This is a genomic window from Pseudidiomarina sp. PP-1MA (assembly GCF_041200125.1).
Classification (GTDB): domain Bacteria; phylum Pseudomonadota; class Gammaproteobacteria; order Enterobacterales; family Alteromonadaceae; genus Pseudidiomarina; species Pseudidiomarina fusca.
The window spans coordinates 2,010,391-2,125,733 of record NZ_CP165718.1 but is presented as its reverse complement, the minus strand read 5'-3'; the positions used below and the strand labels follow the sequence as shown (position 1 = coordinate 2,125,733).

Here is a 115,343-nt window from a genome sequence, read left to right as displayed (position 1 = left end):
CAGATGACTAAATACACAGAAAAAAATTATTGGGAAGATGCAGATTATATTAAATGGGACAGAAATATCTTTACTGAAGTGAATGCGCCTATTAGTGATATCAGAGCATTATGTGAACTAGGGCTTCCCGATTGGGCAGCTCCTAACATTAACTTCGATAACTACATTCCCGAATCAGAAACTTTAAAGATTGGGGAAGATAGGGACGACAGAGAGATTTTCATCGATCTTAAGTCACTTAAAGTTCTGGTTGGCTCAGATAAACAGTTCTTAAATTCTTCACCTTATAAGCTTAGAAAGGCTTTACAGGCTTATGCAATCATGGTGGAAAAGGCTATCGTTATTGACGAAGATTCTATTATCGAAAATAGAGTCAAAACTAGTTTGGTTCAAGAGCTTAAAGAAGAATTGAAAGTGCTTGATCCCTCATGTCTAACTGAAGATGCATTTTGGTCAAATGAGATAGCTAGATTAGGCTGCTCTTAACTGTGCTAATCAACCATTTTGAATCCAAAGCCGCGCGAGGGTGAGGCTTTGTTTTTTGACATCAGCCGTGCGGACTTCAAAGACTCAGCTATACTGTTAAATTACTGTATCAGTTATATTTTATTGACAATGTACTATGGCTCGTAGTGCCGATTAATGTATATGCAGGCACGATATTATGATCCAGTGATTGGTCGTTTTTATTCGAATGATCCGGTTGGTTTTTTAGCTGATAACGTTCACTCATTTGGCCGTTATACATATGTAAACAATAATCCATACAAATATGTAGACCCTGATGGTAAATATGGACGCAGGTCTGGATGGACGGATGAAAAATGGAAGAAATTCGATAGTGCTCAAAAAGCGCTTGGAGAAAAAATGGCAAGCGCATCAGAGTCTTTAAAAAGCCAAGCGGCAGGATTGCAAGAAGGCGAAAGTACAAGTGACGGCTATTCCGCTAGCGATTTGACTAGTATGGCTTCCAGTTTGGATAAAGGATTAGCTGCTATAAATGACAATGGTACAGGTGGACATTTTGCCAATGCAGAATCAATGAAAGGGAATTTAGCTGGAACAGGTGTTATTGGTGGCAAAACCATTACTATGAATACAAGTCACGCTAACTTTGGCAACAATCAAAGTACCAAGTTTACAATTGGACATGAATCTTTGCACAATGCTGGATTAACACACCCTAAACATATCGGATTTGTGCCTTATCGGTTTGGTAGTTTTGGTCAAAGAATGTCCTACAAAAACCTACCAAAACACAAACAAGTTACAAATCCAGATCACGTTATGAGTCAGGTATTCCCATGATTAAGCTTACTTTTTTAATTTTAGTTAGCCTTATTAGTTTCGGCTGCAATGCAACAAATTGTGTAATTAGTGAGAAGTCTGTTTTCGAACAAAGCAAAAAGTACAAGAGTCTTGTTCAAATAGAAATTACTAAGAATGACGCTTTGCTAACCGTCGTTTTAAATGCGCCCCGTGAAATTGAGGGGGAAAGACTAGAAAGTGTTATCTTGCACAAGGAAATAAGTGACGACGGCGATGCTGTTTTTTCTATTCCGTTAAGAGCCACAGTTGAAGAGAGCAAAGCAGTGGCTTGGTTTAACATTGATGAAAAAACGGCAAATCATACTTTTTTGTCATTAGATTATGGCGAAGGATGTGGGACATCAATACGGTACAATATTTCCAATTAATTTAAATCCAAAGCTTCGCCCTCGTGGAGCTTTTTTTCTCACATCAAGACAAGTAGCAGATCAATATTCAGATGAAATGATGCAAGGTTTGGTGTCAATGCCATGCTTGGTGGCAAAAGCCATCAGTTTCTTATCGTAAAAGTTCATATCCCGTTGGTAGCGGCAAAAAAATTTAACGACGGTGTTTTCTTGGTCATAGATAGCCCGAATATCATTTTCCCCGGCATCAATGGAGTAAGAGCCATCGTCTAGCTGATAAGCTGCACGGCCACCGACAAAGCATTCTCTCGTGAAAGTAGACAGCACGTTTTTAACCTGCTCTGGCTTCACAAGCTTAAATTCGGTGCGGCAGTAAGGCATGACTCAGGTCTCTTTTTATACTTATACTTGAGTATAGCAGAAGGAAATATTGCTCGGTGGGTATGCGGAGCTTTTGGAACATTCTGTGAGCGAGACGGAACGCGCCAATGAGTTTTGCCGGAACATTTGAAGAGTTCAGGTGAACGTTTTCATGAGCGTAATCATGTGAGTAGGCTTCTCGTTTGTCCCGTCTGGGCTTTTTTTCATACGCCACCAGACTTTTTTGTACGTTCCGTTTAAATTCTGAAATGTTCCACGTCTGCTATGGTTAGTGGCGGTGATAAGTAGCGATTAAGCCCAATTCGATAGATTGCCTTTGGGAAGAGAGCGTGATGAGTTGGAAACAGATACTTGGCCCTTTCCTGTTTGAAGTCTTATACCGTTACCCGTTGCCGCAAGTAGTGCGAGTAATCCTGACTTGCTCTGGAAATCGTGTGAATCCCTCATTCCGTAAACAAAATCAAGATCCGCTATTAGCTCGCTCATATCGACAAAAAATAAGCTCAGGCGAAGGCAATTAACCTATGAGCTGGAACGCTCTATTGATTACGCACCCGACAGGATTTTAACGGTTATTGACAGCACTTAGCCGTTGCTCATCTTTTTTTCTTTGATAACTATCAAACAAGTCTATTCATTCGTGCAAAAAATCTCTAAAGTGTAGCCTCAATAAAGCGCAGTAAGCACTGCCATACACATAATAAATACAATAACAAAGAGTTGATAGCTATGTCGGTAATGACTGATAACCGCGGATCTTGGGGATCAAAAATAGGATTTATCTTTGCTGCAGCGGGGTCTGCGGTGGGCCTAGGCGCCATTTGGAAGTTTCCATACATTGCCGGCCAAAATGGTGGCGGGGTGTTCTTATTGGTCTATTTGGCCTGCGTCTTTACCGTGGGTGCCGTGATGATGCTCTCGGAGATGATGATTGGCCGTCGCGCTAATAAATCAGCCACCTCAGCCTATCGAGCTTTAGGCGGCGGTTATTGGCATGTAGCAGGGTGGATCTCGGTACTCTGTGTCTTTTTGATTCTTGGCTTTTATTCAGTAGTCGGTGGTTGGACCATTGCTTACGTTTTTGAAGCCGTGCGAGGCGATGTACTGACAACTGACGGGGCTGCACTTGAAGCCGCCTTTGGACAATTTATTGGCGACCCTTTGCCTGCACTAGTTTATACCTTCTTATTCCTATCTATTACAGCTGGTATTGTTATTGCTGGGGTACAATCTGGTATCGAACGAATTTGTAAGATATTGATGCCAACGTTGTTTGTATTGATGTTGTTTTTGGTGGTGCGCAGTTTAACATTGCCCGGCGCTATTGACGGGTTATTCTATTTAATTACACCTGACTGGAGCAAACTGAGTATCCGGATGGTGTTAGACGCCCTCGGTTTGGCGGTATTCTCATTATCGGTAGGAGCTGGCTTAATGATAGCTTATGGCTCTTATTTAAATAGAGAAACACGGGTGATCAACTCAGGCCTGTGGATTGCCTTTTTAGCTATCTTAGCATCGGTTTTAGCGGGCTTGATGATTTTGCCGGCGGTCTTCGCCTTTGACGTTGACCCGGCTGCGGGCCCCGGCTTAACTTTTATTACTATGCCAGCATTATTTGCACAGATGGCTGGTGGGCAGTTCCTTGCCATCATTTTCTTCTTATTGTTGTTATTTGCAGCAATCACCTCAGCTATTTCTATTCTAGAGCCGGTAGTGGCGTTTTTGATTGATGAATACAAGGTGTCGCGTAAGAAAGCCACTTTGTGGGTTGCGGCCGTTAATTTCATTTTACTTGGAGTGCCGGCGGCGTTGAGTTTTGGTGGCGCAGCAGATAACTTAAGTCTGTTTGGCAAAACACCTTTTGATTTAATGGATTTTATTGCATCGAATTTATTGATGCCTTTAGGTGGTATGTTAGCTGCAGTGTTTGTTGGCTGGCGTATTTGGCCGGTTATTCGAGCTGAGTTAGAAAAAGAATGCCCGAATTGGTGTATTAAATTATTCCGCTTTGTTGCCGGTATACTGTCGCCGGTACTCATTGCAGCTGTGGCTTATTTCTTGATTTTTTCTTAGCTTAGCAGCTAAGCGATAGCTCTATATGAGTTAACAAGGCCCTTAATCTAAATAGGTTAAGGGCCTTTTTTGTGGTGCTTTCTGTAACAACTTTTACAAATGGTTACCATGCGCACCTGTATGCCTTGTGGCCTAAATGCTACATTGTTGCGTAATCGTTAGCATCATCAGTAACCAAAAGGTTTGCTCCTATGTCTCGTGTGTTATTAGTCACCGTAAGTTCGCTAAGTATCCTAGCTAGTCAATTTTGGTTCAGTGCAGCTTCCGCTGTGCCTCGGGTTGATGGCCAAGCTGCCTCCACTGAAGCTGTTTCTATCTGCAAAAGCGGTGATTGTGATAAAGAGCTCTCGGAACTTGAGCGTTTGGCCCGAAAAGGTAGTGGCGATGCGGCAGCTGTCGTTGCTTTAGCTTATGCCAGTGGTGATGGAGTCGAGCAAGATCTCGGTAAAGCTAAAGAGTTTATCGAGCATGGTGTACGTAAACGGAATCCATTGGCGATGTTTGTGATGGCTGATTGGTATGCGCGTGGTTTTGTGTTACCACAAAATACTGAGCAAGCTCAGCTGTGGTTAGATAGAGCTGCAGAAAAAGGCTATGCACCAGCCCAATATGATAAAGCCGTTAAGCTACTGGGCAGTACTGATAATGCCGAACAATTACAGGCATTACCGCTGTTACAAGCAGCTGCCGAGGCAAATTTAGTGAGCGCTATGTATGCACTGGCAAGATTGCAGCATACTGGTACGTTGGTTGAGCAAGATCTTCCTGCAGCGGCAGAGCTCTATGCAAAATTAGCGCGCACAGGCCATACGGAAGCGCGTAACCATTTAAAACAAGTGAACCAACAGCTACAAGGCACCGAACTGATGAATTCCGCTAAAGGCAAAAGCTTATTAGCGGCAGAACAAGCTATGGAACGTATTAGCGTCACAGCCGAAGCAAATCGTTATCGTAGTCAGTTAGGTCGTTTGATTGACCAGATTGATGCTTCTGGTAGCTATGATAATCGCTCCATTGGTTCACGCATTAACGGCGTCGGTTGTGGTGACACTGGTAGCCCTTGTGGTATTAGTAAACCTAGCCGTGGCCAAGGTAGCCTCAATGATGTGTTAACGGGCGGCCAAGGTAATAATTAATGACGTGACTCGGCGCTGGTGGGTAATTCTGCCAGCGCTTTAGCTAAAGCCGGTTCAAAATTGCTAAACACCGAAGTAACTCCTACTAAAGTAACAATCCCAGCTCGTTCAAGTTTCTTAAGCACCCGTTCATTAGCGCCCGAAATGAGTACTTGGGTATGTTGACGTTGAAAGCGCTGAATGACTTCTTCTAAGGTTTGTAGTGCCGTAATATCCATAAAGGGCACCCACTTAAACCGAAGGATCAATATATGTGGGCGTGCATGAATCGCGCCAAGGGTGCGCTCAAAGGTTTCTGCTGCAGCAAAAAAGAACGGTCCTTCAAGGGTATAAACTGAAATCTCTGGGGGTAATTCGGTTAATTGATGCTGCGCCAAAGCGGGTGCCAATTCTGGTTGAGTCTCAGCTTTCACTTCCACACTGCTAGCCATGCGCCGCACAAAATGTAACATGGCAATGATGACTCCAATGTTCACAGCTACCACCAGATCTGCAAACACGGTGAGTGAGAACGTGATTAATAAAATGGCGATATCAGCGCGCGGAGCACGGCGCAGCATTTTAAGAAAGTGAGGAGCATCGCTCATGTTCCATGCCACTACAAACAAGATGGCACTGAGCGCTGCTAAAGGGATAGCATCTGCCAGTGGCGCTAACGCCAGCAAAATGATCACCAACACTAGGCCATGTACAACACCTGCAATCGGACTATTACCGCCGTTACGAATATTAGTTGCCGTACGGGCAATGGCACCCGTTGCAGCAATACCGCCAAACAAGGGAGCAATGATGTTAGCAGCACCTTGGCCCATCAATTCTTGGTTAGAGTGGTGCTTGGTTCCTGCCATGCCATCAGCTACAACCGCTGATAATAGAGATTCAATCGCACCCAACATGGCGATGGCAAATGCTGGCCCAATAAGTGTCACTATCTGGCTGAAACTTAACTGAGGCAAGCTAAATTCTGGTAACCCCTGCGGAATGCCACCAAAGGCGGAGCCAATAGTTCGTACGCTGGCAAAATTGAATATCAGCTGTAGCAGGGTAGCCAGCACCAGAGCGATTAAAGGTCCGGGAACTTTTCTTAAATATGGAATTTTGGGAGTCACCAGTACTGCTAGAAGTGCGGCAATCGCGATACCGGTGGTGGCTAGGTCAAGCTGAGGTAATTGCTGTAGCAAGCCCCAGATCTGTTGATGGAAATGTTCAGCAGATACAGCGGTCACCCCAAAAAACTCTTGCCACTGTCCTACAAAGATAATCACTGCAATGCCGCTGGTGAAACCAATAATCACTGGGTCCGGAATATAACGAATGATGCTACCGAGTTTAGCTGCTCCTAAGATGAGCAAGATCACACCAGCCATCATCGTGGCCACTTGTAAGCCAACGATGCCATGTTCAGCGACGATTCCAGCCAAAATAACAATAAAGGCCCCGGTAGGGCCTGCTATTTGTACCCGAGAACCACCGGCTAGGGAGACGATGATGCCGGCAATGATCGCGGTGTAGATACCTTGCTCGGGTTTAACTCCGCTAGCGATAGCAAAGGCCATTGCTAGCGGCAACGCCACAATACCAACAATAACCCCAGCCAGAATATTCTGTGGCCAATGTCTAGCTTGCAATAATCCGGCTTGGTAGGCCTCTTTGATCGCGAACATGGGGTATTCCTTTGGTTAATTCCCTTGCTGGCCTCAACTCAGTTTAGCAGCAGCAGCTGCGCGTGCGTTATGTAGTTTTTGATAACTTTCTAGGAGGCGTAAATGACGGTCTAACCCTTCTAATTGAGAATTAGTTGGGGTGAGGCCGTAGAAACGCACGGTGCCATCGACACTACCCACAACCGCAGCCATGGTTTCTTCACCAAACATGCGTTGTAGATTTGGTAAATAATCGGCCAGCTCTAACTCATCATCTAAAGTGATATCTAACACGGCACTTACAGCGCGATAAAAGAGACCGCGGGCCACGGTGTTGTCATTGTATTGCAAAAAGGCTTCAACCAAATCATACGCTTCTTCTGAACGGCCTAATGCTAAGTAGATCAAGATTTTTAGCTCTAAAATGGTTAATTGACCCCAGACCGTGTTTTCATCAAACTCAACCCCAATCAGGGTAATAATATCCATGTAGTTATCTAGCTGGCTGGCCTCTAAACGATCCACTAAATCGGTTAATTCAGCATCACTTAAACGATGTAGATTTAGAATATCATGACGATAATCTAGCGCTTTATTGGTGTTGTCCCAAATTAAATCTTCAATGGGGTAAACCTCAGAATAACCGGGCACTAAGATGCGACAGACTGGAGCACCAAGATCGGTATGCACCGCCATGTACGCCTCTAGTCCTAATTCAGCTAAAATACCAAATAACGCTGTAACCTCTTCGCTATTGCTGCCAGAAAAATCCCATTCAACAAACTCGTAGTCACTGCGGGCACTGAAGAAGCGCCATGAAATGACCCCAGAAGAATCGATAAAATGCTCGACATAGTTATTGGGTTCAGTTACCGCCATCGAATTGAAGGTAGGAGGCATAAAGTCATTCAGGCCCTCAAAACTACGCCCTTGCAACAACTCGGTAAGGCTGCGTTCTAACGCCACATGCAAACTAGGATGGGCGCCAAAGGAGGCGAACACACCACCAGTGCGGGGGTTCATTAAGGTGACACACATGACCGGGAATTGTCCGCCCAGCGATGCATCTTTCACCAACACAGGAAAGCCTTGTGCTTCTAATGCTTGAATACCTTCAACAATCGCTGGATATTTAGCCAGCACTTCAGCGGGCACGTCAGGTAGTGCAATTTCCTCTTCTATAATGTACTTTTTGACCGCCCGTTCAAAAATCTCAGATAAGCATTGTACTTGAGCTTCTGGTAACGTATTGCCGGCGCTCATACCATTACTTAGGTAGAGATTTTCAATTAAGTTTGAAGGAAAATAAACAGTCTCACCATCACTCTGGCGCACATAGGGCAGAGCACAGATACCACGATCACGACGTCCTGAGTTTGTGTCAATTAGATGAGAACCAAGGAGTTCATCATCTGGGTTATAAATCGTTAAGCAATACTCATCAAGTAGCCCTTCTGGCAACTCATCGTTTGGTCCAGGCTGAAACCATCGTTCATTGGGATAGTGCACAAAATCTGCGTTAGCAATGGTTTCACCAAAATATTGGTCGTTGTAAAAGAAGTTGCAGTTCAGACGCTCAATAAATTCACCCAAGGCTGAGGCTAGGGCACTTTCTTTGGTGGCGCCTTTACCATTGGTAAAGCACATAGGAGAGGCTGCATCGCGAATATGTAACGACCAAACATGCGGTACTATATTGCGCCACGAGGCGATTTCTATTTTCATACCCAAATTAGCAAGGATCTGGGTCATATTCGCAATGGTTTGCTCTAAAGGTAGATCTTTACCTTCAATATAAGTCAGGCTGCCACCCTCTGGGGCACCCATTAATAGGGCTTGAGCATCTTCATCCAGATTCTCCACCACCTCAATTTGAAACTCAGGCCCAGTTTGCACTACTTTTTTGACGGTGCAGCGATCGATAGAGCGTAAAATACCTTGGCGATCTTTGTCTGAGATATCTTCTGGTAGCTCAACTTGGATTTTAAAAATTTGGTTGTAGCGATTCTCAGGGTCAACAATATTGTTTTGTGATAAACGAATGTTATCGGTCGGAATATTGCGGGATAGGCAATAAACTTTCACAAAATAGGCAGCGCACATGGCTGAAGAGGCAAGAAAATAATCAAAGGGGCTAGGAGCTGAACCATCACCTTTGTACCGTATCGGTTGATCGGTCACTACGGTGAAGTCATCAAACTTCGCCTCAAGCCGTAAGTTATCGAGAAAGTTAACTTTAATTTCCATGGGTAGCCACCTAACCAACAAAAGAATGTATTTAGGTGGCTATTATCCCTTATTTAGCAAGTTTTGCTATGTTCAAGCTAGAATTAAGCTGAACTAATCAGCGTTGTTCGGATCCTTGTCGGCATAGCCGCTACCAATGGCACTGAAGGGTAACTGCAAGCCAAGCTCGGGTACTTGTTTCGCAATCCAAGCCGGAAAGGTATTACTATTAGGTCCAGGCACTGCGGTATATTCATTGGCCCATGGATAACGCTGTGCCGCTGCGGCGATTTGCGGTATCAACTGAGCTGCATTAGCACCTCTTAGTTCTAATAATTTTTCTGGCTTAGCACCGTACCAATAACGATCTGGGGTAGGGGTTTGATAGCTGTAGAGTGCCGGTTGCCCCCTATCCACGCGCCAGCCCACCACTTCATGTACGGTATACTCACGGGCATTTTCTGGCTTCACGGCAATCCAGGTATGCACGGCAAACCAGCCGCGCCAACCAAAAGCATCAGCCGCGTAAACTTCGATCACAGCCTCTGGATGTTGAGTTGGGTCGACAGCCAATCCGGCTGGCTCACGTGATGCGGTGCGCCAATCCGACCCAGAACAGCCAGCTAATAGCACAGTCAAAACTAGTAGCGTAATACGTAACAACATGATTCACCCTTGATCTCAGCTTTAATAACAATCAATCTATCAGCTATCTTATACGGTGATAACAGCATAAAGGAGTAGGAGCCGATGAAAAAAGTTGCAGTGATACTAGCTGGTAGCGGTGTTTTTGATGGCAGTGAAATTAATGAAGTGGTGTTAACTTTGCTGCATTTAACGAAAGCTAGCGCCAGCTACCAATGTTTTGCTCCTGATAAACCCCAGCATCACGTGATAAATCATCTGACCGGAGCTACGGAAGCTAACTCGCGGAATGTGCTGCAAGAATCAGCGCGTATTGCGCGCGGCGAGGTGCAAGCGCTCACTGAATTGCAGGCGGCACAATTTGATGCTTTGATTATTCCTGGTGGCTTTGGCGTGGCGAAAAACTTGTGCGATTTTGCGTTTAAAGGTGCTGCGGCAAGCATCGATGCTGAGGTAAAACGAGTCTGTACAGAATTTGCGGAGCAAGGTAAGCCGGCTGGATACATGTGTATTGCGCCGGCGCTGCTTCCTCTAGTTTATCCGGCTGGAATTAAGTTAACGATAGGTAACGATGCTGATACTGCGGCTGCCTTGCAGCAAATGGGAGCTGAACATATTGAATGCACAGTAGATGACATAGTGGTGGATGCGGAACACAAGGTAGTAACGACGCCTGCTTATATGCTGGCGCAATCGGTCGCTGAAGCTGACGTGGGCATTGGTAAATTGGTCACGCAAGTACTGGCTTGGAGCTAATGTAATAGGTCATTTATGAAGATTGATTATTTCAGCCGTACCGCGGCCGCAGCCGTGTATATCACTATTACCAGTTTGTTCTGGATCGTCGGCTTGTTGGGCTTGGTCGAAGCGCTGGTTTATCAATCGGATCTGCTCCTCCATCTTATCCCTTTACCGTTAGCAACAGCTTGTTTGTTAGTTTCCTTTGGGTTTTTCTTTACGCTGCTGCAATGGCGTTGGTGGGCGCGTTTAAGTGGTATTTTATTGTTAGCAACTGGCGCTATCAGTTTCTACTTGGTGATTGCGGGAGATAATCAATTATTAGCTAGTGCCCCGATGGGGCTGATCATCAGTTTAATCATGGGGGCAGCAGTGTCCTTTGTGGTGCAAGCAACAAGTGCTAGCGGTCGTATGATTTGGCGCCTTACAGCCGTGGCGGCGATGCTTGGTGGTTGCTACATGCAACTGCAATTGTGGTTTCCTATCCTGGCGCTTAAACCAGCTAATCCAATTACTATCTCGATTCTAAGCGTGGTGGTGCTATTAGGCGGAGTAGCGCTATGGATTCATTTACGATACAAACTATCAAATAAGCAGCAGCGTTTATCCAAAACTGCATTGATAGCAGCCTTGGTGATGCAGGCCGGCTATGCCATTTGGTTTGTGTTAACGCTCTTTAATGTGCAACATGAAACGACCCAAGCCGAGCTGAAAATTGCGACTGTATCGCAAGCCATTGTGGATAGATTAGAGTCAACCACACAGATGTTCCGCCGCGCCCAAGAGCGTTGGCTACAAGCCAGTGCCACTGAATTGCCAGCTATTATCAGCCGTGATGGTGAAGCTCTTAGCAGTGATTATCCTCTAATTGATGGGGTGTTATTACTTCGTCAAAATGGTGAACTAGTGCAAGTTCATGGTTTAAGTGATAGTGCGCTCGAACTGGATATGTTTAAAACCGATATGTTTGTAGGTTGGTTGCAGGATGCTGATAATAGTGTGCAACGAACCCTTCATGGCGGTTCTCTGCAAACTCCCCAGCCGTTGTTATTAATCAAGGTTCCGTTGCCAGCAGTAGCGGCCGAACCGCTGGTGGTGGTGGCGTTGATAAACGTTCAGCGGATCACAAATTTAGATTATTTACGCGGTTTTCCTGGGTTAGATACATATGTCCAATTAACTCAAGAGGTGTTGGTTCCTCTTGATGCGGCTAGCTTCAAAACTTTCACTTTAAATGAATTACAGCAACAGTTTCCATATTATCTGAGTAGGTTAGCCCCCGTCACCTACAACGCCGAACTGAATTTTGTTGCTTTTTTAACAAGCCAAGCAAGCGTGCGTGGCTTTGCCCAACTAAACCAACTAATTTTGTGGGCTAGCTTGGCATTCTGTTTCACTTTTATTTTAGCGGCAGATAGGTCCAAACAGTTACGTCATGAAAAAAGTCGGATTTACCAGTTAGCGCGCTACGACGAAATTACGGGGCTATTGCGTCGTGATGCCCTGCGCGAAACTATGAACTCGAGTTTTGCGCAAGCCAACAATCAAAGCATGATTTTATTTATTGATCTTGATGGTTTTAAACCAGTTAATGACAGTTTAGGCCACTCGTTAGGTGATCAAGTATTAAAGATTATCGGCGCTCGGATCAGCCGGCAGTGCCCAAACAACTGTTCTATTGCTCGTTTCAGTAGTGATGAATTTATTGTATTTTCGGACCAGTTAGACGAGCAACAAACCCAACACCTAGCAGAAAATTTACTAGCTGCAGTGCGTCAACAAATTGATGTGGAAGGATTTGAATTACATCTTACCGCGAGTATTGGGATTGCTCATACGGCCATTGCCGCTCAGTCGCAACAACAGCTGATTCAATTAGCCGATGTAGCTATGTCGGCAGCCAAGCAAGCAGGTGGCAACACCTATCGCTTTTTTGTGGAAGAAATGGCAGATAATTATCGCACCATAGTATCCATTCGAAATGAACTTCAGAAAGCCCTGGATAGACGCCAGCTGAAAGTAGTTTATCAACCGATTATTGATCTCCAAACAGGAGCCATCGTTAGTGTTGAGAGTCTAGTTCGTTGGCAAACCGACACCGGTAGCCATATTTCACCCGCTGTATTTATTCCAATTGCAGAACGAACCGGTCAAATCATACAACTAGGTGAATTAGTGGTACAGCAGGTATTAGCCGATATAGGGAGCCATAGCTGCTTACAATCACTGACTGTGGCGATAAACGTATCATCGCAGCAATTAAAGCGTTATCCATTTGCTGATTTCTTGGAGGTTCAGCTGCAGCGCTATGGAGTTAACGCAAACAAGCTAGTGCTTGAGCTCACAGAAAGTGACTTTATTGAGCACTCGGCAGGTTCGCAAACTAGCTTAGCATCGTTAACTGAGCTGGGATGTAGTATTGCTATTGATGATTTTGGTACCGGTTATTCAAGTCTATCTTATCTGTACCAGCTACCGGCTGATTGTATTAAGTTTGATCGGTCGTTCACGCAAGATGTTCTGGTAGATACTAAACAGGCGCGAATTGTTACCATGCTGGTTACCATTTGCCAGGAAATTGGCAAACAAGTGGTCATAGAAGGCGTTGAGACGGCGGCTATGGCTAATTACTTTCGTGAGATTGGTTGCAACCGGGCTCAAGGTTATTTTTATGCGCGCCCAATGCCCATTAACGAACTTGAAGTCTTTTTGCAGAACCATTCAGCAGCCGGGGGATCGTCGAGCTGATGCTGACATTCCCCTTTGCAGTCACGAGCTGAATCTTGCCTCAATGGCCTGATGCAGTGGTTTTTTTAAACCGAGCATGAAAACCACTTCAGCAACGACGAATAAAGGCCCGATAGCTAAGCCCATAATATCGTCTACGAATGCTGGTTTGCGTCCTTCGTAATAATGGCCAATGAACTGAAATACCCAGCCGATCACAAATAAGCCGATGCCCCAGCTGAGCCAAGCACTGGTAGGTAACAAGGCAACATGGCTGCCTAACCATACGGCTAAGCCTAGCAGCAACGTCATCAGTACTCCTAAAAACACATCTAATTTAAGATAGAAGAGTGCAGCTAGGGCACTGACAAGAATAGCAGGGGAGAGTGGTACCCCCATGATGATACCGCTGGGTCGCGACAGTAAGATCTCGATAGCGATAACAATCATCGGAATCCCTACCAAGTGAGTGTATATGTTTCTGCGATCGCGATGGTACGCAGCATAGCCGGCTAAATGGTCTGTTATTGTTTTCATAGCTTGCTCATCTCAAGGAATATTGCCAATATTAACTGTATTCTTTTACCCAACAAGGCGCAACCATGCGAGAAAAATTAGAATTTAGATCTTTTATTATTTTACTCATAGCAGTGACCTTCGCCTTTGGTATTATTCTCGAACCCTTTTGGTCCGCTATTTTTTGGGCTTGTGCCGTTGCTGTTATCTTTTCTCCGTTGCAGTTGCGCTTACGCGCTAAATTTGGTCATTATCCTAATACCCATGCATTTATCACCCTATTGATTTGCATGACCATAGTGGTGTTACCGTTGGTTTTTTTAGCTACTGCGTTTGTACAAGAAGGCCTCAAGTTTTACCAGCAACTAGATTCCGGTGAAATTGACCCGCGTGCTATCTTGCAGCAACTGCGGGATGCTTATCCGTTCGTAGACCAAGCGCTAGAAGAGCTGGGTATTAATCCTAATGATATTCGGGAACAAGTGGTCAGTGCTATCCAAGCGGTAAGCAAGTATCTTGCCAAAGAATCGTTGGTGATTGGGCAAAACACCTTTAGCTTTTTAATCAGTACTGCCTTAATGATGTACTTGGCATTTTTCTTATTACGAGATGGCCGTAAGTTACGGCGTTTGTTAATTAAAGCCTTGCCGCTAGGGGATGAACGTGAGCATCAGTTATTTCAAAAGTTTGTTGAAGTAACGCGAGCAACGGTAAAAGGTAATCTCGTGGTGGCCATCGTACAGGGAGCACTTGGCGGCATCATCTTTTGGATTTTGGATATTCCTGGCCCCTTGTTGTGGGGCGTTATTATGGCGTTTTTATCGCTGATTCCTGCGGTAGGAGCGGCACTTATTTGGCTGCCGGTTAGCCTTTATTTATATGCCACCGGAGCTTGGATAAGCGCCACTATCTTGCTCGCCTATGGGGCTATTATTATCGGCCTTGCAGATAATGTGCTACGTCCTATTTTGGTTGGTCGAGATACCAAACTACCCGATTATATCGTGCTGTTTTCAACTATCGGCGGTATTACTTTGTTCGGTATTAATGGGTTTGTGATTGGGCCGTTAATTGCTGCATTGTTTATGGCAACTTGGCAAATTTTCATGCAAGATTACAATAACAACGCCCTGTAGGAAAGCTCCCACAGGGCATTATTGTCACTTAGTTTTACCGTACACAAATTCAGGATAGGCTTCTACTCCACAGTCAGCAATATCGGCACCGCTGTATTCGTGTTCGGCACTTATCCTAATACCCATGGTGACCCGCAATAGCCACCAAATAAGTAGGCTTAGGCTAAACACCCAAGCAAAAATCACCGCAATACCGTACAGCTGAGTTAGTAGAGTGGCTTCAGGATGGGTCATGCTGACCATCAGTAGGCCGTAGATGCCGCAAACCCCATGAACAGAAATGGCACCAACGGGATCATCAATATGAGCTCGGTCAAGCCCAATGATGGCAACCACAACCAACACCCCAGCACCCAAGCCGATGAGGCTAGCGGTTATCGCTGAACTGGCACTTGGCTCAGCAGTGATAGCTACTAACCCAGCGAGAGCGCCGTTTAAGATCATGGTCAGGTCTGATTTACGCCAGATGATACGCACCAGCAGAAATGCGGCAAGAGCTCCCGCTGCTGCCGCGGTATTGGTATTCACAAAAATTTGAGCTACCGCAGAGCTGTTGTTTTGGCCGACAATACTTAGTTGAGAACCACCGTTAAAACCAAACCAGCCTAACCACAAAATCAAGGTTCCAAGGGCTGCAAGAGGGATGTTGGCACCTGGAATAGCATAAATATTACCACTATGTCCGTATTTACCTTTGCGCGGACCGAGCAGTAAGACACCAGCTAGAGCGGCCGCAGCGCCGGCAAGATGAACAATGCCTGAGCCAGCAAAATCGATAAAACCAGCGTTAGCTAGAAACCCGCCACCCCAACTCCAAGACCCTTGAATAGGATAAATGAAGCTAGTCATGACGACTGCAAAGAGTAAAAAACTAGTTAATTTCATTCTCTCGGCAACTGCACCAGATACAATCGACATAGCGGTTGCCACAAAAACGACTTGAAAGAAAAAGTTCGCCTGTGGCGCAAAGTCGGTGACATCTGGGCTGCCGTACATTAGCGTATAACCGATAAGTAAATAGCAGAGGCAGGCAATCGCATAAAGTAAGATGTTTTTAACTAGAATCTCGGTGGTGTTTTTGCTGCGCACGAGACCTGCTTCTAGCATGGCAAACCCAGCAGCCATCCACATGACTAGGGCAGCACTTACCAGTAGATAAAAAGTATTAAGAGCGTAACTTAAATCGGTGACTGTCATTGTCGGCTTCTCCTAAATAGCACTGCGGTCAGTTTCGCCAGTGCGAATACGAATCACATGGGTCAGTGGGCAGACAAAAATTTTGCCGTCGCCAGTATTACCGGTAAAAGCTGCATCACGGATGGTTTCCACCACGTTTTCTAGTTGTTCGTCGGTCACGGCAAGATCAATCCGTAATTTGGGTAAAAAATCGATGCGGTATTCAGCGCCCCGATATAATTCGGTATGCCCTTTTTGCCGACCAAAGCCTCGCACTTCGGTAATGGTCATGCCCTGACAACCAAGCTCAGCTAATGCTTCACGCACGTCGCTTAGCTTAGCGGGCTTGATGATTGCAATAACAAGTTGCATGGTGTAGCTCCTGTTTAGGTGAATAAAGGTTTACTGAGTTCATACAGCCTGTTGCAAGCCATGTGCCAAGTTTTAGAAAAAATCAGTGCGTGCTGTTGCGGTGGGGCGTGGCGAGAAATAGTGAGGTGCAGATGAAGATAAAGGAAGATAACGCGTTGCTCACAAATCGAGCACGACTAACCGGAGAATAGGCGAATTCGCACCATTACAGTGCAGCGATCCGCTTGCCAACAGGTCTTTGTTAGTAGTGATTGCACTAAGATATAATCAAATAAACTAGATTAATTTAGCCGCAATGACTGTATGCGCTGCGTAGCTCACGTTATGATAAGTCAACAGATTTGGTTGCAAACTAACTTACTCGTATAGGAGTAGTGATGAATATCATTCATGCCATAGGGTTAAGCTTGATGCTGGCGCTAGTCGTTGCCATCAGTGGTTGCGCCGCCCCCGTCCCTGATACCACAGCACAGCAGCAACAGCTGCAGGATACGGTTGAGTTTATTCGACCTTACGAGTTATCTCGCACTGATGTTAGTTTTACGAGTTTAGGCGCTGTTGCTGGCGAATCTTGCCAAGCGCATTTTTGGAACCAAGAACCGAGCCAGCAGCAAGCTTTGTTGCAGTTAAAGCAAGCGGCTGCAGAGTTAGGAGCTAATGCACTAGTATTAAAGCAATGCATCAAAGCCGAATCAGCACAGTGTCGCTTGCGTTGGTTGTGTGAGGGTGACGCCTATCAAATGCAGCCACTAAACTAAAAGTGAAAAGAAGTAAGGAGCCATCATGAAAGTAGCAAAACGTAATGCTGATTTGATTGGACAAACCGATATGCTGCGTTTGAATGGTCTATCCGAGTTAACCGGCTGTGAGATTTTAGTGAAATTAGAATCACAAAATCCGGGTGGCTCGATAAAGGATAGAGCGGCATTGCAGATTATTAAAGATGCCCTAACCAGCGGCGAATTACAGCCGGGTATGACCATTGTTGAAGGTACCGCAGGTAATACCGGAATCGGCTTAGCATTGGTTGCTAGTTCGTTTGGTTTGAAAATGTTGGCAGTGATGCCAAACGACCAGTCGAAAGAAAAAGAACGCATGATTACTCTACACGGCGCCCAGTTAAAAACCGTGGACCCAGTGCCCTTCAAAAATGACAATCACTTTTATCATACGGCGCGTCGCTTAGCTGAAAGCCGTGAGGATTATTGGTGGGCGAATCAGTTCGAAAATACGAGCAACGCCAGAGCGCATTACCTGATGACCGGGCCCGAAATTTGGCAGCAAACTCACGGGCAAGTGGATATTTTTGTTTCGGTAGCCGGTACCGGTGGTACCATTGCAGGTAACTCCATGTACTTAAAAGAGCAAAATCCAGACCTGCAAGTATGGTTAGCGGACCCGGATGGCTCAGGTATCTACAGCTATTTGAAACAAGGTGAGTACATCAGCCAAGGAAGTTCATTTACCGAGGGCATTGGTATCATGCGTTTGGTCGAAAACTTCAAGCAAGCACGAATAGACGCTGCCGTAAACTTACCTGACCAAGACCTCGTGAGCTTATCGCGCTATATTCGGGATACGGAAGGCTTAGTACTGGGTAGTAGCTCTTGTTTGAACGTTGCCGGTGCTTTGCAAGCTGCGGCGTTGCATGGTCCAGGTAAAACCATCGTAACTTTTGCTTGTGATTTGGGTGAGCGTTCAGCGAGTAAGTTGTACAACGATGATTATTTACAGCAGCGTGGACTCGCGCTGCAGCCTGAACCTATCCATGAGTTGTTAGCTCGCTATCGCGACCAAGGAGAAAAGGTATGGTATCGACAAGCGTGAAAGCATTGCCAGCTTTGGCAGTCACTTGGATGGGCCTTCTGAGTCTTTTTATTCTGCCTAGTTATGCCGCGATTTATGAAGCTGAGAATCAACCGCAAGCAGCGGCCGAGTCAGTTAAGAAAGGTGCGCCTTTAACCATCATCGCTCATCGCGGTGCATCTGGTTACGCACCGGAGCATAGTTTGGCTGCGGTTGCCATCGCATTTGCCCAGGGGGCGGACTATATTGAACAAGATGTGGTTTTAACCCGTGATCATGTGCCCGTGGTATTACATGACTTGCAATTAGACGCGGTGAGTAATGTTGCTGAGGTGTTTCCAGATAAAAAGCGCCCTAATGGTCACTACTATGCATTAGATTTTACCTTCGCAGAACTGCAGCAGCTTAATTTTCATGAACGTAGTGAGCATACTAAAGCCGGCGCAAAAGGCTCCGCTAAGCAACAATATCCAGCGCGCTTTCCTCACGATAAAGGGCGCTTTAGGGTGATGTCATTAGCTGAAAGTATTGAATTGGTGCAAGGCTTAAACCATAGTTTTAAGCGCAATACCGGCATCTATGTTGAATTAAAGAATGCGCCTTGGCATCAGCAACAGAACTACGACCTACCCGCGGCAGTGATGCAAGTGCTAGGTAAGTACGGTTATACTGATCCTGTACCCGCAACTCCCATTTATTTACAAAGTTTTGACCCTGAAGTTTTGCGCCGCTTGAAGCGCGAATTTTTGACTGAGATTCCGCTGATTCAATTGATTGCTGACAATCGTTGGAACCAAAGCTCGGTCGATTACAATCTTATGCTAACGGCTGCTGGCCTAGAAACGTTGAGTTCGTACGCCGATGGTGTTGGCATATGGCTTGACCATTTGTATCAAGGGCCAGCGGTGCAAAGCACGGATGCGTTAGCACCGGCCGCCACTGCACAATCTTCAACAGCTCAGTCGTCATGGTTAGCAGCTGCCCAACGCTGGCGTTGGCGAGAAGTGGTGCCACACGCTCATCAAGCAGGTTTAAAAGTGCACGTATATACCTTGCGAGCAGATCAACTGCCATCAGGGTTTGCTTCCTATGAAGAGCTAAAAAAAGCGTTGACTGAACTGGGTGTAGACGGGATTTTTACTGACTTTCCTGATTTATAGACCTATGAAAACTTGGCTGACACAGAATATTGACCACCCTCAGGGTTAATCCGCTAATTCGGCAAAAGTCACTTGCATTCGGTAGCCGTCGTTGCTGGCCTCAGTGCTGTCACCATCATCATAGTATCCCGGCAGCACATCAATGACCGCAAAGTGGTGCGCTTGATAGAGCCCGATAGCTGCATGATTATCGGTACGTACCTCAAGACTCAGCGCACTAGCGCCGGCTTGCTGCGCTAAGTGCATGGCGTGACGGAGCAAGGCTTTGCCAAGACCCGTACCACGTGCAGCTGCCGCAGTGGCAATAGAATAAATGCGCCACTTGCGGCTGTTCTTGCGAGTTAACAACAAATAATATCCCAACAGCTGCTGGCCATCATTGTAAGCAACATAGACTCGGGCACTGGGACGCTGCACTAAGCGCCGAAAACTAGCCCGACCAATTCTGCTGTAGTCAAACACTTGGTGCTCTAGAGCAACTAAAGCTGGCACATCAGCCAACACCGCTTGGCGGATATGCCAAGCGGTAGGGTTAAATTCGACTGCAGTTGCTGCACTTGATTTATTTTTCATCTAAGCGCCGGGCAAAATCGCGCATAATAAGATGATATAACTCATCACCAAGCAGAAGATCCTCAACTCCCGAGTCGATGGACGGGTTATCGTTAATTTCTATTACTACCGGCCCTTTGTTGCTGAGTTTCATATCCACTCCATACAACCCATCCCCAATTAAGCGTGTTGCTTGCAGGGCTGTTTTGACCACATCCCGAGGTACTTGATGCACGCCTACGGTCTCAAAACCACCCGATTTAGCACGACTGGTGCTACTGGCATGGTTGTAAATTTGCCAATGATTACGTGCCATAAAGTATTTGCAAGCATAAATCGGGCGATTGTTGAGGACGCCAATGCGCCAGTCAAAATCGGTTTTGACAAATTCTTGAACCAGCAAGATGGTCGATTTTTTAAACAGTTCTAGCGCTACACGCCTAAATTCATCAGCATTTTCTGCTTTCTCGACACCAATAGAAAATGACCCATCTGGAATTTTTAACACCACCGGATAGCCCAAGCGCTCACCGATCTTCTCGTAGTCAATCGCTTGTTGGCTCAATAATAGTTCAGTGCGAGGCGTAGGTATCTCGTGCTTATCGAGCAATTCTTTTAAGAACACTTTATTGGCGCACTGCAAGATGGAGTGGGGTGCATCAATAACCACCATGCCATTAGCCTCTGCTTTCTTGGCAAAGTGATAGGTGTAATGGTTGATCCGAGTCGTTTCTCGAATAAACAAAGCATCAAACTCTAATAGCCGATTAAAGTCATTAGCAGTAATCAACTCAGCTTCAATATCGGCATCTTTTGCCGCCCGAATAAACTTTTGCAGCGCCTTTTTATCGCTGGTAGGAATAGGCTCATCAGGATCGTGCAAAATAGCTAAATCGTAGCGATATTCTTTACGTGTGCGGGCTTTGCGCCAGACGCGCTTGCTAAAGCTATCAAGTGAATTACCAAAAAAGGTCTGTTGCTGATCACTTAAATCAGCCAAGCTACCGGCATGTAACTGATTAATAAACCAACGGCCCTGATAGCTAAACTCGACCCAAATAATCGGACATGGGTAACGGTCAAATATTTGCCGCGCAAAATTATTAAGCAAGCTATGCTCGCTTTGTCCAAAGCAAATCAATACTTTAAAGGAACTGCTGCTGTCAGCTTTAGCTAAGAACTTATTGAGTTGTTTGTCAGTATTGGCCAATAGCAATTGGTAGTGAGAAAAGTTCGCTAGGTCGTTAATGGTCATCACTGAAGGTAAGACTCGCTGACCGCGTGCTTCAGCCAATAGACTAACGTAGTAACCGGTTGATAAATAGCTCAGGTCACCACATAAATTTAGAATTTGCGTGCGCGTTTTACTTGATTGTTGAAGTAAGTATTCACTAGCGGTAACAGTTGATTGGCTAGGGTAGTAGGGTTGCCAATCAGTAATATCATCAAGGATGATTAAAGCCGAGTTTTGCATGATAGCTCCAGTGCGAATTTGCTGCGCATATTTAGGCTTAATTTAGCAAAAATACAAGAGGTAAAAATGGGTATTTTTGGTAAATATTGTTTGTTTCCTTAGCTCTTAGATTTTAGTTAAGCTATTCTTGAGATTACCAATATAGCTTGGAGCTTAGATTATGTTGACGTTGTTAGCGAAATTTTTAAAGGCGCTCAACTCTGAATCGGGAGTATGGGCGCTCGCCTTCGCTTTTGTGTTAGGGATGATGATGGGGTTCACACCATTGTGGCGGGTGCATAATTTAGTGATTTTACTGATCGCTTTAATCTTTCGAGTAAACCTCACCGGTTTTATTTTAAGTTTTATCCTGTGTTCAGGCATTGCCTTTTTGCTTGATCCCCTGTTTCACCAATTTGGTTATTATTTGCTAGCTCACGAAAGCTGGCAGCCACTTTGGCAAGCCATGTATCAATCGGCCTTTTGGCGGGTCGTACAATTCCAGCACACCATTACCTTGGGTAGCTTGTTACTCAGTTTAGCTTTTGCGCCAATTTTAGCCGTGGTTAGCGCTGTAATTGTGACCCAGTACCGGCATCGTATTCAGGCTTGGTTTAATAAGTTACGCATTGTGCAACTGCTTAAAGCAAACAAGTTCTGGACCATTTACGCAAACTTGCGAGGGTAAGCTGATGACGACTAAAACAACTGCCAAACCCGTTCGTAAAAGTGCTATTCGTTGGCCTGGTTTAGCTGCTTTCGTGGTCATTTGTGCGCTGCTGGTGGCCTTTTCGTGGCTGCTGCTAGACACCATTTTACGTTGGACATTGGAACGCACGGTGGGGACTCTCAATGGCGCAGAAGTGAATATTGCTAAGGTCGAACATAGCTGGTCACCGCTCGGCCTAACAATAACTGGGATTGAAGTGACGGATCCTGGTCAGCCAGAGTTCAACCGTCTGCAAATTGGCCAAATCAGTGGCAATTTGAATGTCGAGCAATTGCTGTTGGGGCGGTTTCATTTTGAAGAAGTGGTGAGCAGTGGTATTCGGGTTCATCAACAACGAGCTAGTGCTGGTGAAGTTTACCAAGCACCAAGTAAAGATGAGCTGTCTACGTGGGCGAAACAAGGCTTAGACTCGCTTAATGTGAAATTGCCAGACGTTGACGAGATAGTGGCGCGGGTCGATTTACAGACACCGGCTGCGATTGCTGCAGCCAAGACAAACTTCGCTGAGCAAAAAGAGCGAGTCAAACAGGCGCAAGCTAATATTCCCAGCGAAGAAGACTTAAAGTCTTACCAAGCAGAACTAAAAGCACTTACAGATACCAAGGTCGAGACGCCCCAGCAATTACAACAATTGCGAGATAAATTAAAGGCGTTACAAGCTAAGTTTAAGGCCGATCGTGAGCGCTTGGTAGAGTTCAAAGCGGTAGTTGAGCAATCGGTAGAGGTGTTAAAAGCCGATGTTGAGCGCGTTAAAGATGCACCGGAACAAGATTTAGCGCGGGTTGAGCAACTGATTCAGCTCAATAGTGAAGGGTTGAATGAAATTACCGCAGTGTTATTTGGTGAACAAATGCGTCAGTGGAGCCAATATATTTTATTAGCTTACGAACAGTTGGCGCCGATGTTAGCCAAATCAGCAAATGAAGAATTGGTTAAACCACAACGCGGTGAGGGAATTTGGTTTGAGTTTACGGATAAGTCAGAGCCACCAAGCTTTTTAATCAAAAAAGCTATCACCGAATTTGTCTGGAATGACACCCTACTCGACGTGAATTGGAGCAATATCACGCATCAACATGAACAATTGGGACAGCCTACCACCTTTATTGCTCGAGCTGATAACTCGGCCTTGTGGCAAGCACTTAATCTTAATGGTGAAATGGCCTTTACCGTGGATGGATTAGATGCCAAACAACAATGGCAAGTGCAAGGGATTCAACTGCAGCAATTGGCGCTGAGCGAGCGTAGTGAATTTGTCGCTTCTATTGCATCAGCGTTGCTTGATAGCGAGGGCTCTATTGGCTTGCGTAATAATCAGTTTGATGGGGGCGGGGTCGTTAAGTTAACCCAACTTGAGGTGCTCGCTGAAGCTGATAATCGCTGGACCCAAGTGGTTGCTGACGCACTGAAGACTTTACAACGGCTGGATATTCGTGCGGATATCAGTGGTGAATTATTGCAGCCGTCGTTTAATTTAAGCTCAGATTTAGATCGTCAGTTAGGCGATGCGCTCAAGAGCTCAGTTATGGCCGCTGGTAGAACCCAATTGGCTGAGTTTAGTGGAAGCTTGCAGCAGCAAAGTGATGGATTTTTAGGTGAGAATCAGGCGGATCTAGAGCAATTAATAGGCCTGCTTGGTGATGCCGAGCAACGTGACCAGCAACTGCAAGAGATGCTACAGGCCAAAGTGGAAGACAAGCTCAAAGATTCGGTCAAGGATAAGCTAAAGGGCCTGTTTGGAGGCTAATGCCTAACTAAGCCAGAAGTTAGTGACAATAAAAAGCCAGCTTGCCTGATGAGCTCGCTGGCTTTTTTATTGCGCATCTACTCTTTAGTTGCTAGTTGCGGTTGGAGAATTAATAAACTCAGCGAGCAGGTCTGCTTTACTGCTAATACTGTAAATACCATCTAAGTGTCCCCAAATACCTTCGATTTCAGCATACTGAGGATCTTTGCCTTGCGCTTGTAACAATTTAACGCTCTGCTGCGCCATATACGGCTGTAATAGCAAATCATTTTTGGCCGGTAAGAATAAGGTTTTAGCTTTGATTTTGGCCAGCCCAGTTGCCAAATCTTGTTCGTGCCCAGCTACAAACAATTGGTTAGCTCGTACAAGATAGAGAATATGGTTAGCATCGGCTAAGGGTGCTTGCCCAGCTGCAGCATTAAATAGAAAATCTAAGGCCGGTAAACTGTTGGTTACGCTGGCTAGACCTGCCTCAGGTAACACCGGCTGTTGTGGTGCTCGCATGTTCATACTTAGTGGATGCATGGCTTGCTGAGTGATCATAGCTAAGGTACTGGTGAGCCCTACTAGGGGTTTCTCGCCTTCATAATAGTCGCCTTGGTTCCAGTTTGGGTCCGCTTTGATCGGACGCGCCCAATGTTCAAGGGCTGTTATGGTCCAAGCATCCATAGCTCCGGTACCAATCACCGAAACCATACGTTCAACCATATCTGGATAGGCAGCTGCCCACTCAATCGCCTGCAAAGAGCCCATCGAGGCACCAATTACTGCGTGCAGCGAGGTTACTCCGAGGCTCTCTAATAACGCATGTTGTACATTAACAAAATCACGAATGGTGACCACCGGAAAATCTAAACCATAGGGCTTACCGGTAGCAGGGTTAAGCGAGGCTGGGCCGGTAGTAATCACATGGGGCAAGCCCGGAAAAGCATTGGCTAAAGTATCTGAGCTAACCACATAATACTTATTGGTATCAATGGCTTTGCCTGGGCCTATGATAGCGTCCCAATAACCCGGTAGGGGGTCTTCAGGAGTGTATTTGCCGGCGGCATGACTGTTACCTGAAAAAAAGTGGGTAATAAGAATCACATTGTCTTTGGCTGCATTGAGTTCGCCGTATGCTTCCCAGCCTACGGTTACTTCAGGAATCACCTCACCACTTACTGTAGCAAAATTGCGAGTAGTAAAGCTTTTCTTTTCAACCAGTAATGGCTCCGCAGCATCGGCGTTTGGGCTAACAGCGAGTAGCGCAACGGTTAGTAGCAAACCAACTACCGCAGTTAGGGGGGAACTTACACGTATACTTGCATTCATCATGAAGATTGCTCCATTAAGTAATATTGATACTGTCTGCGTAGCTCATTTTTAACGAGCTTGCCGGTACCGGTATGGGGTAGCTCTGTAACAATCAGAATATCATCAGGCAGCCACCACTTGGCAATGCGGTCTTGTAAGAATTGGTAAATGTCTTGCTTGTTCAACTCAGTATTGGCTTTGGGGACCACCAGCAATAACGGCCGTTCATCCCATTTCGGATGCTTGACGCCGATCACACAGCTTTCGTTGACGGCGGGATGTTGGCTGCAAATGTTTTCAATTTCTAATGAACTGATCCACTCACCGCCACTTTTGATCACATCTTTTTTGCGATCCACTACCTTCATGTAGCCCTGCGGATTTATTACGGCGATATCGCCGGTAGCTAACCAGCCATCAACAAACACCTCAGGGTCTTCGCGTTGGTAGTAGCTAGCAGCAATCCAGGGGCCACGCACCCGTAACTCACCGCTACTTTCGCCGTCGTGAGGTAATGGCTTGCCGTCGGCATCGACGATGATCATATCAACCCCAAAACAGGCTCTACCAGCAGTGGTCTGAATGGCATAACGTTGCTCTTTGGGTAATGCCATAAGCTCCGGCTCTGGTGGTGCCGAACAAGCTAATGGACCCGTTTCAGTCATTCCCCAAATAGGTTGCCAGTAAATGTTATACCGCTCTGCGAAGGTTTTTACTAAGCCCAAGGGTGATGCAGCACCACCAACACAAACTCGCTGCAGTGATGGTACCGAGGCTTGCTGCTCGGCAAGGTAATTATGCAAGGTTAACCAAATAGTAGGCACCCCGAGACCAAGCGTAACCTGTTGCTCAGAAATAAGCTCATACATGGCTTCGCCGCTCATGCCAGCGCCAGGGAGGACTAATTTACAGCCGGCTAGCGGAGCTGCGTAGGGCGCACCCCAAGCCCCAGCATGATACATGGCTACCATCGGCATCAGTACGCTGTCACTTCGCAAGTCTAGCAGTTCATGGCTGACGGTAGCTTGGGCATGCAGCACCATAGCGCGATGAGAATTAAGCACGCCTTTGGGATTGCCTGTGGTGCCTGAGGTGTAACACAACAAAGCAGCACTATCTTCATGCAGCGCTGGCCAATCAAACTGGTTGGGTTGCGGTTGGATCAGTTGCTCGTAGTTGAGGACCTGTTGCGGTACTTTGGTGAGCGCAGGCTGGTGGGCGCTATCGGCTAATACGATAATCCCTTTGATACTACTAAGCTGGCTGGCTATCTCAGTGACTAAATCGATAAAGCTCAAATCAACAAACAACCAAGTATCTTTAGCATCATTGATAATCCAGCTGATTTGTTCAGCAAACAGGCGTGGGTTAACAGTATGCAAGACGGCACCGATACCACTAACACCATAATAGAGTTCGACATGCCGATAAGTATTCCATGCGAGGCTGGCAATGTTATCGCCTGGCTGCACACCTAATTCGGTTAAAGCATGAGCCAACTGACAACTACGCTGATAACAGTCGACATAAGTGTAGCTATGAATATCTCCTTCTAATCGGCGCGATACAATCTTTTGCTGTGGATGACGCCGACAGGCGTGCCGGAGTAGATCGATAATAAGCAACTGGCTGCGTTGCATGGCAGCTGGGTGTTGCGGGGTTGCGTGAGTTGTTGTTTCAAACATAGTTATTCCTGCTTATCCTACCACCAAATGAATAAACCAATAGCCACCGCTAGCCCCATCAACGGCACCGCCACAGTGACGGCGGCAACCGGCCAATAGGCAGCTTGATGAGTTTCTTTACAGATACCGCGAATGGTCGTGACCACGTAACCGTTGTGTGGCAAAGAGTCGAGTGCGCCAGAAGAAATCGCAACAATCCGGTGGAGTTGATCCGGATTAACGCCAGCGTCGATGTAGTGCGGGCCTAGTACCGGTAACGCAATAACTTGGCCACCAGAGGCAGAGCCTGTTAAGCCAGCGATAACACTGACAGCTACCGCGGCACCCACCAGTTCGTTGCCGGGTAAGTTGGTCATGATGGCAACTGCTTGGTCAAAAGCTGGGGTGATTTTTGCAATGCTACCAAAGCCCACCACAGCTGCCGTGTTACCGATAGCTACCAGAGCGCCGGTTGAAGCTTCACTGATAGCATTGGAAAGGTTCTGAAAGAATTTACGATTGATGATAGCAATGCTTAAGACGCCACCGGTAAGGGCGATGATTAACGCATTTTGTTTAAGCTCATCATGAAAAATAAAGCTTAACGTCAATACCACAATTAAGGGCACTAAACCGCTCAGCGGTGATGGTAATTCACGCTCTTGTTGCTGTGGGTCATCAGCGCGGCTATGAAAGGTTTCACCATTAGCAACGGCTTTGTTGATCAGGCGATTGAGCCACCAATAACCAAAGCTTGCCATCAACACGGCTACTAATAAGCTCACTTCCCAAGCGGCATAGGGAGAGGTGCCAAGGTATTGAATCGGGATCCAGTTTTGAATTTCTGGTGAGCCTGCTGAGGTCATGGTGAAAGTAACCGAGCCAAAAGCTAATGCGGCGGGAATAAATCGGCGCGGCAGATTGGCATCTTTAAACAGTGATAGAGCCATCGGATAAACCGAAAAGGCAACCACGAACACACTCACACCACCGTAAGTTAAAATAGCACAAGCCAGCACCACTGCCAGCATAGCTTGCTTGCGCCCGAGTTTGGTGATGATCCATTTGGCCACACTATCGGCGGCGCCGGTATCTTCCATGAACTTACCGAACATTGAGCCCAATAAAAACATAAAGAACCAAGCAGCGACAAAACTAGCGAAACCACTCATATAGGCACTAACAAAGTTTACCTCGCCTTGAAACAATGGCACATTGCTGCACAAGGCCACGACCACCGCGCACAAAGGTGCGCTGATAAATAAATTCATTCCCCGCAGGGTGAGAATAATAAGCAGAGCGAGCCCGCCTACTAAACCGATCATGCTTAACATGCAGTTACCTCGTTATCGAGTGAGCTATCAGGAAGGCCATGACCTGATGGACTTTGCACTTATGTGGCTGATGATGCGATATTGCCTTACTAAATAACATAGTACTAACGTACAGAATACAAAGCTCAAACTTTAAGCTAGTTTAATCAGGCCATGACCTAACAATGCATACAAGCATCAGGTTGTAGCCAGCTTTCGCTCAACGGAGCCAGCAGCTACCACCGGGTAAATAAAATAACAATCTATCAATACAGCAACATAGACAACCGGGAGATCGACATCATGAGTCAACCCAAGTTTCGCCGCTCATTAGTAGCAGTCGCCATTACATCGGTGATGATGATGCCAGCTATGGCACAGCAAGCCGATACCGCTGCTAGTGACGAGTTTAAAGGTTTAGAACGTATAGAAGTAACCGCACGTCGCAAGACAGAGAACCTGCAAGAGGTGCCCGTTTCAGTAAGTTCATTTAGTGCGAACGACTTAGAAGAGGTTGGTGTCGAGGATATTACCGAGCTCCAACAACGAGTTCCGAACGCCACCATACAGGTAAGCCGTGGTACTAACTCTACTCTAACTGCTTACATTCGTGGGGTGGGTCAGCAAGATCCGTTGTGGGGATTTGAGCCTGGTGTTGGCGTCTACATCGACGATGTTTATGTTGCGCGTCCACAAGGTGCGGTGTTAGAAGTATTCGATCTTGAGCGTATTGAAGTATTGCGCGGTCCCCAAGGCACTTTGTACGGTAAAAACACCATCGGTGGTGCGGTGAAATATGTCACTAAAGAGTTGACTGGCTACAACGAGCTCAGCGTGCAGGGTACTGTGGGTAGCTTCAATCAACGTGACTTAAAACTATCCGGACAAACCGCCCTAAGCGATAATTTCTTTGTTGGTGGCGCACTAGCTTCGTTGCAGCGCGATGGTTTTGGTGAATTCCGCAATACTGGTGAAGAAAACTATAACAAAGACTTAATGACGGGGCGTTTGAGTGCGAAGTGGCTAGCCACCGAAGATTTGAGTGTGAAGTTTTCTTATGACAAAACCAAAGATGAATCAAATTCTAAAGGCGGCCATCGCCTAGTGACGAGTTTAGTGACCGGGCAAACTCCTTACGATAACGTGTATGATTCAAATACCGCTATGCCTACGGATAACTTGGTTGAAACTGAAGGTTACTCGATGGTTGTTGATTGGGATATCAATGCCAATTGGGGCTTTAAATCAGTGACAGCCCGCCGTGAAGGCTACACTAATACCAATATTGACTTTAACTCTACCGGCGAGCCGATTTTCATGGTGCCTGCCATTTATGAAGATGACCAAACCACGCAAGAGTTTCAGTTAAACTACAGTAACAATGATAATTTTGACTTTGTGGGTGGAGTTTATTTCTACGATGGCGAAGCCTGTGGTGTGTTTGGTACCGTACTCCCCATGTACCTAGCCGCGTTGGGTGGGGTTACCATCGATAACGGCGGTTGCGTACAGACTGATAGTGTGGCGCTTTTTGGTCAAGGTAACTATCGCTTTACCGACCAGTTGACTCTGACCTTGGGTGGCCGTTATACCAAAGATGAGAAAGAAGCTGATGTATCACGGATCACCTACCTAGGTGTGCACTACATTAACCGAGATGACCAAAATATCGGCACACCTTTTGCCGTTAACTCAGACTTTACCACTAAAGCTGACTGGAGCCGTTTTTCACCGCACGTAGCGCTTAATTATAAGCTTAACGACGATATGATGGTGTACGGTAGCTACAGTAATGGCTTTAAGTCTGGTGGTGTTGACATGCGTGCTGACCAATCGCTAAACCCAACCATTTCTGAGCCTTATGATCCAGAAATCGTAGATACCTTTGAAGTAGGTATGAAATCTGAGTTAATGGATGGCATGATGCGCTTGAATGCCTCCGTGTTCTATTCAGATTACCAAGATATGCAAGTGACAGTGCAGCGCGTGGTGCCATCAGGGGTATCTTCGCAAGTGCTTAATGCTGGTCAAGCAACGGTGCAAGGTTTTGAAGTGGAGAGTGTGATTGCGCTTTCTGACACCTTCAATATCACTGCTATGTTGGGTCATATCGACGCTGAATTTGATTCAGTCGTCTATACCGAGCCAGCCACGGGTGATACCACCGATGTTACCAATGCTTGGTCATTTGCCAATACGCCTGAATGGACCGGTAGCTTAGGTTTCAACAAGACCTTTGATACGGAAGTGGGCCAGATCGTGTGGTCAGCTAACTATTCTTATCGTGGCAAAACCCAAATGTTTGAAGCGCCATCAATGTTAGACCAAGGCAGTTACAGCTTAGTTAACACCAGCCTAGTTTGGTATCAGAACGGTGGTAACTGGCATGTGGGGCTACACGGTAAGAACCTAACCGATGAAGAATATCGTGTTGGTGGTTACAACTTTGGGCCAACCTTTGGCGATGATGCGATTGTTGCCTATTACGGCGACCCAAGAACAGTCTCCCTGACTGTGGGATACAAATTCTAATCCCACTTGGCGGTTATCAGTAGATAATTACTGGTAACCGCTGACTTTTTTAGCAGGACGCGCTAGCATGGGTGATTCTCTTTTGGTAACTGATAACTTAGCTATGGCTCGCGCAATTATTGCTGATGATCACCCTTTGTTTCGTGCGGCGTTAACTCAAGCCCTGCGTGATACCCTCTCAGATCCTATTTTAGAAGCCGCAAATTTTCAGCAACTACTGGAGTTGCTGGCAAAAAACTCACAAATTGAATTGGTATTACTCGATTTAACCATGCCTGGTAACCGTGGTTTAACGGGGTTGGTGTCGTTGCGACATCGTTATCCAGAAGTGCTGGTGGTCGTGGTTTCAGCCAACGAGCAGGTTACCGTGATGCGCCAAGCGATGAATTATGGTGCTAGCGCTTATATCCCCAAATCCTTACCTTTAGTTGAATTACAGCAGGCTGTGCAAGTGGTGCTTGCCGGTGAAACCTGGTTACCAGAACACTTATTAGCTGCTGTGAGTGCTGATGAAACTGATGCCAGTGCTGATTTTGCGCAGCGCCTCGAGCAGCTCACTCCACATCAATACCGGGTGCTAGAATGTTTGGCAGACGGCATGTTGAACAAGCAAATCGCTTATGAACTGAATGTGCAAGAAACGACAATAAAGCAGCATGTTTCAGCCATTTTGCGTAAGCTTAATGTGATTAACCGTACCCAGGCTGGGGTCGTCTTTAAACAAATGCTTTATTCACCTGATGAACAGGAGCATTAAGGTAGCAGGCGCTTAATCAGGCGTTTTAGAGCTGCAATCTTGGTTGGTTTACTAATAAAAAAAGCCTGTTCTGCGAAAACTTGTTCACGTAACACGTCATCTGGGTCGGCTGAGTTGATAATTGCCGGCAGGCTAGCATCTCGATAATGCCCTCGTAACCACACCAGTACATCGATTCCGGTATCGCCTTGGTCTAAATGGTAATCAAAAATAACTAAGTCGGGTGCTGTCTGGTTAAGTGGTAGCTCACTACGTTTACTCGCCGCTAAGACAGTAGCCCCCCAACTGCTGAGTAATTGCTGCATCGCGCTTAACACTTGAGGTTCGTTATCAACTAACCAAATATTACGTCCGCGTAAAAATTGTTCGTTTAACGAGGCCGGAGTTGCGACTGGATGAATGTTAGCTGGCTGCCAACTTTCTAATGCTAAAGCTAAGCTAAAACACGTGCCTTGCCCCTCGCGCGAGTATAACTGTAACGGGATCTGCAAAAGTCGACACATCCGCTCAACAATCGCTAAACCTAAGCCAATGCCTGGATTATCGCCGGTTTGGTTGCCTTGATGAAACTCTCGAAAAATATCTGCCTGTTGGTCAACAGGAATACCACGACCAGTATCAATTACTTGAATATTGATCTGTGTCCCAGCGCGCTTAATACCCACTAACACCTTTCCCTGATCGGTGTACCGAACCGCGTTTGAGAGTAAATTTTGGAGAATTCGGCTCAGCATTTTACGATCGCTTACCACTACCGCAGAGCTTGGTACGTAACGAACTTCTAATTGTTTGTCGGCAGCAATCACCCGCTGATTATCAATCAGAGGTTGAATGATATCGTGTAATACGACGCGCTGCTTGCTGACCGGCAGGTTACCAGCTTCTAGGCGGGTCATTTCTAACAGCATGGTGAGTAATTCTTCTGCGTTACGCAACGATTGCTGTAGCTGTTGAGCCAACTGAGCCAGCTCAGTTGGAACCCGCTGCGACAACATATCGGCGAATAGGGTGGCCGCATTAAAAGGTTGCATCAGATCATGGCTTACGGCCGTAAAAAACCTTGTCTTACTCTGGTGAGCTCGCTCTTCAGCTTGCTTTGCTTGTAACAGCTCAGCAGTACGCTCGTTGACACGCTGCTCTAATTCTTGGTTAGCTAGTTGCAGGGCGCGCTGTGCAGCAACGAGTTCGGTGATATCGGTATAAGTGGTAACAAAACCACCACCGGGCATGGGCGCACCCTGTAATTCAATCACTTGGTCTCCCTGTTCACGCTGGTAGCGATAGGCACTTCCTTGTCTCAAGTAATTCAGGCGTTTTTCTACTTCGTTAGCGATGGCTTGTTCATCTGCAACATTTATCAAGCCTCGTTCGGCGTTGTAGCGCAACAAATCAGCTACTGGCATTCCTGCTTGTAATAACCCCGGTGGGTATTTAAAGACTTCTAAATAACGTCGGTTCCAGGCAACGAGACGCAATTCTTGATCGATAACACTGATCCCTTGCGGAATGTTTTCTACCGAGGCCTGCAATAGTTCACGATTAAATTTATACAGCTGCGAGGCTTGGGTCGCCCAGGTTACCACTTGCGCAATTGGAACGCCCGGTTGTTGTGTTACTGCATCTAACAAAATGCGGCTAGCCGCGCTACCAATAACGGCCGATAGCTCACGTTCAATACGTGCTAATAACGCGCCAGGGACGAGTTCATCAGCAGCAGCCAAGCTTAGATCTTGTTGTAAACGCTCGCTCAAGCGTTCCAGCTCTAGGGCATCAAAAAACCGTGCCAACAGTTGCCGCATTCGACCCCAAGTAATGGGTTGGTGTTGGTATAACTCAGGATGACCGCCAGTAGGGTCGGTAAACTGACGACGTTGTTGGTGCTCAATCGTTGATGCTTTGAAAAGCCACGAGGCCACAACGTAGAGGAGCAAGTTACAGGCTAAACTTAAAAATACGCCATAACTTAGATCACTGTCGCTGAGACTACGGTCACTTTGAATCGAAGGTAATAACAGGGCAAAAGCCCAAACCAGTGTACCTGCCAAAATACCAGCGCCGGCACCGATCCGGTTGCCCCGCTGCCAGAGCATCCCACCTAATAAAGCTGGCGCTAATTGAGCCAGTAAGGCGAGCGATAATAAACCGGCGTTAACTAAGGGCAGATTAGCTTCGGTAAGCTTATGAAATCCATAGGCTAAACTAATAATCACAATGATGGTACTGCGACGAATACGTAACACCCGCGCTGGGGTAAAGCTAAAGTTACGCAAGCGTTGATGAGAAGCCTTCAGCCACAAAGGCATCACCACATCGTTAGACATCATGATACTCAGCGCCAACGTGGCAATAATCACCATGCTGGTTGCTGAGGCTAGGCCACCAATAAAAGCTACCATAGTTATCAAAGGTTGTTCTGCTTGTAATAACAAGCTAATCATAAAGGTATCACTGCGACTCGCTTCTGGCACTAATAAAAGCCCCGCTAGAGCCACCGGTAGAATAAAAAGATTAATTGCGAATAAATACAGCGGAAAAGCCCAGCGAGCGGTGCGAAGTTCTTCTGGGTCGGTATTTTCGATGTAGCTGACATGAAATTGTCGGGGTAAACAAAACATCGAGATCGCACCCAACAACACATGGGTAACGTAAACGAAGCCGCCTTCGGGTTGACCTTGCAGAATAGGTTGAATGACCGGGCTTTGCGCTGCCTGCATGACGATGTCGCTAACCCCATCAAACATCACATAGCTAACGTAGGCACCCACTCCCATAAAAGCTAACAGCTTAACCACAGATTCAAACGCCACGGCATCCATGAGCCCCGAATGTTGCTCAGCTAAGCTCATGCGCCGAGTGCCAAATAAAATAGCAAAGATCATCATGGCCAATGCAACTAACGCGGCGACATCGCCAAACCATGGGATCGGCCTTTCTGCCAGACCTGTTACAGCGGCAAAGCTACCAGTAACGGCGCGTAATTGCAGCGCAATATAGGGCACAATTCCGATCAATGCGATGCTGGCAACAGTAACTGCCAGCCACGATGACTTGCCGTATCTATGACTGATAACATCGGCAATAGAGGTTAAATTTTGTTGTTTACAGGCATGTAATAAACGCAATTGAAGGCGGTGTGCAAACAAGAACACCAGCATGGCACCGACGTAGGTTGGCGCCATGGCCCAACCAAAATAAGCCGACTGCGTAATGGTGCCGTAAAACGCCCAGGTCGTGCAGTGGATGCCCTGTGCTAAAGCGTAGCGATAAGGTTTAATTTGGTTGGGCGGTTTACGCTCGCCACGGTAGGCAATGCTATATAACACAGCAATATAGGTTATGGCGATTAAGATAGCGACGCTGGTGCTAAGCATGGCTAGCGATGCCCATCATGGTGCTCATGAAACACAACCAACGACCAATGCCAGCGGATGGCGCCTAAGCGTAAGAGTAAAGTGGTGAGCAAGCCCAACACAATCGCAATGCTTTGTGAATAATTAGCCACCAGCACAAAGATTGAACCACCGGCTAAACAGGTGAATGCATAAAGTTCACCTTTTAAAAGCATCGGGACATCGCGGGCAAGGACATCACGTAGCATGCCACCAAAGCACGCACTTACGGTACCCATAATAATGCATATTAAGGGATCAAAGCCGGCTTGCATGGCCTTTTGTGCGCCCATCACGGTAAAAAACGCCAACCCCACCGCATCCGCAATCAGTAAGGTCTTTTGATGAATGTAATCACGAAAACGTAACCACAGAATAGTTAATAATGCGGCCGTTAGAATCGTGTAGAGATAATAGGTATCGTAAACCCAGAACACGGGTAGATCTAAAATCAAATCGCGCGTGGTGCCGCCGCCGATAGCAGTTACGGCAGCCAAAACAATAACGCCAAAGCCATCCATGTTTTTACGAAAGGCCAATAAGGTTCCAGATACTGCGAAAACAGCAATACCCATGTGGTCTACCCAGTAGAATAATATGTTGATATCCATTGCTTTAGCGCATAGTAATTGATTAATGAACGAATCTTAGCGATAGAGTGTACGCCAATTTACTCCCTATTTAAGCAGAAATTCGTTAGAATGCCTGCCATTCGTTAAAAATTGCCGAGTAGGGCTTGTTTGCTATACATTTAGCCCCATCTCTAATCAGATTCACTACAACTATAAACAAAGAGGGTTTTATGGATTTCTTGATTCCTACTGCTTATGCACAAGATGGCGCAGCTCCACAAGGTGGCGGCATGGAACTTATCTTCATGTTGGTCATGTTTGGTTTAATCTTCTATTTCATGATCTACCGCCCACAAGCAAAACGCGTCAAACAGCATAAAGAACTTATTAGCAGCATCAGTAAAGGTGATGAAGTACTGATGAATGGTGGTTTTGTTGGCCGTATCAGCAAAATTTCTGACGACAAAGATTTTATGGTGATTAGTGTTGCCGAAGGTATGGAAGTCACCGTACAGAAATCTGCTGTCACAGCTGTGTTGCCAAAAGGTACGATGAAATCTCTGTAAACAGAGATTAAGGATACAACGTGTTAAATAAGTTTCCGCTCTGGAAAAACCTGCTGGTTGTTGTCATTTTGGCGATAGCCGCAGTGTACGCATTGCCAAACTTGTATGGTGAAGATTATGCCGTACAAATTTCAGCAAGCCGTAATGCCACGGTTGATATGAGCACGCTAAAAGAAGTCGAAGAGACGCTAGCTGAACAAGCTATTAGCCCCAAAGGGGTGGTGCTTGAAGATAGCCAGATTTTAGTACGCTTAAATTCAGACCAAGAACAGTTACAAGCTCGTGATGCTCTACTGAGAGCGTTAGGCACGGATTATATTGTTGCCTTGAACCTAGCGCCGGCGACTCCTGATTGGCTAGAAAGCCTAGGAGCTTCGCCAATGAAGTTAGGTTTGGATTTGCGTGGTGGGGTGCATTTCTTGATGGAAGTAGACATGCAAGAGGCCATGCGCAAAATTCAAGATCAACAACGTGATACCGTACGGAGCGAGCTGCGCGAAGAGCGGATTCGTTATAGCAGTGTAGTGCGTGATGGTAATGATGTCGTCGTTACCTTACGTACTGCCGATGATTATGCGGCAGCGGAACGCTTTATCAACAATCGTTACCCTGGCTATACGGTACTTGATAACGAAGCGACGCAAGAGCTGCGCTTACGGATGACCGAAGCGAAATTGAAAGAAACGCAAGATTACGCGATTTCACAAAACGTAACGATTTTACGTAACCGGGTTAATGAACTTGGGGTAGCTGAACCGCTTGTACAACGTCAAGGCGCTGAACGGATTGTGGTGCAATTACCCGGGGTGCAAGATACGGCTCGTGCCAAAGAAATCTTGGGTGCTACGGCCACTCTAGAGTTCCGGTTTGTTGACGATGAAAACAGCATCCGTGATGCTGAAATGGGTCGTGTACCTTTTGGTAGCGAGCTATTCAGTAATCGTAACGGAGGTAACGCCTTATTAAAACAAGACGTGATCCTTACCGGTGATCATATTATTAATGCCACCTCAGGCTTTGATGAGAACCAGCGTCCGCAAGTGAGCATTTCGCTTGATGGCCCGGGGGGTGACAAGATGTCATTAGCCACCCGCGATAACATTGGTAAACCAATGGCCACTCTGTTTATTGAGTTTAAAGCTACGGGCGAACGCGATGAAAACGGCCGTGCTAAGCTTGAGCGGTATGAAGAAGTTATCAACATTGCGACCATTCAAGCGCGTCTAGGTAGTAATTTCCGCATTACCGGTATTAGTTCGCAACAAGAAGCGCAAAACCTAGCCTTGCTATTACGCGCAGGGGCGTTGATTGCACCTATTCAAATCGTAGAAGAACGCACCTTGGGCCCAAGTTTGGGTAAAGAAAATATTGCTTTAGGTACTCAAGCTATCGTTTGGGGCTTCCTCTTGGTGGTGTTGTTTATGGTGATCTACTACAAGAAATTCGGCATGGTCGCAAACTTAGCCCTGACCGCAAACTTGGTGTTGATCATTGGGGTTATGTCGATGATCCCAGGCGCTACCTTAACCTTGCCAGGTATGGCCGGTATTGTCTTGACGGTAGGTATGGCGGTAGATGCTAACGTGCTGATCTTCGAGCGAATTCGAGAAGAAATCAAAGACAAACGAAGTCCGCAGCAAGCAATCCATCATGGTTACGATAGTGCGTTCTCGACTATTCTAGACGCTAACATTACCACCTTGATTGTCGCGATTATTTTATTCGCGGTAGGTACAGGACCAGTTAAAGGCTTTGCGATTACGCTAGCTATCGGGATCATTACCTCGATGTTTACTGCGATTGTAGGAACCCGTGCTGTGATTAATGCAGTTTGGGGTGGCAAACGAATTGATAAGTTGTCGGTGTAAATTGTCGATGCAACAAGGTCGGCAATAGGAGGCCACACGAATGCATGAATTAATAAAAACTCATAAAACCATACCCTTTATGCGGTATCGTAAACTCAGCTGGTTATTTAGCGGATTGCTGCTGCTGGCGTCGATTTTCTCACTCAGCACCAACTCGCTGAACTGGGGATTGGATTTTACCGGTGGTACCGTAATCGAAGTAGGTTACGACCAACCTGCTGATTTGTCTTCGATTCGACAAACACTGGATGCCAATGGTTTTGGCGGCGCAGTGGTACAGAACTTTGGCACCCAGCAAGATGTGTTGATTCGGATTGAGCCGCAAGAAGGTGTAAAGGCTCAAGAATTAGGTAGCCAAATACTTAATTTATTGCAAGCCGAGAGCTCGGGTTCGGTAGATATGCGCCGAATTGAATTCGTGGGTCCAAACGTAGGTGATGAGCTTACTGAACAGGGCGGCTTAGCTATGTTAGCGGCCCTACTCTGTATTCTTGTCTATATTGCGTTGCGCTTTGAGTGGCGCTTAGCTTTGGGCGCTGTCGGCGCATTGGCTCACGATGTGATCCTAACCTTAGGATTATTTTCGGTACTTGGATTAGAATTTGATTTAACGGTACTGGCAGCGTTGCTAGCGGTTATCGGTTACTCCATTAACGACACCGTGGTGGTCTGTGACCGGATTAGAGAAAACTTTCGTAAATACCGTAATAGCACTTCAGAAGAAACCATTGATGGTGCCTTAACGGATACCATGAGCCGTACTGTGGTGACCTCGTTAACGACCATTTTAGTGCTGTTAGCCTTGTTCTTTATGGGGGGACAACTGATTCATGGCTTTGCTACTGCATTGCTGTTTGGGGTTGTTATTGGTACTTATTCATCGATTTACATTGCCAGCTCGTTAGCATTAGCGTTGGGCGTAAGTCGTGAAGATTTGATGCCACCAGAAATCGAGAAAGAAGGTGAAGACCTCGAGCCAATGCCTTAGAGCATTGGCTTTACCCTAGTTGCTGAACGGATAGCAGAAAGCTAAGGAGCTATTTATGCTGGTTGTATTATCGCCCGCTAAAAACCTAGATTATGACAGCGTCTTACCAACGACTGAGCACAGTCAGCCACGCATGCTTGAACGTGCGCAAGAGTTGGTGGATCGTTGCCAAGCACTGTCACCGCAGCAACTGAGTGAGTTAATGAAAATTAGCGATAAATTAGCGGGCTTGAATGCTGCGCGGTTTGCCGAGTGGCACACACCGTTTAACAGCAGTAATGCACGGCCAGCAATTTATGCGTTTGACGGTGATGTGTACACCGGTTTAGCTGCAGAAAAACTTGATGCTGAGGCAATTACATACGCTCAGGAACATTTACGTATCTTGTCTGGTCTATATGGAGTATTGCGGCCGTTAGATTTAATGCAACCCTATCGTTTAGAGATGGGGACCAAGTTAGACACGGCCCGGGGTAAGAGTCTTTATGAGTTTTGGGGGGATGAAATTACCGACCAACTCAACGAAGATTTAGCGGCGGCAGGCGATGACGTCTTAATCAACTTAGCTTCGCAAGAATACTTTGGTAGTGTCCAGCCTAAGCGCTTGCACGCTCAGGTGATTACCCCAGTATTTAAAGATGAGAAAAACGGCACCTATAAAGTGATTAGTTTTTGGGCGAAGAAAGCACGCGGTATGATGGCGCGATATATTGTGAGTAAGCGTCCGCAATCAGTTGCTGAGCTAAAGCAGTTCAATGAGGCGGGTTACCGTTTTAATGCCGATCAATCTAGCGCTACCGAACTGGTATTTTGCCGCGCCGAGCGTGATCAACTATAACCTGACCATGTTAAAGCCAAATAGGGAAAGTAAATGACAGACACAAACCAACCACCTCAAGATCACAAAGGCAAAATTATTGTCGGTTTGATTATTGCGCTCGTGGTAGCGCTTGTTGTTGTCTTTTGGTTGGTTCGCGATGCTGATCAGCAGACCGTGGTTGCGCCACCGGTGCAACCCCAACCTGTGGTTACCGAGCCGGAAGTAATCACCCCAGTTGAGCCAGAAGTGGAGCCAGAACTCATTCCTGAGCCCAGTGACACGGTAGAATTAGAGCCTGAGCCAGAAACGCCGCCAGCACCGCCTTTACCAGCCTTGGCCGACAGCACAGCTCCGGTAGTTGCTGAATTGTCAGAAGCGGGTATTGATGTAGCACCACTAAAATCACCACAACTGATTCGTGATGCTGTGGTGTTTATTGATAACTTGCGTAATGGCGTAGTGATTCGTGATAAAGCAGTGATTGAAGGCCCGACAGCCCAGTTCAAAGTGCTAGAACAGAATGGCAAATTGTATATCGACCCTCGTAGTTATGATCGTTACAACACTCTGGTAGATTGGTTTGTAAGTTTAGACGGTGTGGTACTGACGAATATGATGGAGACCTATGAGCCACTGATTCAAGAGGCGTTGGATGAAATTGGTTACCCCGATCAATACCCACAACAAGTATTGTTAGATGCGATTGATACGTTGCTCGCAACTCCGTCGGTAGGCACTGTGATTGAATTGAATGATGACTCTGTGATGTACCGTTATGCGGACCCAACGCTTGAGGCCCTGCCTGATGCACAAAAACAGATGCTGCGCATGGGGCCTGATAATATCCGTCGGGTTAAGCTCAAGTTAGAGAGCTTACGCACGGCGTTGTTAGCGAAGGATTAAGGCAAAGGCCTTGGCATGACCGACCTGACAGTGACTAAGCCAACTGTGGCTGATGAGCAACAAACTCCAATCCCCGCGTCACTACGTGGGGATTTTCCGTTGCGTGGTAATGGTTTTAGCCGTTGGGTAGGGCGTGTCGGCTTGCGCCTATTGGGGGGATGGCAAGTGATCGGCGATTTACCCCAGGTGCGCAAAGGCATTTTTCCTGTCGCCCCCCATACCTCCAACTGGGATTTTTTTATTGGGGTATTTGGGATGCTGGCGTTAGGTCTAAATTTAAGCTACCTCGGTAAGCATACTATTTTTCGATTTCCTGTGAATGGCTTGCTGCGCTGGTTAGGGGGCATCCCTGTCGATCGCCGAGCGGCGCACGGGGTGGTTGGCGAAATGGTCGAACAGTTTCAACAACGCGAGCATCTGATATTAGCTTTATCCCCAGAGGGAACACGCACCAAAGTCACAGAATGGAAAAAAGGCTTTTTACATATGGCCAAAGCAGCGCAAGTGCCGGTAATCCCTGTGGCCCTAGACTTCTCTCGTAAAGTGATTGAAATCACTCCGGCCTATATGGTGACCGGAGATATCGACAGTGAACTTGCTAAGGTAAAAGCAAAACTTGCTCACGCCGTTGGCAAGAATCCTCAACATGCTTGAAACTAATTTTTGTGCTATTATCGCGCCAAAATTTGTAAAGGACAGCTCCCTATGAAAATCATTGAAGGTGGTATTGCCGCGCCGGGTAAGAAATTCGGTATTGTGGTTTCTCGGTTTAACCATTTTGTTGTTGATAGCCTATTAGAAGGCGCATTAACCACGTTGAAACACTATGGCCAAGTAAGCAGTGATGACATTACTGTCGTTCGCGTACCTGGTGCCTACGAAATTCCTTTAACAGTCAAAAAGTTAGCGAAAAGTGGCAACTTTGATGCAGTTATTGCGATTGGTGCTGTGATTCGCGGTGGTACGCCACACTTTGATTTTGTTGCCGGTGAGAGTAATAGCGGTTTAGGGCGAGTAGCGCTGGAGCATGAAATTCCGGTAGCTTTTGGCATTATTACCACAGATAGCATTGAGCAAGCGATTGAGCGTAGTGGCACCAAGGCTGGTAATAAAGGCTCTGAGGCTGCATTAAGCGCCCTTGAAATGGTCAATGTATTAGACCAGCTTTAAGCTTTACTATAAGCCCACGCAGGCTATTTATTCCTATTTAAAGGTTCAGTTAACGTAACCAGTTAACCCACAGAGAGTTAAAGTAATGAAACCAGCTGCACGCCGTAAAGCCAGAAAACTTGCCATCCAGGCAATTTACTCATGGCAGTTATCACAAAATAGTATGAGTGATATTGAGGCGCAATTTTTAACGGATAACGACACCAGCAAGATAGATGTAGATTATTTTTTAGCATTGGTGCGCGGTGTTGCCGGTCAGTCCAACAGCTTAGATCAAGCCGTTGAGCCCTTCTTAGATCGTCCATTAAAAGACTTAGATCAGGTGGAACGTGCGGTTTTACGTTTAGCTGCGTACGAATTGCGTGAACGTTTGGATGTGCCCTACAAGGTAGCTATTAACGAAGCGATTGAATTAGCTAAGTCCTTCGGTGCTGATGATAGTCATCGCTTTGTTAATGGTGTGCTTGATAAAGCCATTGATAGCCTGCGCCCCGCTCGTAAATAAGATATTTTATGGCTTTTGCTGAGTTTGATCTGATCGATACCTACTTCAGTCAACGCATGGAGCAACGAGATGACGTTGAGCTAGGCATTGGTGACGATGGGGCGGTGGTAACTGTCGATGCCGGCAACCAATTGGTGGTAGTTACCGATACCATGGTGGCCGGTGTGCACTTTGACCAAGATACTCCTGCGCGCGCTATTGGTCATAAAGTGGTAGCGGTGAATCTTAGTGATTTAGCTGCGATGGGGGCTGAGCCGACTTGGATCAGTCTTGCTCTAACCTTACCATCGATTGATCAAGATTGGCTACAAGGCTTCACCCATGGCTTGCGGGAAATTTGTGAATACTACGGTTGCCAGTTAATCGGCGGTGATACCACCCAAGGCCCATTAACGGTAACAGTCACTGCTCACGGGGTGTTACCTCAAGGCAGTGCCATCAAACGTACCGGTGCCAAGCCCGGTGATTGGTTGTATGTGACCGGTACTTTAGGCGATGCAGGCTTAGCCTTAGCTGCTCGACAGCGCCGCCAGCAGGTTTCCGACGCACATTATCGCCGGATTACCGATCGCTTGTATTTTCCGTCGCCACGGGTGGCCTTAGGGCAATCGCTACGGGGCGTAGCCAGTAGTGCCATTGATGTCTCTGATGGCCTGTTAGCGGATCTAAAGCACATACTCAAAGGCTCCCGCGTGGGTGCCAAAATCAGCTTGGATGAACTCCCTCTGTCGTTAGCTCTCACTGAAACGCTAACGCAAGACCAAGCCTTAGCCTATGCGCTCACCAGCGGTGACGATTATGAGCTTTGTTTTACTGTGCCAGAAAGCCAACGTGGTGTGTTTGATACCTTAGTGGCTCATACCGCAAGTAAACCTGTCTGCATTGGCCGAATCACTAACGAAGCTGAAGCATTGCAGCTGACCTTGCAAGGTGAACCTTGGCAGTTACCTGAAACAAATACCGGCTACGAGCACTTCGCTAGCCCCTTTGAGCCTAGTGTGTAACCATCATGAGCCGCGCTGTTTCTGGGCAATTACTTAAACATCCTGTTCATTTCTTGGCGCTTGGCTTTGGTAGTGGTTTGCTGCCCAAGGCGCCTGGCACCTTTGGTACGCTAGCAGCCATTCCGTTAGTATTGGCGATGCAGTATTTGCCGAGCTGGGGCTATTTGGCGGTGATGCTACTGGCTGCTTGGTTAGGGATTTATATCTGCCAGTTTACCGCAAAAGCGATGGGTGAACATGATCATCCAGCGATTGTGTGGGATGAAATTGCTGGGTACATGATTGCCATGTATGCGTTGCCCGCAACTTGGTATAACCTATTGGCTGCGTTCGTGCTCTTTAGATGGTTTGATATTCGCAAACCTAGTGTTATCGGCTGGTGCGATCGTCATCTGCACGGCGGTTTAGGCATTATGGCTGATGATTTAGTGGCTGGACTGGCTAGCGCCGCAGTTATCCATTTAAGTTATCTGGGCTGGGCGCTAGTAACTTAGCTGCTAATTAGTCACCTAAACAGCGTTTGATTTGAGCCATCATACCAGCTGCATCTAAGCCTAATTCGGCCATGATTTCAGCTTGCGTACCATGCTTAATAAACTCATCTGGTAAGCCTATTGGTAATACTCGTGCACGCTGCTGGTTGCTACTTGCGGGCTGCGCGGCAAAGTATTCAAGGATGGCTGAACCGGCACCACCGGCCACGACGTTCTCTTCGACACTCACTAAAAGATCATGGCTGGCGGCTAACTGATCAAGCAGCTCGGTGTCTAGTGGTTTGACAAAGCGCATGTCAGCAACCGTTGCATCTAACTCCTCAGCACAGGTCATGACTTCGGCTAATAAGGTACCAAAATTCAACAAGGCAATGCGTTTTCCAGAACGAACAATTCTGCCTTTACCCAGAGGTAACTGCTGCATGCTCTCGTCCATGGCAACGCCAGTACCATTGCCGCGGGGATAACGTACAGCGGCTGGTTGTTGCAGTAAATGGCCGGTATACAGCATATTACGGCATTCATTTTCGTCACTTGGGGTCATGATCACCAAGTTAGGAATACAACGCATAAAGCTGATGTCAAAAGCACCTTGGTGAGTAGGGCCGTCAGCACCAACAATGCCGGCTCTATCAATAGCAAATAATACCGGTAACTGTTGCAGGGCAACGTCATGAATAAGTTGGTCGTAGGCACGCTGTAAGAAGGTTGAGTAAATAGCTACTACCGGATTGTAACCACCGATAGCTAACCCCGCAGCAAAGGTCACCGCGTGTTGCTCGGCAATGGCGACATCAAAATACTGATGCGGATAACGTTGAGAAAAGGCAACCATGCCTGAACCTTCGCGCATCGCGGGAGTGACTGCCATCAGCTTGTCATCCTGTGCGGCCATTTCGCACAGCCAATCGCCAAAAACTTGTGAATACGATGGCGTTGAGGCTGGCTTGCTCGGTAAAGAGGTTTGACTCGGGTCAAACTTAGGCACGCCATGATAGCCAATAGGATCTTTCTCTGCCGGCGCATAACCTTTGCCTTTACGAGTTACCACATGCAAAAACTGTGGCCCCTTAAGGTTGCGCATATTCTGTAGGGTTTCTACCAGTAAGTTAACATCGTGACCATCAATAGGCCCAATGTAGTTAAACCCTAATTCTTCAAAAATCGTGCCGGGTGCGACCATGCCTTTCATATGTTCTTCGGCTCGGCTGGCAAGATGCTGAATGCCTGGCATGCCTTGCAGAAGCTTTTTACCGCTTTCACGAATAGAGGTATACACCTTACCCGAAAGCACTCGTGCTAAGTGATTATTCAGCGCACCCACGTTTTCTGAAATAGACATGTCGTTGTCATTCAGAATCACCAGCATATCAGGTTTGATATCACCAGCATGATTCATGGCTTCAAAAGCCATACCGGCAGTCATGGCGCCGTCACCAATAACCGCCACCACTTTTTGATTATTCTGCTCGCGCTGAGCTGCAATCGCCATGCCTAAGGCCGCACTAATAGAAGTACTAGAGTGCCCGACACTTAAAGTGTCGTATTCACTTTCAGGACGCCATGGGAAGGGATGCAAACCGTCTTTTTGGCGAATGGTCGGCAATTGCTGTTTGCGGCCGGTCAGAATTTTGTGCGGATAGGCTTGATGACCAACATCCCAGACCAATTGGTCGTAGGGCGTTTGATAGACATAGTGCAAGGCTACTGTCAGTTCTACCGTGCCTAACCCTGACGCTAAATGACCGCTACTTTGACTCACTGAGTTAAGCAGGTATTCACGTACCTCAGCACACACTTGTGGCAGTTGCCGCGGGCTTAATAGCCTTAAATCGGCAGGCGTGTCGATGTGATCTAACAAACTAGCAGCCCCAGCGCGCTGGCTAGCTGCTGGTGCATTAGGTGATGCTGGCTTACGTGAAGACGTCATGATGTTAATGATTCCGGTTTAGCAGGTGATCTGCAAATGCTTCCAATACTTCGGTATTGTAAGGGATTCTCGCCAAGGCATGAAGTGCTTTCTGATGCAGTTGGTCACGTCGTTCAATCGCACCCTCTAGACCCAACAGGCGGACATAAGTCGCTTTATCTGCAGCTACATCACTACCTTGCTGTTTACCTAGCGCGACGGTATCACCAATCACGTCTAAAATATCATCCTGAACCTGAAAGGCTAAGCCGAGGTTATAGGCGAATTCGTCAAAATCGGCCAAATAGTGCTGTGCGGCAGGGCTGCCACACAGCACCCCCAGTTTTACCGCTGCTTGAATCAATGCACCCGTTTTATGAATGTGAACCTGAGCTAATTCGGTTTCGCTGAGGGCTTTACCGGTAGCACTTAAATCGAGCGCTTGACCACCGCACATACCTAAGTCGCCACTAGCCTGCGCAAGCATCTGTACCATTTGTAATTGTTGGGCTGGCGCTACTGCTGCATCAGCCTCACTAATGAGCTCAAAAGCTAAGGTTTGTAGGGCATCACCAGCTAAAATTGCGGTAGCTTCATCAAACGCAATATGGCAGGTAGGATGGCCACGGCGCAGGGCATCATCGTCCATCGCCGGTAAATCATCGTGTACTAATGAATAGGCATGGATGCATTCAATAGCTAAACTGGCTCGTTGTAGCATCGCCATTGGCGCCCCACAGATGGCTCCCACCTGTAAGGTCAAGAAAGGTCGTACCCGCTTGCCGCCTAGCACTAAGGCGTAGTGCATCGCCTTATTTAATGGTGCCGCAACCGCCTGGCGTTGTTGTAACAACTGTTCAAGTTGCTGATTAATATCAGCCCGTGTTTGTGCTAACACTTGGCTAAGGTTCACACATTATCCTCTTGCGGTTTGAACTCAGCTAATTGCTCCTGACCTTGTTGGGCCAGTAGTTGACTTACTTTCTGTTCGGCTTGCTGTAATTTTTGTTGGCTTAAACGGGATAATTTTACCGCTTGTTCAAATTGCGCTAAGGCTTGCTCTAGAGGCAAATCGCCTTGTTCAAGTTGCACAACTATTTGTTCTAACTGTTTTATCGCTTGCTCAAATGAAACGTCGCTCATGGTGATTCATCGCTGTTGCTGGTGATAGATGTATGGCGCACAAGTTACCTTGATTCCGCAGTAGGGTCAAATCAGGTATAATGCCCGATTTTTAAGCTTAGGCCCCCCAAAATATCATGAAATTTATTGTTCGACTGCACGCTGAAATCACCATCAAAAGTAAAGGCGTTCGTAAGCGCTATGGCAAAGTTCTGGTAAATAACCTGAAAAGCATCTTGCGCCGTAATCAACTAGACGCCAAAGTCATTTGGTGTTGGGATCGTATCGAAATTGTGGTGGCCGAAGGCGTAGCCGATGAACAGGCCGCGGCCGAGCACATCAGTCAGCTGCTGCAATGTGTGCCAGGAATTGCCTGGTTTAGCCGCTCGTACGAGCTACCTCTTAGTGAAGCGGACGGACAGGCTGATTTTGCCGCCATGGTGCCAACCCTGTTGCAAGTTTGGGGGCCGGAATTAGCGCACAAGAGCTTTGCGGTGCGAGTTAAGCGCAAGGGCACTCATAGCTTTCGTTCGATCGATTTAGAACGTTACATCGGTGGCGCCGTATTACAACAGGTGGCTGGTACCAAGGTCAATTTAGGTCGGCCTGACATTGATGTGCGGATTGAAGTAGACCAAGATATCGTACGGATTTTTGGTACTAAACAAGCTGGCTTAGGCGGCTTTCCGTTACCCACCCAAGAAACCGTATTAAGTTTGTTATCAGGAGGCTTTGATTCTAGTGTCGCCAGTTTTCAATTATTACGGCGCGGTGCACGGGTCCATTTTTGCTTTTTTAATCTTGGTGGCGCTCAGCATGAAACTGGGGTACGACAAACAGCCTATTACCTGTGGCAAAAATACGCCAGCTCTCATCCATTAAAATTTATCAGCATCGATTTCGCGCCTGTGGTAGAAGAAATTTTAACCAAGGTCGACAACGGCTTGATGGGGGTAGTGCTTAAACGCCAAATGTTACGAGCAGCTGAGCTGGTCGCAGATAAACTCAATACTGCGGCCATTGTTACCGGTGAAGCTTTAGGGCAAGTTTCTAGCCAAACGCTGAGTAACTTAAGTGTCATTGATGAGGCGACCCAGAAGTTGGTGTTGCGCCCATTGATTACCATGGACAAACAAGAAATCATTAACATTGCGCAACAAATTGGTACCGCCGATTTTGCCAAAAGTATGCCAGAATACTGTGGTGTGATTTCTAACAAGCCGACAGTGAAAGCTCAGCGCGATGCATTATTAGCGGCAGAAGCAGAGCTTAACCCTGAGTTGATTCAACAAGTGGTGCGCCAGTCGGGAGTGCTTGATGTGAGCACCATTGGCGAGCAAGCTGCGGCAGCAGTGACCGCAGTCGCGAGCTTAACCGTAGCAGCCGCCGGGCAGTGTGAGATCATCGATATTCGTGCCGCCGATGAAGCTGAGTTGAAACCTTTTGTGGCGACGGATGCCAGTATCACGGTACGACATATTCCATTTTTTAAGTTAGCGACTAAATTTGCTGAGCTTGATCCGGATATTACTTATTTGCTGTACTGTGAAAAAGGCGTAATGAGTCAGCTACAGGCACTCTATTTACAGGAGCAAGGCTACCAAAACGTAGCTATTTATAAACCTTAAGAGTCTAAGGATAGGATGCATGACAACAAAATTAGTGGTGGCCAGAATTGTCTTTGTGATGGTCTTAATTGCTTTGTCGATGGCTTTTTTGATGCAGGTATCAACGGGCGGTATACCGCGCTTTGAACATGCCGATAAAGTCGTGCACTTTGCTGCATTTTTTGTGTTAGCACTGACCTTTCATCGTGCATTTCCTATTCCTATCGGTGCCGCCCTAGTGGTCCTTACGCTGTACGGGTTAGCCATTGAGTGGGCACAACACCTGTTGCCTTATCGAAGTGCCAGTGCTGGCGATTTATTAGCTGATGCGGCCGGAGCTGTTAGCTATTACGGTTTATTTTGGTGGCGTTTTGAGCGTAAACGTAAGCGCAACCAACAAGTTAGTTCTTAGCATAAAAAAAGCCCTTAACTTGGTGGTTAAGGGCTTTTTAATTATTTCTTCTTCGTTGCAGCGGCTTTCTTCTTGGCCTTCTTCTTCTTGCTCTTACCTGGCATCGGAAACTTAAACTGAGGGCGCAGATCGTCAAACACCCGCCGTTCCATCTTCACTTTCTGATAGCGCTCAATCCTACCCAGTAAATCAGCATCATGGGCTTCAACAATAGCGATAGCTAAACCGCTCTTACCGGCACGACCGGTACGACCAATCCGATGCAGGTATACATCGGCTTGTTTGGGTAAATCTAAGTTAACTACCAACTCGATATCTTCAATATCAAGACCACGAGCAGCTACATCAGTCGCTATCAAAATACTGTCGTTGTAGGTTTCCATGCGTGCAATAATTTGCTGGCGTGCATCTTGTGGCATGTCGCCACGCAGGGTCATCACTTTAAAACCTTGTTGCTGAAGCTTACCGGCTAGCTCTTCTACTTTTTCACGAGTACGCACAAAAATCACCCGCCGCCCCGGTGTCGTTTCTAAAATACGAACCAGCAGTTTAAGTTTATGTGCCGCATCATCAGCTTGATACCAGCGCTGTAGAATTTTACCTTTTTCGCGTTTGGGCGGCTCAATGGTTAAGAGCTCCGGCTCTTTTTGAATTTCCGCAGAGAACTTGGTCACCCCTGGGCTTTCAAGAGTGGCTGAAAACAACATGGTTTGCTGAAGTTGACGCGCTTCGTTAACCAATTGTTTCACTGCAGTACTGAAGCCCATGTCCAACATCCGATCGGCTTCATCAATAATCAGCCACTCCACGTTATCGAGTTCGTATTGGTCAGCTCCAATAAGATCAAGTAAACGCCCAGGTGTTGCTACTAAAATGTCATGGTTAGCTTCGAGTTGGGCATGTTGACTACCATAATTGACGCCGCCAGTAATTAATACGGTGCTAAGCTCTGTGGTTTCATTAAATGCATCGGCTTGTTCGGCAATTTGTTGAGCTAGCTCACGAGTGGGCGCTAAAATAAGCACTCGCGCTGAGCCCGGTTTACGGCGTGGAAAATCCAGTAGATGTTGCAAGGCTGGCAGCAAAAATGCGAGGGTTTTGCCGGTGCCCGTAGGCGAACTTACGAGTAAGTCTTGACCACGTAAGGCGGCTGGAATAACTGCTTGCTGTACTTTTGCAGGCTTGTTAATGTCTGCGGCACGCAGCACATCGATGAGTTCGTCATCGAGTTCGAGTTGTTCCCAATCGGGTGTCATGATCCTATCCTGTGCAAAGCGCCTTAGCGCGGAGTCAAAAAGACAAATGAGTTTTCAATGCCGACAATTTTACCTCAAAGATGATCACTGTGCGATGAAAGTTAGCACTGATAGTCTTTTACTAGGGTCTTGGGCTGTCGTTCAGCCCCATGAAGCCACCTTAGATCTCGGCTGTGGTTGTGGTATTTTGGCATTGATGATGGCGCAACGAGGGGCTGCACCTGTGGTGGCACTAGAATTAGATGCTGCTGCTGCAGCGCAAGCGCGAACCAATGTGGCAGCTAGCCCATGGCCGCAAGTCGTGCAGGTAGAGCAGGCCGAGGTGGTGAATTGGTGTGTTCATCACGCTAGCTATGCCGCAGCTACTGAACAAGATGATGCTAGCAAGCTGCCGGCACAATTTGCTCATGTGATTTTTAATCCACCTTATTTTGCAGCTCACTTGGCTAGTGATAATCAACAGCGACGCTTGGCGCGCCAAGGGCAAGGAGCGGTTTGGTCAGATTGGTTACAGGCGGCGAGCCACGTACTAACGGCAACGGGGCGAGTCAGCTTCATTGCCCCAGTGCTAGCCTGGTCGGCTATTCTAACGGCAGCAAGCTCTGTGCAGCTGCAAGTGAGCCGTTATTGCGAAGTTCAAGCAACGCCGAATAAGCCGGCACGCTTGCTGTTGATTGAATTGCAGCGGGGGAACCAAAGGGGCTTACCCCCGCCACAGCAGCTTTGTATTCGTAATCAAACCAATCAATACACCGATGAGTTTAAACAACTCACCGGTGCATTTTACTTGAACTAATTCAAGCCAAGCACATGATTACCTTGATTAAAGGTGATATCTACTGGAATGTCAGCAGCAGCCAACCGGTCTAAATCAGCTTGTAATTGCGGGCCTACGTTACCCATGGTGTCAAATAACTCACCCACCCCTGCGTAATCGCCATCACCTTGTAAGGTCAGAATTTTCTCTGAAAGGCTGTTCATGGCGCTGCGCATGGCATCCATATTGACCGAATACAAACCATCGGCATTACGGCTAAAGGCACCGGCTTGCTCAAAGTAATTGAAGCGAATCATATTGGCTTTACCATGAGCACTCGAAGCACCAAAGCGAACCGAACGGAAAATACCAGCTAAGAAAGTAGTGTAATAATCCTCGAGGGTACCTTCCGTGATCACGCCAGCTTCAAGCAACTGAGTGACCATATACAAACCAAGAATATCGGCTTTGCCTTCTTCGAGCGCTGATGCATGCTCTTTCAGTGCTTCACGAACAGTACCCGAAGCATTAACCAGATTCTTAATCCCTAGTCCGTGTGCCACCTCGTGGAACATGGTGTTGGCAAAAAACGCATCAAACGTGATGTGTTGGCGTTGCTCTGGCACAATCAACTGCTCAGCAATAGGAACCAAAATGGCGTCAAACTTGGCGCGCATTGCATTTTTTAGTTGTAACCGCCGGGTTCCTTTTTCTAACTGAACTTGCTCATCGTTCGGTAAATTAATCGCAATGGTTTTGCTACCGGCATTAGAATGGCCGGCATAATACACCACGTCATAGGCATTCAGTTGCGCACCTGCACCAGGTACTTCAGCTTTATAAGCCGCTGGTACGGGGAGATTACGTTGTAATTCTGGCAAATGCTGAGCATAAATGGCTAAACGCTCACTCCAAGCTAAGTCTTTGATCAGTACATATGACTCAAACGCAGCACGATAGCCGTACAGTTGATCTTCGTAGCTCTCGATAGGGCCAATAACCACATCAACCATATTCTCGGTCATATCCATCCAAGCAAAATCAGAGGCTTGATACTCGTTACTTAAAAAAGCGTCGGCGCGCATTTCTAGGTATTGCTTAAACTGAGGATCTTGGGCAAATTCAGCCGCTTCGCGCAGCAGTTCAGCGGCTTGCGTTAACTGCTCGCGGTACGCTTCATTGTAAGGCAGCGCGTAGAGTTTACCCACAGCATCGCGACGAACCAGCGTGTATAGGTCTATCTTGCCAGCGAAGTCCGCCGCCTCAAATTCGGCTTTCGTCATGTCGGCCGGATAAAAGTTAGCCCCAGCAGGTTTATCCGCAAACCCAGTCAGAAAAGGTTGATCGTTATTTAATCTATCCCAGGGGCCATAGTTGATTTCAGTAAAGCGTTTAACCTTGCTGTCATCCAATTGGCTTAGTAATTGGTCCTTATCACCGGCGTAAGCTTGTTGCCAAAATAAGTCATCCATGATCTCAGAGGCTTCTATTAGCAGTTCCACCATATGACGTTGGCGGTCGGTTAAATGACTCAAATCCGCGGTGAGGTCCATCGGGTAATAAATATCTAAACGCTGCTCGGCGCCGCTTACTAGACTAGCGGTAACCTGGTCACTATTGGCTTTTTTTACTGGCGCTGGCTCGCTGCAGCCGGCCAAAGCTAGGCTGGTGGCAAGGGCTAAGCTAGACAGAGCAAGGGTGATTGGTTTCATGACTGGTCCTTGATATATGTTATTTAAATAAACCGACTAACTGCGGGAATATGGCTTTAATTTCGCCACTTAATAGCGCAAAGTCTGCGTCAATCTTCTGCTCTGCAGTGGCATCTACCAGTTTATCTTGTTCATCCAACATCAGATCGGTAGGTTTAAAACGTTTGATTGCTAGATCTTGTTCCAACACAAAGTTCACCCGCTGTTGCCATTCTAGCGCTATTTTAGTGGCTTGTTTACCATGTGCCAAATGGGTCTCGATTTCAGTTCCGGTTAGTTCGTGTTGACGGTAACGCACAATACCATCGTCGCTATCACGCAGCTCAACTTCAGCGCCGAAAGTAAAGCCGGGTGCAATTTCAGCTTGCTTTAACCATTCGGTAAAGTAGAGCTCCGTTGGCTGTTCACAAAACCAAGGTTTTACCGGTAAGCTCCCTAAGCTACTGCGCAGCAAGCCAAGGAAATCTTCTGCTTTGTTGGCTGCTGAAGCATCTACCACCACAATCCCTAAGTCGGTATCCAACATCCCCCAAGTATTGCGAAAACGGCTAAAGGCTTGAGGTAACAAGCGTTGCGTAATGTCTTCTTTGAGATTCTGTTTTTCTTTGCCGACAACTTTACGGCCTTGTTCTGCTTCAATGTGTTCTAAAGCTTCTTCTAGTTGGGCCTGAATAACTGCGCTGGGTAGCACTTTTTCTTCTTTACGGGCACAAAATAGATAGCTGTTGCCAATTTGGTGCGATAGCACCTCATGCGCGGTGCCAAAGGGGGAGGTCCAGCCGAAACTGGCGAGCTCTTGGCGGCCGCAAGCACGAAATGGATGCTGCTGCAGGCGCTCGTCAAGGTTGTCAGGAAGGCTAAAATCATCGCCTAAGGTATAAATCCGTAAGTTACGGAACCACATAATAGATCCTTGTATGTATTAGGTTACTCGGTGGGGTCAAGAAACGTCAGCGGAAACTCAATAACGTAGCGTAACCCTTGGTTAGGAGCACTTTCAGCACGAATCTCACCGGCTAACGTTTGCGTTACTAAATTACGCACAATGTGCGTTCCTAACCCACTACCACCTTGCTTTTGCTTAGTGGTAAAGAAAGGGTCAAATAATTGCTTTAATTGCTGCTGGTCAAGGCCTTTGCCGTTATCTTGATAGATAACGTGCAAGCGATCTTGGCTGCGGGTAATCATAATGTCTATGTTACCTTTGGGCGTGGCTTCAAAACCATGGATAACTGAGTTCATGATTAAATTAGTAAAAATCTGTGCTAAAGCACCGGCAGGACAACGTGCCTCGAGATGGTCAGGGCAAGTTATGCTAATCCTGTGTTCAGTATGACGTAATTGCGGCTGTAAGGCCTGAATCACATCAGTTAGGTAAGCTTTAATATTAATATCACGAGTGGCTTCAGAGGTTTGATCCACGGCAACTTGTTTGAAGCTAGAAATCAAGTCAGAAGCTCGGGCTAAGTTGCGTTCAACCACGTTTAATGCTTCTTTGCCTTGGGCTAGGAAGTTTTCTAGTTGCGTTTGCGTAAGTTCACGATTGTGCAGCGCTTGCTCGGTATCTAGCAAGCGATCGCGAATTAGGGTAGCAGCCGTTACCGACACCCCAATAGGGGTGTTCACATCGTGCGTAATACCCGCCACTAAGCCTCCTAGCGAAGCCATTTTTTCAGATTCTAACAGTTGATCTTGGGCTCGTTCTAGAGCACTTAATGATGTTTGAAGACGCTGATTAGTTTTTCGTAACTCAGACTCGACCGCTTGACGTTGACGAATTTCGTTTTCCAAAGAATCTTGGCGGGTTTCAAGTTCATGTTTGCGCCGTTCTAAATCAATCACAATACGCGTAATGTTGCTGGTTTTACGGGCGACTTCTTGCTCTAGTATATTGTTTTGCTCGTCTAGCTTCTTGTTTGCTTGCAACAGTTGCTGTTCGGTTTGTTGCAAACCCTCTTGATAGTCGTAAAGGGTATCAATGAGTTGATTGTAGGCTTGCTCTAATAAAACAAACTCAGTGTTACGTTGATCACGTAGGTGAACTTTTGAATGCTCGAGGTCATCCAGGCGGAAGTTTTTAATTTGATCGATTAAATCTGCCATAGGGCGGTTGAGCATGCGGCTAAAAGCTAAGCTGAACAGTAAGATCAGAAAAGTACTCTTAATCAAGGCACTGCCAATAATAAAGTACAAGCTGACTTTGATACGTTCGATGGCAATGTCGCGCGTTGAAAACAAAGTTACATCACCGACCAGCGTTGAATCGCCAGAAAATTCAAAAACTAGGGTAGAAAAATAGCCAAAGACGCCATCGCGTTCATTTAGTTCAAAGGCTTCAGTAGGGCCATTTGGCAATTGTGAGATAGGGATGGTTTGGCCGAGCTCAATCACCACTTTGCCAGTGTCGTCACGAATAATTAGGCCCGCAATGGCCGGAATATTGATAAGGCCGTCAGCAATGGCATCAATTTGTGGTGAGTTATATTCCCACAAAGAGCGTGCCAAGGGATAACTAAAGGTGCTCTGCTGATTCTGTAATTCTTGGATTAACACCGACTTAGTATCAAAATATTCACCCACCACTTGGATAGAGGTGACCAGCAATGTCAGTACAAAGTACACAGACAAGACGCTGGTTAACAGTGATTTTGAAATACTTGATGTTGACATGCAGGGTTCCGAGAATGCTTTCCTTCAAGGTAAATGATCTGGGTTGGTTTCGCAATCCTAAGTGACCCCTACGGACCTAGCTTTTTGCACTCAGTTTACAGTTACAGCCAGCGGTTGGCTTGCTAGTATGTGTGCTTTGCGGAATACTATAAATATCAACTAACCAGACAGGAAGGTTCCACCATGGAGAAATATTTAGAGCAGATACAAACTTGGCTAACGGAGCATCCAGACATGGATACGTTAGTGAAGTTGAGCTTGCTTTTAATCGGTGCCTGGTTAGCAAATTTTATTGTCAAAAAAGTACTGTTACGCGGTGTGCTTACCGTGATGACTTATACTCCCGCCGGTAAAGATAGGGAGTTGTTAGAGCGAAATGTGATTGCGCGTATTTCGCATGTGGTGCCAGCGTTGGTGTTGTCCTACGGTATCTTTTCGGTGCCAGGATTACCTGAGGCTGCCGCCATAGTCGTCAGTAATGTCAGCAAAGCCTTTATTGTATTGACTATAGCGCGTGCCATTAGTGGCGTGCTCAATGTGATTAATACGCTTTATGAGCGCCAACCGGATGCACACGAACGCCCCATCAAAGGGTATTTGCAGGTTGTTACGATAGCTATTTATGCCATTGCCACTATTTTAGTGATAGCTGCGTTGATTGATAAATCCCCAGTGATCTTGCTATCGGGCTTAGGCGCCATGGCAGCGGTATTGATGTTGGTGTTTCAGGATACCTTGCTATCTCTGGTGGCAAGCGTACAAATTTCTTCAAACGACATCATTCGCGTCGGTGACTGGGTAGAAATGCCTAACTTGAATGTCGATGGTGATGTGATTGACATCGCTTTGCATACGGTTAAGGTTCAGAACTGGGATAAAACCATTTCGACTATTCCTACTAAGCGCTTTATTTCGGATCCCTTTAAAAACTGGCGTGGCATGCAAGAGTCCGGTGGGCGCCGTATTAAGCGTAGTCTGATGTTGGATCAGAATAGTGTACACTTTTTAACGAAAGATGAGTTACAGGGGCTGCGCCGCTTCCGTCTCTTGAAAGACTACCTTGCCAATAAACAGCAAGAGATTGATGAGTGGAACCAAAAGCTCAAAGAAGAAGGTAAAGAGCCGGTCAACACCCGCCGCATTAGTAACATAGGTACTTTTCGTGCTTATTGCTTAAACTATTTGAAGAATCACCCGCGTATTCATCAACAGATGACGCTGATGGTGCGCCAACTCAATCCAACCGCAGATGGCTTACCGTTAGAAGTCTATTGTTTTACTGCAACAACCGAATGGGTTGCTTATGAAGGCATTCAGTCCGATATTTTTGACCATTTGATTTCGATTCTGCCTGAATTTGGCTTACGGGTATTTCAACATCCTAGTGGGGTGGATATGCGCGAAATGGTCACGCAACTTAAACAAAACCGTCACACTGAAACATAAGTGACATATTAGAGTCACTAAGCTGTCATATTTTTGCAGTATCTTGCGCCCATCAATCCTGACATGCGCAAGGTACTGTTATGAAACTTTCCTTTGGTCTTTCGGTGATTGCAGCAGCTCTCCTTGCTGTACCTGCAATTGCCCAAGATAAATCTCTCGAGCCGGTTGTTGATGCTGCTAATGCCATTAACTCAGCCGCTAAAAATTCTCAACTCACCATCGAAAAGATTGCTGATACCACTCAAGAGCGTATGGCTCAGTATAAGCAGATTAGTCGCCAAATAGAGGGGCTAGAGGTTTATACCATGCAGTTGGAAAAGCAATTGCAAGCGCAACAGAACGAACAAGCTGAGCTGAATGCTTCTATTGATGAAGTAAGCGTGGTTGAACGACAAATTACTCCGTTGATGTTACGCATGATTGATGCCTTAGCTGCTTTTGTTGAGCTTGATGTGCCATTTTTACCTACCGAGCGAGCTGAACGGGTGGCTGGCTTGCGTGATTTGATGGACCGCGCTGACGTGGATGTTTCTGAGAAATTTCGGCGGGTGATGGAAGCCTACCAAATTGAAGCAGATTACGGCCGTAATATTGAAGCCTACAATGGTGAAATGGACGTAGCTGGACAGGTTCAAGACGTCGAGTTTTTACGTATCGGTCGCACCGCCCTGATCTACAAAACCCGCGATGGCAGTGCGTTAGGTTTATGGAATCAACAGCAACGCCAGTGGCAATCGCTTGATTCGAGCCACCAAAGTGCCGTGCAAGAAGCCTTACGTATTGCGCGCAAGCAGCTAGCCCCAGACTTACTGATGCTTCCTATTTTTACCTCTGAATTAGCGGCGGGAGAATAAGCCATGATGAAACATTTGCTTGGCGTCGTAGCGCTATTGTTATCAACATCGTTAGCGGCGGCTCCAATCGTTAGCCCACAAGAGCCGATTAACTTAGACCAGTTGTTGCAGCAGTTGCAGCAAGGACAGTTCTCGCAGTCAAAAGAAAACCAAGAACGCGAAGCGCGTTTTCAAGCACAGGCAGATCAGCAAGCACAAATCTTGCGCGAAGCCATAGCGAAACGAGACCAACTTGAACGTTTAAGTGAGCAATTAGAAACCAACTTTGAGCAAAACGAAGTCGCGTTAGCCAATCTAACCGATACCCTTACTCAGCGGATGGGGTCATTGCGTGAGCTGTTCGGGGTGTTACAGCAGGTTGCCGGCGATGCCAGCAGTAAATTGCAATCCTCTTATGTGTCCGTTGAATATCCAGGGCGCAGTGATCAATTAGCCGATTTAGCGCAAAAAATGGGATCAGCATCTAAGTTGGCATCTATCGAAGAAATTGAATCGGTTTGGTTAGCTTTACTACAAGAAATGACTGAAACCGGTAAAGTGAGTCAGTTTGAAACCAGTGTCACCCTAGCCAATGGTGAGAAAGTGGTGAAGCCGGTCGTTCGGGTGGGCGCTTTCAACATGGTTGCTGATGGCAAATACCTAGAGCTTGTGCCGGGCACTGACACAGTCGCAGAACTAGTTCGTCAGCCGGCAGCGCGCTATTTATCTAGTGCGGAACAGTTGCAGCAAGCGCAACAAAACCCAGTTACCTTTGGTTTAGATCCTACCGGCGGAGCTATTCTTGGGCTGTTAGTCCAAGCCCCTGATTTACAAGAACGTATCGATCAGGGCGGCACTGTGGGCTATATCATTTTGGCGCTAGGTGCAATTGGCCTACTAATTGCGCTGGAGCGCTTCGTTACCTTAACCCTGGTTGGCGGCAAAGTTAAACGTCAGTTAAAGCAGTCGGCACCGCAACAAGATAATCCGTTGGGCCGCGTGATGGCGGTACAGCAGAAATACCCTGATGTTGATACTGAGACCTTAGAGCTCAAACTCAGCGAAGCTATTTTACGCGAAATTCCGAAAATCTCGCGCAACCTAACCTTTATCAAGATTATTTCAGTGGTCGCGCCTTTAATGGGCTTACTAGGTACGGTAACCGGTATGATTAATACTTTCCAAGCCATCACCTTGTTTGGCACCGGCGACCCGAAACTGATGGCTGGCGGTATTTCGCAAGCCTTGGTTACCACTGTATTAGGCTTAGTTGTGGCAATTCCGATGACACTATTATTTGCCACCCTTAACACCCGTAGCCGCAACATTGTACACGTATTACAAGAGCAGGCGTCAGGCATTATTGCGGAGCGTTCTGAGCGAGGCCAGTAATCATGTTTATGGTTGAGTTCTATAGTGCAATTCAAGACTTTATCGAGACCGGCGGCCAAGTGTTGCTGGTTATCGGGGTCCTGATTTTTGTGATGTGGTTGATGATTCTGGAACGGATCTTTTACTACAGCAAAGGGCATCGTCAGCAAGTTAAACAGGCGGTGCAAAACTGGCAACAACGAAGTGATAAGTCGTCTTGGAATGCGGAACAAATACGGCAAGCGATGATTTCTCGAGTATCGCTGGCGCTAGGAGGCAATCTTGCCGTGTTACAAGCCATGGTGGCTTTGTGTCCGCTATTGGGCTTGATGGGTACTGTGACCGGCATGATTGAAGTTTTTGATGTGATGGCAGTGGCTGGCACCGGTAATGCAAGGTCGATGGCCGCTGGGGTATCGAAAGCGACCATACCTACCATGGCGGGCATGGTTGGGGCACTGTCTGGGGTTTTTGCGACCACCTGGCTCCAACGCACGGCAAAACGCGAACGTTTAAAGCTTGAAGATCGACTCTTGCTGGAACACCACTAAAGGTAATTTCTGATGAAACAACATTTTGCTAATTTGATGGATGAAGAAGAAGCGCAGATTGATATGACCCCGATGTTGGACGTGGTCTTTATTATGCTGATTTTCTTTATTGTGACTGCCAGCTTTGTAAAAGAGTCAGGGATTGATGTGAACCGTCCGGAAGCAGCCACAGCGGTGCAAAAAGACCGCGCTAATATTCTGGTAGCTATCAGTGATAGTGGTGAGATTTGGATTAACAAGCGCCAGGTAGATGCACGTGCTGTGCAAGCTAATATTGAGCGTTTATATGCTGAAAATCCGCAAGGTTCGGTGGTGATTCAAGCTGACAAAAAAGCCACTACTGAAACCTTGATCAAGGTGATGGATGCAGCTCGTGCTGCCGGTGTTTTTGATGTTTCAATTGCAACCCAAGAAGAATAGTTATGCTTAGATTTTTCGCAGCATTGTTGGTGGCGTTGGCGGTAACTGCGGGCCTGTTCTATCTGATGCAATCACTCATAGCCGGAGGTGAGGGAGCTATGAGCGAACCACCTAAAGGTAGTGTGTTGGACTTTGTCCGCGTCAAACCTGACGAAGTGGTGGAACAGAAAGAACGTAAGCCCAAACGACCACCAGAGCCAGAGCAACCACCACCGGATATGCCTCAGCCGCAATTATCTAGTAGCGATATGGATAGCAGCGCCGGCGCGATGGATTTCTCGGCAGATATTCAAGCTGATACAGGCTTGTCGGGCGGTATTGGCTTAGATACCAGCGATGGTGAGTACTTACCGATAGTTAAAGTACAAGCTGTGTACCCACGCCGGGCTTTGCAACGAGGGATTGAAGGCTACGTGGTGGTTGAATTTACTGTCACCAAACAAGGCACGGTGCGCGACCCTTATGTGGTTGAAGCCAGTCCTGAAAGTATTTTTGATCAAGCTGCTTTAGATGCAGTGCTGAAATTTAAATACAAACCCCGAGTCGTTAATGGCGAAGCAGTGGAAGTTGCTGGGGTGCAAAACCGCCTAACGTTTGCGATTGACCGATAACTAAGGGCATGGTGAGGATAGTTATTATGGGTAAATTATTAAAAGTAGCCATTATTGCCACGGTGCTGTTAGCCGCAGCAAGTAATCAAGCGGCCTGGGCTCAAGAGCGTAAGAAAACACCTGCGCTAAGAGAACAGGTCTATAGTCAACTTGCCCGTGCCCAAGAACTCGCAGATGCAGGTGATGTGCCAGCAGGTTTGCAAGTATTGCAAGCGGTGGAGCAAAAACTAAGCAGCATGAACAGCTATGAACGTGCCATGTTGTGGAATTTTTATGCCTACATGCATTATGGCCAGGATAATATCGATCAAGCTATCGTTTACTTTGCTAAAGTTGTCGATGAAGAAGCACTCCCGTTAGCGCTCGAGCAAAATACCCTTTTTAGCTTGGCGCAGCTGGCACTGGGGCAAGGTAACTATCAGCAAAGTCTAGGTTATTTAGAGCGCTGGCAGCAGTTGGTGCCGGTTGATCAGCATAGCAAAGCTTTTGTGTTAAAAGCCCAAGCGCTTTACCAAGCGGGCGATTATGCGGCGGCTTTAACGCCTATCACTCAGGCGATTGATGAAGCTGTTGATAAATCTCTGATTCCTGAAGAAAACTGGTTGGTGTTACAACGCGCCATTTATTTTGAGTTGAAGCAAACAGACCAGGTGGCCAAGGTCTTAGAGCAGATGGTGCGCTGGTATAATAAGCCGGAATATTGGGTTCAGCTAGCTGGAGTTTATGGTCAGCTAGGCGAAGAAGCCAAGCAACTAGCGATGTTAGAAGCAGCCTATCAACAGGGCTTCTTGGTTAAAGGCACCGACTTATTGAACCTGGCACAAACTTATTTCTTCAGTGATTTACCCTATAAATCGGGTCGAGTGTTAGAGCAAGCGTTAGCAGACCAGAAGGTTGAGCGCAACCTACGCAATTTGAAGATGTTGGCGCAAGCTTGGGTAGCAGCGCGTGAAACTGACAAAGCGGTGGAAGCCTTAGCTGCGGCAGCTGAGCTTAGTGACGACGGTGAATTAGACGCTCAACGTGCCACTGTGCTGCTCAATGCCGAGCGTCATCAAGCAGCGATTGCTGCAGCGCGAGCTGCGCTAACCAAGGGAAATCTGCAGCAACCTGGCACCATGCACTTGGTGATTGGCATGGCTGAACTTAATCAAGAAAATTACAATGCGGCGTTGCAAGCTTTTGCACGTGCTAAAGAATTTGAGCAATCACGGCGCACCGCAAGCCAATGGCAACGTTATGCAGAAGCTGAACTTGAACAAGCGCAGCGGTTAGCTGAAATAAATCGGTCATGATTATTTCATAAAACTGACATACGGTAATGAAAATGTCATAAAACTGACATAACATAGCTCTCCAGGTAGAAGATATGCTATATATCTTGTGTGAATCATCACTAAACTGGCGAGCTAAGTTATGGCAATCCGTGCTAAAGCAAACGTTATCTTTCCTTTACTAGCATTAACTGCAATGCTAATTCATCCTCTTGCGCAAGCTCAGGATGAGCCTGTTACTTTTGATTTTTATGGAAAAATCAATGTATCCCTACAAAGCAACGATCTTGATGATGGCACTCCCAGTGATACTGAAATTATCTCTAATGCGTCCCGTTTTGGCATTAAAGGGGGCGCTCAGTTAGATGGCGACCTTGAGGTCATTTATCAATTAGAATGGGAAGTTGACGTTGCCGATTTAGGTGGTGATGACAATATTAAGGCGCGTAACCAGTTTATCGGGCTCAAAGGTAACTTTGGTGAGTTTACTGTGGGGCGTCGCGATACCGCGTTGAAGTTGGTACAAAGTGGCTTTGATCCCTTTTCTAACTATGCCGCAGACATGAAGCATATATTTGCAGGTAAAAACCGCACTAAAAACACGTTAAGTTATTTCTCGCCTAAGTATAACCAGTTTCAGGTAGCGGCAAGTTATGTGTTTGCTGAAGATGACTTCGTTGACGATGGCATCTCGCTAAGCTTGGCTTATGGCGATAAAAAACTGAAACAAACCCAGTTTCATGCAGCCATTGCCGTAGACGATAGTGTTAATGGACGCGATATAGTGCGTGCCATGGGGATGACCAAAGTAGGCGATACTCAGCTTGGTCTGTTGTGGCAAGATCAAGAAAATGTTGATGGTACTGGTCAAGCCGATGGGTGGGTCGCGAATGTGATTCAGCCGTGGCAGAATTTCAGTTTTAAATTCCAATATCAAATGATGGATTTTGACGATGGTGATAAATCAGCCATTGCCGCTGGCGCTGACTATAAACTCGGTGCTAACACCATAGTTTACGCTTGGTATACTGGCCGTGATCTCGATAATATCGATGTACAGCAACGATACTTGGCGATTGGTATCGAGCACAAGTTTTAACTAGCAGCAAAGCAAGGTAAACTAATGCCATCAATTCCAACAGATGCAGATGATGGCGAACTTTATCTTTATCGCCGGCTACGTAGTCATTGGTCTACTCCTACAGCGTAGTCGGCAATTTCCACAAAATACCGGTCAAATTCTTAATGCCTACGTGATTTATGTGGCACTACCTGCCGTGGTGTTGCAGAAAATCCCTAGCCTAACCTTTGGCAAAGAGTTGCTTTACCCAGCCATAATGCCGTGGCTGTTATTAGTACTAACGGTGCCACTTATAATGTGGTTAGGTAAGTTGTTTAAGTGGTCACGCAATACCGTGGGTGCTATGTTAATTGTCATCCCGCTTGGCAATACCTCGTTTGTTGGGTTTCCTATGGTTGAGGCTTTTTTTGGCCCCGAGGGGATCCCATACGCACTGCTTTATGACCAACTAGGGTCATTCTTTATTCTCTCCATTTATGCCACCATTACAGCTGCGGTCTATGCTCATGATGAGGGGCAAGCAGCACAGCGACCTTCCTTGGCACAATTATTGATGAAGATCGCCAAATTTCCGCCTTTTGTTGCGCTTGTTGCAGCCTTTGCTCTAAGGCCCTTTAGTTATCCAGAAGTAGTGAGTAGTTTTATTGATTCGCTCGCCATTACCTTGGTGCCAGTAATCATGGTAGCGGTTGGCTTTCAGCTTAAACTAAGATTGCCACAAGAAGATCGAGGGCCATTGTACTGGGCTTTAGGTATAAAGTTAGTGCTTACTCCAATGATTGCCTTATTAGCTTTGTGGGCGTTTGATTTGCAGCAACTGGCGGTTCAGGTCACCATCATGGAAGCAGCCATGCCGGCGATGATTTCAGCCGGCGCGCTGGCTATTATGGCCGGCTTAGCGCCGACCTTATCAGCCGCAGTGGTAGGCTACGGAGTATTGCTGTGTTTTATCAGCTTGCCACTCTGGTTTTATCTGCTGCAATGGCTGGCTCAATCAATTTAGTCTCCAACCTTGGTGGCCTTAAACTCACCTTTGGCAACACGTACGTTAAACACCTGTTGTGGAGCAAGCTCAGCGGGGTCACGAATCACTTGGCCTTGGTCATTCTGCAGCACCGCATAACCACGCGCAATAGTCTCTAAGGGGCTAACCACTTGCAGTGTTTGAATGGTGCTTTGTAGTCGCAGATGGGCTTGTTTTAGCACGCTGCGCATGGCGGTTTGTTGGCGCTGCTGCAATTGTTGCAATTGTAATTGCGCAGGTGCCAGCAGCCGTTTTGGATGAGCTGCTAGCAAACGTTGTTGCAGTTGTTGTTGATGTTGTTGATGCAATTTAGATTGCCGCAGCAGGGCAGATTGGGCACGGTTGCTGAGTTCATCTAAGCGTTGACTATTTTGCTGTAGCTGACGTTGGGGGTGTTGTTGCTGTAAACGTTGCTGTAAATACCGTTGCTGGTGTTGCCAACTCGTCATTTGGGCCTGCCAAACGCGGGCTAAACGATGCTCTAAGTGAGTAATTACTTGCATGGTTTCGCGCTGATCACGGGTCACTAACTCAGCCGCTGCCGATGGTGTAGCTGCGCGTACGTCGGCGACAAAATCAGCAATAGTAAAGTCGACTTCATGACCGATTGCCGCAATGGTCGGAATCGGGCAGGCAAACAACGCATGAGCTAGTTGTTCGTTATTAAAACACCACAAATCTTCTAATGAGCCACCACCGCGACTCACAATGAGTACATCAACCTCGTTTCGTGCGATTGCCCGTTGCAACATCTGTAGCAGCTCTTGCGGAGCACTTTGGCCTTGTACGCTAGCAGGGTAGATGATCACCTCTACCGCTGGGTCGCGGCGTTTCATTACGGCTAAAATATCGCGCACGGCCGCTCCTGTGGGGGAGGTGATCACGCCTACTTTGTTAATGCGGGGCGGCAGTGCTTGCTTGGTTTGAGGATCGAACAAGCCAGCAGCTTGGAGTTTGGTTTTAAGTTGTTCGTATTGTTGCTGCAGTAAGCCGGCCCCAGCGTCTTCCATATGTTCTATGATCAGCTGATAATCGCCGCGCGGTTCGTACACGGTCAATTTGGCCCGTACTAAAACCTGCATGCCTTGTTGCGGCTGTATCCGTACCCGTTGATTAGCATTGCGAAACATGGCTGCTTTAATTTGCGCACGTTCATCTTTTAAGGTGAAATACCAATGGCCAGAGCCAGGAGCGGCAAAGTTTGAAATTTCGCCAACCAGCCAAACCGAGCCAAAGCCCTGCTCTAATACTTGCCGAACTTCGCTATTAAGGCCATGTACGGTAAAGATGTGCGACTGCTGCATGATAAAACCCACTGGAAAGTTGAGAAATCAGTTTACTGAAAAGCGCTTTGCGAGTAAAATCTGCACGCAACATTAAGTCAGCCAGTGAGATGTTGCCATGCTACGAATTGCCCAAGAAGCTCTTACCTTTGACGACGTTCTGCTCGTCCCAGGACACTCCACCGTTTTACCCCATACAGCCGATTTGCGCACGCGTTTAACGCGCTCGATTGAATTGAATATTCCCCTTGTATCAGCGGCCATGGATACGGTAACCGAAGCAGCATTAGCCATTGCTCTAGCGCAAGAAGGCGGGCTAGGCTTTATCCACAAAAATATGACCATTGCTGAGCAAGCCGCACATGTCCGTAAAGTTAAAAAATACGAAAGCGGTGTGGTTTCAGACCCAGTAACAGTTACTCCCGACACTACTTTAGGTGAAATCAGAGCGCTAGCCATCGAGCATGGCTTTCATGGATTTCCTGTGGTCGCAGAAAGTGGTGAGCTAGTAGGTATTATCACCGGTCGAGATACTCGCGCTGAAAAAGATGATAGCCGCTTAGTTAGCAGCATCATGACCCCTAAAGACAAATTAATTACCGTGAAAGAAAATGCTGGCAGTGATGAAATCTTAGGTTTGATGCATCAACACCGCGTAGAAAAAATCTTGGTCGTAAACGACGATTTTCATATGCTTGGCATGATCACCTTGAAAGATTTCACCAAAGCTGAAAACAAGCCTAACGCCTGTAAAGACGATTTAGGGCGGTTACGAGTGGGTGCTGCGGTAGGCGTGGGTCCAGGCACAGAAGAACGCGTAGCGGCATTGGTTGAAGCCGGGGTAGATGTACTGTTGATTGATACCTCTCATGGCCATTCACAAGGGGTTATTGACCGAGTGATGTGGGCACGCAAAACTTACCCAGACTTGCAAATCATCGCAGGTAACGTGGCAACGGGTGCTGGAGCGAAAGCCTTGGCTGATGCCGGGGTAGATGCGGTAAAAGTTGGGATTGGTCCTGGCTCTATCTGTACCACGCGCATTGTTACCGGTTGCGGTGTGCCGCAAATTACGGCTATTTCAGACGCCGTAGACGCACTTAAAGGAACCAACATTCCGGTTATTGCTGATGGCGGGATTCGCTTTTCTGGAGATATTGCTAAAGCCATCGCTGCTGGAGCGGATTGCGTGATGGTTGGCAGTATGTTGGCGGGTACTGAGGAGTCACCCGGTGAAGTAGAGCTTTATCAAGGCCGCTACTACAAATCCTATCGTGGCATGGGCAGTATTGGTGCTATGAATCAGCGTCACGGCTCGTCGGATCGTTACTTTCAAGCAACGAACGAAGCAGAAAAACTGGTGCCTGAAGGGATTGAAGGCCGCGTTGCGTACAAGGGGCCGATTGCCACTATTATTCATCAGCAAATGGGCGGTTTACGTTCAGCCATGGGCTTAACCGGCTGTGCCACCATGAAAGAAATGCGCACCAAACCGCAATTTGTCAAAGTAACAGCGGCGGGTATGGGTGAATCCCATGTGCACGATGTGCAAATCACCAAAGAAGCACCTAACTACCGGATGGGATAAGCAATCATGCAAGATATTCATGCGCATAAAATATTAATTTTAGATTTTGGTTCGCAGTACACTCAGCTGATTGCTCGCCGTATACGTGAACTAGGTGTCTATTGTGAACTTTGGGCTTGGGATGTGAGCGAAGCTGATATCCGCGAGTTTAAGCCGAATGGTATTATTTTGTCAGGGGGGCCCGAATCTGTCACTGCAGCTGACTCTCCGCGCGCACCTGATTACGTGTTTAACGCTGGGGTACCGGTATTTGGTATCTGTTATGGCATGCAAACCATGGCGGCCCAGTTAGGTGGTCAAGTGCAAGGCTCTAGTGAGCGTGAATTTGGCTATGCGCAAGTAGAACGTATTGCGCCCTGTCCACTGTTTCATCACATTGAAGATAGCGTTCACGAAAGCGGCAATCCTAGCATTGATGTCTGGATGAGCCATGGTGATAAAGTGATTGAAATGCCACCGGGTTTTACCCTTGTGGCGCAAACACCAACCTGCCCGATTGCGGCTATGGCCGATGACACCCGCGATTTTTATGGTGTGCAGTTCCACCCTGAAGTAACTCATACGCGCCAAGGGATGCGGATGCTAGAGCACTTTGTGGTAGAAATCTGCGAGTGTGAACAAAACTGGACGCCGGCACACATTATTGATGATGCAGTTGCTCGAATCCGCGCCCAAGTAGGAACCGGAAAGGTGGTGTTGGGCTTATCCGGTGGGGTAGATAGTTCGGTTACTGCCATGCTGTTGCACCGTGCCATTGGTGACCAGTTAACCTGCGTCTTCGTTGATAACGGTCTGTTACGCTGGCAAGAAGCAGAGCAAGTTATGGACATGTTTGGTGACCACTATGGCCTCAATATCATTCATGTCGATGCCGAGAATCGCTTCTTAGATGCCCTTGCTGGTGAGCAAGAGCCCGAGGCTAAACGAAAAATTATTGGCCGTGTGTTCGTTGAAATATTTGATGAACAGGCGAGTTTAATTAAAGACGTATCTTTCCTAGCTCAAGGTACGATTTACCCGGATGTGATTGAATCGGCTGGCTCGAAAACGGGTAAAGCCCATGTGATTAAATCTCACCATAACGTAGGTGGTTTGCCGGCCGATATGAAGCTGAGCTTGGTGGAGCCATTACGTGAATTATTCAAAGATGAAGTGCGTAAAATTGGTCTTGAGTTAGGGTTGCCATATGACATGCTTTATCGTCACCCCTTCCCAGGACCAGGCTTGGGCGTACGGGTCTTGGCTGAAGTTAAGAAAGAATATTGCGACTTGTTGCGTCGTGCTGACCACATCTTTATTTCAGAGTTACGCAAAGCTGGTTTGTACCATGAAGTAAGCCAAGCTTTTGCGGTCTTCTTACCGGTACGTTCAGTTGGCGTTATGGGTGATGCTCGAAAATACGATTGGGTGATTGCACTACGCGCCGTAGAAACGATAGATTTTATGACCGCACGCTGGGCACACTTGCCATACACGCTGTTAGAAACCGTATCTAATCGTATTATTAACGAAATTGATGGTATTTCACGGGTGGTATACGATATTTCCGGCAAGCCGCCAGCTACCATCGAGTGGGAATAGGTTAAGATGCTGCGAGTTCTGCTTAGCTGTTGCTGGTTGTTATTGATAGTTGGCTGTACGCCAGCTCCAGAGCCCAGTCAGCTAGAGCAAATCAAAGCCCGCGGCGTATTAAAGGTAGGGACCTTGATGGGTCCCTCAACCTATTACCTTGATGCCAATGGCGAAGCAGGCATTGAAGCGGCCTTGGCGCAGCAATTTGCTGATGAACTCGGCGTAGCCCTAGAAATGGTGCCGCGCTATAACGTCAAAAACTTACTCGATTTACTGGCTAACAACGAAGTAGACCTGTTGGCAGCTGGGTTAGATCGTACACCCCAACGCGACCAACTGTTTCGTTTTGGCCCTCCTTACCTTGAGGTAAGCCAGCGGGTCATTTACAAACAAGGCTCGCGTGATCGGCCGCGTAGTTTAACCGAGTTAGATGGTGAACTGGTGGTGGTGGCTAACAGTAGTCACCACGATTGGCTGCAAAGTATTAGTAGTGATTATCCTGAGCTGAAATGGCGCGCCACGGATGATCAAGATACCCAAGAGCTTTTGCGCCGCGTCATGTTAGGTGAGATCGACTTTACCATCGCGGACAGCAATACACTTGATATCCAACGTCGTTATTATCCTAATCTAAGCGTGGCCTTTACGGTACGAGACCGAGTTGATGTGGGCTGGATGCTAGCATCCCAGGTGGATGGCTCTCTTTATGCTGAAGTGATTGATTTTTTTGGTGAACTGCGTGCGTCAGGCCAGTTGGCACAGTTGATGGACCAGCATTTTGGCCATGTTGCTAACTTTAATTACGTGGATGCTAGTTTGTTTATTCAAGCAGTAGAAACTACCTTACCGCGTTACCGCGAGATGTTTGAACGCCATGCAGGTAGTCTCGATTGGCGTTTATTGGCCGCTATCAGCTACCAAGAAAGCCATTGGAACCCGCGTGCTTTGTCGCCAACTGGGGTTCGCGGCATGATGATGCTGACCCTGCCTACGGCTAAGGCGATGGGCGTAACCAGTAGACTTAACCCGGAGCAAAGCATTCGTGGCGGAGCACGCTATTTTGAGCGAATGCTGCAGCGAATTCCAGCCCGTATTCAACACCCTGACCGCATTTGGTTTGCGTTGGCTGCCTATAATATTGGCTTTGGCCATCTTGAAGACGCACGGATTTTGACTCAGCAGCAGGGCGCCGATCCTGATCGCTGGATAGATGTGAGAAAACGTCTACCTTTATTACGACAGAAAAAATATTACCGACAAACCAAGTATGGTTTTGCTCGAGGTGATGAACCGGTGCGGTATGTAGGAAACATCCGTCGTTATTATGATACCTTGATTTGGCTTGATAGCCGTGGACGCATTCCAGCCAAACCCATGCAAATTCTGCTTCCGCAAGGTAGTGGTGACGAGATGAACTAATGCGTAGAAACCGTCGGTTGGTGTCGCCTGAAAGACGCCGTGCTTTGCTAAGAAAACGTCATCGATTACAACTGGAGCGCCGCCAGAAGTGGTTCCGGTTGTGTGAGAAAACTGATAATTGACCCTCGATAATTTGGAGAGAGATCTGTGGAAATAGTACGTGGCGCTCCGGCCTTGTCAGAATTTCGTACCGAAAAGCTGTTGCAACGATTACAGGCTGCTGAGCTTCCGGTTACCGAAGTTTATGCAGAGTTCATGCATTTTGTAGATGTAGCCCAAGCGCTTGACGATGCGTCGCGCGAAGTGTTGGGGAAATTACTCAGTTATGGCCCTTCTATGGCGCAGCACTTGCCTGAGGGTAGCTTACAAGTGGTGGTGCCACGCCAAGGAACTATCTCACCTTGGTCATCAAAAGCAACGGACATTGCGCATAACTGTGGGTTGACCCAAATTAAGCGCATCGAACGCGGCATTGCCTACTACCTCAGTGGTGAGCTGAGTGTGGAGCAATTGGCTCAGGCGGCCGCTTTGTTACATGATCGTATGACCGAAATGGTGTTGGCAGAATTGCAGCAAGCAAGCATCTTATTCGAGCATGCCGAGCCGGCTCCACTACAAAGTATTGATATTTTAGCTGGTGGTCGAGCAGCCCTGGCACAAGCTAACGTGACCATGGGGCTCGCGCTTGCGGATGATGAAATTGATTATTTGTTTGAAAATTTTAGCGCGTTAAAGCGCAATCCAAACGACATAGAACTCTATATGTTTGCGCAAGCAAACTCTGAGCATTGTCGCCACAAAATTTTTAACGCCGATTGGACTATTGATGGCGAGCAGCAGCTTAAATCATTGTTCAAAATGATTAAGAACACCTACGAAACGCACCCTGAAAACGTGTTGTCGGCATACAAAGACAATGCTGCGGTGATGGTAGGGTCAGAAGCTGGTCGTTTTTATCCATACCCAGCCGGCAGCGCCGCCGCAGGTGAATACAGCTATTTCCATGAGCCTATTCATATTTTAATGAAGGTGGAAACTCACAACCATCCTACTGCCATTTCACCTTATCCGGGTGCCGCCACGGGGTCTGGGGGCGAGATTCGTGACGAAGGTGCAACGGGGCGTGGCTCTAAACCTAAAGCCGGTTTGGTTGGCTTTACCGTATCTAACCTGCGTATTCCAGGCTTTGAACAGCCATGGGAAGAAGACTTCGGTAAACCAGAACGGATTGTTACCGCACTGGATATTATGCTCGAAGGACCCTTAGGTGGCGCTGCGTTTAATAATGAATTTGGCCGCCCTGCTTTAACAGGTTACTTCCGTACCTATGAAGAAAAAGTAACCAGCCACAACGGCGAAGAAATCCGTGGTTATCATAAGCCTATTATGATTGCCGGCGGTATGGGGAATATTCGCGAGCAACACGTTGAGAAGGGTGAGATTCCGGTCGGCGCCAAGCTTGTGGTATTAGGCGGCCCGGCCATGAATATCGGTTTAGGTGGCGGTGCGGCATCATCGATGGCATCTGGTACCTCTACCGAAGATCTCGACTTTGCTTCGGTTCAGCGTGATAACCCAGAAATGGAGCGGCGCTGCCAAGAAGTGATTGACCGTTGCTGGCAACTGGGCGACAAGAACCCCATTGCATTTATTCACGATGTAGGCGCTGGTGGTTTGTCGAATGCCATGCCAGAGCTGGTGGGTGATGGTGGCCGTGGTGGTATTTTTGACTTACGCAAAGTGCCCAACGATGAGCCAGGTATGTCGCCGCTCGAGATTTGGTGTAACGAATCGCAAGAACGCTACGTGATGGCTATTGCGCCAGAACATATGGATGTTTTTGAACAGATTTGTCAGCGTGAGCGGGCACCATTCGCAGTGATTGGTGAAGCCACTGAAGCGCAACATCTAACCATGACAGATCCGGTATTTGCTAATAAGCCCATTGATTTGCCACTGAACGTGCTACTTGGTAAACCACCGAAAATGCATCGTGACGTAAGTTCAGCGCAAGTTCAGGGACAAGCGCTAGAAACCAGCTCAATCAAGCTTAACGACGCGGCCAAGCGCTTGTTACGATTGCCAGCGATTGCAGAGAAAACCTTCTTGATTACCATTGGTGATCGGTCTGTGACTGGTTTGGTTGCGCGTGACCAAATGGTGGGACCATGGCAAATACCTGTAGCCGATGTGGCGGTAACTGCTGCTAGCTACGATACCTATGCCGGTGAAGCTATGGCCATGGGTGAACGCACACCACTGGCGTTATTAAACTACGGCGCGTCTGCACGGATGGCCGTGGGCGAGGCTTTGACCAACCTTGCTGCCGCTGATATCGGCGATTTAAGTTTTGTAAAATTGTCGGCAAACTGGATGGCTGCTGCTGGTCACCCAGGCGAAGATGCTGGTCTCTATGAAGCAGTCAAAGCGGTCGGTGAAGAACTTTGTCCAGCGCTTGGAATCACCATTCCGGTGGGTAAAGATTCGATGTCGATGAAGACTCGCTGGCAGGATAGTGCCGGTAATGAACAAGCAGTAACCGCACCGCTGAGCCTTGTCATTACTGCCTTTGGTCGCGTACGTGATGTGCGTCGAACGCTAACCCCGCAGCTGCGGATGGATAAAGGCGACTCTAAATTAGTCTTGATTGATTTGGGGCAAGGGCAAAACCGTCTGGGTGGTTCAGCGTTAGCCCAAGTTTATCGTCAGTTAGGTGATGTCACGCCTGACGTGGATGACGCCGCCTTGCTGAAAGGCTTCTTCAACGCCATCCAACAACTGGTGCACAACAAGCAATTACTGGCCTATCATGATCGCTCTGATGGTGGTTTGTTTGTGACGGTGGCAGAAATGGCCTTTGCTGGTCATTGTGGGGTTGAAGTAGCCCTTGATGAAGTTGGTACAGACGATCTTGCGGCACTCTTTAGTGAAGAATTAGGCGCTGTCATTCAGGTAACTGTTGAGGACTTGCCGGCAGTGCAGGCAGTATTTGCTGAACATGGGTTAGCTGATTGTGTGAAGGTTATCGGTCAGCCTGTGCGCGAAGATGTGGTGCGATTTAATCGCAATGGACAAGAAGTGCTGTCTCATTTGCGTAGTCACTACCGTGCTGTGTGGGCAGAAACTACCCATCAGATGCAGCGTTTACGAGATAACCCAGAGTGCGCTGATGAAGAGTTTGAAGCTAAGCAAAACCTTAATGATCCTGGTTTGTTTGCCGAACTGACGTTTGATGTGGCTGAGGATATTGCGGCTCCGTACATCAATACAGGGCGTGATCCTGTGGTGGCTATTTTGCGTGAGCAAGGGGTGAACTCGCACATGGAAATGGCCGCAGCTTTCGATCGCGCCGGCTTTGCTGCGATTGATGTGCACATGAGTGACATTTTAAGCGGTCGCATCAGCTTAGATAAGTTTGATGGTTTAGCTGCTTGTGGCGGTTTCTCCTACGGTGACGTACTAGGTGCAGGCGAGGGTTGGGCGAAGTCGATTTTATTTAATGGCCGTGCCCGCGATGAGTTCAGTGCTTTCTTTGAACGCCAACGCACGTTCGCGCTAGGGGTGTGTAATGGCTGTCAGATGTTATCAAATCTGAAAGAACTGATTCCTGGTGCAGAAGCTTGGCCACGTTTTGTTACTAACCGTTCAGAGCGGTTTGAAGCGCGTTTTAGCTTGGTTGAAGTGCAGCCTAATGACTCGTTGTTCTTCTCTGGTATGGCTGGCTCGAAAATGCCAATTGCGGTATCTCATGGTGAAGGGCGGGCTGAATTTAGTGGCAACAACCTAGAGTTAGTACAGCAACAGCAGTTAGTGACTTTGCGCTACATTAATAATAAGGGCCAAGTTGCTAGCAGCTATCCGGCTAACCCCAATGGTACTCCAGCGGGAATTACCGGATTAACTACCAGTGATGGTCGAGTGTCTATTATGATGCCGCATCCAGAGCGGGTGTTCCGTACCGTAGCGAATAGCTGGCATCCAGACGAATGGGGTGAAGATAGCCCGTGGATGCGCATGTTCCGCAATGCTCGAGTCTATTTAGGCTAAGATAGTCCTGCGTAGGACACCAGCAGAACCCGAGATCATGTAAGCAGCTGTAGACGCTTACTTGGTCTCGGGTTTTTCGTTATTGGATCGGTGTAATTTCTCAGCCGCTTGTTGCGCGCGGCGTTGTTTAAAAAAATCCTTTAATTGCTGCGCACAGGTGTCTGCTAATACGCCACCTATAACCTCAACCTGATGATTCATACTGCTGTGGTTAACGACTTGGATGGCGCTACCCGTTGCGCCTGTACGCGGATCGCTGGCGCCAAATACAAGAGTTTTAACGCGGGCATGAGTGATCAGCCCAGCGCACATTGCGCAGGGCTCTAGGGTCACATATAAAGTCGTGTCTACCAGACGATAATTATTAAGTTTTTGACCAGCTGCGCGAATCGCCATCACTTCAGCATGGGCGGATGGGTCATGCAAATGAATCACTTGGTTAAAGCCTTCACCGATGATTTCACCTTGTTGTACTAAGACAGCCCCCACGGGGACTTCACCTAAGGCTTGAGCCTGCTCGGCTAGTTGGAGTGCACGTTGCATAAAATGCTGGTGCTGTTGGTTGGAGTCGAGCATAGATAGAAAGACGCTTCGTTGTAAAATGATGGCCTATCATAAAAAAAAGCCCCCGCAGATGCGAGGGCTTGTTTCAACTAAAGCGCGGTTAGGCTTAGAAATCGTATTTAAAGCCTAAACGGATGCTCCACAATGATGGTGCACCTGAACGACCTTGTACGCCGTCAATACGTGAGCTTAATGACTCAAATACATATTGGTTTTGGTCGTTAATTGATACGTTAGCTACGCCAATTGAACGAGGGAAGCTTGCTTCATACAACACGCCCCAATCATCGTTTAACAGGTTAGTTAAGTTATCAACCACAAAGTACAGGCTTGATTTGTGACCCTCGGCAAAACCAGGTAGGTCTTGTTCGAATTTGAAGTCAACTTTGTGCCACCAGCTGCTATAGAACTCGTTACGAGGTGCAATACCACCAGCGTACTTGTCTAAGCCAGCTTCTTCAATAAAGGCAAAGAATTTGTCAGTATCAAAGCCAGCAGCAAAGATTGCATTCGGGTCAGTTAAACCAGTTGGTACGTATAACAAGGCACGAGCAGAGCTAGTGATATCACCAAACACGTTACCGTTCATAGTGTAGCTGTACGGACGACCTTTGTTAGCGCTACCGAATAAGCTGAACTTAGTATCGTAACCATCTAACCACTCAGTGGTGTAGGTAGCACGGAAAGTAAAGCGGTGTGGAATTTCGTAGTTAGAAGTTGCCACGCCTGGGTTTTGTAAATCAGCAGCCGCTACGTTGGTGTAGTTTGAGTAAGCTACCGAGCTGGTCATTGGGTTAACGTCTTCAGCTTTGTTCCAAGCGTAAGCCAAGGTCCAGTCTAAACCAAAGTCATGGGATTTGCTTACCGCCAATGACAATGAGGTTTGCTTACCAGAGTCACCATCAACGTTGGTTAACAAGAAGGCATCAGAGCCTGAACCGGCATAGATTGGACGACCGTCTGGAGCTGTATCCACTTGTGTACGGCGTAAGTCTTTGATGATTGCAGCATTGTCTTTTTCAGTGTGCAACAAGTCAGCCATGAAAACATAGCCGTTATCAAAGGCGTAGGTGGCACCAATGGCATATTTCCATTCTTTAGGTAATTCAAAGTTAGGATCTAATGCGTTAACCGGGCCAACACCAGCAGCGTTTGCTACTTCGTCATACATGGACTGTGGAATGTCGATTAATGGATTACCAGAACCAGTGTGAGGGATATCAAACAGGCTGCCACCATTTAAGAACAGGTTTGATTCGTACAAGCTCACGCCGTTGTTTGAGTAGTTGTTAGACAACCAAACGTTCGGGTTACCGCCTGAGTACAAACCAATTCCACCACGTACTTCAAGTTCTGGGCTTACTACCCAGTTTACGCCTAAGCGCGGCTGTACTAGACCTTCGCCATCCAACGTAGCAGTGTTAGCAAAACCATAAGTGCTTTGGAAGTTAGCGTTCAGCGCTGGCTCATCACTGGTGGTGTACCAGTCATAACGTAAACCAGCAGTTAAGGTTAAGTCTTGGTCGATAAAGTAGTATTCATCTTGCGCATACAAGGTGTTTACTGAGTACTTGAATTGACCAGCACCGTCATTTGGATCGTTACTACCAGCGGCGTTTTCATAAATCACGCGGCTAGGAGTACCAGCTTCAAAAGCATCGATAGAGGCAAACCGGAACTCACCTTGTGCTTCTTGAATAAACAAGTTGTACACGTCGTAAGTTTCGCGCTCATAACCGAAGGTAAAAGTATGGTCTTCATACAAGTAAGTACCAGCAACTTTAAAGAAAGTTGTGTCGTAGTACAACTTGTTGGCATGACGAGAGTCGTCAGCACCAAGATAAATGGTGTTGCCATTGTGGCTGATTTGAACTTCACCTACTTCAGTACCGCCAAGTGGGTTAACGCGAGCGTCTAACTCAGAGTAACCAGCACGAATTTCGGTAGAGAAGTTGTAGGTCCAGTCTGAGTACAACTGTGCTACATAAGAAGTGAATTTAGAACCACGCTCATAGAAGTGGTTAGAGAATTCTAGTTCGTTGTCATCACCGTCAGACTCAGCGATAGAGTAACCATCGTTGTAGTTGTAGGTAAAGGCCGCACGATGCTGGTCATTAATGTACCAGTCTAATTTCGCTAAGAACTTCTCGTCTTCTACTGGAATACTAGCTGGGAAACCGCCTGGCTCGAAGCCGTAAACATCACGGGCGATGTTAGCAATTCGGTCAAGATCTGCTTGCGTAACGCCTATTACTGGCGTGGCTGCAGAGCCATCTTCTGGTCCGCGATCGAACGTATCAGCGCCTTCTAGTTTTTCATAAGCAATGAAGGCGAAAAGTTTATCATCAATTAATGCGCCACCACCGTTGAAACCGTAACGACGTTCGTTGAAAGCCCCCACGTTGATCGAGTCACCTTCAAGCTTGTCGCCTTGCAGACTGTCGTTGGTGTAATCAAAGAAAACGCTACCAAATAGTTCGTTTTCACCTGATTTGGTTACGGCGTTAATGTTACACGCAGTAAAACCACCGTATTGCACGTTAAAAGGAGCTAACTCTACTGCTACCTGCTCAATAGCATCATAAGAGAAAGGCATACGCTCGGTAGGGTAACCACTTGAATTCAAACCAAAGTTATCGTTCATGCGCACGCCGTCAACAGTCAAGCTGTTGAAACGCGGGTTAGCGCCGGCGCACTGAATGTCACGTGCGTTAGTTTCGTTGATATAGATACGCGGGTCATTACGTACAATATCTTTGATATCACGGTTTACTGTAGGAGCGCTTTGCAAATCAGCTAGGCTGAAGGTTGCAGTTGGACCATTAGTACCAGAAGTCGTAGTGAGTTGCGAACCAGTGACAGCAATGCGTTCTACGGACTGCTGCGGCACTGCCACGCTTAAGTTTTCGGTCTCGCCCAAGGTTAAGAAGACGTTCTCAATAACCTCGCTGTTACCCATCGCATCGGTGACAGTTAACGTGTATGGACCACCTACGGCAAGGCCGCGGGCAGAGAACAATCCATTGTCGTTAGCTGAAAGTGTACTAGTAGTACCGGTGCGTTCATCCTTTAACGTTACCGTTGCATTGGCGATAGCTTGTCCGGTTGCTTCGCTCGTTACCACACCACGAATACTTGATGTGGTTTCTTGCGCAATGGCCGCTGAGGAAATCCCGATAGCCAAGGCAACTGCGGCGGCTATACGGCTGGGTTTACTATTGAACATGATGTTGTTTCCCTAGTTGTGTTAAACAAACAGTTTTATCAATAAAAAAGTTGGGTTGCGAAGTGTAGTTAATAACTATGACAAATTGATGACTTTGTCGGTTAAAAAAAGCCCCCGCATTGCTGCGAGGGCTTCTGTATTACTAAATTAGAAACGATAGCGAACACCAATCTTGGCCTGCCATGATGAGCGAGTAGGCTCATAACGGGTAGGCGATTGGTTCAATACGTCCCAGCCGTCGCCACTGTTATATGGCTGACCATAAACGTAACGGCCTTGATCGTCGATATTAACAGAGGCGATTTGACGCGCGTTATCACCGAAAGGTAAGACGTGCTTTTGGCCTGCATCTTTATCGAACAGAGCAATCAGGTTACGAACGTTGATGTAGAACTCGCCCTTATGGCCGTCAACAAAACCTGGAATCTCTTGCGAGAATTTAAAGTCTAGGTTGGTGGTCCAAGGAGCACGACGAGTGTTACGTGGAGCGTAACCGCCAGCATATTGGTCAAGACCCGTTTCTGCTAAGTAACCAGCAAAAGTGTCATAGTCTAAACCGCCGGTGTATACCACGTTCGGATCATCGGCACCTGTTGGAATGTACGGCAAGTAGCGAGCAGTACTTTCGAAGGTTGATTGGTCACCAAACTTGTTGAAGCGGAAGGTGTCTAGCACATAACCCCATGGACGACCTGAGTAACGTTCCCAGAATAAGCCAAAGGTAGAAGTGTAGCCACTGAACAATTCAGTTTTGTAGGTGATATCGGCCATCAAACGGTGTTCAACCATGTACGATGCCGTACCGGCTTCAACATTGTTCGGGTCGATAGCAACTGGGTAACGGAAGTTAGATACCGCAGTGCTTGAACTACCTGCTACTGCTTCTTGTACGTCTTGGTTGGTGTAGCTAGTACGTAAGCTTAAACCGTTGTCCCAAGCTTTACCAAGAGTTGCAGTAAAGATACGGCTGTTACCACCGTCACCATTGGTCAACATCAGGTCATAACGCTCAACGCCGTTATCATCGCCTGGAGCCATTGGTTCGTGGTCATCTAATGGATCGTCAACAACATAAATTGGACGGCCGCCGTCAGCAGTAGTTACCGGGTTACCGTTTTCGTCAAGTAATTGACGACGCGCTAAATCGACCCACTGCACGTCATCTTTACGACGGCTGTAGATGTATTCTGCACTCGCAAACCACTCTTCGCCCATGAATGGGATATCGAAGCTTTCGAAATCAACCGCTAAGCTGGCGCGCCAGTCGGTTGGTAATTCGAAGTTTGGATCGATAGCATTCACGTAACCGTCTTGAGTTAATGATTGTTGTACTAACTCAGGAACAGTCGTTGGGTCTACGTTGTTGCTGTAAACCGAAGATGGCAAGCTGCTGGTATTGAACTGCGAGAATGCCATACCGCTGTTGGTGTATGAGTTAGATACCCATACGTTTGGACGACCACCGCCGTAACGACCGAAGCCACCACGTACTTTGATATCGTCAGCTGCTTGGTATTTGAAACCAAAGCGCGGCAAAATTAAGTCTTTACCGTCTAAGTTTTCAGTGTTGGCGAAGCCATAACGCTCAGCAAACAATGGGTTATAAGTTGGCTTGTCTTTTGCGAAAATACGCTCGTAACGCACACCAAACGTTAACTCAAGATCCCAAGTAGGAGCCCAAGTGTCTTGCAGGTATAGCGCTTGATAACCTTGAGTAAAGTCGGCCGCAGCATCGTTTACGTCACCGGTTAAGCTGCCCGCGTAATAGAAACGGTTAGCAGTTTTGTTACGGAAGTTTTCTAGGCTCCAGAATTCCCATGACCCCAACGCGTTCTGTACGAACAAGTTGTAGATATCAGTAGAAGAGTACTGGTAACCGAATGACAACGCGTGGTCGCCAATTAAGTATTCACCGTTTAATTGCAATTCTAAGGTGCTGTTTTCACCGTAGTTAGCATGGCGTGAGTAATCAGGACCAAAAGTGATTTCGTTACGGTCGCCATCTACTTGGACAGTAACAGAACCCATGGTGCGGCCGTTCATTGGCTCTTGCAAAGCTTCAACATCTTTGTACGACAATTTCATGTCAGTTGAGAAGTTAGAGCTCCAGTTTGAGTACAGCTGCAACGCGTAAGCATTTAAGGTTTGCTCGTTGTTGTACCAGCTAGAAGATAAAGCTAATGAACTATCGCTACCGTAATGGCCACGAATTGAGTTACCTTTGGTAGCCTGATAAGTAAAGGCTGCACGGTGCTCATTGCTGATGTTCCAGTCTAATTTCAACAACAATTTTTCGTCGTCTTCTTCAGCTGGCATGTTCCAGTCGCCAAGTTGGCTATCGGTTAAGCCGTATACTTCACGAGCGATAGATAAAACTTCTTCTAAAGCTTCTTGAGATACATTGGCAATGTTAGATGCATTTGAGCCGATAGGACCACGATACGGGCTTTCTGATTCGCTCGATTTTTCGTAGTTAGCGTAGAAGAATAAGGTGTCTTCGATGATTGGACCGCCGATACCGATACCGTAGGTTTTCTCATCATAATCTACGTTTGGTACGCCAGAGCCTGGCTCATAAATAGATTCGCTAGGGTTACCAGCTAAAGAATCGCTAGTGTACTGAACGAATACAGAACCTTTTAATTCATTGGTACCAGATTTGGTTACCGCGTTAACTTTAGCACCAGTAAAGTTGCTTTCTTTAGCGCTAAACGGCATCACATCAACGTTAATTTGTGCAATAGCGTCGATTGAAATAGGTGAACCTTGGGTTGGGTAACCGTTGTTGTTCAAACCGAAATCATCGTTCTGGCCGATACCGTCGATAGTGATTGAGTTGTATTTTGGGTTGTTACCAGCAACAACTAATTGGTCGCCGTCGCCAAGCTGAGTGGCTAATGGGTTCAAACGAACGATTTCTTTTAAGTCACGGCCGTAAGTAGGCAGTGATTCAATTTGTTCTTGACCAAACGAGCTTGAAGAACCGTTGTTCATTGAAGCATAGTTGATGGCGCGACCAGTAACGCTGATACGCTCAGCAGCTTGAGTCTCAAGTTGCGCATTCAAACGGTAAGTTTCGCCTAATTTCAGGTAAACTTCTTCGTAGGTGGCGTCACGGTATACGTCTGAGTCTAAGGTTACACGGTAAGGACCGCCAACACGCAGACCACTGGCAATAAATGAACCTGATTCGTCAGTCGTTACTTCTAAACGACTGCCTGAAGGCATGTGTTCGATTACTACTTTGGTGTTGGCTGCGCCAGCACCTTGTGGACCGACAATAGAACCACGCATTGCTGCAGAGGTATCTTGTGCAATAGCAGTTGCTGAGACTAAGCCCAATGCAACGGCGATAGCACTGGCGGTGCGTGTTAATCGCATAGATGTACTCATCTTTATTTCCTGGGTTGGTTGCTTTTAATAAAAATCGAGTTAAGGCATAACCGCTTGTTTTGACGCCTTAATGACATTCGTGCGCATTTATAGCACGCAGATATGTCAAAAATGTGACAATATTTTACGCAATTTTCTTTTCAATTGCATCGTTAAATTAGAACCTTTATTGTTTTTATTTGTCTCAGTTCTCCCACTAACGGAAATCATCAAGTGAAAAAGTCAATCTTAGTGCCTGTTATAGCGGCATTTGCAGTAGTTTTGACCGGATGTGATATGGCCAAACCAGAACCTGTTGAACCGATAAGCTTACGCGTGGCAACCTTCAATGTCAGTATGGATGCTTCCAATTATCTACCGAACGACAAATTGGCCGCAGAAGGAGCCAGTGCATTAACCCTCGCGCTAGCTAACCAGCATCCACAAATTCAAGCAATAGCCGAGATCATTCAACATGTTCGGCCTGATATTTTGGTACTCAATGAATTTGACTATTTGCCAGCTGAGCAAGGCATAGAGGTATTCTTAAAAGACTATCTGGCGCATAGCCAGCGTGGTGAGTCTCCGATCGATTATCCTTACTATTTCATTGCCCCAGTGAATACCGGTGAACCTAGTCCCTTTGACTTGGATCAAGATGGCCATGCTAGCGGTGTAGGCAACGATGCTTGGGGGTATGGCAATTATCCAGGACAATATGGGATGGTGGTGCTGTCAAAGTATCCTCTTGCGGATGATGCGATTCGTACGTTTCGGAATTTCAAATGGAAGGATATGCCGGGCGCGCTGCAGCCACTTAAACCCGGAACTCAAGAGCCTTGGTACCCAGCCGCAGCTTGGCAAGAGTTTCCGTTAAGCTCAAAATCTCATTGGGATGTGCCGGTCATGGTCGGTGATTTTGCTTTGCACTTGTTAGTGAGCCATCCTACGCCGCCGGTGTTCGACGGGCCTGAAGATCGAAACGGGCGTCGCAATCATGACGAAATCAGATTCTGGGCCGATTATCTCCAGCCGCACCTCAGTGATTACATCTACGACGATCAGGGTCGCAGCGGCGGTTTAGCTCCACAACAGCGGTTTGTGGTAGCGGGTGATTTAAATGCGTCAGTGGAGAGTACTGATAATTATCCAGGCACTATTGCGCAGCTGTTGCAGCACCCGGCGGTTCAAGCAGAACCCACGCCGACCAGTGCTGGTGGCAGTGCTCACACCCCGAATAATCCCCATGCTGCAACTCATACGGCCGGATGGCGTAAGCGCGCTGATTATGTGCTGCCATCAGTCTATGGTACGCGGGTGATTCAAAGTGGTGTGTTTTGGCCGACATTAGGACAACCCAAGGCAGATTTAGTAAGTGAACGGCAACGCTCTTCAGACCATCGATTAGTTTGGGTTGATCTGCAACTTATTGCCGCAGAATGAAATAAATGTCATCTATTTGCAGCATTTTCATAAAAGTGTCATAAAGTATCTGAATAATTGGCGCTGTTGGAAAATAACAGGTAACGCACATGTCTAGAAAGATACTGATTGTTGAAGACGAAGCTCCGATTCGTGAGATGCTGAGCTTCGTCATGGAGCAGCACGGCTATCAAGCTGTGGAGGCGGGTGACTACCAAGCAGCCCTAGAAAAAGTGGTTGAGCCCTTCCCTGATATGATTTTGCTGGATTGGATGATTCCTGGTGGCTCTGGTATTCAGTTAGCGAAAAAGCTAAAAGGCGATGATTTTACCCGCTCGATCCCGATCATCATGCTAACGGCACGAGGCGAAGAAGAAGATAAAGTACGTGGGTTAGAGGTTGGTGCCGATGACTACATGACTAAACCTTTCTCGCCAAAAGAGTTAATGGCCCGCATGCGGGCGGTGTTCCGCCGTGTCGCGCCAACTGCGTTAGATGAGCCGCTCGAGGTAGAACATTTGAAGTTAGACCCAGTATCGCATCGCGTGAGTGCTTTTAATGATCGCTTAGAAATGGGGCCTACAGAGTTCAAGCTATTGCACTTTTTTATGACTCATCCAGAACGGGTTTATAGTCGTGAGCAACTGCTAGACCATGTGTGGGGCACCAACGTTTATGTCGAAGACAGAACCGTTGATGTGCATATACGACGTTTGCGCAAAGCGTTAGAATTGCATGGTCATGATCGCCTCATTCAAACCGTACGGGGCGTCGGTTATCGGTTTTCAAAAAACTAAACAGCGATAAACAAGCGGATGCGCACCAATGGATAGACGCTACTCGGTTTTCTTTATTCTACGGGGCTTACTGTGGTATGTGCTGCCGTTAGCGGTCGTTGGTGCGTTGTTTGATGTGTTTTGGCCATTGATGGCCATCGCTTTGTTTATGCTGGTGGCTTGGCATTATTATTATCAATACAAATTGGTGGACTGGCTGTGGCATCGACGCACCTTGTTACCGCCAAATGCTCCTGGCAGCTGGAGCTATATCTACGACGGCATTTACCGAACCCAGCGTCGCAGTCAGCAACGTCGCCGCGCCCTTGCTAGGTTACTGCGCCGTTTTCGTGAAGCCTCAGAAGCTATACCCGATGCTGCTATCGTGTTTCGTAAAGATGGTAGCCTCATTTGGTGTAACAAGTTAGCGCAATTCTATTTCGGCCTGAAATGGCCGGCTGATACCGGTATCCGTTTACCTAACTTAATTCGTCATCCTGAGTTTGTTGCTTATTTGCAAGCAGGCAACTTCAACGAAGATATGCACCTTGCCTCGCCTGTTCGTGAAGAAGTTGAGTTAGAAGTTCGCATCATGCCGTACAGTGATGATCAGTACTTACTGATGGCGCGCGATGTAACTCAGATTAAGCGCTTAGAACAGATGCGTAAAGAGTTTGTCGCAAACGTATCGCACGAGCTAAAAACGCCACTGACCGTATTGCAAGGTTATCTCGAGATGCTTGAGCAACCAGAGGCAATGCCGCCAGCCATGCTTAGTAAAGCAGTGCGAGACATGGACGCGCAAAGCACGCGCATGCGCAACCTAGTTGACCAATTGTTGTCGATGTCGCGTTTAGATGTTCACCGGACAGATATTTTTGAGCGTAAAGTGGATGTTCCAGCGATTTTTCGGCAGTTAAAACTTGATGCCGAACGTCTTAATCAAGACAAGCAGCACAGCATCGAATTTGATATCGCTGAGGTGAGCATGTTTGGCATTGATGATGAGATGCGCAGCGCCTTTGCCAATCTAGTCACCAATGCGATTCATTACACCCCACCGGGCGGGCACATCAAAGTACGTTGGCAGCCAGTGGCTAACAGCATGGAGTTTAGTGTTACTGATAATGGCCCCGGCATTGGCGGTGAACATCTACCGCGTTTAACTGAACGCTTTTATCGAGTAGATAAAGATCGCAATAGTAAAAAAGGTGGTTCAGGCCTAGGCTTGGCCATAGTGCAGCAAGTGCTTGAGCATCATCATAGTAAGCTCCAAATAGATTCGCAGCTGGGGCGGGGGTCTAAGTTCTGGTTTCGGATTTCAGAAGAGCTTGTCATAAAATCATCATAATTTCGTCATAGTTGTCATTAAACTGTCACATTGACGACTTAAACTCTCCGGTATGAACTCAATAAACTAGTCTGACTTAGGTCGACTAAGATGAATACAAGACAACTCTCGGAGTTATTATGAAACTTAAATCTGCAATGATTGCACTCAGCCTAAGCGCTGTTGTGAGTGCTGGAGCTTACGCACAAAAAGCCACAGATGACCTACCTGAATATGAAAAAGTAAGTGGCCTATCAGGCAACTTATCATCGGTAGGTTCAGATACTCTGGCGAACATGATGACCTTTTGGTCGGAAGAATTTAAACGCATGTACCCTAATGTAAACATGCAAATTCAAGCGGCCGGATCTTCTACTGCGCCACCAGCGCTGACTGAAGGTACTTCAAACTTTGGCCCTATGAGCCGTGCTATGAAGGCGAAAGAAATCGAGGCCTTTGAAAAACGTCATGGCTACAAGCCAACCCCAGTGCGTGTTGCTATCGATGCGCTAGCGGTGTTTGCGCACAAAGATAACCCGATTGAAGGTTTAACCATTGCTCAAGTTGATGCGATTTTCTCGAGCACTCGTTTATGTGGTGCCAACGAAGAAGTTCGCCGTTGGGGCGACCTAGGTTTAACTGGCAGCTGGGTAAACCGTGATTTGCAAATTTACGGTCGTAACTCAGTATCAGGAACCTACGGCTACTTCAAAGAGGTTGCCTTATGTGATGGCGACTTCCGTAATAACGTTAATGAACAGCCGGGTTCCGCATCGGTAGTACAGTCAGTATCAACATCGCTTAATGCCATTGGCTACTCAGGTATTGGTTACATGACCTCTGGTGTTAAAACGGTGCCTTTAGCTGTTGAAGAAGGCAGCGAATATGTGGATGCAACCACTGAAAATGCATTAGCAGGTAAATATCCGTTAGCACGCTTCTTATATGTTTATGTCAATAAGCATCCAAACAAGCCGCTTGACCCAGCAACCGCCGAATTCTTAAAAATGGTTTTATCTAAGCAAGGCCAAGAAATCGTTGATAAAGACGGTTACATTCCAGTACCACGTGTGGTGGTAGAGCAAGAACTTGAGCGTTTAGGCTTAAATTAAGCATTGCCCAAAAATCCCTCAGCCAAGGCTGGGGGATTTTTTTATGTCCGTAACAAAACTCCCCTTTAAATGGAAAGGTTACGCATGATGGGTTGTTGCAGAGAAATGAGTGTTTCAGTGGCTTGAACTTCCGCAATAGCCTGAATTTTATTGATCAATAAATCTTGCAGTTCGCTGATGGATGGCACCATCACTTTAATAAAAATACTGTATTGGCCTGTGGTGTAGTGCGCTTCCACCACTTCCGGTAGAGCCTGCAGTTGCTTTAATGCGCTTGGGTAATCGCCTGCTTTAGCTAAATTAATACCAATAAAGCAACAAACATCAAAGCCTAACTGTTTGGCATTAACATGCACGTGAGTGCCACTAATAATGCCGGCTTGGCGCATTTTTTCAACGCGTACGTGCACCGTTGCAGGGCTCACCTGTTGCTGCTTAGCGATTTCCGCATAACTGGTTTTGGCGTTCTGTTGCAAAGTACGCAAGATGTCTTTGTCTAAATTGTCGATCATTTATTTGGCTCGTAGTTAAAGCATGCGATATTAGATAATATCTATTAAAATAGGCTTTTTATCAACATTATCTATCGCCTAATGCAACTTTGATTAAAGGCTATTGAGCTCCATGAATTTTATGGTGATTATTGTTTATCGCTCTCATGCTTAGCCGAAGGGTTAATGTAACTAGGATAAATAAAATGACCGGATATTCAGAACAACTCAAATTACAACAGCAAATTGCTAAGCTATATGCCTCTATCACAACTGCATTGGCGCAAAGCTTAAGTTTAACTGAAGTGCAGGCGCCGCTGATGGTTGCTAGTGGCTCTGGCTTGCAAGATAACCTCAGTGGGATTGAGCAGCCGGTGCGGGTCTTTGTGAAAGCGCAGCAGCAAGATTACGAGGTAGTGCACTCCCTAGCGAAATGGAAGCGTAGTGTGTTAGCGCTACTCGAGTGCCCGGTTGGTACCGGCATCCTGACTGATATGAAGGCCTTACGGCCGGACGAAGAGGCGCTGACAGCGCGGCATTCAGTGTTGGTCGAACAATGGGATTGGGAGCAGGTTATCCTGCCACAGCAGCGTTGTGTTGCTTATTTACAGCAGTGTGTGCAACACATCTATCAGGTGTTACGCAAGGCGCATCAGGCTTTTGCACCTAGCCCGATAAAATTACCGGAGCAGGTCACGTTCATTCATGCAGAGCAGCTCCGCCAAGCCTATCCGCAGTTAACACCGAAGGCCCGCGAGCGAGCTATCACGCAGCAACATCAGGTGGTGTTTATTATGGGAATTGGCACCACTTTAGGTGATGGTAGTCTGCATGATAAGCGTGCACCGGATTACGATGACTGGAGTACGGTCGCTAAAGATAGCCAAGGCTTGGCTGGGCTTAACGGTGATTTATTGGTGTGGCATCCACAGCTAGATGATGCGTTAGAATTATCATCGATGGGAATACGGGTGGATGCTAGTGCGTTGCAGCAGCAGTTAAGCCTGCGCAGTTGTGAAGGCTATGCGCAGCAGGCTTGGCATCAACAACTGTTGCAAGGTGCTTTACCTTTGTCCATTGGCGGCGGTATCGGACGCTCTCGCGTAGCCATGTGGATTTTACAGCAGCATCATATCAGTGCAGTGCAGGCTCCAGCTATTGAACTGCAGGAGTTATGCGGTACCCAGGCTGCATGACAGAAAAGTGTCAGTTATATGACAGCGCTGTAACATAACTGTCATAGAAGCCGTCTATACTATGTCGTAGATAAAAATGGTAGTTAACCTAAATCAACGAGGCAGCAATGGCGGCATCACCACGCGGACAGTTGGGAGCCAGTAATGTGCGTTTATTTAAAGACCGAGCAGCGCGCTGGGGGGTAACCTTTGGTGGCGGCTTGGTGTTAATCGCACTTCTCCTAATTTTCTTTTATCTCTTGTATGTAGTCGAGCCCATTTTTCGTGGGGTTGATATAGAACAACAGCAGTCTTTTGCAATTCCTGGCCAAGGCGAAACCGTGGCGATGGGGATGGAAGAACAATCTGAGATAGGCTATCGCTTTGATAACCTAGGCGGCTTGAGCTTCTTTGCGTTGAAGCAAAAGCCAGGTACTGATTGGCAGCCAGGGCAAGTGCTGTTGCAGCAACAGGTGGCTGAGCAACCCACCGCATTTGCGGCAACACAGCCACAGAATAAGCGCTACGTCTACGCTGTTGCCGATGGCAAGGCTCGCGTCATCGAGCCGAAATTTCGTACCCAATTCAATAATGGCCGTCGCTTAACCACTCCGGTCGTTGATTTTGCCAATGACGGTGAGCTTTATCAGGTAGATCCGCAAGGGCGTCAGCTACAGCAAATTGCCTATGAGTACGACGGCGATTCGTCACTGTTTGCAGCGGTCACCTCAGATAATGTAGTGGTGGTTAATTACTTACAAGCCACCAAGAGCTTCTTGACGGGCGCAGTAGAGTTAAAAGCGAAAGTGAGTGAATTACCAACCACTGGTAACGTAGATAACCTGGTGGTAACGCCCGATTTGCGCCAAGTATTTGTGCGCCAAGGCAACCGTTTTGCGGTTTATGATGTGTCGCGCACTGGTAGCGTGAGTGAGCGTCAAGTACTCAATGTTGATAGACGGCGTTACGGTGCTATCACCAGCATGCAGTTGCTAGCTGGTGCTAGTTCTGTGTTATTTGGCCATGACCAGGGGTTAATTACCCAGTGGTTTGAAGTGGCTGGAGAAAACGGACGTCAGTATCAATACATTCGTGAATTCAAGGCCGGTAATAGTGCCATTACGGGGTTAGTTGCTGAGTACTATCGACGTACGTTCTACGCGCTCAACAGCGACGGGCAAGTTGGCGTCTTCCATACCACCTCGCAAGCGGACCTTTATTTAGCAAAACCAGAACAGTTGCATGCTGAACAGCTGGTGATAGATCCTCGAGCAAACACCTTGCTGATGCAAAGTGGCAACCAACTGCACAGCTTTAAACTCGATAACGAGCACCCCGAGGTGAGTTGGAGCGGAGTCTGGCAAGAGGTGTGGTACGAAGGCTACCCAGAGCCGCAGTATGTGTGGCAATCCACCTCAGGCTCAGATGACTTTGAGCCTAAGTTTAGCTTGGTTCCTATTTCTTTCGGTACCATCAAAGCTGCCGCCTATGCGATGTTATTTGCCGTACCTATTGGTTTAGCTGCCGCCGTCTACACTGCCTATTTCATGTCGCCAGGGGTGCGCAAAGTAGTGAAGCCAACGGTTGAAATCATGGAAGCGTTACCGACGGTTATCTTGGGCTTCTTAGCGGGGTTATGGCTAGCGCCGCTCATTGAGACTTATTTGCCGGGTATTGTGGCGACCCTGATTTTAATTCCTACGTCGATTATTTTAATGGCGTTAATCAGCTCAAACTTACCTAAAGCATGGCGCAGCAAGTTTACCGATGGCAGTGCTGCCTTAGTACTGATTCCGGTGGTGCTATTAGCTGGTTGGTTATCATTTGAATTATCGCCATGGATAGAGTCCACCTTCTTTGGTGGTAACGTGCGCGAATACATCACCAACGAGTTAGGCATCACGTTCGATCAGCGCAACTCGCTCGTTGTGGGTATCGCCATGGGCTTTGCTGTGATTCCAACGATTTTCTCGATTGCCGAAGATGCGGTGTTCAGTGTTCCTAAGCACCTGTCTAATGGTTCGTTAGCCCTAGGTGCAACCACCTGGCAAACCCTCACCAAAGTCGTGTTGTTAACTGCCAGCCCTGGTATTTTCTCAGCAGTGATGATGGGCTTAGGACGCGCAGTAGGTGAAACCATGATCGTGTTAATGGCAACTGGTAACACGCCCATTATGGATTGGAACATCTTCGAAGGAATGCGCACCTTGTCGGCCAACATTGCGGTAGAAATGCCAGAGTCTGAAGTAGGTAGTTCGCACTATCGCATCTTATTCTTGGCAGCCTTTGTGTTATTCATTTTCACCTTCGCGTTTAACACGGTGGCAGAGCTCGTGCGCCAGCGGTTACGTGATAAATACAGTTCAATGTAAGTATGAGGATTTCCATGAATACTTGGTTTAAATCAGGAAAACCCTACATTTGGCTCACCGCTGGTGCAGTAAGTGTGAGCTTAATTGCGGTCTTAGGTTTGCTTGCATTGATTGCGTGGCGTGGGCTTAGCTTCTTTTGGCCAGCGGCCATTCATGAAGTAGAAGTGCAAGCCAATGACGGCTCGAAGCGGGTCATCATTGGTGAAATTTACGACCGTGAAGAGGTGAGTCTGGAGCGTTTGCAAGAATCAGGCGTGGCGCTAGATGGCTATCAAGAAGATACGTTAGAGCGATTGCTGTTTAAAGTAGGTAATCGTGAGTTTGTCTCCCTTGATTTTATGTGGGTGATGGAACCTCAAATTATTCGTAACGAGACGCCTAGCGATTTAGCCGTGATTGAGCGTTCAAAAGATGGCAACTTCTATGGTTATGTGGTTGATGTTATTGAAAATGGCCAATCAGTAGCCACAGCTGAATCCATTCGTACGGTATTGTTCGAGCGAATTGAACGAGCGGTTGCGTTAAATGAGCAAGCTGCTGATTTACAGCAAGGCGAGATTGGTGCCATCAACTATGAGTTGAACCGATTACGCCTAGAACGTCGCGCGTTAGAACTAGAAGGCCAGTTAACCGCAGCTGAAGAACAGCGCATAGCAACAGCCGAAGAAGCCCAGCGAGCGGCGTATCGGGAACTGGAGCAGCAACTCTTTGCTTATCGTGATCAAGCAAGCCGCGATAGCGTAGTGATGCGCGACATGCGCGGTGAAGAAGTGACCATCCCTATGTATCGGGTGCTGGATGCGACTTTCCCCAACGATATGGGATGGTTTGCAAAAGTGGCGCACTTCTTTACTCAGATCGGTAAATTTATTACTGAAGACCCACGCGAAGCCAATACTGAAGGCGGCGTCTTTCCAGCTATTTTTGGTACCGTGTTTATGGTGCTATTAATGTCGGTGATTGTGACCCCGTTTGGCGTTATCGCAGCGGTTTATTTGCACGAATACGCGGGCAAAAATGCTATCACACGCTTGATTCGTATCGCTGTGATCAACTTAGCGGGTGTGCCTTCGATTGTGTATGGTGTATTCGGTTTAGGCTTCTTTGTGTACATGGTGGGTGGTTCATTAGACCAGATTTTCTATCCAGAGGCTTTACCTAGCCCAACTTTTGGTACCCCAGGGGTGATGTGGTCTGCTATTACCTTGGCTATTTTGACGCTACCTGTGGTCATTGTTTCTACCGAAGAAGGTTTATCACGTATTCCTAGCACCTTGCGTGAGGGTAGTTTGGCCCTTGGAGCCACCAAGGCAGAGACCTTGTGGCGCATCATTTTACCGATGGCATCGCCAGCGATCATGACCGGCTTAATTTTGGCGGTAGCGCGAGCGGCCGGTGAAGTAGCGCCATTGATGTTAGTAGGGGTAGTAAAATCAGCGCCAATGTTGCCCGTTGATGGAAACTTCCCGTATTTTCATTTAGACAGAAAATTTATGCACTTAGGCTTCCACATTTATGATGTTGGCTTCCAAAGTCCAAACGTAGAAGCGGCGCGACCGCTGGTTTATGCAACCTCATTTTTATTGGTGACTGTGATTGTCGGTCTCAATTTGACCGCTATCAGTGTGCGTAACCACTTACGTGAAAAATATCGTTCGCTTGAGCACTAATTAGTGTTTGTAGCCATAAAATTTAAGCGCAGAAGGTTGATATTATGATTTCGGTAACTCCGACCAATACCCAAGCAGGCTCGTTAGATTTAGCTAATTTGAGTGCTGCAGATACTGCTTTAGAAATTCAGAATTTAAATTTGCACTACGGCGAAGCTCAGGCTTTGTATGATATTTCAATGAAAATCCCGAAAAACCGTGTGACTGCTTTTATCGGGCCGTCAGGTTGCGGTAAGTCAACGCTGTTGCGTTGTATCAATCGGATGAATGATCTTGTTGAAATTTGTAAAGTGAGTGGTGAAATTCGCCTCCACGAGCAAAACATCTACGCTAAAAATGTCGATGTTGCAGCTTTGCGCCGCCAAGTTGGCATGGTGTTCCAGCGCCCGAATCCGTTTCCTAAATCTATTTATGAAAACGTGGTTTACGGGATGCGCCTACAAGGGGTGAACGATCGTCGCCGTTTAGATGAAGTGGTAGAGCGTTCGCTAAAAGGTGCAGCACTCTGGGATGAAGTGAAGGATCGTTTGAACGAATCAGCGTTCGGCTTATCAGGCGGTCAGCAACAACGTTTAGTGATTGCTCGTGCGATTGCTATAGAGCCGGAAGTTTTATTGTTGGATGAGCCAACCTCAGCTCTAGATCCTATTTCTACGCTGACGATTGAAGAACTTATTACCGAGCTTAAAGAACAGTTTACTGTGGTGATCGTTACTCACAACATGCAACAAGCGGCACGGGTGTCTGATCAAACGGCCTTTATGTACATGGGTAAGTTAATTGAATATGCTGATACCAACACCTTGTTCACGACCCCACAGAAAAAACAAACGGAAGATTACATCACTGGACGTTACGGTTAATTAGGAGCAGCCCATGGATAAAGTAAATATGAGCCGGCATATTTCCGGCAAGTTTAATGAAGAATTAGAAGCTGTTCGTAACCAAGTATTGAGTATGGGTGGGCTGGTTGAGCAGCAACTGCGTGACTCGTTGATTGCCATAGAAAAATCAGATCATGATATGGCGCAGCAAATTTTGCAGCGCGACTATAAAATCAACGCACTCGAGGTGCAGATTGATGAAGCCTGCGTACAAATTATTGCAAAACGCCAGCCAGCAGCGAGTGATTTAAGATTAATCATCGCAATTTTTAAAACCATTTCAGATCTTGAACGAATTGGTGACGAAGCAGAGCGCATTGCGCGTGTGGCACTAGAAAGCTTTAACAATGACCAGCAGCAATTTTTGGTGAGTTTGGAAAATCTTGGCCAGCAAGTATTGTCCATGTTGCATGGCGTGCTTGATGCCTTTGCGCGGATGGATCTAGACTCGGCCTACGAGGTTCACCAAATGGATGCCCAAGCCGACCGTCAATACGAGGCTCTTACGCGGCAGTTGATGACCTATATGATGGAAGATCCGCGCGGTATTCCTAAGGTCATGAATGTCCTTTGGTCAGCCCGTTCACTCGAGCGTATCGGTGATCGCTGTCAGAATATTGCGGAGTACATTATTTTCTTCGTGAAAGGAAAAGACGTGCGCCATGTGTCACCCGAATCAATGGAACAAACGGTTAAAGGTACACGTTAACTAACTTCCTACTCATACAAAAAGCCGGAGGCAGTGATGCGACCGGCTTTTTTTATTGAATCGAGCTTGTTAATAAAGAACTCGTGCCTTAATGGTGCCATCGATACTGCGGATCGCAGCGAGGAGGTCGTCGGCGATACTGCTCTTAGGCGGCGTTTCTATGTCAATGACTACGTAACCTACCTCACTGTCGGTTTGTAAGTATTGACCCGCCACGTTGATATTGTTGTCCGCCAAAATTTGGTTGATGCGGGTTAGCATACCTGGGCGGTTGTGGTGAATATGCAACAAGCGGCGCGCTTTATCATGAGTTGGTAAAGCAACCTCAGGAAAATTAACCGCAGACAACGTAGAGCCATTATCTGAGTAGCGGACTAGCTTTCCGGCAACTTCAATACCGATATTCTCTTGTGCTTCTTGGGTTGAGCCACCAATGTGCGGGGTTAAAATACAATTGTCTAAGCCACGCAAGGGCGACTCAAACATTTCGTCATTGCCTTTGGGCTCCACCGGGAAAACATCAATCGCAGCACCCGCGAGGTGACCGGATTTGAGTGCATCAGCCAAGGCGTTGATTTTCACAACCGTGCCTCTGGACGCATTAATTAACACCGCGCCAGGTTTCATCTGCGCTAATTGCTCAGGGCCGATCATCCATTGTGTTTGCGGTGTTTCGGGTACGTGTAGGGTTACCACATCCGCTTGCGCTAACAGCTCGGATAAACTGGCTAGCTGCAGGGCATTACCTAAGGATAATTTGGTTTCGATATCGTAATAACGTACTTGCATGCCCAATTGCTCGGCCAGCACACTTAATTGGCTGCCAATATGGCCGTAGCCTATGATACCAAGAACTTTTCCGCGCGCTTCAAACGAGCCTTTGGCGGCTTTATCCCAGCCACCGCGATGGGCCGCTGCGTTTTTCTCGGGAATACGGCGCAACAGCATGATCATTTCTGCTAGCACTAATTCGGCAACACTGCGGGTATTAGAGAAGGGCGCGTTAAAGACCACCACCCCATGCTGGCGCGCAGCAGCTAAATCAACTTGATTGGTGCCAATACAAAAACAACCGACAGCTACCAGTTTTTCTGCTGCTGCGAAGACTTTGGCGGTGAGCTGGGTGCGCGAACGAATCCCAATAAAATGGGCCTCTTGGCATGCTTCAATTAGTTCAGCTTCAGCCAGTGACGTTGGCAGCGCGCGAATATTGGTGTAACCATGTTGCTGTAACACTTTGATGGCGCTGTCGTGTACACCTTCAAGCAATAAGATATTGATCCTATCTTTCGCCAATGACACCTGTGGATTCGCTAAATGAGACATTGTTACTCCAGAATTTGTAAACCGTCGCTACCGGCGATAATGGCAATATTAGCGCCACGCTTAGCAAATAAGCCGTTGCTAACAACGCCTACGATATTATTCAATTGTAGCTCTAGTTGAACAGGGTCTAGGATATCAAAGTTGTGAATATCCAGAATGATGTTGCCGTTGTCAGTGATAAACCCTTGACGCCAGACGGGGTCACCACCTAGTTTCACGATTTCACGTGCGACATATGAGCGCGCCATGGGAATCACTTCAACGGGTACCGGGAACTGGCCAAGTCGGCCTACTAACTTGGATTGGTCGGCAATACACACAAACTGTTGGGCAACTGCGGCAATGATTTTTTCGCGGGTAAGAGCGCCACCGCCCCCTTTAACCATGCGTAAGTGCTGGTCAAGTTCGTCGGCACCATCAACATAAACGGGTAAATCTACACAGTTATTGAGTTCAATCACCTCAATGCCGTGAGCTTTTAAGCGTGCTGTTGAGGCTTCAGAACTAGATACCGCAGCTTCAATATCTTGTTTGATGGTGGCGAGAGCATCAATAAAATAATTAACCGTAGAGCCGGTGCCAACACCAACCACAGTATTGGGTTGAATGTACTTAAGTGCGGCTTCGGCGGCTTGCTTTTTGAGGGCTTCTTGAGCGGTAGACATGGTAGATTCCATAGTGAGTTAGCTATGGCTTTTCAGTATACAGTTTTACCGCAAAAAGTCCCAAACTTTTGCTGCAGTGATCACCTTATTTAAGGGGATATCCCAAGGGTTAACCGGCAGCTTCGGGGTTTGCTGGCAGGTCAGCGCTAGCCCAATCACTTGCAAGTGCGGATATGCTCCGCGATGCCAAGCCGCAAGGGTACGATCGTAAAAGCCACCGCCCATGCCTAAGCGATTGCCTTGGTGGTCAAATCCCACCAGTGGCACCAGCAAAATATCTAAGTGAGCAAGCGGGGTGATATCTGCTACCTGCAACGCGGGTTCGGGAATGTGGTATTTATTGGGAACCCATAAGGTCTTCGGATGCACTTGTAAAAACAATAAGTGCCCGGTGTTGATTGGATGCAACACGGGCACCGAGAGTTGGTGTCCCATGCTTATCAAGCGTTGGTTCAGTTGAGGGGTCGGCAACTCCGCTTTAACACTGATGTAACTACCGATACGCTTGGTTTTTTGCAGCTCTGGTAGCGCCAGTAAGTGCTCGCTTACTGCAGCAGCTTCTGCAGCTCGATCGGGAGCAGAGATAGCTGCACGTTTAGCCAGAAGTTGTTGACGTAATTGCTGTTGTTGCACGGCACTGATATCCTTGGCTTAATAACTAGAGCTCAATAACTAGCCAACCCATAACATAATAAAAAGAGTTATATCATGAAGCCTGTTCTGTTCGCCACGTTACTTACTTGTTTCTTGTTGGGAGCTACCGCTGCTCCTGCCCAAGCTGATTCAGCGAAAGCACCACCGCGCGCAGAGCAGGGCGAGGGGCCATTTCAGCGCTTAATTCTACGCGGAGTGACGCTCGTTAACGGTGAAGGAGCTCCGGCCCAAGGCCCAGTTGATATCGTGGTGGAGCAGGACCGCATCGTGCGTATTGTGAGTGTTGGTCATCCTGGCGTTCCGATAAAAGCACAGGGCCGACCGCAAGCACAACCGGGTGACCGTGAACTGGATTTAACCGGCAAATATGTTTTACCAGGCTTTATTGATATGCACGGGCATATTGGTGGCTCTGCTGACGGCATACCCGCGGAATATGTGTTGAAGCTGTGGTTGGCTCATGGCATTACGACGGTGCGTGAGCCGGGCAGCTTTAATGGTCTAGCCTGGACTAAATGGCATCAACAGCAAAGCCAGAGCAACCAAATCGTAGCACCGCGGATCATTCCGTTTGTGGGTTTTGGCATGGGTGCCGAAGAGCCTATCTTTACTGCAGAACAAGCACGTACTTGGGTGCGTCAAATCAAACAACAAGGTGCTGCAGGCATTAAGTTTTTTGGCGCCACGCCTAAGGTAATGGCGGCTGCACTGGATGAAGCTAAACAGCAACAGCTGGGTTCGATGATGCACCATGCGCAACTGAATGTGGTGCGCACCAACGTGGTGGACTCGGCGCGTTTGGGTTTAGGAAGTATGGAACACTGGTATGGCTTGCCAGAAGCGCTCTTTAGTGGACAGGTCATTCAGGATTACCCAGCAGATTACAATTACAACGATGAGCAAGATCGGTTTCGGGCCGCGGGACGGTTATGGCAGCAAGCCGCACAGCCAGGTTCAGACCGTTGGAACCAAGTGCGCGACGAATTGATAGCCCTAGACTTTACTATCAATCCTACCTTAACCATCTATGAGGCTAGCCGTGATCTGATGCGTGAGCGTCAAGCTATCTGGCATGAGGAATACACCTTGCCGCAATTGTGGGACTTCTTTACCCCAAGTCGTTATGCCCATGGCTCTTATTGGTTTGATTGGACCACCGATGATGAAGTGGCATGGCGCCAAAATTACCAGTTGTGGATGACTTTTCTCAATGATTTTAAAAACCATGGCGGTCGTATCACCACGGGTTCAGATGCTGGCTATATTTATAAAATTTACGGGTTCGGGTTTATCCGCGAATTAGAATTACTGCGTGAAGCTGGCTTTAACGCATTAGAAGTGATTCAGGCTGCAACCTTAAATGGTGCACAAGAGCTGGGTTTAGATGACGATATTGGCAGCATCGTGGTTGGCAAAAAGGCCGACATGATCGTTGTGGATGAAAATCCATTAGCTAACTTTAAAGTGTTATACGGTACTGGGCACTATAAGTTAGACGACAATAATCAGCCGATGCGCACTAAGGGCATTCGCTACACCATTAAAGACGGCATCGTCTACGATGCCCAAGAGCTGCTTGCCGACGTTCGCCGTATTGTGCAAGAGCATAAACGCACGAACAGCACCGCGGACGAATAGCGAAGCGTACGAATAACGAACTATCTTTGAGAAGGGTGACTACCCAAAATGCCGCTGCGTGCCTTGGCCCTTGAACCCACTGGTTCAAGGCGGGGCGCAATTGAATCGACCGCAGGCTTCTCGATACGAGTCGAGCTTGCACAATAGCCGCTCAGTGAGCCCCTATACTACTAGCATCGGCTCAGGGACATCGGCGTGCTGGCGAACATTCCAGGTAGTCATTGTCTTGCATGCTTAACTGCACTCATTGAGTCAGCGAAGCGAACTTGGGTATTCTAACGTTTTGGACCTTGCTCTGTCATGACCTGTTCTAAGGTTTCTTGCAGCAATTTTAGCTTTTCTTCCAAATCTTCGACCTGTTTGCGCAATTGTTGTTCAACTTGTGCGCCTTCGTGCACAAGATTGAGCGCAGCCATCACGGCAATTTGCTCCGCATGGGTTAAGCGCTTGTTGCTACGAATTTGCTCAAGTTTGTGGTTGAGTTTGTCGGCGGCGCGCTGCAACGCAACTTCTTGCCCAACTGGACAATTAATTTTGTAGTTGCGATCCATAAGTTTTATTTCCATTGCACGCTGGCTCATGCCTCTTCCTCGTTATTATTGCTACTGCGTTAGGGTGATTATGGCATGCCTAACGGGGTTTTGTCAGCTAGCCTGAAAGGGCCTGTGGTGATAGGATGGCAGCATAAATCATGATAGAGATGACGCTATGACAGATCAAAGCAGTGGTGCCAATAATCCATTCGCCTACGAAACTTTAACAGAATATTTTGAAAGCCAAGGATTGCTCTCTAATGCCGCCGAAATTCATGGCATTTTAACCGGTATGATCGCTGGCGGTGCCAGTATTGAAGGGCAAGACTGGTTGTTGTTACTCAGCGACTTAGTGAACGAAGGGCAATCCTTTAACCCGCAGTTACGTGAACGCTGTACCGAGCTGGCACACTCCATCTGCGCCAGCTTGCGCGACCCCGATTTAGGTTTTCACCTGTTGTTACCAAGTGATAACGAATCTTTATACGAACGCTTAACTGGTCTAATTAACTGGGTGCAGTCGTATTTAGTAGGGTTTGGTATTAATCAAACCAACCTGGCTGGCTTATCGGAAGACTTGCGTGAAGCCATTGAAGATATGGTTGAAATTGCCAAGTTAGATTTTGAAATTGAAGATGAAGAAGAAGCAGAGCGAGCTTACTTTGAAATCGTTGAGTATTTACGAGTATCAGCCATGTTGTGCTTTGGTGAATTAGGCCAGGCCAGTGGCGGCGCTTGTAAAACCAACAAAACGCTCCACTAAATGAGCGTTCACCTCAGTTCGTTTTACCTCATTCAAGTATTGAGAGCGGAAACCTTGTATGCAGCAGTCTATTAGTTTGGCTGAATATCAGCAACGTCGGCAGCGAATTTTAGATCATGTCAGCAGCCATGCAGACCATGGGGTAGCAGTGATTGCCGCCGCTAGCCTACAAACACGCAGCCGTGATACCGAATATCCATTTCGGCAAAATAGTGATTTCTTTTATCTCACGGGGTTTAACGAGCCCGACGCCTTATTGATTTTAGCGCCGGGTAGAGCGCAACAAGTGATTCTGTGTTGCCAACCTAGCGATCCGGCAGCCGAAGTATGGCACGGTCGTCGCTTAGGAATTGACAGAGCTGTAGCCCACCTTGGGGTTGATGTGGCGCACAGTATCGAAGATGCTGAAGAAGTATTATTAGATGTGCTTAATCAAGCCGATGTGGTGTTTTCCAGCCATGAAGATAGCAGCTTGTTAGAGCAGCTACATGATGTTGCCAGTGCTCTGCGTCAAGCGCCAAAACAAGGCTATGTTGCGCCCTCTAGCTGGCAAGATTTGAGTTCAGTGCTGGCCGATATGCGCATCATTAAAAGTGCCGCAGAGCTCGATTTAATGCGTGCTGCAGCAGCTATTAGCGTGGCGGCCCATAAGCGCGCGATGCGCTTTACCAAACCTGGCTGCTATGAGTTTCAGGTAGCGGCAGAGTTGCACCATGAATTTGCGCGCCAAGGCGCTCACCACCCAGCTTACGGCAGTATTTGTGGGGGTGGCGACAATGCCTGTATTTTGCACTACACCGATAACGCCGATGAGTTGCACGATGGTGATTTAATCTTGATTGATGCTGGTGCCGAATATCAAGGTTATGCGGGCGATATTACCCGCACGTTCCCAGTAAACGGCCGCTTTAGCGAAGTCCAAGCTGCACTTTATAACGTGGTGTTAAAAGCGCAGTTAGCAGCCTTAGCAGCGGTAACCCCAGGGTCATCGATGCCGCAGGCAACCCAAGCCATGGCACTAGCGCTCACGGAGGGCTTGGTCGAGCTCGGCCTATTAGCGGGCACGCCAGCGCAGCTAGTCGCTGAGGGCGCTTATAAAGCCTTTATGATTCATGGTCTGGGCCATTGGCTGGGTTTAGATGTGCATGATGTGGGCACCTATTCAGCTGCCGGTAAGAACCGTCCGTTTGAGCCGGGTATGGTATTGACCATAGAGCCTGGGGTGTATATTCCGCACGGCATGGCTGGGGTAGATAAAAAATGGCATGGTTTAGGCATTCGGATTGAAGACGATGTGATTGTAACCGCCACCGGGCACGAAAATATGACTGCAGCGGCACCTAAAACCGTCGCTGAAATAGAAACTTGGATGCAAGGGTAACAGCAATGGCAGCAGCGCCACGACCAGCTGACACACTAAAACCTATAGTGATTGCCGGCGGCGGCCTCGTTGGGGCGTTAACGGCTTTATTAGTAGCACGGCAGCGGCCGGATTGGATCGTAACAGTGCTTGAGCCACAGGCCAGTGGGCCGGCGCAAGATAAACGCACCATAGCGCTGGCGGCCGCTACCATTGACGTATTACAACAACTGCAAGTGTGGCCAGAAGTAGCGTCTGCCGCCTGCGCAATTGAGCACATTCATGTGAGTGATCGAGGTCATCTGGGCATGACGCAACTGCATGCTGAGCAACAAGGCGTGCCCGCGCTTGGCTATGTGATCGCGGCGGCGCAACTCAACCAAGCGCTTTATCAGGCTTGCCTAGCGCAAGCTAATATTGAATGGCTGGCTGGCGCTTGGTTTAGTCATTCACAACCAGAACAAGATAGTATTGCAGTGCATTACCAAGTTGCAGATCAGCCGCACGTTTGCCATGCCCAGCTGTTAGTAGGTGCAGATGGCTCACGCTCACAAGTGCGCAGCTCGGCTGGTATTCAGATGCAGCAAACGGATTATCAGCAAGTGGGCATAATTGCCATGCTTGAACTGTCTGAGCCGATGCAAGGCTGGGCTTATGAGCGCTTTACTGATACTGGGCCACTGGCGTTGTTACCGGTTAATGACCAAGTCGCTTCGTTAGTTTGGAGTCTGCGTCCAGCAGAAGCCGAACAGATGATGGCTGCTAGCGATGATGAATTTATGGCCAAGTGCCAACAAGCCTTTGGCTATCGCGCGGGGCGGCTGCGTAAAGTCTGGGACAGAGTGCAGTACCCATTGCAATTGCATTTAGCCGAACAACATATTGCTCAGCGTTTGGTGTTAATAGGTAACGCCTCGCATACCTTGCATCCGATTGCCGGGCAGGGATTTAACTTGGGTGTGCGCGATGCAATTAGCTTAAGCCAACAGCTAGCGACGGCAGCCGATGCCGGGCAGTATCGTGTGTTGGCAAGTTACCAGCGTGAGCGCCAGAGCGACTATAAAGCCATTATTGGCTTAACTGATAGCTTGGTTCGAGGCTTTTCTAATCAACTGTTGCCACTGGTGATTGGGCGCAACATCGCCTTGAGTGCCTTGGCGTGGTTGTTGCCACTGAAGCAGCAATTTGCCCGTAAAACCATGGGTTATAGAAATTAACGAGACGATAGGATAACCATGCAGCCATTCACCTTTATTGTCGCTGGGGCCGGTATGATCGGGCTGGCTACGGCCATTGGCCTGCAACAAGCTGGGCATCGGGTTATTGTGATTGAACGCGGTGACCGGCCTGAGTATGGCAGCACGCCCGAACTGCGGGTAAGTGCGCTAGCTCACAGTAGTAGGCGCTTACTTGAGCGATTAGGCAGTTGGCAGCAAATGCCAGCATCACGCCTTGGCCCTTACACAGGGATGCGGGTGTGGGACTGTGATAGTTTTGGCCGAATCGAGTTTGATGCCAGCGAACTAGCGCTGGCCGACATCGGCGCCATTGTTGAAAACAAAGTGCTTGAACAAGTGCTGTGGGACCAAGCTGTGGCGGCAGGGGTGTCGATTATGGCGACCACCGAGTTAGTGCAACAACAGGTTGATGATCAGCGAATACAGGTAACCCTAGCCAATGGGCAAACATTAACTGGCGATTATCTGATCGCAGCCGATGGTGCTCGTTCTACCGTGCGTGCACAAGCAAACTTGCCGCTTACTTTTTGGGACTATCAACAACAGGCCCAAGTAGCAGTGCTTACTACCGAGTTACCGCATCAAGGTATTGCGCGCCAAGTGTTTTTGCCGACCGGGCCCTTGGCTTTATTGCCGTTAGCGGATGCCAATCAAGTATCGATCGTGTGGTCGGCGGATACCGAACGAGCGCAGCAACTGAGTACCCTTAGCGACAGTGATTTTATTCGGCAGTTACAAGTAGCCAGCGATAATTGCTTGGGGTTGCTGCAGCTAAAATCAGCGCGAGCTACTTTTCCGCTGCGTATGCAGTACTGTCAACGTTGGGTGCAGCAGCGTCTGCTGGTGCTAGGTGATGCTGCTCATAGTATTCACCCCTTGGCCGGTCAAGGAGCTAACTTGGGCTTTGCTGATGTGGCTGACTTATTGGCTATTTTTGCGCACCCAGAGCTTCAGGTCGCAACCCTGCCAAAACAATTACGCCAATGGGAGCGGCAGCGTAAGGCCGCAGCGGTAACCATGATTGGCGCGATGGAAAGCTTTAAACGTGGGTTTGCCGGCAGTGCGCCTTGGGCCAAGTTAGGGCGCGGCTTAGCGTTGCAGCTCGCGCATCGAGTGACGCCGTTAAAGCAACAACTGATGCGCGCAGCTCTGGGCGCATAAGCCTATATACGTTCTTGAATAAACTGAGCCAATTGAGTGGCGGCCGGGTTATCACTATCGGCCTGCCACATCACGACGCTCACATTACCCAGCTCAGGCAAAGCATGTGATCCCACATGGCGGACGTGAATGAGATTGTCGGGCAACGTACTTTGCGCTAACACCGTAATCCCCAAACCACTATCGATGGCCGCAGTCAGCCCAGAAAAATCCGCATTGGTGTAACTAATACGCAAAGGGATGGTGTGCTGGCGCAGTACTTGTAAGGCGCGACGCCGATAAATACAGCCTTCTGGCGCGACCACCAGCGGCACTGCTTCGGCGGCGCTATCGGTTACCGCCGCTAATTGGTTGCTGGCAATACTACTCACCCACACCAGTGAATCTTGCTTGAGCAGCACTAAACCAGCACGGGTAAGTCGCTTATCAGGTTCCTTGAGGGCAATCACTAGATCAAACTGCTGCTGTTCTTGGGCGAGTAATTCTTTGCTTAGCGCAGAGGTAACCGACAAGGTTACGTGGGGATAAGATTGTGCAAATTGTCCCAGCACTTGCGGCAATAACTTACTGGCAAACTCACTGGGAATACCAAGCCGTACCACGCCGGTCAGCGATGGCTCAGCGATTTTAGCAAAGATTTGGTCGTTAATATTAAGCAGATGTTTAGCTTGGTCCCAGAGCTCACGACCGGTTGCGGTAAGATGAATGCGACCACCGCTGCGCTGCAATAGCTGGCTTCCAAGCAACTCTTCTAGTCGTTGCAATTGCAAACTAATGGCGGGCTGCGAGCGACTGAGTTGTTGCGCAGCAGCGGTGTAGCTTTGCAACTCGTACACGCTGATAAAAGCGCGCAGAGCTTCTAACGATAAATGTTGCATGATGATCAGCTCGGGTAGTTGGCACGTATTAATAAATAATATTAATAGCTATTTTAACCATATTAATATTTTAAATAAATGTATAAGTAATATTCATTTGTTGCCTTGCCCTTAGGGTCTTATAATTAGGGCCACAAATTTTAAGAAGTAACTAACCCAACAGGATACTTTGGTCATGGCTCAACGCACTCCTTTGTACGACGCACATGTGAAAGCAAATGCGAAAATGGTGGATTTTCACGGCTGGGATATGCCGCTTAACTACGGCTCGCAGATAGAAGAACACCACGCTGTACGTAATGACTCTGGCGTTTTTGATGTATCGCACATGACGATTGTAGATGTTGCCGGTACCGAAGCAAAAGCATTTTTACAGTACTTACTAGCCAACGATGTCGCTAAGCTAACCGTCTCAGGTAAAGCTTTATACAGCGGTATGTTAAACCAAGCTGGTGGCGTGATTGACGACCTGATTGTGTATTACTTTACCGATGAGTCTTACCGTTTGGTGGTTAACTCTGCCACGCGTGAGCAAGACATGGCTTGGATTAACGCGGTAGCTGCAGACTTTCAAGTAACTATTACTGAACGTCCGGAGTTGGCCATGCTTGCGCTGCAAGGTCCAAAGGCGGAAGAAAAGCTAAAATTGGTGATGGGTGCTGACAAATTTTCAGATGTAGCCAGCATGAAGCCCTTCATGTCGTTGCAAGTAGGCGATTATTTTATTGCAACTACGGGCTATACCGGCGAAAAAGGCTACGAAATTGCCTTACCAGCTGAGCAGGTGGTCGCACTTTGGGATGCGCTACTGAATGTTGGGGTACAGCCTTGCGGTTTAGGTGCTCGTGATACCTTGCGTTTAGAAGCCGGCATGAACTTATACGGCCAAGATATGGATGAAACCGTTACTCCGCTTGAATCCAATATGGGCTGGAGTGTGGCTTTTGAGCCAGCTGAACGCGACTTTATTGGTCGAGCAGCACTTACTGAACAAAAAGCACAAGGCCACGCCAAATTGGTGGGCTTAGTGATGAAAGAGAAAGGCGTTCTGCGTCATGGCCAAAAAGTGATTGTAGGTGATAGCGAAGGCGTGATCACGTCAGGTACCTTCTCACCTACCTTAGGTTTCTCGATTGCGTTGGCGCGAGTGCCAGCAACCGTGGGCGCTACCGCCGAAGTGGAAATTCGCAAAAAATTAGTTACAGTAAGCGTGGTTAAACCAAGCTTTGTTCGTAACGGTCAATCCGTACTTTAGTCAGTTTTACAGAATCATCGAGGACACAATAATGAGCAATATCCCAAAGGAATTAAAATACGCATCAACGCACGAGTGGGTTCGTAACGAAGGCGATGGTATTTTCACGGTTGGCATTTCTGAGCACGCGCAAGATTTGCTAGGCGACATGGTGTTTGTAGAACTACCTGAAGTTGGCGCCACTGTTGCAGCAGGCGATGATGTTGCCGTAGCTGAATCAGTAAAAGCGGCCTCAGATATCTATGCACCTATTGCTGGTGAAATTGTGGCGGTAAACGAAGAGCTAGAAGACGCTCCAGAAACCGTTAACAACGACCCATACGGTGACGGCTGGTTATTCAAAATTAAAGCAGACGATGCCAGCGAAGTTGAAAGCTTGCTAGATGCAGAAGGTTATCAAGCAGTTATCGATGAAGAATAAGAAGAGATAAAATGCTCAAGCCCCGGTTGTTCGCACCGGGGTTTTGCGTTTCTTATCTCTGTAGTAACGCGCAATTTACCTGTAATCGCGTAATTAACCCGTAATTAAACCCGTAACTAGGGGATTTGAAGTAAATGACTACGACCACGCTGAAGCAGTTAGAAAATCATGGTGAATTTATTGCCCGCCACATTGGCCCTAGCGCTGATGAAACTCAGGTTATGTTGGCTGAGTTAGGGGTGAGCTCATTGGCTGAATTAACCACAGACACAGTACCTGGTGCGATTCGACGCGAGCCGTTTTTGTCGATTGGTGAGCCCATGACAGAACGCGATGCGTTGGCCAAATTGAAAGCCATCGCCAGCAAAAACAAGGTCTTTAAGTCATTTATCGGTATGGGTTATTACGATACTCTAGTTCCGAACGTGATTTTGCGTAACGTGCTAGAAAATCCAGGTTGGTATACCGCTTATACTCCGTATCAGCCAGAAATCGCGCAAGGCCGCTTAGAAGCTATTCTTAACTTCCAACAAATGACCATCGATTTAACGGGCCTAGAACTAGCTAGTGCGTCTTTGTTAGATGAAGCGACTGCAGCTGCAGAAGCTATGGCGATGGCTAAGCGTGTCAGCAAAAGCAAATCAAATGCATTCTACGTAGCGGATAACGTCTACCCGCAAACCATCGATGTCGTCAAAACACGAGCAGAAATGTTTGGCTTTGATGTGATTGTTGGGCCAGCTCGTGAAGCCGATAACCACGATGTGTTTGGTGCTTTGTTACAGTACCCTGATCGCAACGGCGAAATTCATAACATCGAAAAACTAATTGCTGACATTCAAGCCAACAAAGGTGTGGTTGCAGTTGCCGCCGACATCATGAGCTTAGTGTTGCTGAAATCACCTGGTGAGATGGGTGCAGACATGGTGTTAGGCTCAGCCCAGCGCTTTGGTGTACCTATGGGTTACGGTGGCCCACACGCCGCATTTTTTGCAACCCGTGACAAATACAAACGGTCGTTGCCAGGTCGTATTATTGGCGTCTCAAAAGACAGCCGCGATAACCAAGCATTACGTATGGCGATGCAAACGCGCGAGCAGCATATTCGCCGCGAAAAAGCCAACTCAAACATCTGTACTGCACAGGTATTGTTAGCCAACATGGCTTCGTTTTATGCCGTATACCATGGCCCGCAAGGCTTGAAAACTATTGCTGCACGCATTAACCGGTTAACCGATATTGTGGCTCTTGGCTTACAAGAAAAAGGCGTGAAACTGGTCAATAGCCACTGGTTTGATACCTTAACCTTCAAACTAGAAGGCGACGTCAGTGGCGTGATGGCACGTGCTGAGCAAGCCCAAGTAAACCTGCGTATTGATGGCAACGGCCAGTTTGGGGTTAGCCTTGATGAAGCTAAATCACGTCACGATGTTGATGTGCTGTTTATGGTGCTCTTTGGTGCCGACCACGGCCTAGAAATCGAGGTGTTAGACTCACGAGTTGCTGCTGGTGAAGTCGAGTCTATCCCAGCTGCACTGCGCCGTGAAAGTGAGATTTTAACTCACCCAGTATTTAACAGTTATCATTCTGAAACTGAAATGCTGCGTTATATCAAGCAGTTAGAAAACAAAGATTTGTCATTAAACCACAGCATGATCTCGTTAGGCTCGTGCACCATGAAGCTGAACGCCACCGCAGAGATGATTCCAGTCACTTGGCCAGAGTTTGGTCAGCTGCACCCGTTCTGCCCAGTAGAGCAAGCACAAGGTTACGCTGAATTACTAAGTACCTTATCAGGCTGGTTAGTGGACATTACCGGTTATGATGTGATGTCAATGCAGCCTAACTCTGGCGCACAAGGCGAATACGCCGGCTTGTTAGCGATTCAAAAATATCACCACAGCCGTGGCGACGTGCACCGTAACATTTGCTTAATCCCTAGCTCAGCGCATGGTACTAACCCAGCCTCAGCACAGATGATGAGCATGCAAGTGGTGGTGGTAGATTGCGACAAGAACGGTAACGTAGATATTAACGACCTGAAAGCTAAAGCAGCTGAAGCCGGTGATAACCTGTCTTGCATCATGATCACCTACCCATCTACCCATGGTGTGTATGAAGAAGGTATCAAAGATATTTGTGAAATCGTGCACGCTCACGGTGGTCAAGTGTACCTAGACGGTGCCAACATGAACGCCCAAGTAGGGGTTACCTCACCAGGCTACATCGGTGCCGACGTATCGCACCTGAACCTGCACAAAACCTTCTGTATTCCACACGGTGGTGGTGGTCCTGGTATGGGCCCGATTGGTGTTAAACAGCACTTAGCACCTTTCTTGCCTAACCACAGCGTGATTAAAATTGACGATACCGCAGCCGATAACGGTGCCGTATCTGCTGCGCCTTATGGTAGCGCCAGCATTCTACCTATCTCGTGGATGTACATTGTGATGATGGGCTCGCGTGGCCTGCGCGAAGCCACCGAAGTAGCCATCTTAAATGCCAACTACATGGCTAAGCAGTTGAGCAAGCACTACCCCATCTTGTACAAAGGCCGCAACGACCGTGTTGCCCACGAGTGCATCATTGATTTGCGCCCACTCAAAGATAGCTGTGGCATTACCGAAATGGACGTAGCAAAACGCTTGCAAGACTACGGCTTCCACAGCCCAACCATGAGCTTCCCAGTAGCCGGAACCTTAATGGTTGAGCCAACGGAATCTGAATCTAAGGCAGAGCTAGACCGCTTTATTGAAGCCATGATTAGCATTCGTGAAGAAGCCAAGCGTGTAGAAAATGGTGAGTGGCCAGCAGATAACAACCCGTTGCATAACGCACCTCATACGCTAGCCGACATCGTTGACGCGAACTGGGACCGTCCATACAGTCGCGAACAAGCCGCTTACCCTGTAAGCGCGGTGAAGGTAAACAAGTTCTGGCCAAGCGTGAACCGTATCGATGACGTATACGGCGACCGCAACTTGATGTGTAGCTGCCCGGCGGTGGATAGCTATCGGTAATTGGTGTTGATGGGTGTGATCATGTAATTAAGTGGGTTAACGTTTTAATTAAGTTGGTTAATTCAGATTAAGAACAAAATTGAAAAGCGGATCTTTATGGTCCGCTTTTTTTGCTTCAAATTCGAAGGCTAATTTAATTTTTCAAAAAAAATGAAAAAAAACTTTTAGCAAATTATTTATATTAATATCGATAACTTATTAATAAACCTAAAAATATCTAAATCAATTACTGCATATAGAGAGTGTAAAAATATCTGTGTAAATGGCATTCTTAACAATATCGAAGAAGGATATCAGAATGCCAATATCAGACAAACTCATCGACCAGCTGCTTGACGGCTGTGATTCCCCAGAAGACATCTTAGGCGAAGCCGGACTACTCAAACAGCTTACCAAGAAGGTGGCAGAGCGGGTGCTAGAGGCTGAAATGGAAGCTCATTTAGGCTACGCACCAAATGACTCAGCCGGCAACAACAGCGGCAACTCTCGTAATGGTAAAACCAAGAAAACTGTTCGTAGCATCAATGGCGATGTCGAACTAGATATTCCTCGTGACCGTAACGGTAGTTTTGAGCCCAAGTTAGTTCGCAAAGGCGAACGCCAGCTGAATGGATTTGATGAGCGCATCATAGCATTGTATGCGCGTGGCATGACTACTCGTGACATTCAAGCATACCTTGAAGAAGCCTATGGTGTTGAAGTCTCGCCGACGTTCATTTCTCAGGTGACCAACGCCGTCATGGACGAGGTCAAGGCCTGGCAGTATCGTCCGTTGGCAAAGCTGTACCCAGTTGTTTACCTTGATTGTCTAGTCGTTCGCAGCCGTGATTCTGGTGTTGTACAGAATAAGTCAGTGTACCTAGCGCTTGGCATCAACACTGACGGTAAAAAAGAGCTGCTCGGGCTGTGGATGGCTCAAACTGAAGGCGCTAAATTCTGGCTATCGGTAATGAACGAGCTGAAAAACCGTGGTGTAGACGATATCTTCATTGCCTGCTGCGATGGCCTTAAAGGCTTCCCAGAAGCCATTGAGGCGGTTTACCCGAAGACTCAAGTGCAACTGTGCATTGTGCACCAAATTCGCCACTCTCTGCGGTACGTAAACTGGAAACAGCGCAAGACTATTGCCGCTGATTTAAAACTCATTTATGGCGCGGCTACTCGCGCTGAAGCCGAGCAGGCACTAGAAAATTTCGCCTCGACATGGGACTCTGAGCATCCCACCATCAGCCGCTCATGGCGGGCAAACTGGGAGCGCTTAAGTGTGTTCTTCGACTACCCAGTTGAGATACGCAAGGCCATTTATACCACCAATGCCATTGAGTCGCTGAATGCGTCACTGCGCAAAATCACCAAAACTCGCTGGTCGTTCCCTAACGACGAAGCCGTCATGAAGGTGCTGTACTTGGCCTTGCATCAGGCTTCAAAAAAGTGGACTATGCCCATACGCAACTGGAAGCCAGCTATGGCACAGTTCGAGATTATATATCAGGATCGGATTTAACAGTGAAACCAGCCATTTACACAAAATCTTTTACAGTCTCTCAATTCACCTTTTACTGTGACTTCTTCTGCAATGGCAAAGCCGTTAGCTTCTGGGTTTTTCCAGTCAATTAGCCAAACGGTTTGGTTCTACTCACCAGCGCCTTCTTTTTCTTTTACGCCATAACGGAGTAGGCGATAAACATCTTTGTTTGCATCGAATAACTTTTTTCCCTCACCGAGGGCTGCGGCAGTATCAAGTTGGCGTAATGTTCGGGTAATCAGAGCATCAGAAATTCCACGACCTTTAAGCCATTTGGTGAGCAGGTCTTTTTCAATATTGCTGTTACATTCACGGTATTCCCAATTGCCTAGGTAATCGTAATCAAGTTGATCTTTAAAAAACTTAACCACGCGGTTTTGGGTTTTACGTTCTAATTGACCGACATTACTCATTTAACAGCTCCGTTGTTTTTTCCGTTACATTTTTTAGGTAAAGATTAAACGCATCAATCATTTTTTTATGATGACGCTTTATTTCCTCTTCTTTCCACTGGGTATTCGAATACACATCTTCCAGTTTTAGCGAAACACCTTTACCGTGATGTCTTTCAATAAACTTGGCTTTTTTAATCGAAAAACCATCATCGGTCATCTCGGAATTTATACTACCTGTTACTAACGCAAGGTTGCCAAATCTATGTAGCAATTCATCAGGTATCGCATCTTTTTTAATTCTTGGGTTTTGTGGTGTTACGTGCTCAACCGAATTTTTCGAGGTCATTCTAAAGTCGTCAACGAGAGGGCTGCGCTGCTCTTTGAGTTTTAAATACAACACATATTCCAGCTTATAAAACCAATAGTGAGGGTATTGCGTGCCGTTATCGTACTCTCGGTCTAAGCTAACAGTTGCATCCAAAAGAGTTTCTTTGTGCCATAGTTCTTTAACAAACTTATGAGTACGCTCAATTAATGACTCTTTTGCTTCGCTACACAGCAGATGGTTATCAAGATGTTGTAAGTACAATAGAGCGTTATCTGAATTACCCTGATGCAAAAACTTAAGCAATGGTGTTAACCAATACTGTGTCGTCATTTGTTGGGAGTGATAAAGCATACTTTGTAGTAGCGCAAAATCTGGCGCTGCATCTGTTGATTCTCGCTGTAAATATTTAGCATTATTTCTGCTTTGAATATTTACGCGAATACGTCTGATCGCATGTTGTTTCTCTTCTTCGACTAGTACCCACTTAATAACATGCTTATCAAATTGATAACGAATTTCCCAAAGTAGCTGGAAAAAATCTTTAATATCTTGCTGGCTAGGTTTTAAAGTCAGCCAATGCTGGGTAAAAATTTGTAGTAAATCTTTATCAGAAACCTTATTGATATCATCTAAATTTTTACCTTGAAGATAAATTCTTAGCACATGTTGTAACAACATAGAAAAGCTAATAATACTGCTGACTCGGTCAGGCAAGCCTGAATCGCTTTCTTCAGTAATAGGATTTACGTCATGCTCAAAATCATCGACAGCGTTAAGTATTTCTTTTAGCGTTAATTTGGCCTCACTTAATTTTAGTTGAGCTTCTTGTAGTACCATCAGCACCGAAGAGGCACAGGCTAATTTTTCTTTTTCCACATCGCCATTTGAAGTTTTTTGCTCGTAAAGCGAAACAGTGTCTACTTTAGTGGTTGCTTTTAAGTTTCGCTCAACATAATCGTTCATATTTGAACAAGCATCCCACAGCAATGAATAGGCTTGTCGCTCATGGCTTTCAATTTTTTCTAATAGCTTTGCTTTTAGAATCTCATGATGCTGTAACTGCACGCCACGATTGTTAATTACCTCAAACAACTTATTTAAATCGGTATGCTCAGGCACTTGTGTCAGTATGAGCTGCACCTTGGTTAGAATAAAATCTGCGAGGGTTGACTTATCCAATACTAATTCGGTTTGAGCAGTGTAATTATCAAAATAGGCGTGAATTTCTTTTAATGCGTCTTCTAACTGGGCAGCTTCAGGCAAACTGGCTTGCTCTTCTCTGCATATCTTTTCGAAAAATTGAGTCACTTGTGGGCGTATTGCAAAACTGATTCGTGGCCTTTTTCCGAGTTCGGTATCGCCTTGCGTATAGTTTAAAAGGGCATTCTTTAATACCACGCTAATCAACCACAATGTAGTGAAGCGTTGCTGACCATCTATTAAATCAAACGTTTGGCTATCTTTCAGTTCAAGGTTTGGTCGTTCAATGGCAAGTGTTCCGCCCAAATAGAACTCGTTTTTTTTTTCATTATGAGCACTGACAATATCATCAAGTAGGGTATGAATTTGCTCTTTGCCCCAAACATATAACCGCTGATAAATAGGAATGTTAAAGAAGTATCTATTTTCAATAACTTGCTCTAGTGTGATTAAGTCTGATTTAAACTCAGCCATCAATTGCTTCCTTATTTTTCGCTGTGTTTAACTCTGCAAGCTGCTTCTTTACATAGGCGTCAATAAATTCAGGCGTTTTTGTTGTCAGTTGCTGCAAGCCATAATAACTAGCAACCCGTGAAGCGTAACGCTCTTGTACTAAACGATTATTTTTTATTTCTTTTTCCCAACCATCATTTAATAGATAGATTTTACCGACATCATTTTGTGACAAAAATTGAATCACATCGTCACTTTCATACGCATAAGCGATAACATCCAGTAGATTACGCTTGGCATCTCGCAAAAATTTAAGCGGGGTTTCCCGCCTGATGTCAGCTTGTGATAACCGAATAGCACCAAGGCGATGATCAAGCCACAAAACAAAACGCAATAATCCTTGGCTGCCTAACCTGTCGAAATACACCAACACACATAAGCGAAATAAACTTTGTAGGTAATGAGAAAGTGATAACACAACCTCATTATAAAACACCTGCATCGCGTTAATTTCAGGAGTTAAGCTCGGTTTGTAAAACAGCATGTTGAGCATAGCCGCGTACTTTTCCGCATACAGGAAGAATCCAGCCCCTTTGCTCACAGGCTGGCGTAGCGCAAAAGGCAAACTCGATGCTTGCGCACCAAACTGTTGTGGTGATGGCGTTAAATAAAAATCATTGTTGGCAGTTAAACGAAGTGTTTTGCCCCATTGGTTTTGTCCTGCGGGATATAGGGCAACCTCACCATTAGGTGTGCTTTTAGTTTGTTCCCCAAAATGGCTGAGCATTTCGTCTTTACTTTCAAGTTCGACAACTTGGTTCCCTGTCCAATTGCGTGATCGCCATAAATAGTAATGAAATAGCTCTGGCGCAAAATCATGCTTTTGGCTTGTGCTTTTTCCTTTGCCATGTAATTGCACTGCTTCCCAACGAGTAGCACAGTGACTTTGTAACTGTTCGTCTAGTTTACCATCATCACTATTGATGGCCCTTAAATGATAGGCTTTAAGTAAATCAGTACTGCCCAAGGGAACGCCACGATTGTTTTGTGTATCAAAAAAGGTGAACGCTAAATCTTCTTTGGTCACTGAAATAACCGTAAATCGCAGTTGTGCAAAAATGGCGAATAAAGCTTGTCTATCAACATTGTGCTTTGTTAACCACTTACTCATGGCACCTTTAGCCTGTTGAATATTGACTAGAGAACGCGAAGAGCGAAATTCAAATTGAATGTGGGCAGGCACTTCATTTTTAAGTAGCCAATACAATATCGCCAAGGAGGTCAACCTTTGCTGACCATCAATTACACATAAGTAGTTATCGTTACCTTGTGTTTTGGCATGCATTAGCAAGGTGCCCATGTAGTAAGCTTCTTGCTGATGTTTTTTGTTACTTAATGGCTGGTTTACCGTCTGCTGTGCAAAGTCCGTTAAATCAGTTAATAGTTGATGTATTTTGTCTTCACCCCAAACATAGGCACGCTGATAGGTATCTAACGCCAGTGGGCAAGCTGCACTTGCCAGCTCATTAAAGCTTTTAAGTGCAACTGAAACGTCTTGTGAAATCCTTTCCGTCATAACTATTAGTTCCCTTGTTGTGCTTCTTTATCAAACGGTAAACGAGTGCGGCCTGTAAGTAGCTCTTGCATCATGCCTTGTTTGATTTGGCGGGTTTTCGCTTTTTTTGTGGCCAATAAAGTCGTATTTTTTAAAATGTCACTTTCCGTGGTGGATTATTGAATCCTTAGATCAACAAGCAGCCCGTATCGGCGTCACGTTGTCTTCACTGCATTCCCTTCAAAAAAGCGACCACGCTGCGGCCAAGCGAGCTGTGTTCATAACCACCTTCAAGCATGGCCACGATGCGGCCCTCACAATGCTGTTCGGCGAGTTTTTTAAGCTCGGCGGCCATCCAGTGGTAATCGATTTCCGTGAGCTTAAATTGTGCCATGTCGTCTTCTAAGTGCCCATCAAATCCCGCTGAAACTAAGATCAGTTGGGGGGCGAAAGCATCTATGGCTGGTAACCAGCGATCACGCACGGCCGCCTGCCATGTGGGGCCATCACAGCCCGCTGGTAGTGGAATGTTGATCACTTCGTGGCTGATGGTTTGGGTACCGGTGTTGGGGAAGAGCGGATGTTGAAAAGAGCTGCAAAATAGCACGCGCTCGTCATTCAAAAAGATGTCTTCGGTACCATTGCCGTGGTGCACATCAAAATCCACAATAGCCACGCGTTCTAAGCCGTATTGCTGCATGGCGTATGCGGCGGCAACAGCGATGTTGTTGAAAATACAAAAGCCCATTGCGGCGTCCCAACTGGCATGATGGCCTGGGGGGCGAATGGCACAAAAGGTGCGTCTATTGTCGGCGGTCATCACCTCGTCTACAGCACAAATGCCGCTACCGGCTGCGTACAGGGCAGCGCGTAAGGTACCGGCTGTCATCATGGTGTCGGGATCTAACCAAATGTGTTCACCGGGCTCGGTTGGAGCGCGCTCAAATACGTCATTAATGTAATTGGCTGAATGCACGCGATAGAGGTCTTCCTTGGTGGCTGGTTTGGCGTCTTTTTGAGTGAGCGCAAATTCCATCCCCGACCGAATAATCTGATCGTTAATGGCGGCAATTCTGGCTGGCTCTTCTGGATGCACTTCAGAAACCCGATGCAGACTGCAATAATTGTGGCTAAAAACCGTGATCGACATACTAAGCACTACCTAAATCTAGTTGTAAATAGACTTCACCCGGTTCTTCGGAGGGCTTGCGCACAAACCCTGCTTTTTCAAACACGGCTAACATTTTGCCATTTTCGGCTCGTACGTAAGCTAACATGCGCTCGAGCCCGCGTTGTTTGGCTATGTACTTCATTTCACTTAATAATCTGCTAGCCATACCTTTACCGTGTTGATTCTCACGGGTTACAAAGGCCACTTCGCAGCTTTTTTCATCGTGCAGTAAATAGTATCTGCCAACCGCCTGAATTTGTGCCATTGAGCCTTTTTGTCTGACGATACAAAGAGCTAAATCGCGAGATTGATCGACGCTCACCAAGGTACAAGATTTTTCTCGGCTCATTTGCGTGGGCACCGTGTTGTAGCGCATCTGTAAGGTTTCTTTGGTATGCGAATAAAAGAACTCTTGTAAGCGGCGTTCATCACTGGGGTTGAGTGGTCGTAAATCAAAAAACTCGCCATTAATGGCAATTTCTTTAAAGCCTACGGCACCTAATTCAGGTACTTCTACCGAGTGCAGCACCTGGTAATGAGGCACCCAGTAGTGTTTACGAATGTCTTCTAATAGTTGTTGGCGGAACTTCGGATGCGCCACGCGGATGAGTTCTAGGGCGCGTTCGCGAATACTCTTACCGCGCAGTGAGGCTACGCCAAATTCGGTGACCACATAGTGTACATGAGCACGTGAGGTGGCCACGCCGGCACCTTGCGAAATATGCGGTACAATGCGCGACACGGTGCCGTTCTTAGCGGTTGAGGGCAGGGCAATGATGGGTTTACCGCCGGCACTCATGGTAGCGCCGCGGGTAAAATCAACATGTCCGCCAATGCCGCTATAAAAATGATGGCCAATTGAGTCTGAAACCACTTGCCCGGTTAGGTCCACCTCGATGGCGCTATTGATGGCCACCATTTTATCGTTGCGGGCAATATTGGCGGGCGAGTTCACGTACTCAGATGGATAGAATCCGATATGTGGGTTGTTATTCACAA

96 protein-coding genes, 1 other RNA gene and 1 pseudogene (2 of these 98 only partly in view) are annotated in these 115,343 nt (G+C 47.1%); 60 read left to right on the top strand and 38 right to left on the bottom strand.

The annotated features are described in order from the left end of the window. The 4 genes from AB8S08_RS10070 to AB8S08_RS10055 form a co-directional block, all read left to right on the top strand. Window positions 1-11, top strand: the end of a protein-coding gene (locus AB8S08_RS10070; RefSeq protein WP_369742656.1) for an RHS repeat domain-containing protein. 1,351 nt of this gene lie to the left of the window's left edge; only the last 11 of its 1,362 coding nucleotides appear in the window; its start codon lies off the left edge, out of view; the stop codon is at window positions 9-11. Continuing rightward, window positions 4-486, top strand: coding sequence for a hypothetical protein (locus AB8S08_RS10065; RefSeq protein ID WP_369742655.1), 483 nt, complete (start codon window positions 4-6; stop codon window positions 484-486). Before AB8S08_RS10070 ends, AB8S08_RS10065 begins: the two co-directional genes overlap by 8 nt. A 156-nt stretch (window positions 487-642) precedes the next feature. After that, on the top strand, window positions 643-1,308 hold the full coding sequence (locus AB8S08_RS10060) for an RHS repeat-associated core domain-containing protein (protein ID WP_369742654.1): 666 nt from the start codon (window positions 643-645) through the stop codon (window positions 1,306-1,308). Further along, entirely contained in the window at window positions 1,305-1,697 is a 393-nt protein-coding gene (locus AB8S08_RS10055; protein ID WP_110075842.1) for a hypothetical protein, read from the top strand. The genes AB8S08_RS10060 and AB8S08_RS10055 overlap by 4 nt, the downstream gene beginning before the upstream one ends. Before the next feature lie 60 nt (window positions 1,698-1,757). On the opposite strand, the gene AB8S08_RS10050 is transcribed toward AB8S08_RS10055, so the two are convergent. Next, window positions 1,758-2,057, bottom strand: coding sequence for a hypothetical protein (locus AB8S08_RS10050; protein ID WP_110075841.1), 300 nt, complete (start codon window positions 2,055-2,057; stop codon window positions 1,758-1,760). Between the two features lie 729 nt (window positions 2,058-2,786). On the opposite strand from AB8S08_RS10050, the gene AB8S08_RS10045 reads away from it, so the two are divergent. Both AB8S08_RS10045 and AB8S08_RS10040 read left to right on the top strand, forming a co-directional pair. Next, window positions 2,787-4,133, top strand: coding sequence for a sodium-dependent transporter (locus tag AB8S08_RS10045; protein WP_369742653.1), 1,347 nt, complete (start codon window positions 2,787-2,789; stop codon window positions 4,131-4,133). Window positions 4,134-4,324: 191 nt separating this feature from the next. Continuing rightward, entirely contained in the window at window positions 4,325-5,269 is a 945-nt protein-coding gene (locus AB8S08_RS10040) for a tetratricopeptide repeat protein (protein ID WP_369742652.1), read from the top strand. Here AB8S08_RS10040 and AB8S08_RS10035 read toward each other — a convergent pair. The 3 genes from AB8S08_RS10035 to AB8S08_RS10025 form a co-directional block, all read right to left on the bottom strand. Continuing rightward, window positions 5,266-6,933 carry a SulP family inorganic anion transporter gene (locus AB8S08_RS10035; RefSeq protein WP_369742651.1) on the bottom strand — a complete coding sequence of 556 codons (1,668 nt, stop codon included), beginning with the start codon at window positions 6,931-6,933 and terminating at the stop codon, window positions 5,266-5,268. The genes AB8S08_RS10040 and AB8S08_RS10035 overlap by 4 nt on opposite strands. Window positions 6,934-6,966: 33 nt before the next feature. Beyond that, a complete protein-coding gene (locus AB8S08_RS10030) occupies window positions 6,967-9,159 on the bottom strand; it encodes an OsmC domain/YcaO domain-containing protein (RefSeq protein ID WP_313932808.1) in 2,193 nt (730 codons plus the stop codon). A gap of 93 nt (window positions 9,160-9,252) precedes the next feature. Continuing rightward, entirely contained in the window at window positions 9,253-9,804 is a 552-nt protein-coding gene (locus AB8S08_RS10025; protein WP_153826212.1) for a DUF3750 domain-containing protein, read from the bottom strand. Between the two features lie 84 nt (window positions 9,805-9,888). On the opposite strand from AB8S08_RS10025, the gene elbB reads away from it, so the two are divergent. Both elbB and AB8S08_RS10015 read left to right on the top strand, forming a co-directional pair. Beyond that, window positions 9,889-10,539, top strand: a complete 651-nt coding sequence (gene elbB, locus AB8S08_RS10020) for an isoprenoid biosynthesis glyoxalase ElbB (RefSeq protein WP_369742650.1) — start codon at window positions 9,889-9,891, stop codon at window positions 10,537-10,539. A 15-nt stretch (window positions 10,540-10,554) separates the two neighbouring features. Beyond that, the gene (locus AB8S08_RS10015) at window positions 10,555-13,269 is read left to right on the top strand and encodes a putative bifunctional diguanylate cyclase/phosphodiesterase (RefSeq protein ID WP_369742649.1); all 2,715 of its coding nucleotides are present in this window, start codon (window positions 10,555-10,557) and stop codon (window positions 13,267-13,269) included. 21 nt (window positions 13,270-13,290) lie between these two features. Here the strand turns inward: AB8S08_RS10015 and AB8S08_RS10010 are convergent, their stop codons facing one another. Continuing rightward, the gene (locus tag AB8S08_RS10010; RefSeq protein WP_110075834.1) at window positions 13,291-13,785 is read right to left on the bottom strand and encodes a DUF962 domain-containing protein; all 495 of its coding nucleotides are present in this window, start codon (window positions 13,783-13,785) and stop codon (window positions 13,291-13,293) included. A gap of 65 nt (window positions 13,786-13,850) precedes the next feature. Between AB8S08_RS10010 and AB8S08_RS10005 the strand changes: the two genes are divergently transcribed. Further along, complete coding sequence (locus AB8S08_RS10005) at window positions 13,851-14,900, top strand: AI-2E family transporter (protein ID WP_313932811.1); 1,050 nt, start codon at window positions 13,851-13,853, stop codon at window positions 14,898-14,900. 24 nt (window positions 14,901-14,924) lie between these two features. Here AB8S08_RS10005 and AB8S08_RS10000 read toward each other — a convergent pair whose 3' ends face one another. Beyond that, complete coding sequence (locus AB8S08_RS10000) at window positions 14,925-16,097, bottom strand: ammonium transporter (RefSeq protein WP_369742648.1); 1,173 nt, start codon at window positions 16,095-16,097, stop codon at window positions 14,925-14,927. A gap of 12 nt (window positions 16,098-16,109) precedes the next feature. Beyond that, window positions 16,110-16,448 carry a P-II family nitrogen regulator gene (locus AB8S08_RS09995; RefSeq protein ID WP_110075831.1) on the bottom strand — a complete coding sequence of 113 codons (339 nt, stop codon included), beginning with the start codon at window positions 16,446-16,448 and terminating at the stop codon, window positions 16,110-16,112. Window positions 16,449-16,825: 377 nt separating this feature from the next. Here AB8S08_RS09995 and rcsF point away from each other — a divergent pair, with 377 nt between their 5' ends. The 3 genes from rcsF to glpQ are packed head-to-tail and all read left to right on the top strand — an operon-like array spanning window position 16,826 to window position 19,414. Continuing rightward, window positions 16,826-17,206, top strand: a complete 381-nt coding sequence (gene rcsF / locus AB8S08_RS09990) for an Rcs stress response system protein RcsF (RefSeq protein ID WP_153826206.1) — start codon at window positions 16,826-16,828, stop codon at window positions 17,204-17,206. A 25-nt stretch (window positions 17,207-17,231) separates the two neighbouring features. After that, a complete protein-coding gene (locus AB8S08_RS09985) occupies window positions 17,232-18,275 on the top strand; it encodes a cysteine synthase A (RefSeq protein WP_369742647.1) in 1,044 nt (347 codons plus the stop codon). Further along, window positions 18,257-19,414, top strand: coding sequence for a glycerophosphodiester phosphodiesterase (gene glpQ, locus AB8S08_RS09980; protein ID WP_369742646.1), 1,158 nt, complete (start codon window positions 18,257-18,259; stop codon window positions 19,412-19,414). The genes AB8S08_RS09985 and glpQ overlap by 19 nt, the downstream gene beginning before the upstream one ends. Window positions 19,415-19,459: 45 nt before the next feature. Here glpQ and AB8S08_RS09975 read toward each other — a convergent pair whose 3' ends face one another. Beyond that, a complete protein-coding gene (locus AB8S08_RS09975) occupies window positions 19,460-19,987 on the bottom strand; it encodes a GNAT family N-acetyltransferase (RefSeq protein WP_369742645.1) in 528 nt (175 codons plus the stop codon). Further along, a complete protein-coding gene (locus tag AB8S08_RS09970; protein ID WP_369742644.1) occupies window positions 19,977-21,440 on the bottom strand; it encodes a RimK family protein in 1,464 nt (487 codons plus the stop codon). The genes AB8S08_RS09975 and AB8S08_RS09970 overlap by 11 nt, the downstream gene beginning before the upstream one ends. A gap of 160 nt (window positions 21,441-21,600) precedes the next feature. Between AB8S08_RS09970 and AB8S08_RS09965 the strand changes: the two genes are divergently transcribed. Next, a complete protein-coding gene (locus tag AB8S08_RS09965; RefSeq protein ID WP_110075826.1) occupies window positions 21,601-22,107 on the top strand; it encodes a TIGR03546 family protein in 507 nt (168 codons plus the stop codon). Between the two features lie 4 nt (window positions 22,108-22,111). Further along, on the top strand, window positions 22,112-23,896 hold the full coding sequence (locus AB8S08_RS09960; RefSeq protein WP_369742643.1) for a TIGR03545 family protein: 1,785 nt from the start codon (window positions 22,112-22,114) through the stop codon (window positions 23,894-23,896). An 84-nt stretch (window positions 23,897-23,980) separates the two neighbouring features. Here the strand turns inward: AB8S08_RS09960 and AB8S08_RS09955 are convergent, their stop codons facing one another. The 3 genes from AB8S08_RS09955 to AB8S08_RS09945 are packed head-to-tail and all read right to left on the bottom strand — an operon-like array spanning window position 23,981 to window position 28,190. Continuing rightward, entirely contained in the window at window positions 23,981-25,213 is a 1,233-nt protein-coding gene (locus AB8S08_RS09955) for a homoserine O-acetyltransferase (RefSeq protein ID WP_228759473.1), read from the bottom strand. Further along, entirely contained in the window at window positions 25,210-26,877 is a 1,668-nt protein-coding gene (locus tag AB8S08_RS09950) for a long-chain fatty acid--CoA ligase (RefSeq protein WP_369742642.1), read from the bottom strand. The genes AB8S08_RS09955 and AB8S08_RS09950 overlap by 4 nt, the downstream gene beginning before the upstream one ends. Window positions 26,878-26,894: 17 nt before the next feature. Beyond that, window positions 26,895-28,190: a GntP family permease gene (locus tag AB8S08_RS09945; protein WP_153826201.1), complete on the bottom strand. Its 1,296-nt coding sequence runs from the start codon at window positions 28,188-28,190 to the stop codon at window positions 26,895-26,897. Between the two features lie 282 nt (window positions 28,191-28,472). Between AB8S08_RS09945 and AB8S08_RS09940 the strand changes: the two genes are divergently transcribed. Both AB8S08_RS09940 and AB8S08_RS09935 read left to right on the top strand, forming a co-directional pair. Continuing rightward, window positions 28,473-30,701 carry a TonB-dependent receptor gene (locus AB8S08_RS09940; RefSeq protein ID WP_153826200.1) on the top strand — a complete coding sequence of 743 codons (2,229 nt, stop codon included), beginning with the start codon at window positions 28,473-28,475 and terminating at the stop codon, window positions 30,699-30,701. A gap of 67 nt (window positions 30,702-30,768) precedes the next feature. After that, window positions 30,769-31,458, top strand: a complete 690-nt coding sequence (locus tag AB8S08_RS09935; RefSeq protein ID WP_369742641.1) for a response regulator — start codon at window positions 30,769-30,771, stop codon at window positions 31,456-31,458. On the opposite strand, the gene AB8S08_RS09930 is transcribed toward AB8S08_RS09935, so the two are convergent. Together AB8S08_RS09930 and AB8S08_RS09925 are read right to left on the bottom strand one after the other, a co-directional pair. Beyond that, window positions 31,455-34,829, bottom strand: coding sequence for a PAS-domain containing protein (locus tag AB8S08_RS09930; protein WP_369742640.1), 3,375 nt, complete (start codon window positions 34,827-34,829; stop codon window positions 31,455-31,457). The genes AB8S08_RS09935 and AB8S08_RS09930 overlap by 4 nt on opposite strands. A 2-nt stretch (window positions 34,830-34,831) precedes the next feature. Next, window positions 34,832-35,452: a trimeric intracellular cation channel family protein gene (locus tag AB8S08_RS09925; RefSeq protein WP_369744197.1), complete on the bottom strand. Its 621-nt coding sequence runs from the start codon at window positions 35,450-35,452 to the stop codon at window positions 34,832-34,834. A 197-nt stretch (window positions 35,453-35,649) separates the two neighbouring features. On the opposite strand from AB8S08_RS09925, the gene yajC reads away from it, so the two are divergent. The 10 genes from yajC (at window position 35,650) to AB8S08_RS09875 (ending at window position 43,737) form a co-directional block, all read left to right on the top strand. Continuing rightward, entirely contained in the window at window positions 35,650-35,985 is a 336-nt protein-coding gene (gene yajC / locus AB8S08_RS09920; protein WP_110075821.1) for a preprotein translocase subunit YajC, read from the top strand. Window positions 35,986-36,005: 20 nt separating this feature from the next. Then, the gene (secD, locus tag AB8S08_RS09915; protein ID WP_162014554.1) at window positions 36,006-37,853 is read left to right on the top strand and encodes a protein translocase subunit SecD; all 1,848 of its coding nucleotides are present in this window, start codon (window positions 36,006-36,008) and stop codon (window positions 37,851-37,853) included. Between the two features lie 40 nt (window positions 37,854-37,893). Beyond that, window positions 37,894-38,841, top strand: coding sequence for a protein translocase subunit SecF (gene secF / locus AB8S08_RS09910; protein WP_369742639.1), 948 nt, complete (start codon window positions 37,894-37,896; stop codon window positions 38,839-38,841). Between the two features lie 55 nt (window positions 38,842-38,896). After that, window positions 38,897-39,679: a peroxide stress protein YaaA gene (yaaA, locus tag AB8S08_RS09905; protein ID WP_369742638.1), complete on the top strand. Its 783-nt coding sequence runs from the start codon at window positions 38,897-38,899 to the stop codon at window positions 39,677-39,679. A gap of 33 nt (window positions 39,680-39,712) precedes the next feature. After that, complete coding sequence (locus tag AB8S08_RS09900) at window positions 39,713-40,564, top strand: DUF3014 domain-containing protein (RefSeq protein ID WP_369742637.1); 852 nt, start codon at window positions 39,713-39,715, stop codon at window positions 40,562-40,564. Window positions 40,565-40,579: 15 nt separating this feature from the next. Then, complete coding sequence (locus tag AB8S08_RS09895) at window positions 40,580-41,218, top strand: 1-acyl-sn-glycerol-3-phosphate acyltransferase (RefSeq protein ID WP_369742636.1); 639 nt, start codon at window positions 40,580-40,582, stop codon at window positions 41,216-41,218. A gap of 51 nt (window positions 41,219-41,269) precedes the next feature. Continuing rightward, on the top strand, window positions 41,270-41,734 hold the full coding sequence (ribE, locus tag AB8S08_RS09890) for a 6,7-dimethyl-8-ribityllumazine synthase (protein WP_110075815.1): 465 nt from the start codon (window positions 41,270-41,272) through the stop codon (window positions 41,732-41,734). A gap of 85 nt (window positions 41,735-41,819) precedes the next feature. Continuing rightward, the gene (gene nusB / locus AB8S08_RS09885) at window positions 41,820-42,239 is read left to right on the top strand and encodes a transcription antitermination factor NusB (RefSeq protein ID WP_153826193.1); all 420 of its coding nucleotides are present in this window, start codon (window positions 41,820-41,822) and stop codon (window positions 42,237-42,239) included. An 8-nt stretch (window positions 42,240-42,247) separates the two neighbouring features. After that, a complete protein-coding gene (gene thiL, locus AB8S08_RS09880; protein WP_369742635.1) occupies window positions 42,248-43,243 on the top strand; it encodes a thiamine-phosphate kinase in 996 nt (331 codons plus the stop codon). A 5-nt stretch (window positions 43,244-43,248) separates the two neighbouring features. Then, complete coding sequence (locus tag AB8S08_RS09875) at window positions 43,249-43,737, top strand: phosphatidylglycerophosphatase A (protein ID WP_110075812.1); 489 nt, start codon at window positions 43,249-43,251, stop codon at window positions 43,735-43,737. A 7-nt stretch (window positions 43,738-43,744) separates the two neighbouring features. Here AB8S08_RS09875 and dxs read toward each other — a convergent pair whose 3' ends face one another. Genes dxs through AB8S08_RS09860 form a run of 3 tightly spaced genes read right to left on the bottom strand, consistent with a single transcriptional unit; the run spans window position 43,745 to window position 46,789 of the window. Beyond that, window positions 43,745-45,667, bottom strand: a complete 1,923-nt coding sequence (gene dxs, locus AB8S08_RS09870; protein WP_369742634.1) for a 1-deoxy-D-xylulose-5-phosphate synthase — start codon at window positions 45,665-45,667, stop codon at window positions 43,745-43,747. A 4-nt stretch (window positions 45,668-45,671) separates the two neighbouring features. Further along, window positions 45,672-46,559, bottom strand: coding sequence for a (2E,6E)-farnesyl diphosphate synthase (ispA, locus tag AB8S08_RS09865; protein ID WP_369742633.1), 888 nt, complete (start codon window positions 46,557-46,559; stop codon window positions 45,672-45,674). Then, the gene (locus AB8S08_RS09860) at window positions 46,556-46,789 is read right to left on the bottom strand and encodes an exodeoxyribonuclease VII small subunit (RefSeq protein WP_110075809.1); all 234 of its coding nucleotides are present in this window, start codon (window positions 46,787-46,789) and stop codon (window positions 46,556-46,558) included. Before AB8S08_RS09860 ends, ispA begins: the two co-directional genes overlap by 4 nt. A 116-nt stretch (window positions 46,790-46,905) precedes the next feature. Between AB8S08_RS09860 and thiI the strand changes: the two genes are divergently transcribed. Together thiI and AB8S08_RS09850 are read left to right on the top strand one after the other, a co-directional pair. Further along, complete coding sequence (thiI, locus tag AB8S08_RS09855) at window positions 46,906-48,396, top strand: tRNA uracil 4-sulfurtransferase ThiI (RefSeq protein ID WP_369742632.1); 1,491 nt, start codon at window positions 46,906-46,908, stop codon at window positions 48,394-48,396. A gap of 19 nt (window positions 48,397-48,415) precedes the next feature. Further along, complete coding sequence (locus AB8S08_RS09850) at window positions 48,416-48,787, top strand: VanZ family protein (RefSeq protein WP_369742631.1); 372 nt, start codon at window positions 48,416-48,418, stop codon at window positions 48,785-48,787. 41 nt (window positions 48,788-48,828) lie between these two features. Here the strand turns inward: AB8S08_RS09850 and srmB are convergent, their stop codons facing one another. Then, window positions 48,829-50,043 carry an ATP-dependent RNA helicase SrmB gene (gene srmB, locus AB8S08_RS09845; protein ID WP_110075807.1) on the bottom strand — a complete coding sequence of 405 codons (1,215 nt, stop codon included), beginning with the start codon at window positions 50,041-50,043 and terminating at the stop codon, window positions 48,829-48,831. 46 nt (window positions 50,044-50,089) lie between these two features. On the opposite strand from srmB, the gene AB8S08_RS09840 reads away from it, so the two are divergent. Then, window positions 50,090-50,839, top strand: coding sequence for a tRNA1(Val) (adenine(37)-N6)-methyltransferase (locus AB8S08_RS09840; RefSeq protein ID WP_369742630.1), 750 nt, complete (start codon window positions 50,090-50,092; stop codon window positions 50,837-50,839). Here AB8S08_RS09840 and AB8S08_RS09835 read toward each other — a convergent pair. Genes AB8S08_RS09835 through AB8S08_RS09825 form a run of 3 tightly spaced genes read right to left on the bottom strand, consistent with a single transcriptional unit; the run spans window position 50,836 to window position 55,182 of the window. Next, on the bottom strand, window positions 50,836-52,512 hold the full coding sequence (locus AB8S08_RS09835; RefSeq protein WP_369742629.1) for a Zn-dependent hydrolase: 1,677 nt from the start codon (window positions 52,510-52,512) through the stop codon (window positions 50,836-50,838). The genes AB8S08_RS09840 and AB8S08_RS09835 overlap by 4 nt on opposite strands. A gap of 19 nt (window positions 52,513-52,531) precedes the next feature. Continuing rightward, window positions 52,532-53,416, bottom strand: a complete 885-nt coding sequence (gene rdgC, locus AB8S08_RS09830; protein WP_369742628.1) for a recombination-associated protein RdgC — start codon at window positions 53,414-53,416, stop codon at window positions 52,532-52,534. A 23-nt stretch (window positions 53,417-53,439) separates the two neighbouring features. After that, window positions 53,440-55,182 (bottom strand): sensor histidine kinase, encoded by a 1,743-nt coding sequence (locus AB8S08_RS09825; protein WP_369742627.1) that lies wholly within the window; start codon window positions 55,180-55,182, stop codon window positions 53,440-53,442. A 183-nt stretch (window positions 55,183-55,365) separates the two neighbouring features. Between AB8S08_RS09825 and AB8S08_RS09820 the strand changes: the two genes are divergently transcribed. The 9 genes from AB8S08_RS09820 to AB8S08_RS09780 all read left to right on the top strand — a co-directional run bounded on the left by AB8S08_RS09820 (window position 55,366) and on the right by AB8S08_RS09780 (window position 63,772). Next, a complete protein-coding gene (locus AB8S08_RS09820) occupies window positions 55,366-56,628 on the top strand; it encodes a mechanosensitive ion channel family protein (RefSeq protein WP_369742626.1) in 1,263 nt (420 codons plus the stop codon). An 80-nt stretch (window positions 56,629-56,708) separates the two neighbouring features. Beyond that, entirely contained in the window at window positions 56,709-57,482 is a 774-nt protein-coding gene (locus tag AB8S08_RS09815; RefSeq protein WP_110075801.1) for a DUF3450 domain-containing protein, read from the top strand. 3 nt (window positions 57,483-57,485) lie between these two features. Further along, complete coding sequence (locus tag AB8S08_RS09810) at window positions 57,486-58,853, top strand: MotA/TolQ/ExbB proton channel family protein (RefSeq protein WP_369742625.1); 1,368 nt, start codon at window positions 57,486-57,488, stop codon at window positions 58,851-58,853. Window positions 58,854-58,861: 8 nt separating this feature from the next. Beyond that, window positions 58,862-59,383, top strand: coding sequence for a MotA/TolQ/ExbB proton channel family protein (locus AB8S08_RS09805; RefSeq protein ID WP_153826222.1), 522 nt, complete (start codon window positions 58,862-58,864; stop codon window positions 59,381-59,383). A gap of 12 nt (window positions 59,384-59,395) precedes the next feature. Further along, complete coding sequence (locus AB8S08_RS09800) at window positions 59,396-59,803, top strand: biopolymer transporter ExbD (protein WP_110075798.1); 408 nt, start codon at window positions 59,396-59,398, stop codon at window positions 59,801-59,803. 2 nt (window positions 59,804-59,805) lie between these two features. Then, entirely contained in the window at window positions 59,806-60,414 is a 609-nt protein-coding gene (locus tag AB8S08_RS09795) for an energy transducer TonB (RefSeq protein WP_369742624.1), read from the top strand. A 26-nt stretch (window positions 60,415-60,440) separates the two neighbouring features. Continuing rightward, window positions 60,441-61,709 (top strand): tetratricopeptide repeat protein, encoded by a 1,269-nt coding sequence (locus AB8S08_RS09790; RefSeq protein ID WP_369742623.1) that lies wholly within the window; start codon window positions 60,441-60,443, stop codon window positions 61,707-61,709. A 121-nt stretch (window positions 61,710-61,830) separates the two neighbouring features. After that, on the top strand, window positions 61,831-62,787 hold the full coding sequence (locus tag AB8S08_RS09785) for a porin (RefSeq protein ID WP_369742622.1): 957 nt from the start codon (window positions 61,831-61,833) through the stop codon (window positions 62,785-62,787). A gap of 49 nt (window positions 62,788-62,836) precedes the next feature. Next, window positions 62,837-63,772: an AEC family transporter gene (locus AB8S08_RS09780; protein ID WP_369742621.1), complete on the top strand. Its 936-nt coding sequence runs from the start codon at window positions 62,837-62,839 to the stop codon at window positions 63,770-63,772. Here the strand turns inward: AB8S08_RS09780 and xseA are convergent. Further along, window positions 63,769-65,097, bottom strand: coding sequence for an exodeoxyribonuclease VII large subunit (xseA, locus tag AB8S08_RS09775; protein WP_369742620.1), 1,329 nt, complete (start codon window positions 65,095-65,097; stop codon window positions 63,769-63,771). The two genes, AB8S08_RS09780 and xseA, sit on opposite strands and share 4 nt — an antisense overlap. Window positions 65,098-65,194: 97 nt before the next feature. On the opposite strand from xseA, the gene guaB reads away from it, so the two are divergent. The 4 genes from guaB to purL all read left to right on the top strand — a co-directional run bounded on the left by guaB (window position 65,195) and on the right by purL (window position 73,702). After that, window positions 65,195-66,664: an IMP dehydrogenase gene (gene guaB, locus AB8S08_RS09770; RefSeq protein WP_110076102.1), complete on the top strand. Its 1,470-nt coding sequence runs from the start codon at window positions 65,195-65,197 to the stop codon at window positions 66,662-66,664. 6 nt (window positions 66,665-66,670) lie between these two features. After that, on the top strand, window positions 66,671-68,245 hold the full coding sequence (guaA, locus tag AB8S08_RS09765; RefSeq protein WP_219968249.1) for a glutamine-hydrolyzing GMP synthase: 1,575 nt from the start codon (window positions 66,671-66,673) through the stop codon (window positions 68,243-68,245). A gap of 6 nt (window positions 68,246-68,251) precedes the next feature. After that, the gene (gene mltF / locus AB8S08_RS09760) at window positions 68,252-69,655 is read left to right on the top strand and encodes a membrane-bound lytic murein transglycosylase MltF (RefSeq protein ID WP_153826181.1); all 1,404 of its coding nucleotides are present in this window, start codon (window positions 68,252-68,254) and stop codon (window positions 69,653-69,655) included. A gap of 147 nt (window positions 69,656-69,802) precedes the next feature. Continuing rightward, window positions 69,803-73,702, top strand: coding sequence for a phosphoribosylformylglycinamidine synthase (gene purL, locus AB8S08_RS09755; protein ID WP_369742619.1), 3,900 nt, complete (start codon window positions 69,803-69,805; stop codon window positions 73,700-73,702). 57 nt (window positions 73,703-73,759) lie between these two features. Here purL and tadA read toward each other — a convergent pair whose 3' ends face one another. The 3 genes from tadA to AB8S08_RS09740 form a co-directional block, all read right to left on the bottom strand. Beyond that, on the bottom strand, window positions 73,760-74,278 hold the full coding sequence (gene tadA, locus AB8S08_RS09750; RefSeq protein ID WP_369742618.1) for a tRNA adenosine(34) deaminase TadA: 519 nt from the start codon (window positions 74,276-74,278) through the stop codon (window positions 73,760-73,762). A gap of 94 nt (window positions 74,279-74,372) precedes the next feature. Continuing rightward, complete coding sequence (locus tag AB8S08_RS09745; protein ID WP_369742617.1) at window positions 74,373-77,492, bottom strand: carboxypeptidase regulatory-like domain-containing protein; 3,120 nt, start codon at window positions 77,490-77,492, stop codon at window positions 74,373-74,375. Window positions 77,493-77,639: 147 nt separating this feature from the next. Next, window positions 77,640-80,885, bottom strand: a complete 3,246-nt coding sequence (locus tag AB8S08_RS09740; RefSeq protein WP_369742616.1) for a TonB-dependent receptor domain-containing protein — start codon at window positions 80,883-80,885, stop codon at window positions 77,640-77,642. Between the two features lie 276 nt (window positions 80,886-81,161). On the opposite strand from AB8S08_RS09740, the gene AB8S08_RS09735 reads away from it, so the two are divergent. From AB8S08_RS09735 to AB8S08_RS09720, 4 genes are all read left to right on the top strand, one after another. Next, on the top strand, window positions 81,162-82,307 hold the full coding sequence (locus tag AB8S08_RS09735; protein ID WP_369742615.1) for an endonuclease/exonuclease/phosphatase family protein: 1,146 nt from the start codon (window positions 81,162-81,164) through the stop codon (window positions 82,305-82,307). 89 nt (window positions 82,308-82,396) lie between these two features. Beyond that, window positions 82,397-83,083, top strand: coding sequence for a phosphate regulon transcriptional regulator PhoB (gene phoB / locus AB8S08_RS09730; protein WP_369742614.1), 687 nt, complete (start codon window positions 82,397-82,399; stop codon window positions 83,081-83,083). 28 nt (window positions 83,084-83,111) lie between these two features. Then, window positions 83,112-84,413, top strand: a complete 1,302-nt coding sequence (gene phoR / locus AB8S08_RS09725) for a phosphate regulon sensor histidine kinase PhoR (protein WP_369742613.1) — start codon at window positions 83,112-83,114, stop codon at window positions 84,411-84,413. Window positions 84,414-84,550: 137 nt separating this feature from the next. Continuing rightward, complete coding sequence (locus AB8S08_RS09720; RefSeq protein ID WP_369744196.1) at window positions 84,551-85,504, top strand: PstS family phosphate ABC transporter substrate-binding protein; 954 nt, start codon at window positions 84,551-84,553, stop codon at window positions 85,502-85,504. Window positions 85,505-85,569: 65 nt separating this feature from the next. Here the strand turns inward: AB8S08_RS09720 and asnC are convergent, their stop codons facing one another. After that, the gene (asnC, locus tag AB8S08_RS09715; RefSeq protein ID WP_110076112.1) at window positions 85,570-86,016 is read right to left on the bottom strand and encodes a transcriptional regulator AsnC; all 447 of its coding nucleotides are present in this window, start codon (window positions 86,014-86,016) and stop codon (window positions 85,570-85,572) included. 185 nt (window positions 86,017-86,201) lie between these two features. Between asnC and asnA the strand changes: the two genes are divergently transcribed. The 5 genes from asnA (at window position 86,202) to phoU (ending at window position 92,805) form a co-directional block, all read left to right on the top strand. Beyond that, window positions 86,202-87,191: an aspartate--ammonia ligase gene (asnA, locus tag AB8S08_RS09710; protein WP_369742612.1), complete on the top strand. Its 990-nt coding sequence runs from the start codon at window positions 86,202-86,204 to the stop codon at window positions 87,189-87,191. A gap of 107 nt (window positions 87,192-87,298) precedes the next feature. After that, window positions 87,299-89,542 (top strand): ABC transporter permease subunit, encoded by a 2,244-nt coding sequence (locus tag AB8S08_RS09705; protein WP_369742611.1) that lies wholly within the window; start codon window positions 87,299-87,301, stop codon window positions 89,540-89,542. A 14-nt stretch (window positions 89,543-89,556) separates the two neighbouring features. Next, on the top strand, window positions 89,557-91,212 hold the full coding sequence (gene pstA, locus AB8S08_RS09700) for a phosphate ABC transporter permease PstA (RefSeq protein WP_369742610.1): 1,656 nt from the start codon (window positions 89,557-89,559) through the stop codon (window positions 91,210-91,212). A gap of 44 nt (window positions 91,213-91,256) precedes the next feature. Beyond that, window positions 91,257-92,075, top strand: coding sequence for a phosphate ABC transporter ATP-binding protein PstB (gene pstB, locus AB8S08_RS09695; protein WP_153826171.1), 819 nt, complete (start codon window positions 91,257-91,259; stop codon window positions 92,073-92,075). 13 nt (window positions 92,076-92,088) lie between these two features. Next, window positions 92,089-92,805 (top strand): phosphate signaling complex protein PhoU, encoded by a 717-nt coding sequence (gene phoU / locus AB8S08_RS09690; RefSeq protein WP_110076117.1) that lies wholly within the window; start codon window positions 92,089-92,091, stop codon window positions 92,803-92,805. Window positions 92,806-92,874: 69 nt separating this feature from the next. Here the strand turns inward: phoU and serA are convergent, their stop codons facing one another. From serA to AB8S08_RS09675, 3 genes are read right to left on the bottom strand one after another with little or no spacing between them, the layout of a single operon-like run. Then, complete coding sequence (serA, locus tag AB8S08_RS09685; RefSeq protein WP_369742609.1) at window positions 92,875-94,131, bottom strand: phosphoglycerate dehydrogenase; 1,257 nt, start codon at window positions 94,129-94,131, stop codon at window positions 92,875-92,877. Between the two features lie 2 nt (window positions 94,132-94,133). After that, window positions 94,134-94,796, bottom strand: a complete 663-nt coding sequence (rpiA, locus tag AB8S08_RS09680) for a ribose-5-phosphate isomerase RpiA (protein WP_369742608.1) — start codon at window positions 94,794-94,796, stop codon at window positions 94,134-94,136. A gap of 45 nt (window positions 94,797-94,841) precedes the next feature. After that, the gene (locus AB8S08_RS09675) at window positions 94,842-95,429 is read right to left on the bottom strand and encodes a 5-formyltetrahydrofolate cyclo-ligase (protein WP_181394929.1); all 588 of its coding nucleotides are present in this window, start codon (window positions 95,427-95,429) and stop codon (window positions 94,842-94,844) included. A gap of 75 nt (window positions 95,430-95,504) precedes the next feature. On the opposite strand from AB8S08_RS09675, the gene AB8S08_RS09670 reads away from it, so the two are divergent. Beyond that, window positions 95,505-97,088, top strand: coding sequence for an amidohydrolase family protein (locus tag AB8S08_RS09670; protein WP_369742607.1), 1,584 nt, complete (start codon window positions 95,505-95,507; stop codon window positions 97,086-97,088). A 36-nt stretch (window positions 97,089-97,124) separates the two neighbouring features. On the opposite strand, the gene ssrS is transcribed toward AB8S08_RS09670, so the two are convergent. Both ssrS and AB8S08_RS09660 read right to left on the bottom strand, forming a co-directional pair. Then, a non-coding RNA gene (ssrS, locus tag AB8S08_RS09665) (6S RNA) lies at window positions 97,125-97,308 on the bottom strand. A gap of 55 nt (window positions 97,309-97,363) precedes the next feature. Next, window positions 97,364-97,669 carry a cell division protein ZapA gene (locus tag AB8S08_RS09660; protein ID WP_153826167.1) on the bottom strand — a complete coding sequence of 102 codons (306 nt, stop codon included), beginning with the start codon at window positions 97,667-97,669 and terminating at the stop codon, window positions 97,364-97,366. A 127-nt stretch (window positions 97,670-97,796) separates the two neighbouring features. On the opposite strand from AB8S08_RS09660, the gene AB8S08_RS09655 reads away from it, so the two are divergent. The 4 genes from AB8S08_RS09655 to AB8S08_RS09640 are packed head-to-tail and all read left to right on the top strand — an operon-like array spanning window position 97,797 to window position 102,143. Beyond that, a complete protein-coding gene (locus AB8S08_RS09655) occupies window positions 97,797-98,384 on the top strand; it encodes a UPF0149 family protein (RefSeq protein ID WP_110076123.1) in 588 nt (195 codons plus the stop codon). A 58-nt stretch (window positions 98,385-98,442) separates the two neighbouring features. Then, window positions 98,443-99,765 carry a Xaa-Pro aminopeptidase gene (gene pepP / locus AB8S08_RS09650; protein WP_369742606.1) on the top strand — a complete coding sequence of 441 codons (1,323 nt, stop codon included), beginning with the start codon at window positions 98,443-98,445 and terminating at the stop codon, window positions 99,763-99,765. A gap of 5 nt (window positions 99,766-99,770) precedes the next feature. Continuing rightward, window positions 99,771-100,961 (top strand): 2-octaprenyl-6-methoxyphenyl hydroxylase, encoded by a 1,191-nt coding sequence (ubiH, locus tag AB8S08_RS09645; protein ID WP_369742605.1) that lies wholly within the window; start codon window positions 99,771-99,773, stop codon window positions 100,959-100,961. A gap of 18 nt (window positions 100,962-100,979) precedes the next feature. Beyond that, a complete protein-coding gene (locus tag AB8S08_RS09640; RefSeq protein WP_369742604.1) occupies window positions 100,980-102,143 on the top strand; it encodes an FAD-dependent oxidoreductase in 1,164 nt (387 codons plus the stop codon). Window positions 102,144-102,145: 2 nt separating this feature from the next. On the opposite strand, the gene AB8S08_RS09635 is transcribed toward AB8S08_RS09640, so the two are convergent. Further along, window positions 102,146-103,021: a LysR substrate-binding domain-containing protein gene (locus tag AB8S08_RS09635; RefSeq protein WP_369742603.1), complete on the bottom strand. Its 876-nt coding sequence runs from the start codon at window positions 103,019-103,021 to the stop codon at window positions 102,146-102,148. Between the two features lie 175 nt (window positions 103,022-103,196). On the opposite strand from AB8S08_RS09635, the gene gcvT reads away from it, so the two are divergent. The 4 genes from gcvT to AB8S08_RS09615 all read left to right on the top strand — a co-directional run bounded on the left by gcvT (window position 103,197) and on the right by AB8S08_RS09615 (window position 109,221). Further along, window positions 103,197-104,276, top strand: a complete 1,080-nt coding sequence (gene gcvT, locus AB8S08_RS09630; protein WP_369742602.1) for a glycine cleavage system aminomethyltransferase GcvT — start codon at window positions 103,197-103,199, stop codon at window positions 104,274-104,276. A gap of 31 nt (window positions 104,277-104,307) precedes the next feature. Continuing rightward, window positions 104,308-104,697: a glycine cleavage system protein GcvH gene (gene gcvH / locus AB8S08_RS09625; RefSeq protein ID WP_110076129.1), complete on the top strand. Its 390-nt coding sequence runs from the start codon at window positions 104,308-104,310 to the stop codon at window positions 104,695-104,697. Between the two features lie 134 nt (window positions 104,698-104,831). Continuing rightward, entirely contained in the window at window positions 104,832-107,717 is a 2,886-nt protein-coding gene (gene gcvP, locus AB8S08_RS09620; RefSeq protein WP_369742601.1) for an aminomethyl-transferring glycine dehydrogenase, read from the top strand. 298 nt (window positions 107,718-108,015) lie between these two features. Further along, on the top strand, window positions 108,016-109,221 hold the full coding sequence (locus AB8S08_RS09615) for an IS256 family transposase (RefSeq protein ID WP_369742600.1): 1,206 nt from the start codon (window positions 108,016-108,018) through the stop codon (window positions 109,219-109,221). Here the strand turns inward: AB8S08_RS09615 and AB8S08_RS09610 are convergent. The 6 genes and pseudogenes from AB8S08_RS09610 to AB8S08_RS09585 form a co-directional block, all read right to left on the bottom strand. Beyond that, window positions 109,218-109,337 (bottom strand): annotated as a pseudogene (locus tag AB8S08_RS09610) (hypothetical protein); the annotation flags it as partial. The gene AB8S08_RS09615 and the pseudogene AB8S08_RS09610 sit on opposite strands and share 4 nt — an antisense overlap. Before the next feature lie 12 nt (window positions 109,338-109,349). Beyond that, a complete protein-coding gene (locus tag AB8S08_RS09605) occupies window positions 109,350-109,655 on the bottom strand; it encodes a hypothetical protein (RefSeq protein WP_369742599.1) in 306 nt (101 codons plus the stop codon). After that, window positions 109,648-111,639, bottom strand: coding sequence for a DUF262 domain-containing protein (locus tag AB8S08_RS09600; RefSeq protein WP_369742598.1), 1,992 nt, complete (start codon window positions 111,637-111,639; stop codon window positions 109,648-109,650). The genes AB8S08_RS09605 and AB8S08_RS09600 overlap by 8 nt, the downstream gene beginning before the upstream one ends. Continuing rightward, window positions 111,632-113,194, bottom strand: coding sequence for a DUF262 domain-containing protein (locus AB8S08_RS09595; RefSeq protein ID WP_369742597.1), 1,563 nt, complete (start codon window positions 113,192-113,194; stop codon window positions 111,632-111,634). Before AB8S08_RS09595 ends, AB8S08_RS09600 begins: the two co-directional genes overlap by 8 nt. Window positions 113,195-113,399: 205 nt before the next feature. Continuing rightward, window positions 113,400-114,323, bottom strand: a complete 924-nt coding sequence (locus AB8S08_RS09590) for a histone deacetylase family protein (protein ID WP_110076131.1) — start codon at window positions 114,321-114,323, stop codon at window positions 113,400-113,402. Between the two features lies 1 nt (window position 114,324). Beyond that, window positions 114,325-115,343, bottom strand: the 3' portion of a protein-coding gene (locus AB8S08_RS09585; RefSeq protein ID WP_110076132.1) for a GNAT family N-acetyltransferase. It continues 862 nt past the right edge of the window; 1,019 of the gene's 1,881 nt are visible here — the last part of the coding sequence; the start codon falls outside the window, past its right edge; the stop codon is at window positions 114,325-114,327.

What these genes read in the sequence shown, in the direction of transcription:
- rpiA (WP_369742608.1), bottom strand. Translation starts at nt 94,796, where the DNA reads ATGTCTACCGCTCAAGAAGCCCTCAAAAAGCAAGCCGCCGAAGCCGCA.
- AB8S08_RS09825 (WP_369742627.1), bottom strand. Translation starts at nt 55,182, where the DNA reads ATGTCAACATCAAGTATTTCAAAATCACTGTTAACCAGCGTCTTGTCT.
- AB8S08_RS09985 (WP_369742647.1), top strand. Translation starts at nt 17,232, where the DNA reads ATGAAAGTAGCAAAACGTAATGCTGATTTGATTGGACAAACCGATATG.
- ubiH (WP_369742605.1), top strand. Translation starts at nt 99,771, where the DNA reads ATGGCAGCAGCGCCACGACCAGCTGACACACTAAAACCTATAGTGATT.
- phoB (WP_369742614.1), top strand. Translation starts at nt 82,397, where the DNA reads ATGTCTAGAAAGATACTGATTGTTGAAGACGAAGCTCCGATTCGTGAG.
- AB8S08_RS09720 (WP_369744196.1), top strand. Translation starts at nt 84,551, where the DNA reads ATGATTGCACTCAGCCTAAGCGCTGTTGTGAGTGCTGGAGCTTACGCA.
- AB8S08_RS09800 (WP_110075798.1), top strand. Translation starts at nt 59,396, where the DNA reads ATGAAACAACATTTTGCTAATTTGATGGATGAAGAAGAAGCGCAGATT.
- AB8S08_RS09595 (WP_369742597.1), bottom strand. Translation starts at nt 113,194, where the DNA reads ATGACGGAAAGGATTTCACAAGACGTTTCAGTTGCACTTAAAAGCTTT.
- AB8S08_RS09935 (WP_369742641.1), top strand. Translation starts at nt 30,769, where the DNA reads ATGGGTGATTCTCTTTTGGTAACTGATAACTTAGCTATGGCTCGCGCA.
- guaB (WP_110076102.1), top strand. Translation starts at nt 65,195, where the DNA reads ATGCTACGAATTGCCCAAGAAGCTCTTACCTTTGACGACGTTCTGCTC.
- gcvT (WP_369742602.1), top strand. Translation starts at nt 103,197, where the DNA reads ATGGCTCAACGCACTCCTTTGTACGACGCACATGTGAAAGCAAATGCG.
- yaaA (WP_369742638.1), top strand. Translation starts at nt 38,897, where the DNA reads ATGCTGGTTGTATTATCGCCCGCTAAAAACCTAGATTATGACAGCGTC.
- AB8S08_RS10050 (WP_110075841.1), bottom strand. Translation starts at nt 2,057, where the DNA reads ATGCCTTACTGCCGCACCGAATTTAAGCTTGTGAAGCCAGAGCAGGTT.
- AB8S08_RS09975 (WP_369742645.1), bottom strand. Translation starts at nt 19,987, where the DNA reads ATGAAAAATAAATCAAGTGCAGCAACTGCAGTCGAATTTAACCCTACC.
- ribE (WP_110075815.1), top strand. Translation starts at nt 41,270, where the DNA reads ATGAAAATCATTGAAGGTGGTATTGCCGCGCCGGGTAAGAAATTCGGT.
- asnA (WP_369742612.1), top strand. Translation starts at nt 86,202, where the DNA reads ATGACCGGATATTCAGAACAACTCAAATTACAACAGCAAATTGCTAAG.
- AB8S08_RS09815 (WP_110075801.1), top strand. Translation starts at nt 56,709, where the DNA reads ATGAAACTTTCCTTTGGTCTTTCGGTGATTGCAGCAGCTCTCCTTGCT.
- AB8S08_RS10055 (WP_110075842.1), top strand. Translation starts at nt 1,305, where the DNA reads ATGATTAAGCTTACTTTTTTAATTTTAGTTAGCCTTATTAGTTTCGGC.
- pstB (WP_153826171.1), top strand. Translation starts at nt 91,257, where the DNA reads ATGATTTCGGTAACTCCGACCAATACCCAAGCAGGCTCGTTAGATTTA.
- AB8S08_RS10010 (WP_110075834.1), bottom strand. Translation starts at nt 13,785, where the DNA reads ATGAAAACAATAACAGACCATTTAGCCGGCTATGCTGCGTACCATCGC.
- pepP (WP_369742606.1), top strand. Translation starts at nt 98,443, where the DNA reads ATGCAGCAGTCTATTAGTTTGGCTGAATATCAGCAACGTCGGCAGCGA.
- AB8S08_RS09590 (WP_110076131.1), bottom strand. Translation starts at nt 114,323, where the DNA reads ATGTCGATCACGGTTTTTAGCCACAATTATTGCAGTCTGCATCGGGTT.
- AB8S08_RS09810 (WP_369742625.1), top strand. Translation starts at nt 57,486, where the DNA reads ATGATGAAACATTTGCTTGGCGTCGTAGCGCTATTGTTATCAACATCG.
- glpQ (WP_369742646.1), top strand. Translation starts at nt 18,257, where the DNA reads ATGGTATCGACAAGCGTGAAAGCATTGCCAGCTTTGGCAGTCACTTGG.
- pstA (WP_369742610.1), top strand. Translation starts at nt 89,557, where the DNA reads ATGAATACTTGGTTTAAATCAGGAAAACCCTACATTTGGCTCACCGCT.
- phoR (WP_369742613.1), top strand. Translation starts at nt 83,112, where the DNA reads ATGGATAGACGCTACTCGGTTTTCTTTATTCTACGGGGCTTACTGTGG.
- AB8S08_RS09955 (WP_228759473.1), bottom strand. Translation starts at nt 25,213, where the DNA reads ATGATGAATGCAAGTATACGTGTAAGTTCCCCCCTAACTGCGGTAGTT.
- AB8S08_RS09950 (WP_369742642.1), bottom strand. Translation starts at nt 26,877, where the DNA reads ATGTTTGAAACAACAACTCACGCAACCCCGCAACACCCAGCTGCCATG.
- AB8S08_RS09970 (WP_369742644.1), bottom strand. Translation starts at nt 21,440, where the DNA reads ATGCAAAACTCGGCTTTAATCATCCTTGATGATATTACTGATTGGCAA.
- AB8S08_RS09780 (WP_369742621.1), top strand. Translation starts at nt 62,837, where the DNA reads ATGATGGCGAACTTTATCTTTATCGCCGGCTACGTAGTCATTGGTCTA.
- AB8S08_RS09930 (WP_369742640.1), bottom strand. Translation starts at nt 34,829, where the DNA reads ATGCTTAGCACCAGCGTCGCTATCTTAATCGCCATAACCTATATTGCT.
- serA (WP_369742609.1), bottom strand. Translation starts at nt 94,131, where the DNA reads ATGTCTCATTTAGCGAATCCACAGGTGTCATTGGCGAAAGATAGGATC.
- AB8S08_RS09740 (WP_369742616.1), bottom strand. Translation starts at nt 80,885, where the DNA reads ATGAGTACATCTATGCGATTAACACGCACCGCCAGTGCTATCGCCGTT.
- AB8S08_RS09790 (WP_369742623.1), top strand. Translation starts at nt 60,441, where the DNA reads ATGGGTAAATTATTAAAAGTAGCCATTATTGCCACGGTGCTGTTAGCC.
- elbB (WP_369742650.1), top strand. Translation starts at nt 9,889, where the DNA reads ATGAAAAAAGTTGCAGTGATACTAGCTGGTAGCGGTGTTTTTGATGGC.
- secF (WP_369742639.1), top strand. Translation starts at nt 37,894, where the DNA reads ATGCATGAATTAATAAAAACTCATAAAACCATACCCTTTATGCGGTAT.
- AB8S08_RS09835 (WP_369742629.1), bottom strand. Translation starts at nt 52,512, where the DNA reads ATGAAACCAATCACCCTTGCTCTGTCTAGCTTAGCCCTTGCCACCAGC.
- AB8S08_RS09615 (WP_369742600.1), top strand. Translation starts at nt 108,016, where the DNA reads ATGCCAATATCAGACAAACTCATCGACCAGCTGCTTGACGGCTGTGAT.
- AB8S08_RS10015 (WP_369742649.1), top strand. Translation starts at nt 10,555, where the DNA reads ATGAAGATTGATTATTTCAGCCGTACCGCGGCCGCAGCCGTGTATATC.
- thiI (WP_369742632.1), top strand. Translation starts at nt 46,906, where the DNA reads ATGAAATTTATTGTTCGACTGCACGCTGAAATCACCATCAAAAGTAAA.
- thiL (WP_369742635.1), top strand. Translation starts at nt 42,248, where the DNA reads ATGGCTTTTGCTGAGTTTGATCTGATCGATACCTACTTCAGTCAACGC.
- AB8S08_RS09735 (WP_369742615.1), top strand. Translation starts at nt 81,162, where the DNA reads ATGGCCAAACCAGAACCTGTTGAACCGATAAGCTTACGCGTGGCAACC.
- AB8S08_RS09640 (WP_369742604.1), top strand. Translation starts at nt 100,980, where the DNA reads ATGCAGCCATTCACCTTTATTGTCGCTGGGGCCGGTATGATCGGGCTG.
- rcsF (WP_153826206.1), top strand. Translation starts at nt 16,826, where the DNA reads ATGAATATCATTCATGCCATAGGGTTAAGCTTGATGCTGGCGCTAGTC.
- yajC (WP_110075821.1), top strand. Translation starts at nt 35,650, where the DNA reads ATGGATTTCTTGATTCCTACTGCTTATGCACAAGATGGCGCAGCTCCA.
- AB8S08_RS09660 (WP_153826167.1), bottom strand. Translation starts at nt 97,669, where the DNA reads ATGAGCCAGCGTGCAATGGAAATAAAACTTATGGATCGCAACTACAAA.
- tadA (WP_369742618.1), bottom strand. Translation starts at nt 74,278, where the DNA reads ATGCTCGACTCCAACCAACAGCACCAGCATTTTATGCAACGTGCACTC.
- AB8S08_RS09850 (WP_369742631.1), top strand. Translation starts at nt 48,416, where the DNA reads ATGACAACAAAATTAGTGGTGGCCAGAATTGTCTTTGTGATGGTCTTA.
- AB8S08_RS09960 (WP_369742643.1), top strand. Translation starts at nt 22,112, where the DNA reads ATGACGACTAAAACAACTGCCAAACCCGTTCGTAAAAGTGCTATTCGT.
- AB8S08_RS10040 (WP_369742652.1), top strand. Translation starts at nt 4,325, where the DNA reads ATGTCTCGTGTGTTATTAGTCACCGTAAGTTCGCTAAGTATCCTAGCT.
- AB8S08_RS09995 (WP_110075831.1), bottom strand. Translation starts at nt 16,448, where the DNA reads ATGCAACTTGTTATTGCAATCATCAAGCCCGCTAAGCTAAGCGACGTG.
- gcvP (WP_369742601.1), top strand. Translation starts at nt 104,832, where the DNA reads ATGACTACGACCACGCTGAAGCAGTTAGAAAATCATGGTGAATTTATT.
- AB8S08_RS09965 (WP_110075826.1), top strand. Translation starts at nt 21,601, where the DNA reads ATGTTGACGTTGTTAGCGAAATTTTTAAAGGCGCTCAACTCTGAATCG.
- dxs (WP_369742634.1), bottom strand. Translation starts at nt 45,667, where the DNA reads ATGACGTCTTCACGTAAGCCAGCATCACCTAATGCACCAGCAGCTAGC.
- AB8S08_RS10045 (WP_369742653.1), top strand. Translation starts at nt 2,787, where the DNA reads ATGTCGGTAATGACTGATAACCGCGGATCTTGGGGATCAAAAATAGGA.
- asnC (WP_110076112.1), bottom strand. Translation starts at nt 86,016, where the DNA reads ATGATCGACAATTTAGACAAAGACATCTTGCGTACTTTGCAACAGAAC.
- AB8S08_RS10065 (WP_369742655.1), top strand. Translation starts at nt 4, where the DNA reads ATGACTAAATACACAGAAAAAAATTATTGGGAAGATGCAGATTATATT.
- AB8S08_RS09635 (WP_369742603.1), bottom strand. Translation starts at nt 103,021, where the DNA reads ATGCAACATTTATCGTTAGAAGCTCTGCGCGCTTTTATCAGCGTGTAC.
- AB8S08_RS10025 (WP_153826212.1), bottom strand. Translation starts at nt 9,804, where the DNA reads ATGTTGTTACGTATTACGCTACTAGTTTTGACTGTGCTATTAGCTGGC.
- AB8S08_RS10000 (WP_369742648.1), bottom strand. Translation starts at nt 16,097, where the DNA reads ATGACAGTCACCGATTTAAGTTACGCTCTTAATACTTTTTATCTACTG.
- AB8S08_RS09745 (WP_369742617.1), bottom strand. Translation starts at nt 77,492, where the DNA reads ATGTTCAATAGTAAACCCAGCCGTATAGCCGCCGCAGTTGCCTTGGCT.
- guaA (WP_219968249.1), top strand. Translation starts at nt 66,671, where the DNA reads ATGCAAGATATTCATGCGCATAAAATATTAATTTTAGATTTTGGTTCG.
- AB8S08_RS09795 (WP_369742624.1), top strand. Translation starts at nt 59,806, where the DNA reads ATGCTTAGATTTTTCGCAGCATTGTTGGTGGCGTTGGCGGTAACTGCG.
- gcvH (WP_110076129.1), top strand. Translation starts at nt 104,308, where the DNA reads ATGAGCAATATCCCAAAGGAATTAAAATACGCATCAACGCACGAGTGG.
- AB8S08_RS09895 (WP_369742636.1), top strand. Translation starts at nt 40,580, where the DNA reads ATGACCGACCTGACAGTGACTAAGCCAACTGTGGCTGATGAGCAACAA.
- xseA (WP_369742620.1), bottom strand. Translation starts at nt 65,097, where the DNA reads ATGCAGCAGTCGCACATCTTTACCGTACATGGCCTTAATAGCGAAGTT.
- AB8S08_RS09805 (WP_153826222.1), top strand. Translation starts at nt 58,862, where the DNA reads ATGGTTGAGTTCTATAGTGCAATTCAAGACTTTATCGAGACCGGCGGC.
- AB8S08_RS09655 (WP_110076123.1), top strand. Translation starts at nt 97,797, where the DNA reads ATGACAGATCAAAGCAGTGGTGCCAATAATCCATTCGCCTACGAAACT.
- AB8S08_RS10005 (WP_313932811.1), top strand. Translation starts at nt 13,851, where the DNA reads ATGCGAGAAAAATTAGAATTTAGATCTTTTATTATTTTACTCATAGCA.
- srmB (WP_110075807.1), bottom strand. Translation starts at nt 50,043, where the DNA reads ATGACACCCGATTGGGAACAACTCGAACTCGATGACGAACTCATCGAT.
- rdgC (WP_369742628.1), bottom strand. Translation starts at nt 53,416, where the DNA reads ATGTGGTTCCGTAACTTACGGATTTATACCTTAGGCGATGATTTTAGC.
- AB8S08_RS09670 (WP_369742607.1), top strand. Translation starts at nt 95,505, where the DNA reads ATGAAGCCTGTTCTGTTCGCCACGTTACTTACTTGTTTCTTGTTGGGA.
- AB8S08_RS10035 (WP_369742651.1), bottom strand. Translation starts at nt 6,933, where the DNA reads ATGTTCGCGATCAAAGAGGCCTACCAAGCCGGATTATTGCAAGCTAGA.
- AB8S08_RS09605 (WP_369742599.1), bottom strand. Translation starts at nt 109,655, where the DNA reads ATGAGTAATGTCGGTCAATTAGAACGTAAAACCCAAAACCGCGTGGTT.
- AB8S08_RS09705 (WP_369742611.1), top strand. Translation starts at nt 87,299, where the DNA reads ATGGCGGCATCACCACGCGGACAGTTGGGAGCCAGTAATGTGCGTTTA.
- AB8S08_RS09940 (WP_153826200.1), top strand. Translation starts at nt 28,473, where the DNA reads ATGAGTCAACCCAAGTTTCGCCGCTCATTAGTAGCAGTCGCCATTACA.
- AB8S08_RS09945 (WP_153826201.1), bottom strand. Translation starts at nt 28,190, where the DNA reads ATGTTAAGCATGATCGGTTTAGTAGGCGGGCTCGCTCTGCTTATTATT.
- AB8S08_RS09900 (WP_369742637.1), top strand. Translation starts at nt 39,713, where the DNA reads ATGACAGACACAAACCAACCACCTCAAGATCACAAAGGCAAAATTATT.
- AB8S08_RS09860 (WP_110075809.1), bottom strand. Translation starts at nt 46,789, where the DNA reads ATGAGCGACGTTTCATTTGAGCAAGCGATAAAACAGTTAGAACAAATA.
- AB8S08_RS09600 (WP_369742598.1), bottom strand. Translation starts at nt 111,639, where the DNA reads ATGGCTGAGTTTAAATCAGACTTAATCACACTAGAGCAAGTTATTGAA.
- nusB (WP_153826193.1), top strand. Translation starts at nt 41,820, where the DNA reads ATGAAACCAGCTGCACGCCGTAAAGCCAGAAAACTTGCCATCCAGGCA.
- AB8S08_RS09785 (WP_369742622.1), top strand. Translation starts at nt 61,831, where the DNA reads ATGGCAATCCGTGCTAAAGCAAACGTTATCTTTCCTTTACTAGCATTA.
- AB8S08_RS10030 (WP_313932808.1), bottom strand. Translation starts at nt 9,159, where the DNA reads ATGGAAATTAAAGTTAACTTTCTCGATAACTTACGGCTTGAGGCGAAG.
- AB8S08_RS09840 (WP_369742630.1), top strand. Translation starts at nt 50,090, where the DNA reads ATGAGTTTTCAATGCCGACAATTTTACCTCAAAGATGATCACTGTGCG.
- AB8S08_RS09875 (WP_110075812.1), top strand. Translation starts at nt 43,249, where the DNA reads ATGAGCCGCGCTGTTTCTGGGCAATTACTTAAACATCCTGTTCATTTC.
- phoU (WP_110076117.1), top strand. Translation starts at nt 92,089, where the DNA reads ATGGATAAAGTAAATATGAGCCGGCATATTTCCGGCAAGTTTAATGAA.
- AB8S08_RS10060 (WP_369742654.1), top strand. Translation starts at nt 643, where the DNA reads ATGTATATGCAGGCACGATATTATGATCCAGTGATTGGTCGTTTTTAT.
- AB8S08_RS09820 (WP_369742626.1), top strand. Translation starts at nt 55,366, where the DNA reads ATGGAGAAATATTTAGAGCAGATACAAACTTGGCTAACGGAGCATCCA.
- mltF (WP_153826181.1), top strand. Translation starts at nt 68,252, where the DNA reads ATGCTGCGAGTTCTGCTTAGCTGTTGCTGGTTGTTATTGATAGTTGGC.